Below are 114,969 nucleotides of genomic sequence, written 5' to 3' on the forward strand. Positions count from 1 at the left end.
GCGCTTCGAGAATCGCGAGGCCGACGACGCGCCCGAAGGCAAAGGCACTCGCCACAATGCTTGAACTCGACCTGCAACTGGCCAGCGATCACGCCGCCCCCAGCGAAGCCCAGTTCCGCCAATGGTGCGAACTGGCCCTGCGCCAGCGCAGCGCCGACTCGGAACTGACGATCCGCCTGGTGGACGAGCCCGAAGGCCGCGAGCTGAACCACACCTGGCGGCAGAAAGACTACGCCACCAACGTGCTGTCGTTCCCCGCCGACGTGCCCGACGAATTCCTCGACATCCCGCTGCTGGGCGACCTGGTGATCTGCGTCCCGGTGGTGGAGCGTGAAGCGGCTGAACAAGACAAGACCCCTGAGGCCCACTGGGCTCATCTGGTGATCCACGGCTGCTTGCATCTGCTCGGTTACGACCATATAGAAGATGACGAAGCCGAAGAAATGGAAGCACTGGAACGAACGTTGCTTGCAGAGCTGGGTCATCCCGACCCCTATGCCGGCGACGAACACTGATACATCAACCTGTAACGACAAAGGATTCAGAGTAATCGCTATGAGCGAAGATCGATCGAGCAACGGGCAGAAGTCATGGCTGGGCAAGCTCACCCAGGCTTTTGCCCACGAGCCGAAAAACCGCCAGGAGCTGCTGGAGCTGCTGCGCGATGCACACCAGAACAAGTTGCTGGACAGCGAAGCGCTGGCCATCGTCGAAGGCGCCATCCAGGTCGCTGACCTGCAAGTACGGGACATCATGGTCCCGCGCTCGCAGATGGTCAGCATCAAGGCGACCCAGACCCCCCGTGAGTTCCTGCCCGCCGTGGTCGACTCCGCTCACTCGCGTTACCCGGTGGTCGGCGAGAGCCATGACGATGTCATGGGCGTGTTGCTGGCCAAGGACCTGCTGCCGCTGATCCTTCAGGAAAACGGCGACAGCTTCAACATCAGGGATCTGCTGCGTCCGGCCACCTTCGTGCCCGAGTCCAAGCGCCTGAACGTGCTGCTGCGTGAATTTCGCGCCAACCACAACCACATGGCCATCGTCATCGACGAGTACGGCGGCGTGGCCGGGCTGGTCACCATCGAAGACGTACTCGAGCAGATCGTCGGCGACATCGAAGACGAGCACGATGTCGAGGAAGACAGCTACATCAAGCCACTGCCCAGCGGCGACTTCCTGATCAAGGCCCTGACGCCGATCGAGAACTTCAACGAGTTCTTCGACAGCCAATTCTCCGACGATGAGTTCGACACCGTTGGCGGCCTGGTGATGAGTGCTTTCGGGCACCTGCCCAAGCGCAACGAAACCACGGAAATCGGCTCCTGGCGCTTCCGCATCCTGAATGCCGACAGCCGCCGGATCCATCTGCTGCGCCTGTCTCCCATTGCCCGATAAACCCTGCGAGACCCGCTAAGGACAACAATGCGCTGGATAACCCGCCCCGGCTGGCCCGGTAACCTGCTGGCCGTGGTGGCCGGTGCGATCACCACCCTGGCCCTGGCGCCGTTCGACATCTGGCCGCTGGCGTTGCTGGCGGTCGGGCTGTTCTATGCCGGCTTGCGCGAGCTTTCGCCACGCCAGGCCCTGGGCCGTGGCTGGTGCTTCGGTTTTGGCCTGTTTGGCGCCGGCACTAGCTGGATCTACGTCAGCATCCATAACTTCGGCGGCGCCTCGGTACTGCTCGCCGGGCTGTTGATGCTGCTGTTCGTCGCCGCCATCGCCTGGTTCTTCGCTCTGCCCGCCTGGCTGTGGGCACGCTGGTTGCGGCGTAACGAGGCACCGCTGGCCGATGCCCTGGCCTTCGCCGCGCTGTGGCTGGGCCAGGAAGCCTTTCGCGGCTGGTTCCTCACTGGGTTCCCGTGGCTGTATTCCGGTTACAGCCAGCTCGACGGCCCGCTGGCCGGCCTCGCGCCGCTGGGCGGAATGTGGCTGATTTCCTTCACCCTGGCGCTGACCGCCGCGCTGCTTTACAACGCGCCCCGGTTGATCCGCACCGGGCGCAAGGGCTTTATCGCGGCTGGCGTAGTGTTGCTGATCGGCCCGTGGGTGGCCGGCATGGCGTTCAAGGGGCATGCCTGGACCAGCCCTTCGGGCGAACCGCTGAGCGTCGCGGCGATCCAGGGCAACATCGAACAGAGCATGAAATGGGACCCGGACCAGCTCAACGCACAGTTGGCGCTGTACCGCGACATGAGCTTCGCGTCCAAGCGTGTCGACCTGCTGATCTGGCCGGAAACCGCGGTACCGGTGCTCAAGGAGTCCGCCCAGGGCTACCTGGACATGATGGGCAGCTTCGCCGCCGAGCGGCATTCGGCGTTGATCACCGGCGTGCCGATTCGCCAACTGGTACGCCATGAGAAGCGTTACTTCAACGGCATCACCGTGACCGGCGAAGGCGACGGCACTTACCTGAAGCAGAAACTCGTGCCCTTCGGCGAGTACGTGCCACTGCAAGACATCCTGCGTGGCCTGATCGCCTTCTTCGACCTGCCCATGTCGGACTTCGCCCGAGGCCCGGCCGACCAGCCATTGCTGCAAGCCAAGGGTTACCAGATCGCGCCGTTCATCTGTTACGAAGTGGTCTACCCGGAATTCGCCGCCAGCCTCTCGGCCCGTAGCGATCTGCTGCTGACCATCAGCAACGACACCTGGTTCGGCACCTCGATCGGCCCGCTGCAACACCTGCAAATGGCCCAGATGCGCGCCCTGGAAGCCGGACGCTGGATGATCCGCGCGACCAACAATGGCGTCACCGGCCTGATCAACCCTTTCGGCCAGATCACCGTACAGATCCCGCAATTCGAGCGGGGCATCCTCTACGGCGAAGTAGTGCCAATGCACAACCTGACGCCGTACCTGCAATGGCGCTCGTGGCCGCTGCTCATTCTGTGCGTGGTGCTGCTGGGCTGGGCGTTGGTGGCGAGTCGGATGGCCAAGACGGTCTAAAGCCTTTGGGAAACCCCTGTGGCGAGGGAGCTTGCTCCCGCTGGACTGCGAAGCAGGCCCTGTTTTTAGGGGGACCGCTTCGCGGCCCAGCGGGAGCAAGCTCCCTCGCCACAACTATGTTCAACCCACACATTACGTATGCTCAGCGATAGAACACCGAATACCCCACCAACCCCACCGCCTCATTCATCAACTGCCCGGACTGCCAGATCGACTTGAATTCCGGCATCCAGCCGCCCAACGGTCGGCCGTGGTCCGGTCCCAGGAAACCCACCGGCGCCGGCACGACTTCAAATCCCGATCGTTCGAAGCTCATGACCGCCCGCGGCATGTGCCATGCCTGGGTCACCACCACGACACGCTTGATGCCGGCCGGCAGGAGGATCTCGGCGCTCATCCGGGCGTTTTCCCAGGTCGTGCGGCTGCGCTCTTCCTGCCAGCGTACGGTGACGCCGAAATCGTCCAGCATCGAATCGGCCATCAGCTTCGCTTCGCTGGGTGGGCTGCCGTAGTGCAAGCCGCCGGTCGTCAGCACGGGCAATCCCGACGCCTTGGCCAGCCGCGCCGCATAACGCTGGCGCTCCAACCCGATGCCGGTGGGCTGGTCGGTGCCCCAGGCCGGGTCACCGCGCTCGCGACCAGAGCCCAGCACCACAATGGCGTCGGCACGCTGGGCCAGGCTCGCCCACTCGCTGCGCGAAAGCGGCGGTTCGCGCTCCAGTGCCTTGGCGCTCCATTGCACCACCACGGGCAGGCTCATCAGCCAGAAGCCACCCAGTCCAAGGAAAAAACACAGGCGGGCCAGGCGCGGCCGGGAGTTGCGCCACCACCAGGCAAGCGCCAGCAGCAGCAAAAGAAGGCCAGGCGGCAATAACAGTTGTTTGATGAAATAGCGAAACGGCATCGGGCATCTCCATAGATGCCCGAAGCCTAGGTGGGTTGACGCAAAGCGACAACAGATTCGAAAAAACCTTGAATCAAAAAAAGCGACACGCGTGAATCCGGTTCTACTTGAACTGCCGCGACCGGATCTTTACAGCATCCTTGTCAGGTGTCCGGTCCTTGAGCCACACAACCTTGGCCGAACGGGGCACATCGAGACGCTTGAGTACCTGAGCCCCACTGATGGGGGCTTGGTGTCCGACCTGTTCGAGGTAAGCCTCGACCAGTTCGAACTCTGCGGGGCTCAAGCCGCGCAGCTCCAGCTCTGCCGGGCGTTCATCACGCAAATGACCGGCGGTTCTTGCAGCGTCAAGGGCAACCCCGAGACGATCGATCAGTTTTTCGTACAGCTCAGGCGTCGTTACTTTTCGTTGTGATTCAACCATCCCTCACCTCATTGAAGATAAGACTCACTCCCCATTGAGAAGCTTAGCTTCGTTGGGCAAACCGGCAGGACGCCGCGACCAACGGCCCTGAACACGGGCTACGGCCGATGGCCAGCAATGGCTCGGCGATGGCTCGCAGCAATCAGGGTTTCCCTCGGCAGAGCGCGGTCATGTATGCTACGGCGCTTCCTGTAACTCCACTTCCAGCTCGGCTGGGCATCGAAAACGCCGTATTCGGCGTCGTTCTGCGTCCAGCATGGCAACGAAGAGGATTGGGCCACCCCATTCAGTACAAAAGTAGCCATGCACGAACACTACCAGCCCCGTGAAATCGAAGCCGCCGCCCAGTCGTTCTGGGACGAGCAAAAGTCCTTTGAAGTCAGTGAACAGCCAGGCAAGGAGACTTACTACTGCCTGTCGATGTTCCCTTACCCCAGCGGCAAGCTACACATGGGGCACGTGCGCAACTACACCATCGGCGACGTGATCTCCCGTTACCAGCGCATGCAAGGCAAGAACGTCCTGCAGCCCATGGGTTGGGACGCCTTCGGCATGCCGGCGGAAAACGCCGCGATGAAGAACAACGTGGCCCCTGCCAAGTGGACCTACGAAAACATCGCCTACATGAAGAGCCAGCTGCGCAGCCTGGGCCTGGCGGTGGACTGGTCCCGCGAAGTCACCACCTGCAAGCCCGACTACTACCGCTGGGAACAATGGCTGTTCACTCGCCTGTTCGAAAAAGGCGTGATCTACCGCAAGAACGGTACCGTGAACTGGGACCCGGTGGACCAGACCGTACTGGCCAACGAGCAAGTGATCGACGGTCGCGGCTGGCGCTCCGGCGCGCTGATCGAAAAGCGCGAAATCCCGATGTACTACTTCAAGATCACCGCCTACGCGGATGAGCTGCTGGAGAGTCTCGACGAACTGACGGGCTGGCCTGAACAGGTCAAGACCATGCAGCGCAACTGGATCGGCAAGTCCCGGGGCATGGAAGTGCAGTTCCCCTACGACGTCGCCTCCATCGGCGAAGCCGGCGCACTGAAGGTCTTCACCACCCGCCCCGACACCCTGATGGGCGCCACTTACGTCGCCGTTGCCGCCGAGCATCCGCTGGCGACCCTGGCCGCCCGGAACAACCCCGAGCTGCAGGCATTCATTGCCGAATGCAAGGGCGGCAGCGTCGCCGAAGCCGACGTCGCCACGCAGGAGAAAAAAGGCCTGCCAACTTCGCTGTTCGTTGAGCATCCGCTCACCGGCGAGAAACTCCCGGTGTGGGTCGCCAACTACGTCCTGATGCATTACGGCGATGGCGCTGTAATGGCCGTGCCGGCGCACGATGAACGTGATTTCGAATTCGCCCACAAGTACAACCTGCCGGTCAAGACCGTCGTGCGCACCAGCGCCGGTGACCAGACCCCGGCCCCCTGGCAGGACGCCTACGGCGAGCATGGCGAGCTGATCAACTCCGGCGCGTTCGACGGCCTGGATTTCGTCGGTGCGTTCGATGCCATCGAAGTGGCCCTGATCAAGAAGAACCTCGGCGCCTCCCGCACCCAGTTCCGCCTGCGGGACTGGGGCATCAGCCGCCAGCGCTACTGGGGCTGCCCGATTCCGATCGTGCACTGCGACACCTGTGGCGACGTACCGGTCCCGGAAGATCAATTGCCCGTGGTCCTGCCGGAAGACGTCGTTCCCGACGGCGCCGGTTCGCCCCTGGCGCGCATGCCTGAGTTCTATGAGTGCAGCTGCCCGAAATGCGGCGCACCGGCCAAGCGTGAAACCGACACCATGGACACCTTCGTCGAGTCCTCCTGGTACTACGCCCGCTATGCCTCGCCGCGCTACGAAGGTGGCCTGGTGGAAAAATCCGCGGCCGACCACTGGTTGCCGGTGGATCAGTACATCGGCGGCATCGAACACGCCATCCTCCACCTGCTCTACGCGCGCTTCTTCCACAAGCTGATGCGTGACGAAGGCCTGGTGAGTTCCAACGAGCCGTTCAAGAACCTGCTGACCCAGGGCATGGTGGTCGCCGAGACTTACTATCGCCGCGAAGCCAACGGCGCCTACACCTGGTTCAACCCGGCTGACGTCGAGCTTGAACGCGACAGCAAAGCCAAGGTTATCAGCGCCAAGCTGATCGCCGACGGCCTGCCGGTGGAAATCGGTGGCACCGAGAAGATGGCCAAGTCGAAGAACAACGGCGTCGACCCACAGTCGATGATTGACCAGTTCGGCGCAGACACCTGCCGCCTGTTCATGATGTTCGCCTCGCCACCTGACATGAGCGCAGAATGGTCCGATTCGGGCGTCGAAGGCTCGCACCGTTTCCTCAAGCGCGTCTGGCGCCTGACTCAAGCCCACGTCACCCAGGGCCTGCCGGGCAAACTGGACATCAGCCGCCTGAACGACGAGCAGAAAGCCGTTCGCCGCTCGATCCACCTGGCCATCAAGCAGGCCAGCCATGACGTCGGCCAGAACCACAAATTCAACACCGCCATCGCCCAGGTGATGACGTTGATGAATGTCCTGGAAAAAGCCGCGCAAGCCACCGAACAGGATCGCGCACTGGTTCACGAAGGCCTGGAAGCCGTGACACTGCTGCTGGCTCCGATCACCCCGCACATCAGCCATGAGCTGTGGAGTCAACTGGGTCACGCCGACCCGGTGATTGACGCCAGCTGGCCGGTGGTGGATGAAACCGCGCTGGTGCAGGACAGCCTGACCCTGGTCATCCAGGTCAACGGAAAACTGCGCGGGCAGATCGAAATGCCGGCCGCGGCAACTCGCGAAGAAGTCGAAGCCGCCGCACGGGCCAATGAAAACGTGCTGCGCTTCGTCGACGGCCTGACGATCCGCAAAGTGATCGTCGTGCCAGGCAAACTGGTCAACATCGTCGCAAGCTAATTGGATCGGGCGCGAGGCTTGAGCCTGGCGCCGAATATAACCTGCGAGGCCGCACCGTCGGCCCATAGGGTTCAAGGGGAGCAACAAGATGATCAAACGTAATCTGCTGGTAATGGGCCTGGCGGTCCTGTTGAGCGCCTGCGGCTTCCAACTGCGCGGCACCGGCACCACCGAGCTGGCCATCACGGAGCTGGACCTCAGCGCACGGGACGCTTTTGGCGACACCGTTAAAATGCTCCGCGAAACCCTGGAGAACAGCGGGGTCAAGGTTTACAACGGCGCGCCCTACAAGCTGATATTGACCCGTGAGCAGCAAAGCCAGCGCAGCCTGAGCTATGCCGGCGCCGGTCGTTCGGCCGAGTACGAACTGACCAATGTGCTGAGCTATGAGATCCGTGGCAGCAATAACCTGTCGCTGCTGGACGACAAGCTGCAAGTGCAGAAGGTCTACCTGCACGATGGCAACAACATCACCGGGTCCGACCAGGAGTCGAGTGAAGTGCGCGACGAAATGCGTCGTAACCTCGTACAGCGCATGATGCTGCGCCTGCAACAACTGAGCCCGGCCCAGTTGGAACAGTTGCAACAGACCGCCGACGCCCGCGCCAAGGCCGAAGCCGACGCGCTGGAAGCGGCACGCAAGGCTGAGGCGGAAACGCCGCAACAGTCGCCGATGCAAATCCCGGCTGAATAAGCCTTGCGGGGCGCTCCGGCGCCCCGCTCGCCTTCTCTTATGAAGCTCGCCCCCGCCCAACTCGGCAAACACCTGCAAGGCGCCCTCGCGCCGGTCTACATCATCAGCGGCGATGACCCGCTGCTGTGCCAGGAAGCCGCCGACGCCATCCGCTCCGCCGCCCGCCAGCAAGGCTTTGACGAACGCCAGGTGTTCGCCGCCGACGCCAGTTTCGACTGGGGCACGCTGCTGCAGGCTGGGGCGAGCATGTCGCTGTTTGCCGAGAAACGCCTGCTGGAGCTGCGCCTGCCGTCTGGCAAGCCTGGCGACAAGGGCGCTGCGGCGCTGATCGAGTACTGCTCGCGGCCGGCCGAAGACACGGTGCTGCTCATCAGCTTGCCAAAACTTGACGGCAGTGCGCAGAAGACCAAATGGGGCAAAGCCCTGGTCGAAGGCCAGCAAACCCAGTTCGTGCAGATCTGGCCGGTGGACGTCAGCCAGTTACCCAGCTGGATCCGCCAACGCCTGTCCCAGGCCGGCCTCTCGGCCAGCCAGGACGCGGTGGAGCTGATCGCTGCCCGGGTCGAGGGCAACCTGCTGGCCGCGGCCCAGGAGATCGAAAAGCTCAAGCTGATGGCCGAGGGCGGGCAGATCACCGTGGAAACGGTACAGGCCGCCGTGGCCGACAGCGCGCGCTTCGATGTCTTCGGGCTGACCGATGCGATCCTCAACGGTGAAGCCGCCCACGCCCTGCGCATGCTCGAAGGCCTGCGCGGGGAAGGCGTCGAGCCGCCGGTGATCCTCTGGGCCCTGGCCCGGGAACTGCGCCTGCTGGCCAACCTGTCATTGCAATACAGCCAGGGCGTACCGCTGGACAAAGCCTTCAGCCAGGCCCGCCCGCCGGTGTGGGACAAACGCAAACCGCTGATGAGCAAGGCCCTGCAACGCTACTCGGCGTCGCGCTGGGCGCAATTGCTGCTCGAAGCCCAGCGCATCGATGCGCAGATCAAGGGCCAGGCCGCCGGCTCGCCGTGGATGAGCCTGAGCCGGTTGTCTCTGTTGATGGCCGGCCAGCGGCTGACTCTGCCAGCAGAATAAACTCTCTCTTCAGGCCAAAGGGCTTTATTTTGACCGGGGCATGGTTGGCTTCTGTGGCGAGGGAGCTTGCTCCCGCTGGGCTGCGAAGCAGACCCCTTGGATCTGCCAGACATACTGAGTTGCCAGAATGTTATTGGGGCTGCTGCGCAGCCCAGCGGGAGCAAGCTCCCTCGCCACAGAAGCTCTCTACCCCAACTCCGTCACCTGATACGAAATTTCCTACTGCATCCAGGGACTGGACAGCCCCCCAACTCTGCCCCATGATTTGCACCGCAAAACCCACCCATGCGAGAACTCATCATGAGCAAAAAGCCATCCAAGCATGGCCCCAACAAGGCCAAATCCATCATCGCCCAGCCCCTGTTCCGCAGTCGTCAGGAACGACCCAACAAGGGCAAAGGCAGCTACCGCCGCGAAGCCTTCCAGTCTGACAACTGGGAGGCTTCTTGCTTTGTGGCAGCTTGAAACACCCGGACAAGCCCTACACCCCTTTCGCATGATAAGGTCAGCACCTGATTTGTATTTCTGGATCCGTGCATGCCCTTTTGTCTTTCCCGTCGTTGGCCACTGCGCCAGCTGATCATTGCCGCAAGCGTCGCCCTGCTTGTCGCCTGCGCCGAAAAACCTACCGCCGCCGACGCCCAACCGCTCCAGACCGCCCCTGCCGTCACTGCTCCAGCCGTCGTGCCGCCCGTGGTACCGACCGGTGATGACCTGGTCATTGCGCCCACCCAGACCTTCGCCGAATGGCAGGCCGGGTTTCGCAAGGAAGCACTGGCCGCCGGGATCCGTGCCGACCTGTTCGACCGCGCCTTCATCGGCGTCAGCCCGGACATGAGCGTGATCAAGGCCGACCGCAGCCAGCCGGAATTCGCCCGCCCCGTGTGGGAATACCTCGATGGCGCGTTGTCGCCGCTGCGAGTACGCAAGGGCCAGGCCCTGCTCGACCAACATGCGCAGATCCTGCAAAGCATCGAACAGCGCTATGGCGTTGATCGCCAGGCCCTGGTGGCGGTGTGGGGCATGGAAAGCAACTTCGGTCAGTTCCAGGGCACCAAGTCGGTGATCAATTCCCTGGCGACCCTGGCCTATGAGGGACGGCGCCCAGGCTTTGCCCATGCGCAACTGATTGCCGCCCTGCAAATCCTGCAACAGGGCGATATCACACCGGAAAAAATGCTCGGCTCGTGGGCCGGCGCCATGGGCCAGACCCAGTTCATTCCCACCACCTACAACACCCATGCCGTGGATTTCGATGGCGACGGTCGCCGCGACATCTGGGGCAGCTCCACCGATGCCCTGGCCTCGACCGCGCACTACCTGCAAAGCTCGGGCTGGCAACGCGGCCAGCCGTGGGGGTTCGAAGTGCGGCTCAAAGAGGGGTTCAATTACCCCCTCGCCGATGGCGCGATCCGCAAGCCTGTCTCCGAATGGCTGCAATTGGGCGTCAGCCTGCCCAACGGCGGCCAGGTCCCGGCCGGTTCCGAACAGTTGTCGGCATCCCTGCTGCTGCCGGCCGGCTATCGTGGCCCGGCATTCCTGGTGCTCGACAACTTCCGCGCCATCCTCAAGTACAACAACTCTTCGTCCTATGCTTTGGCAGTCAGCCTGTTGTCCGAGCGCTTCGCCGGCGCGGGGCTGATCGACGGCCAATGGCCCAAGGACGACCTGCCCCTGAGCCGCAGCGAACGCATCGAACTGCAGACTCTGCTCAGCAAGCATAACTACGACGCCGGCAACCCCGACGGCATCATCGGCGCCAACACCCGCAAGGCGATCCGCAGCGCCCAACAGTCGTTCGGCTGGCCGGCGGACGGGTATCCGACGCACCAGTTGCTGGAAGGGTTGCGTAACCGCTGATTCGTCTTAGGGCGACTGCCGCTATCGCGAGCAAGCTCGCTCCCACAGGTGACCGCGTTCCTTCATGGAAACCCGATCAAATGTGGGAGCGAGCTTGCTCGCGAAGACTGCCTTGCAGACGCTAGATGACTAGCGGCTGACGACCACATCCTGCGCCAACACCAACAGCTTCTCCCCCGCATCGAGCTTCACCAGCGCCCCCATGGGCAAGGTCAGGTTCGGATCGCAGTGTCCGCTGCGCCAACCGGACAAGACCGGAATCCGCAACGGTTCGAAGGTCTGCTTGAGCAAGCGGTTCAACGCCTCGACATCCACCCCGGCCACATCCCCCACCAACACGCCGCGCAGCTGTGCCAACGTGCCGGCCAGGCGCAGTTGGGTCAGCAGTCGGTCGATGCGATACAGGGGCTCGTTGATGTCTTCGATGAACAGGATCACGCCTGCGGCGTCGATCTGATAAGGCGTGCCAATGGTCGCGGCAATGATCGACAGGTTGCCCCCCAGCAAGCGCCCGTGGGCGATGCCGGGCTCGACGGTGGTCAAGGGGTATTCGGCGGGATGGTTCAGTGTGCTGCCGGCCTTCAATTGTCCACGCAGCAGGCTGAAAAATGAGGTGACGGTGGGGGGTTGCTTGTCGCCCAGGAGATCGGCGTTGAGTAGCGGGCCGTGGAAGGTGACGAAGCCTGCGTAACGGCTGATGGCCAGGTGTAGGGCGGTGATGTCGCTGTAGCCTACGAAGGGTTTGGGGTTGCGTTTTAGGAGTTCGTAGTCGATGCGGTCTAGCAGGCGTGGTGTGCCGTAGCCGCCGCGTAGGCAGATGATTGCTTTTATTTCCGGGTCGGCGAAGGCGGTGTGCAGGTCGTTGAGGCGGACTTCGTCGCTGCCGGCGAGGTAGCCGTTCTTTTCGTAGACGCCTGGGAGTATTCGCAGTTCATGACCTTGGGCTTGCATCCATTGGATGGCTTTTTCCGTGTCCAGGGGGGCGGGGCCGGCGGGGGCGATCACCGCGATCAGGCCTTCGGATGGGAGGGCTGGGACGGGGTGATGTGGAGATAGGGTGTGGGTGGGGCGGACGGTCATCCATGCATCTCCCGGTTTGAGTCGTGCTTATGTGTGAATATCCGTTGCTGCGGTAACGGCAACTTATGGTTCCGCTCTTACAGCGGCTCACTTTTGAAAAGCGCAAAAGTAAGCAAAACGCTCTTGCCCCACCACTCGGTGCCTCGCCTAGGCTCGGCATGCCCGAACGAAGGCATTGCTCCGTGGGCCGCCGCGAAGGGCCATCCATGGCCCAGCGCGGCTATCCCGGCATCCATGCCGGGATGCCCACTGCACAATGCCTGCGTTCGGCCAGCGTGGTTTAATGGGGCGCCTAGATCAAGATCAAGATCAAGATCAAGATCAAGATCAAGATCAAGATCAAGATCAAGATCAAGATCAAGATCTAAAGCAAAGCAAAGCAAAGCAACAGCGCGGCATATCCAGCATCTATGTAACTGAACCACCGCCATCGCGAGCAAGCTCGCTCCCACATGGGTTTGCGGGTGTTCACGACATCTGCACACAACACAAAAAAACTGTGGGAGCGAGCTTGCTCGCGATGACGTCAGCACAGCCAACATCACCGCAAACTGATCCTCCGCTTTCGCGAGCAGGCTCGCTCCCACAGGAGGAACGCGTTCACTCTAAGCCAGGCCGGCTATAAGGCCGCCTCGCGTCGGTTCTTGATCTGGGGCGCCCCGTTAACCACGATGGCCGAACGCAGGCATTGCGTAGTGGGCATCCCGGCATGGATGCCGGGATAGCCGCGCTGGGCCATGGATGGCCCTTCGCGGCGGGCCCACGGAGCAATGCCGGAGTGAGGGCACACCGAGCCTAAGCGAGGTGCCGAGTGGTGGGCAAAGCGTTTTTGGTTACTTTTGCGCTCTTCAAAAGTGACCCGCTGTAAGAGCGGAACCCTAAGCGGCCGTTACCGCAGCAACGGATATACACACCACCCCAAAACGCTAAATCAAGAACCCAGCAGCTCAGCCTTGACCAACTTAGCCTGCTCATCCGCATGATACGAAGACCGCACCAACGGCCCCGAAGCCACATTCTTAAAGCCCATCTTGTACCCTTCCTCAGCAAACCACGCAAAGGTATCCGGGTGAACAAAACGCTGCACCGGCAAGTGACTACGCGAAGGCTGCAGATACTGCCCCAAGGTCAACATATCAATGTCATGCTCACGCATACGCTGCATGACCTCGATCACTTCCTCATCGGTCTCACCCAGGCCCAGCATCAAACCAGACTTGGTAGGAATATGCGGCATCATCTGCTTGAAGCGCTGCAACAGCGTCAGCGACCACTGATAATCCGACCCCGGACGCGCAGCCTTGTACAGGCGCGGCACGGTTTCCAGGTTGTGGTTGAACACATCCGGCGGCTCGGCAGCAGTGATTTCCAAGGCAACATCCATGCGCCCACGGTAATCGGGCACCAGGGTTTCCAGCTGCACGTTCGGCGACAGCTTGCGGATTTCCCGGATGCAATCGGCGAAGTGCTGGGCGCCGCCGTCACGCAGGTCGTCGCGGTCCACCGAGGTGATGACCACGTACTTGAGCTTCAGGTCGGCGATGGCGATGGCCAGGCTTTCTGGCTCGTTCACGTCCAATGGCTTCGGCCGGCCGTGGCCGACGTCACAGAACGGGCAACGGCGGGTGCAGATGTCGCCCATGATCATGAACGTAGCGGTGCCGCCGGAGAAGCATTCGCCCAGGTTCGGGCAGGAGGCTTCTTCGCAGACGCTGTGCAGCTTGTGTTTGCGCAGCAGGGCCTTGATCCGGTCGACTTCCGGAGACACCGGAATGCGTACGCGAATCCAGTCGGGTTTCTTCGGCAACTCGGTGGTCGGAATGATCTTCACCGGGATGCGTGCAACCTTTTCGGCGCCGCGCAGCTTGACGCCGGCCTCTACCTTGGCACGCGGGGCCGGACGCTCGGTAACATCCAGCGTCGGGATCATGGTTTGCACTGCATCAGTAGTCATATCAGTCGATTCCGCCCGTAAGGGTCGTCTGCTCAGCATAGTCGAGGTGTTTGACGAGCTGCGCGCGCAGCCGGGCACTTACCTCGGCAAATTCAATCGATCCTGTGTGATCGCGCAGCTGGGTCATTGCCAGCCCCGCGTAACCACAGGGATTAATCCGTCGAAACGGCGAAAGGTCCATGTCCACGTTCAACGCCAGGCCGTGAAACGAACAACCGTGGCGGATCCGCAGGCCCAGGGAGGCGATTTTCGCCCCGTCGACGTAGACACCCGGCGCATCCGGCTTGGCCGCCGCGGTCACGCCGTAACTGGCCAGCAGCTCGATCAGGCAGGTTTCCATGCGCGTGACCAGCTCACGTACGCCAAAGCCCAACTTGCGCACGTCCAGCAACAGGTAGACGACCAGCTGGCCAGGGCCATGGTAGGTCACCTGCCCGCCCCGGTCGACCTTCACCACCGGAATATCCCCCGGCAGCAACAGGTGCTCGGCCTTGCCGGCCTGGCCCTGGGTGAACACTGGTGGGTGTTCCACCAGCCAGACCTCATCGTCGGCGGTGTTGCCGCGCTCGTTAGTGAAGCGTTGCATGGCATGCCAGACCGGCTCGTAAGCCATCCGACCCAGCTCGCGAAAGCCCAGCGTGCCCGGCATCACAACACCATGTGCACGAAACCGGTCGCGCGCAGCTCGCTGTTGATGTCGTACAGCTGTTCCTGCCCGGTGGCAATAATGTGCAGCTGGATCGTCGTGTACTTGCCGTTGGTACTCTGGCGTTCGGCCAGGGTCTTGTGGTCAACGGTGGCATGTTTCTCCAGGATCTCGATGATCCGGTCCTTGAAACCCACACCGGTGTCGCCGATTACCTTGATCGGATAATCCGCGCAAGGGAATTCGATTTTTGGCGCCTGTACTTCGGAGTCTGTCATGGCGTAACGGCCTCGTAAGCCGTGGTAACGAACATGGCCCCGCGCCGGATCGGAACGGGGCCATGGAGGTCAACACTAAAATCAGTTGAACAAGCCGTAGAAGAATAGACGGATGCTATCCCACATGCGGCGGAAGATACCACCTTCCTCGACCGCGTCCAGAGCGATCAGGTCAGCGCTGTGCACCACTTTTTCGTCCAGTTTGACTTCGACTTTACCGATCACATCGCCCTTGGCGATGGGTGCGGTCAGTTGCGGGTTCATGGTCATGCTGGCAGCGAGCTTCTTGAGCTGGCCTTTGGGCAGGGTCATGGTCAGGTCCTGGGCCAGGCCGGCCTTCACCTGATTGGTGGAGCCTTTCCAGACTTGGGCCTGGGCCAGTTCGGTACCCTTCTGGTAGAAGGTCTGGGTTTCGAAGAAGCGGAAACCGTAGGTCAGCAGCTTCTGGGTCTCGGCGGCACGGGCCACTTCGCTGTTGGTGCCGAACACGACGGCGATCAGGCGCATGCCGTCACGGACAGCCGACGACACCATGCAATAGCCAGCCTCTTCGGTGTGACCGGTCTTCAGGCCATCGACGGTCTTGTCGCGCCACAGCAGCAGGTTGCGGTTAGGCTGCTTGATGTTGTTCCAGAAAAACTCTTTCTGGGAATAGATGGCGTAGTGGGCCGGGTCTTCGTGGATGATCGCCCGCGCCAGGACCGCCATGTCGTGAGCCGACGAGTAATGCTCGGGGTTCGGCAGGCCGGTAGGGTTCATGAAGTGGCTGTTGGTCATGCCCAGGTCAGCGACGGTCTTGTTCATCATGTCGGCGAACGCATCTTCGCTGCCGGCGATGTGCTCGGCCAGGGCGACGCTGGCATCGTTGCCGGACTGGATGATGATGCCATGCAGCAGGTCGCTGACGGTCACTTGCGAACCGACCTTGATGAACATCCGCGAACCGCCGGTGCGCCAGGCGTTTTCGCTGACGGTCACCGGATCGTTTTCACCGATCTGGCCACGACGGATTTCCAGGGTCGCGATGTAGGCGGTCATCAGCTTGGTCAGGCTGGCCGGTGGCAGGCGCTGGTCACCGTTGTTCTCCACCAGCACCTCGCCGCTGCTGGCATCCATGAGTACAAAGGATTTAGCGGCCAGTTGAGGGGGGGCCGGCATCATCTCGACCGCGAACGCGGCAGGTGAGAGAAGCAACGGGACTAGCAGGCAAAGGCGCTTGGCAAAGGTGGTGATGTTCATCCGTCTCTCGAAATCGCTTATGGGACTGCCCGGAGGCAAAACTAAACAGGCAACCCTCTAACGGGCCGCCACGTATTTAAGTTGCTCACTCACATCCCTTGCCGGGCTTTTGTTATGCGTGGAGCCAACAACCTGACCCGCTCGAACCACAAGCGGGCCCTCAATCACATCATTCTGCGGTGACCAGGCTCGGCGAACCGAGATTGGCCAGGCGAACACTGTTCTGTACCTGCTGGACTTCACCCGGAGAACCGATGGGCCCCAGGCGCACCCGATGCAGTGTCTGCTGATTGCGCACGATCGAACTGATGAACACCGGGGCGCTCACCATCGAGCTGAGCTTCGACCTCAGCAGCTCGGCAGCGTCCGGGTTGGCGAACGCGCCCACTTGCAGATACTGGCCAGACGCTGTTGCAGAAGCGTTTTTTTTTGCGTCGAGCTGCATAGGCACGACGGCCGCGGCATGCTGCTGCGGCGGTGGTGTCCACTGCTCGACCGTACCGGTGGAAGCCGTCACGGTCGGCGCGGCATTTTGCGCCACTTTCGGCTCGTTGAGCATCAAAGGCGCCGGACGGCCGCGTTGGGCCCACCATTCCTGCGGGTCGATGCCCTCGACCTTGACCCGCGCAGTGCCGGTTTCAGCGTAACCGAGTTTTTTCGCCGCCGCATACGACAAGTCGATGATGCGATCGGAGTAGAACGGCCCACGGTCGTTGACCCGCAGGATCACGCTCTTGTTGTTGTCCAGGTTGGTCACCCGAACGTAGCTTGGCAGTGGCAAGGTCTTGTGGGCCGCGCTCATGCCATACAGGTCATAGACCTCGCCGTTGGCGGTGTTCTGGCCGTGGAACTTGGTGCCATACCAGGACGCCGTGCCCGAAGCGACGTAGCGCTTGGACTCGGACAGCGGGAAGTAGGTCTTGCCCAACACCGTGTACGGGTTGGCCTTGTAGGGACCGGTGTGCAGGGTCGGCGTCGCATCGGGAATGCGCGAGACGTCCACGTCCCACCACGGTGCGCCGTCCTTGTGGGCCCGGTTGATGTCCAGGCCCGGCGTAGCGCGCACGGCGGTGGAGCTTTTCTGGGCCGGCGCGCGGCTGGTCGAACAACTGACGACCAACAGCGACAGCGCGGCCAACGCCACCAACTTGAGGGGCTTGGCTTTCAGGGGTTGATAGGTAGGCAATGCCCGCATTATTTGACGCCCCGTGCTTTGACCAGCTCTTCAGACAGTTGATGTACGGCCATGGCGTACATCACGCTGCGGTTATAACGCGTAATCGCGTAGAAATTCTTCAGGCCCATCCAGTATTCAGGGCCCTGCTCGCCTTCCAGGCGTATCGCGGTGACCGGCATGTCGTCACGCAGCGCATCATGACTCGACCAGCCCAACGCCCGCAACTCCCCGACGGTTTTCGTCGGCTCGATCCCCTCGGTCAGCCCCTCCTCCACGCGGTCGCCACGTACGTCGGCGCGGCTGACCACTGGCTGGCCAGCCTCCCAGCCGTGACGCTTGAAATAGCTGGCAACACTGCCAATGGCATCGGTCGGGTTGGTCCAGATATTAATGTGGCCGTCGCCGTCGAAGTCCACCGCGTAGGCGCGGAAACTGCTGGGCATGAATTGCGGCAGGCCCATGGCTCCGGCATAGGAACCCTTGAGCGTCAGCGGATCGACCTGTTCTTCGCGGGCCAGCAGCAGGAACTCACGCAGTTCCTTGCGGAAGAACTCGGCGCGTGGCGGGAAATCGAAGCCCAGGGTCGACAGCGCGTCGATCACCCGGAAATTCCCGGTATTGCGGCCAAAAAAGGTCTCGACGCCAATGATGGACACAATGACCTGGGCCGGCACGCCGTATTCCTGCTCGGCGCGGGCCAACACGGCCTCGTGCTGGCGCCAGAAGTCCACGCCCCGGGCAACACGGGCCTCGGTGATGAACATCGGCCGGTACTCGCTCCACTGCTTGACGCGCTCGGCGGGCCGGGAGATCGCGTCGAGGATCGACTGCTTGCGTTCGGCCTCGCGGAACACCCCCATCAGCTGTTCACCGGCAAAACCGTAGTCGCGGGTCATTTCACCGACGAATTCGGCCACTTGGGGCGAGCCCTCGTAGTCGCCGGCCAAGGCGTGCGGCGCACCGCCCAGGAAGCCGACCAGGCCGATCCACGGCGCATGCCGCGTCGACCAGCCACGCATTGCTTGCATTAAACTCTTCACCTTATTCAAACCTGCGCGATCCACTTGCGATGGGTATGGATCGACATCAAAACCCCAAACGCTGACAGTAGTGTCACCAGCGAAGTTCCTCCGTAGCTAATGAATGGCAACGGCACCCCCACAACCGGCAACAGGCCACTGACCATACCGATGTTGACGAAAACATAAACAAAAAACGTCATGGTCAAGCTGCCCGCGAGCAACTTGCCGAATAATGTCTGGGCCTGGGCGGTGATTACCAGCCCTCGGCCGATCAGCAGCAGATAGATCAACAACAGCACGCAGATGCCCACCAGGCCGAACTCCTCGCCCATCACGGCAATGATGAAGTCGGTGTGGCTTTCCGGCAGGAAGTCCAGGTGGGACTGGGTGCCCATCAGCCAACCCTTGCCGAATACCCCGCCAGAACCGATGGCTGCCTTGGACTGGATGATGTTCCAGCCGGTGCCCAGCGGATCGCTCTCCGGGTCGAGAAAGGTCAGGACCCGCTGCTTCTGGTAGTCGTGCATCACGAAATACCACATGGCCACCGACACCGGCACCGCGGCGGCGATCACACTGAGGATCCAGCGCCAGCGCAACCCGCCCATGAACAACACGAAGGCGCCGCCGGCCAGGATCAGCAGCGAAGTACCGAGGTCCGGCTGCCGCACGATCAGGATGAACGGGATACCGATCAGCAACAGGCTGATGCACACGTGCTTGAGTTGCGGCGGCAAGGAGCGCTTGGACAGGTACCAGGCGATGGTCGCCGGCATGATGATCTTCAGGAATTCCGAAGGCTGGAAGCGGATGACCCCGGGGATGTTGATCCAGCGCGTGGCGCCCATGGCGTTGTGGCCCATCACGTCCACCACCACCAGCAGGCTCACCCCAATGACATAGGCCAGCGGCACCCAGCGCGCCATGAAACGCGGCTCGAGCTGGGCGATAACGACCATCGACACCAGGCCGATGCCGAACGAAGTCGCTTGCTTGGCCAGCAAATCCCAGCTCTTGCCGCTGGCCGAATACAGCACGAACAGGCTGCCCGCGGCCAACGTCAGCAGCAGGATCAGCAATGGGCCGTCGATGTGCAAGCGCTGCAACAACGTGGCACGACGGCGCATCACGTCTTCGCTGGAGAGGATCCGGTCGAAATTATTCTTCACGGGCCGTAGCCTCCGCAGTGGTGGGGCTTGCATATTCAGGCTTGAGCTGGCCGTGCTCATCCAGCAGCCAGGCGTCCATGATCTGGCGCACCACAGGCGCGGCGACGCCGGAGCCCGACTCACCGTTCTCGACCATCACCGACACGACGATCTTCGGGTTGTCGGCCGGCGCGAAACCGACGAACAAGGCGTGGTCGCGATGGCGTTCCTGGACCTTGGAGCGGTCGTACTTCTCGCCCTGCTTGATCGCGACGACCTGGGCCGTACCGCTCTTGCCGGCAATGCGATACTGCGCGCCGATAGCGGCCTTGCGCGCGGTCCCCCGGGCGCCGTGCATCACCTGCTGCATACCGATATTGACCTTTTGCCAGTCCGACGGATTGCGCAGGATGATGTCCGGCATCGGGTTCGGGTCCACCGGCTTCTGGCCTTCGATGGTCTTGGCCAGGTGCGGGCGATACCACTTGCCCTTGCTCGCCACCAGCGCCGTGGCCTGGGCCAGTTGCAGGGGCGTGGCCTGCATGTAGCCCTGGCCGATCCCCAGGATCAGGGTCTCGCCGGGGAACCACGGCTGGCGGCGGGTCGCGCGCTTCCATTCCCGGGACGGCATCAGGCCGGGGGACTCTTCGAACATGTCCAGGGAGACCTTCTGACCGATGCCGAACTTGCCCATATAGGACGACAGCCGATCGATTCCCAGCTTATGGGCCAGGTCATAGAAGTAGGTGTCGTTGGACCGCATGATCGCCGTTTCCAGGTCCACATAACCGTCGCCGGTGCGGTTCCAGTTGCGGTATTTGTGATCGTAGTTCGGCAGCTGGTAATAACCGGGGTCGTAAACCCGGCTCGAGGCGCTCACCACGCCGGAGTCCAGCCCGGCAATCGCCACGGCGGGCTTGATGGTCGAGCCCGGCGGATAAAGACCCCGCAGCACGCGGTTGAACAGCGGCCGGTCGATGGAGTCGCGCAACTCGGAATAGGCCTTGAAACTGATCCCGGTGACGAACAGGTTCGGGTCGAAACTCGGCTGGCTGACCATCGCCAGGACCTCGCCGGTGTTCGGATCCAGCGCCACCACAGCGCCACGGCGCCCGCCCAGCGCCGCTTCGGCGGCTTCCTGCAGCTTGATGTCCAGGCTCAGGACGATGTCCTTGCCGGGAATCGGATCGGTGCGCTTGAGCACCCGCAACACACGACCGCGGGCGTTGGTCTCGACCTCTTCGTAACCCACCTGGCCATGCAGCTCAGGCTCGTAGAAGCGCTCGATGCCGGTCTTGCCGATGTGGTGGGTGCCACTGTAATTGACCGGATCGAGGGTCTTGAGCTCTTTCTCGTTGATCCGCCCCATGTAGCCGACCGAGTGGGCAAAGTGCGCCCCCTGGGGATAATGCCGCACCAACTGCGCCACCACCTCGACGCCGGGCAGGCGGAACTGGTTCACGGCGATCAGGGCGATCTGCTCTTCGGTCAGTTCGAACAGGATCGGCACCGGCTCGAACGGACGCCGCCCCTGGCGCATGCGTTTCTCGAAGATCGCCCGGTCCTCGGGCGTCAGCTGCAGCACTTCGACGATCACGTCGAGCACATGCTGCCAATCGCCGGAACGCTCGCGGGTCATGCTCAGGCTGAAGCTGGGCCGGTTATCCGCCACCACCACGCCATTGCGGTCGAAAATCAACCCGCGGGTCGGCGGAATCGGCTGCACATGCACACGGTTGTTTTCCGACAGGGTCGAGTGGTACTCGTACTGGATCACCTGGAGGAAATACAGCCGCGCGATCAGCACGCAGATCAACGTCACGACCGTAATGGCACCGAACACGACGCGGCCCCGCACCAGGCGGGCGTCTTTTTCGTGGTCCTTGATGCGGATCGGCTGAGGCATGAGGGCAGGGTTACTTGTGGTAAGGGTGCCCGGACAGGACTGTCCAGGCACGATACAACTGTTCGCCGATCAGAATCCGCACCAGTGGATGCGGTAACGTCAACGGCGACAACGACCAACGCTGATCGGCCCGGGCACAGACTTCCGGCGCCAACCCTTCCGGGCCGCCGACCATGAAATTGACCGTGCGCGAATCCAGCCGCCAGCGATCGAGCTCCACCGCCAGTTGCTCGGTACTCCAGGGCTTGCCGTGGACTTCGAGGGTGACGATCCGCTCGTTCGGCCCGACCTTGGCCAACATGGCTTCGCCTTCCTGACGAATAAAGCGCGCCACGTCGGCGTTCTTGCCGCGGGTATTGAGCGGAATTTCCACCAGTTCCAGGGCCAGCTCGGACGGAAGACGCTTGGCATATTCATGCCAGCCTTCTTCCACCCACTTGGGCATGCGAGAACCGACGGCGATCAGGCGCAGTCGCACAGCGGTCCCTTATTGCTGGTCTTTGTTGAGCTTGGTGAAGTGCTCATGGCTGTTTTCCGGGCTGTGGTGCGCGGCGCTCGCCGAACGGCTCTGCTCGGCACCGGCCCACAGGCGCTCCAGGTCATAGAACTGGCGCGCCGAGGCGGTCATCATGTGCACGATGACGTCGTCCATGTCCAACAGCACCCAGTCGCTGTCGCCCTTGCCTTCTTCACCCAGCGGCTTGACGCCCTGGGCCTTGACCGCTTCGCGGACCTTGTCCAGCATCGCGCCGATCTGGCGGTTGGAGGTACCGGTGGCGATGATCATGTAGTCCGTGATGCTCTGCTTTTCACGAACGTCGATCACCTGGATGTCCTGGGCCTTGACGTCTTCCAGGGCCGCCACGGCCACCTTGACCAGCTCTTCGCCAGCCAGAACCACGCCGGTATGCGCCTCTACGGGCAGCGGGGCGCTTTTGAACGTGCCTTTGCGCTTAACTTTGCTTACGTCTTTGTCAGTCATATAAAACTCGTTTTGCTCGTATGTTCGGGCGCTTCGCTACACGCATTCACGTGCCTTGAAGCGCGCCTTTTTCAGTTCGACGCACGGTAAAGCCCGTGCGCATCGATGTAGGCCAGGACCGCGTCGGGCACCAGGAAACGTACCGACTTACCGCTGGCCAGCAGTTGACGGATCTGGGTGGCGGATACCGCGAGCGGCGTCTGCCAGACGAATGCAATCTGTCCGCTCGGCCCTTTCAGGGCCAGCGGGTCGCTCACCGAGCGGGCCGCCAGCAGGTTGCGCAAGGCATCCGGCGGCTCGCTGTCGGCATCCGGGCGTTGCAGCACCAGGATGTGGCAATGCTGGAGCAACTCTTCCCAGCGATGCCAAGTGGGCAGGCCGCAAAATGCGTCCCAGCCCAGAAGCAGAAAAACCTGGGCATCAGCGGCCAGTTCGGCGCGCATCAGCTCCAGGGTATCCATGGTGTAGGACGGTTTGTCCCGCTGCAATTCGCGGGCATCCACCACCAACGGTGCCACACCGGCCACCGCGCACTCGACCATCGCCAGACGGTCCTGCGCCGATACCTGCGGCGTATCCCGGTGCGGCGGCCTGGCGCTGGGCGTCAGGCGTAGCTCATCGAGGGCCAGGGCATCGGCGACTTCCAGCGCACCGCGCAAATGGCCGATGTGCACCGGGTCGAACGTGCCGCCCAGGATACCGATGCGCCGGGGCGGGGCTGTCGTCACAGCGGCTGACGGGTCGAGGTCGCCCAAGTCAGACCGGCTCCTGTCCGCGTAACTGGCCGTCACCGACCACGATGTACTTCTCGCAGGTCAGGCCTTCGAGGCCAACCGGGCCGCGGGCGTGCAGCTTATCAGTAGAAATGCCGATCTCGGCACCCAATCCGTATTCGAAGCCGTCGGCGAAGCAGGTCGGGGTATTGATCATCACCGACGCCGAGTCCACTTCGGCGACGAACCGCCGGGTTTCCCCCAGGTTTTCACTGACGATGGAATCGGTGTGGTGCGAGCCGTGGCGATTGATATGGTCGATGGCCTGGTCCAGCCCGTCGATCACACGGATCGACAGGATCGGCGCCAGGTACTCGGTGTCCCAGTCTTCTTCGGTGGCCACCGTCGCCTCGATGATCGCCCGGGTGCGCTCGCAACCACGCAGCTCGACGCCTTTTTCGCGGAACTGGGCGGCCATCGACGGCAGGAAGGCCTCGGCAACGGCCTGATCCACCAGCAGGGTTTCCATCGCGCCACAGATGCCATAACGGTAGGTCTTGGCGTTGAAGGCGATGCGCTGGGCCTTTGGCAGCTCGGCGTGGGCGCTGACGTAGACGTGGCAGATGCCGTCCAAGTGTTTGATCACCGGCACGCGGGCGTCACGACTGACCCGCTCGATCAGGCCCTTGCCACCACGTGGGACGATGACGTCGACGAATTCGGGCATGGTGATCAGCGCACCCACTGCGGCGCGGTCGGTGGTTTCCACCACTTGCACCACGGCGGCCGGCAGATCGGCTTCGGCCAGGCCGCGCTGGATGCAGGCGGCAATGGCGCGGTTGGAATGGATCGCCTCGGAACCGCCGCGCAGGATGGTCGCGTTACCCGACTTCAGGCACAGGCTCGCGGCGTCGATGGTCACGTTTGGCCGCGACTCGTAGATGATCCCGACCACGCCCAGCGGCACGCGCATCTTGCCGACCTGGATGCCCGACGGCCGATAACTCATGTCGCGGATCGCCCCGACCGGGTCCGGCAGCGCCGCGACCTGACGCAGACCGACGATCATGCCGTCGATGCGTGCCGGGGTCAGCGCCAGGCGCTCGAGCATGGCCGGTTCAAGGCCATTGGCCCGACCAGCGGCCAGGTCCAGCTCATTGGCGGCGGACAGCTCGGCGCGCGCAGCGTCCAGCGCATTGGCGGCGGCCTGCAGGGCGCGGTTTTTCTGCGCGGTGCTGGCACGGCCGATGATGCGCGACGCTTCGCGAGCGGCGCGACCCAGGCGGGTCATGTAGTCAAGAACGGACTCAGTCATGGTCTGTGTGGTCTTGGCAAAGAGGAAAGCGGCAGATTATAGCTGTCGTAACCCTCGACTAACAGCGTGGACTCGCAGTGGTGACCGGCGGAAGCGCAAATCCTGCAGAAATTGTCGGTGTTCAGCGGTGATTAAGCTTTCCATTGCTATCATCGCGCTTCCTTTGGCCTCACTTCGTTTATCGCCATGACCGATTCGCCACGTCCGCCAAACGCCCTGCCCCACGCTTTTTTTGACCGTGATGCCCAAGTGCTGGCCCAGGACTTACTGGGCAAGGTCATTCGTCACAAGGTCGGTGACCTGTGGCTCAGCGCGCGGATCATCGAGACCGAAGCCTATTACTTCGCCGAAAAAGGCAGCCACGCTTCGTTGGGCTACACGGAAAAACGTAAGGCATTGTTTCTGGATGGCGGCCACATCTATATGTACTACGCCCGGGGCGGCGATTCGCTGAACTTCAGCGCCCAGGGCCCCGGCAATGCGGTGCTGATCAAATCGGCGTACCCCTGGGTCGACGCGGTTTCCGGCCCGGCGAGCCTGGCGCAGATGCTGCTGAACAACCCCGATGCCCAGGGCCGCCCGCGCGCCTCACAAAAACTCTGTGCCGGCCAGACCTTGCTGTGCAAGGCTTTGGGGCTGAAAGTGCCGGACTGGGACGCCAAACGCTTCGACCCCGAGCGATTGCTGGTGGAAGACGTGGGCGTGCCGACGGTCAATGTGATCCAGACCACACGCCTGGGCATTCCCCTGGGCCGGGACGAACACTTGCTCTATCGCTTCGTCGACGCGGCCTACGCACCGTGGTGCACCCGGAACCCGTTGCGTCGCGGACAGGTCGAAGGGCGCGATTATTTTTTGCTTACATGAACACACCGCTCCCACAGGGATCTTCAGTGGTCACAGGTTTTGTGCTCACAACAGAACCCCATGTGGGAGCGAGCTTGCTCGCGATAGCGTCGGGTCAGCAGAATGGGGGTTGACTGACACACCGTCATCGCGAGCAAGCTCGCTCCCACAGGGGGATCTCCCACAGGGATCTTCAGTGGTCACAGGTTTTGTGCTCCCACAGTAAAAATTGCATGCTGCTTAATTTTCAATGGAGTTGTTTTTATGGGCCCATGGCTCGATAGCATCACCGGCTGGCTGACTGCCAACCCGCAATGGCTGGCAGTGGCGGTGTTTATCGTCGCCTGTGTGGAATGCCTGGCCATCGCCGGGCTGATCGTGCCAGGCACCGTACTGTTATTTGCCATCGCGGTGCTGGCCGGCAGTGGGGCGTTGTCCCTCGGTGAAACGCTGTTGCTGGGTCTACTGGGTGGGTTGCTCGGTGACTTGGTGTCGTATTTCCTGGGCCGCCATTTTCACCAGAACATCCGCCGCCTGCCGGGGCTGCGGCATCATCCGGAATGGATGAGCGCGGCGGAAAGCTATTTCCAGCGCTACGGCATCGCCAGTCTGCTGGTGGGCCGTTTTATCGGCCCGCTCAGGCCAATGCTGCCGATGGTAGCGGGCATGTGCGACATGCCGTTCCCGCGCTTCGCCGCTGTGAGCCTGTTGGCCGCCGCGGGCTGGACCGTTGCCTACCTGTTGCCGGGCTGGGCCACCGGCGCGGCATTTCGCCTGCCGTTACCTGAAGGTTTCTGGCCACAAGCCGGCGTCGTCATCGGCAGTATCGCGGTGATGATCGGCCTGAGCGTCAACAGCAGCCTGCGCCGCCATCGCCACGCCTCGGCGCTGATCGCAGGCATAGGCCTGGTGATCCTGATCGGGTTGTTCATCGGCTTTCGTTACCTGACGGCGTTCGATCAGGGCCTGGTGGCCCTGGTCCAGGAACATCGCAGCGCGACAATGGACGAAATCGCCGTGACCTTCACGCTGATGGGCGAATTCCGCTACATGCTGATCTTCAGCAGCCTGTTGACGGCCTCGCTACTGCTGGCCCGCCAATGGCGGCAGGCAATCTTTGCCGGCGGCACGATGCTCCTCACCTCACTGGCCAATACCGGCAGCAAGCACTTCTTCGCCCGCGTGCGCCCGGAAATCCTCACCGACCCACTGACCAGCTACAGCATGCCCAGCGGCCATGCCTCCGGCGCATTCGCGCTGTTCCTGAGCCTCGCCATCCTGGCCGGTCGCGGACAACCGCCGCGCATGCGCCTGACCTGGCTGCTGCTGGCCTGCTTGCCAGCGTTGGCCATTGCCCTGTCGCGGGTGTACCTGGGGGTTCATTGGCCGAGCGACGTGATCGCCGGCGCCATGCTCGCCGCCTGCGTCTGCGCCGCCGTCCTGTGGTTGAGCCAGCGCCAGGCGCCGCTGCCGGCCATGCCAGCGAAAATCTGGTGGTTGATTTTGCCGGCGCTGGTGGCGGCGTTCAGCTTCTTTGCGTTGCGGCACCTGCCGCATGCGATGTTGCGGTATGCCTATTAGGCAATCGCGAGCAAGCTTGCTCCCACAGGGGATTTATGGCGCACGCTAATCCCGCAGCCAGCCCGAAACCACTGTGGGAGCGAGCTTGCTCGCGATGACGGCTGCACAGTCAATATTGATGCAAGCTGACCCACCGCCATCGCGAGCAAGCTCGCTCCCACAGGGGGTGGTGGCGTACAGGGGATTGTGTGTCAGGCAAACAATTCACCCTGCAACTCATCGAGCAAAGCCTGGATCGCATCCAGGCGCTGCTGGGGATCATCGAGCTGCAGCAGGTCGATCTTGTCCAGTTCATTGAACGGCAGCAGATAGGCCAGTTGATTGGCCAGGGACTGCTGGCCGGTCGCTTCGGTGCCCATGTTCAGCGCCTCGACCATCGGGTGCTCGGCCAGGGCCTTGAGCAGGGCCACCAGGTCGGCATCCTCGTCCTGTAGCGGCTGCTCCGGCTCTTCTTCCAGCCACTCGACTTCAGCCACCGTCAATTGATCCGGCTGGACGCTGCTGCCGTGCACGATAAAGCGCCGCCCGCCTTGCACGCGAATGCCCAGCAGGCCGTTGTCCTGCTGGGAGAAATCGGTGATGCGTGCTTCACAACCGACCCGCGCATAACCGTCAGGCGCGATGCCGACTTCCTCGCCATCGAGGATGCACACCACCCCGAACCCTTCGCCCTTTTTCATGCAGCGACCGATCATGTCGAGGTAACGCGCCTCGAAAATCTGCAAATCGAGGATGCAGCCGGGGAACAGCACGGTGTTCAACGGGAAAAGCGGCAAGTTCATAACCAGTTCCTTAGACCGTCATCGACACCACCAACGGCAGCAACACCGCCGTGGCCACGCCCATCAGACTCATCGCCAGCGCCGCAAAGGCACCGGACTCTTCGCTTTCCTGCAACGCCACCGACGTGCCCACCGCATGGGCCGTCAGCCCCAGGGCCATCCCCCGGGCCTCCGGGCTATGGACACCCAGCCGGTTCAAAATGCTCGGGCCGAGGATCGCTCCGAGCACGCCGGTAATCAATACAAACACCGCCGCCATCGCCGCGACACCGCCGATCTGCTCGGCCACCAGCATGGCGATCGGCGACGTCACCGACTTGGGCGCCATGGTCATCAGGATCATGTGCTCGGCGCCGAACGCCCAGCCCAACATCACCGCAGAGCCGGTGGCAAACACCCCGCCTATCACCAGCGTAGTAAAAATCGGCCAGAACAATTGCCGAATCCGCCGCAGGTTCAAATACAACGGCACCGCCAGGGCGACCGTGGCCGGGCCCAGCAGAATACTTAGGATCTCAGTGCTCTCGCGGTATTCGGCGTAGCTGATGCCACAACCGACCAGCACGCCGATCAACAGCACCATCGACATCAGCACCGGTTGCAGGAACACCCAGCGGGTCTTTTCGAACGCCGCCAGCACTAATTGATAGGCGCCCAGGGTAATGCCGATGCCGAACAACGGATGATGGATCACCGAGTTCCAGGCGCCCGGCCAGTCGAGCATCATTGGCCGTCCTCCGCAGCGGGAGCGTGACGCCGGGCCAGGCGCTGCATCAATACGCCGGTAAACGCCATGGACAGCACCAGTGACAACACCAGCGCACCGACGATGGCCCAGAAATCGGCAGCAATGGCCCGGGCATACACCATCACCCCCACTGCTGGCGGCACCAGCAACAACGGCAGGTAACGCAGCAGGCTGCCGGCGGCCAGGTTCAAGGGCTCGCCGACTTCGCCGCGCATGATCAGATAGCCCAGCAACAGCAGCAGGCCAATGATCGGCCCCGGCAGCACCGGCAAGAACAAATGATTGATCGCTGTGCCCAGCAATTGGAACAGCACCAGCCAGGTCAGGCCCCGTAGCAACATCCGCTCTCTCCCCCTGCAACAGCCCCAATGAACGCGCCAATTCGGTTCACTCAAGCGAGCGGCGTGATGGTGTGGCGAGGGAGCTTGCTCCCGCTGGGCTGCGCAGCGGCCCCATTTTATGAGCGCTTCGCACTCAAGCGGGAGCAAGCTCCCTCGCCACGGAATCAAACGCACACGTTAAGTGAACGGAACTGCAAAGAATGCGCCCGCATTATAAGCACGCCGGCGCTATGGGTCGGCATTCGTAAAAAGCATGGTCGATGACCTTCCCTGCGCGTCATGTTGATCTACAGTGGTTCTCCGGGGACGCCGATCCCCGTCAATAAAGACAAAACAGATGAACCCAAGGAGAGTCTCAATGCCCTACGTTCCCGTTGCAGCGCTCAAAGATTATGTCGGCAAGGAACTTGGACGTTCCGAATGGCTGACCATCGATCAGGAGCGCATCAACCTGTTCGCCGAAGCCACTGGCGACTTTCAGTTCATCCACGTCGACCCGGTCAAGGCCGCCCAGACCCCGTTCGGCAGCACCATTGCCCACGGGTTCCTGTCGCTGTCGCTGATGCCCAAGCTGATGGAAGACATCCTGATCTTGCCCGAAGGCGTGAAGATGGTCGTCAACTACGGGCTCGACAGCGTGCGCTTCATCCAGCCGGTCAAGGTAGATTCCAAGGTCCGGCTCAAGGTCGACCTGGTGGACGTCACCGAGAAAAAACCCGGCCAATGGCTGCTCAAGGCCACCGCCACGCTGGAAATCGAAGGCTCGGACAAACCGGCCTACATTGCCGAACCCCTGTCGCTCTGCTTCGTGTGAACCTGCGCCGATGCGAAGCCGTTCGGGCAGTTTCGCATCGCTTCTCTGTATCCAGGGGGGCTAGCTGCGGCATACTCGTCGCCTGACGACCTGGATCCCGTTATGCGCTTACTTGTCCCCCTGGCTCTGACCCTATTGCTTACCGCTTGCGGTGACGGCGAATCGCTGTTGCCCCCGGACGCACGCCTGCCCGACGGCGGACGCTATCGCGGCGACCTGGTAGACGGCCTGCTGCAAGGCCAGGGGCGCATCGACTACCCCAACGGCAGTTGGTACGCCGGGCAGTTCGACAAGGGCCAGTGGCACGGTACCGGTGAATGGCATGGCAGCAATGGCGAGGTCTATCGTGGCCAGTTCGAAACCGGCCTGTTTCAAGGCCAGGGTAGCCTGACCACGCCGAGCAGCAGCTACACCGGCGGCTTCAAGCAAGGTCGCCGGGACGGTGAAGGGACCTTGAAAGAAAACGGCATGAGCTACCGCGGCGAATTCAAGGCCGACCGGTATTCCGGCCTCGGGCGCCTGGAGCTCGACGACGGCAGCCAGTATCAAGGCCCATTCGTCAACGGCAAGCCCAACGGCGAAGGCCAGCGCTTCGACGCCAGCGGCAACCAGTTCACCGGGCACTTCGTCGATGGCCAGCTCGAGGGCAAGGGCACGTTCAACAGCGCCGATGGCGATGTCTATATCGGCGGCTTCAAGAACAACCAGCTCAACGGCCGCGGTCGCTACGAAAATGCCGACGGCGATGTCTGGATCGGCCAGTTCAAGGACGGCGCACTGACCGGCAAAGGCGAACTGATCGGTGCCGACGGCAGCCATTACCTCGGTCAATTCAGCGACTGGCGCTTTACCGGCCAGGGCCGCTTGAACCTGCCCGACGGCAGTTTCTACATCGGCCAGTTCGAAAGCGACAGCTATCACGGACGCGGCACCCTGGTGTTGACCGACGGCACCGTGCAAAGCGGCACCTGGGCCAAGGGCCAGCGGGTGCGCGACGCGGACGGCAGGCTGCTGCCGGATGTGCTCGAACTCGGCCTGTTGGCCCAAGGTCGCCTGCTGGAGGATGCCTTGGCCAACATCCCGGCTTCCACGCCGGCGGTGGAGCTGTACAGCCTGACCCTCGGCGGCGACGGCAAGCAAAGCGTGTTCCTGCGCGAATCCGACTACGTCGCCAACATGCTCGCCAGCCGTTTCGGCGCGTTCGGGCAGATCCGCCTGGTGAACCACCGCGACCACCTCGGCGACCGGCCCATGGCCAGCCGCGAAAGCCTGCGCCGCGCCGCCGCCACCCTGGCCGAGCGCAGCGGCCCGGAAGACCTGATCTTCATCTACCTGACCAGCCACGGCACCAGCGAGCATGAACTGGTGCTCGACCAACCGCGCATGGAGCTGGCGGACCTGCCTGCCGACGAGCTCGCCGTGGTGCTGGCGCCGCTGAAGAACCGCGACAAGATCGTGGTGATCTCGGCCTGCTACTCCGGCGGTTTCATCCCGGCACTCAAGGATGAACGCACGCTGATCATGACCGCGTCCCGGGCCGACCGGGTGTCCTTCGGTTGCTCCGAAGAGGCCAATTTCACCTATTTCGGCGATGCCCTGTTCGCCCAGGCGCTGAACCAGACCGACGATCTGGAGCAGGCCTTCAAACGCGCCAAGGCGACCGTGGCCGAACGGGAGCAAGCCGACAATTTCGAAGCCTCCGAACCGCAGATGTGGGCGCCCAGGACCGTCCTGTCCCACTGGAAGCTGCTGCGCAAACAACAAGCGCGAAAAGCATTGCAAAGTGCTGCATTGAACGACGAGGCCATAAAGAGCAACTAAGCTGAACCGTATCAAGGGGGAAACACCATGTACTTGACGCCTCAGCATGTTTTGCTCGCCGGAGCCACCGGGTTGACTGGTGAACACTTGCTGGATCGGCTGCTCAACGAGCCGACCATCACCCGGGTCCTGGCACCCTCCCGCCGGCCGCTGGCCGAACATCCACACTTGGAAAACCCGGTCGGAGAGCCGGCCGAGGTATTGCCCCGACTCAGTGGCCAGGTGGACATCGCCTTTTGCTGCCTGGGCACGACCATCAAGAAAGCCGGTTCTGAACCAGCCTTTCGCGCGGTGGACCTGGACCTGGTCGTGGCGTTTGCCAAGCGCGCCCGGGAATTGGGCGCCCGGCACCTGATCGTGATCAGTGCCCTGGGGGCCGATGCGAAGTCATCGATCTTCTACAACCGGGTCAAAGGCGAAATGGAAGCCGCACTCAAGGCCCAGGACTGGCCGCAACTGACGATCTGCCGCCCTTCGCTACTGCTGGGCGACCGTGTCGAACCGCGCCTGGCCGAGCAACTGGCCGGGCCGCTGTCGAGGCTGATCCCGGGCAAATACCACGGCATCGAAGCCTGCCAACTGGCCCGCGCCATGTGGCGATTGGCGCTGGAAGAGCAGGACGGGGTGCGGGTGGTGGAGTCGGATGAGTTGCGCAAGCTGGGCAAATGATTCTGCAGCGCCTGACTGGGCCTCATCGCGAGCAAGCTCGCTCCCACAGTTGACCGAGTTTCGTCAGGAAGAATGAGGTCGAATGTGGGAGCGAGCTTGCTCGCGATAGAGAGCACCACCAATCCAAAGCCAGGCCCCATTGTGGCGAGGGAGCTTGCTCCCGCTCGACTGCGCAGCAGTCGCCTTCGGATTTGAACCAGACCAAAAAGCTTGGGGCCGCTTCGCAGCCCAGCGGGAGCAAGCTCCCTCGCCACGGGGTTCCGTGGTGTTTGTTACAACCCGCCCGTCGCCTGAAACCCCACCCCTATCGCCGTGAACAACGACAACGGCAGCAACAGGGTATCGAGCAGCGCACTGCCCGGCAGGTCGATGCCCGGGTAGCTCGGGGCTTCGGCGCCGAAGCGGTCCTTGGCGCAGCAGCCGCCATTGAGGGCGTAGAGATCCAGGCGCGTCCCGGCATACACCACCGGCGCGCCGGGCTTGGCGGCGTCGAGGGTGCGGGCGGTGGCGCAGCCGGTCAGTTGCAGCGCCAGCAGCACGATCAGCAGCTTATTCATCGCTGCTCAAATGATGCTCGCCCCAGCGCGGCAACATGTCTTGAGGGATGTTCAGCAGGTTGAGAATCCGCGCGACCACAAAATCGATCAGGTCGTCGATGGTCTGTGGCTGGTGATAAAAGCCCGGCGAAGCCGGCAGGATGGTCACGCCCATGTTCGACAACTTGAGCATGTGCTCCAGATGAATGCTCGAATACGGCGCCTCCCGCGGCACCAGGATCAACTGGCGGCGCTCCTTGAGCGTGACGTCCGCAGCCCGCTCGATCAGGTTGTTGCAGGCCCCGGTGGCAATCGCCGACAGCGTCCCGGTGGAACACGGCACCACCACCATGGCCGCCGGCGCGCCGGAGCCCGAGGCCACCGGCGACATCCAGTCTTCCTTGCCATACACCCGAATCTGCCCCGCCGCCGCACCCGTGTACTCGGTGAGGAAGGCCTGCATCATCTGGGTCTTGGCCGGCAGGGTCACGTCGGTTTCGGTGGCCATCACCAACTGCGCCGCCTTGGAGATGAGGAAATGCACCTCGCGGTCTTCCCGCACCAGGCAATCGAGCAGGCGCAAGCCGTATTGGGCGCCGGAAGCACCGGTCATCGCCAGCGTGATGCGTTCCGGACTGTTGTTCATCGCAGCGCCTCGGCCAGTTTGCCGTGCAGGCCGCCGAAGCCGCCATTGCTCATGATCACCACGTGAGTGCCGGGCTGGGCCTGGCTCTTCACGCGTTCGATGATGCCTTCCAGGGAATCGCTGACAATCGACGGCACGGTGCACAGCGCGGCCGTGGCGCCCAGGTCCCAGCCGAGGTTGGCCGGTGCGTACCAGATCACCTGGTCGGCATCCACCACGCTTTCCGGCAAGCCGTCACGGTGGGCGCCGAGCTTCATGGAGTTGGAGCGCGGCTCGATGATCGCGATCAGCGGCGCATCGCCGATACGCTTGCGCAAACCGTCGAGGGTGGTGGCGATGGCGGTCGGGTGGTGGGCGAAGTCGTCATAGATGGTGATGCCGCGCACCTCGGCGACTTTCTCCATCCGCCGCTTCACGCTCTTGAACGCGCTCAACGCGGCAATGCCCATGGACGGCACCACGCCGACATGCCGGGCCGCTGCCAATGTGGCCAGGGCGTTGGCGACGTTATGCTGGCCGGTCATGTCCCACTCGACCACGCCCTGGGACACGCCTTCGAACATCACTTCGAACTGCGAACCGTCGTCCTTGAGCAACTTCACTTGCCACTGCCCCCCCGCGCCGGTGGTTTGCACCGGGGTCCAGCAGCCCATCTCGATCACCCGCTGCAACGCCGGCTCGGTGGTCGGGTGGATGACCAGGCCTTCGCTGGGGATGATGCGCACCAAATGGTGGAACTGCCGCTCGATGGCCGGCAGATCGGGGAAGATGTCGGCATGATCGAACTCAAGGTTGTTGAGGATCGCCGTGCGTGGTCGGTAATGGACGAATTTCGAGCGCTTGTCGAAAAACGCGCTGTCGTATTCGTCGGCCTCGATCACGAAGAACGGCGTACCGCCCAGTCGCGCCGACACCGAGAAATTCTGCGGCACGCCGCCGATCAAGAAGCCCGGGCTCATGCCCGCGTGCTCCAGCACCCAGGCGAGCATGCTGCTGGTGGTGGTCTTGCCGTGAGTACCGGCCACGGCCAGGACCCAACGGCCCTGCAGCACGTGATCGGCCAGCCACTGCGGCCCGGACACATACGGCAAGCCTTTGTTGAGCACGTACTCCACCGCCGGGTTGCCCCGGGACATGGCGTTGCCGATGACCACCAGGTCTGGCGCCGGATCCAGTTGCGCCGGGTCATAGCCTTGGGTCAGCTCAATGCCCTGGGCTTCCAACTGCGTGCTCATCGGCGGGTAGACGTTAGCGTCCGAACCGGTCACGTGATGGCCCAGCTCCTTGGCCAGGACAGCCATCGAACCCATGAAAGTGCCGCAAATACCGAGAATATGGATGTGCATAGTCGACCTCGTAAACATGGCCGCAGGTTAGCGTAGGGAGGGGGAAATCGCACCTTGTGTTTCGATTTCACGCCGCTGAAGCAGCGCAAACCCCCTGTGGGAGCGAGCTTGCTTTATGTGGCGAGGGAGCTTGCTCCCGCTCGACTGCGCAGCAGTCGCCTTCGGTTTCAGGGTGGAAAGAAGCTTGGGGCCGCTTCGCAGCCCAGCGGGAGCAAGCTCCCTCGCCACATAGAGCTGGTTTGACTTGGGGGATGGTGGTTGTCAGCAGTCGCCGCCCTTGTGGGATTGAGCTTGCTCGCGATAGCGGTGGGTCAGCTTGCGGCGATGCTGAATGCACAACCCGGCTGTTGTGGCGAGGGAGCTTGCTCCCGCTCGACTGCGCAGCAGTCGCCTTCGGATTTGAGCCAGCCCCAAAAGCTTGGGGCCGCTGCGCAGCCCAGCGGGAGCAAGCTCCCTCGCCACATAGAGCTGGTTTGACTTGGGGGATGGTGGTTGTCAGCAGTCGCCGCCCTTGTGGGATTGAGCTTGCTCGCGATAGCGGTGGGTCAGCTTGCGGCGATGTTGAATGTACAACCCGGCTGTTGTGGCGAGGGAGCTTGCTCCCGCTCGACTGCGCAGCAGTCGCCCTCGGATTTGAGCCAGCCCCAAAAGCTTGGGGCCGCTTCGCAGCCCAGCGGGAGCAAGCTCCCTCGCCACATAAAGCCGGTTTGACTGGGGGATGGTGGTTGTCATCGGTCAGCGGGCGATGGCGTGTTTGCGCAGCTTTCGGTAGAGGGTGTTGCGGCTGATGCCCAGTTGTTCGGCCGTGTGGGTGATGTGCCAGCGCTGGCGTTCCAAGGCGTCGATCAATGCCAACCGCTCGGCGTCGTCCAGCGGTCTCTCGGTCAGCGTTTCAACCACCACCGGGGTCGGGCGCTGGCGGATCATCGCCGGCAAGTCTTCCAGGCCGATCCGCCCGTCGTCGCACAACGCGGCGAGGGTCCGCAGCACATTGCGCAACTGCCGCACATTGCCCGGCCAGTCGAACCCCAGCAGCGCCTGGCGCGCCGGTTCGTCGAGGGTCACCCCTTCAGTGCTCGCCTCTTCGGCCAGCAGGAAGTCCAGCAACTGCGACTTGTCACTGCGTTCGCGCAATGCCGGCAGCGGGATTTCCAGGCCATTGAGCCGGTAGTACAAATCCTCGCGGAAACTGCCGTCCTGCACTCGATCGAGCAATTGCCGGTGGGTGGCGCTGATGATGCGCACGTTCACCGCCTCGGGTTCGCCGCCGATGGGCACCACTTGGCGATCTTCCAGCACCCGCAGCAAACGGGTCTGCAAGGCCAGGGGCATGTCGCCGATTTCATCGAGGAACAGCGTGCCGCCGTCGGCCTGTTGCAACTTGCCGCGCATGCCTTCCTTGCGGGCGCCGGTGAAGCTGCCGCCGCGATAACCGAACAGCTCGCTCTCGATCAGGCTTTCCGGAATGGCCGCGCAGTTGAGGGCCACGAAGTGCTTGCCGGCGCGCTGGCTGGCGTAGTGCACGGCCTTGGCGAAGGCTTCTTTGCCGGAACCGGTTTCGCCGTGGATCAGCAGCGGCACGTCGCGTTCGAACACCCGCAGGGCCTTACGAAAATGCTCCTGCAACGCCGCGTCCCCCAGGCAGATGCCCGGCAGTCGCGCGGGTTCGACGGCCTTGAGCGCCGGGGCGAGTGGAACCGGCACGCTGCGCGGCTGACCACGCAACACCGCGAATAAATGCCGACCGTCGCGCGTGCGCAACGGCCAACTGGCGGCGGCCTGGGCGCTGGCGCGGCCGAGCAACTCGTCCAGGGAACAGTCGAAAAAGTCTTCCACCCGCTGGCCCAGCAAGCTACCGCGAATATGCCCCAAGAGGTTGAGGGCGCTCTGGTTGACGGCGCTGATCCGGCCTTCGCCGTCGAACGCCAGCAACCCTTCGCTGAACAGGCCCACGGACTCGGCCTGCAAGTGAAAGCGCAGCAGCCATTGGTTGTCGAAGCAGCGCAGGAAATAGCAGCTCTCGATCATCTTCGCCGAGAGGTTGACCAGGGCCATGGTGTGGAACTGACTCTGGCGCGACACGTCCGGCCGGGCCGAGGACACGTCGAGCACCGCCAGCAGTTCGCCCTGGGGATCGAAGACCGGGCTGGCCGAGCAGGTCAGGCCGGTGTGGCGGCCTCGGAAATGTTCTTCCTGGTGGATGGTCAGGGCCTGGCGTTCCACCAGGCAGGTGCCGATGCCGTTGGTGCCTTCGCAGGCTTCGCTCCAGTCGGCGCCAAGCCAGAGCCCGGCGCGTTCGAAAATCTTCCGTTCGCTGGGGGCGGTGACGCAGTTGAGGATCACACCCCGGGCGTCGGTCAGCAGCACCGCGTGGCCGGCGCCGGAGAGTTGTTGATGCAGGCTGGTCATTTCGGTGCCGGCGATGTGCAGCACCTGTTGCAGACGCTCGCGGCTTTCCAGCACCCGGCCATGCTCGAGCACCGTCGGCGCCAGGTTCTGGGCCGGGTCGAGGTGATAGTCCTCAAGACAGCGCAGCCAGGAACGGGCAATCGACGGATCGCTGCCTGGGCCCTGCAGGTGGGCCTTGCCCTGGGTGACGGTCAGGACTTGCTGGGCGTGGCGACTGAGGTGGTTGCTGTGCATTTCTTATTATTCTCCCGAAGGACCTTTGGACCTGCCAACACATACCCCGTGGCGAGGGAGCTTGCTCCCGCTGGGCTGCGCAGCAGCCCCAAAACCTGAGTTTGCGGTGTATCAGGCTGACCGAGTTGGCTGCCTTGGGACCGCTTCGCGCTGGAGCGCCAGCCCGGTCCAGCGGGAGCAAGCTCCCTCGCCACGAAAAGCGCAATCGGTGTTGAAGCGACAAAAAAGCTTGGGTCTGCTGCGCAGCCCAGCGGGAGCAAGCTCCCTCGCCACAACTGTGCTTGGCAGGCCAACTTGGTGTAGCCCAGCATCCTCCAGCCCAACCGGCAATGCAATGCTGGCGCGACCTGCCAGTCACAGACTGTCTCGCATCTGGCACAAAGTGTCACACCCTGCGTATCGCTATCGTCACACACCCCCTCCGTTTGTCCGACGAATTACGCCTAAAGTCTTGATTTACGGGCCCTGCAAGGCAGTGGCCCAACCTTTGCTCTAGGCTTAGATACCAGCGCTCGATTTTGCGCGGCTCCCTTATAAGCACAAAAGCCAAGGAGATCTCATCATGCGTTACGCTCACCCCGGTACTGAAGGCGCTATCGTTTCGTTCAAGAGCAAATACGGTAACTACATCGGCGGCGAGTTCGTCGCGCCTGTCAAAGGTCAGTACTTCACCAATACTTCCCCGGTCAATGGCCAGCCCATTGCCGAATTCCCGCGTTCCACGGCTGAAGACATCGAAAAAGCCCTGGACGCCGCCCACGCCGCCGCCGATGCCTGGGGCGCCACTTCGGCCCAGGCCCGTTCGCTGGTCCTGTTGAAAATCGCCGACCGCATCGAGCAGAACCTCGAAGTGCTGGCGATCACCGAGTCCTGGGACAACGGCAAGGCCGTGCGCGAAACCCTCAACGCCGACATCCCCCTGGCCGCCGACCACTTCCGCTACTTCGCCGGTTGCCTGCGGGCCCAGGAAGGCAGCGCCGCCGAGATCGACGGCAACACCGTGGCCTATCACATCCACGAACCGCTGGGCGTGGTCGGGCAGATCATCCCGTGGAACTTCCCGCTGCTGATGGCCGCCTGGAAACTCGCGCCGGCCCTGGCCGCCGGTAACTGCGTGGTGCTCAAGCCGGCCGAGCAAACCCCGCTGGGCATCTGCGTGCTCATGGAACTGATCGGCGACCTGCTACCGCCCGGCGTGTTGAACGTGGTGCAAGGCTTCGGCAAAGAAGCCGGTGAAGCCCTGGCGACCAGCAAGCGCATCGCCAAAATTGCCTTTACCGGTTCCACCCCAGTCGGCTCGCACATCATGAAATGCGCCGCCGAGAACATCATCCCGTCCACCGTGGAACTGGGCGGCAAGTCGCCGAACATCTTCTTCGAAGACATCATGCAGGCCGAGCCGAGCTTCATCGAAAAAGCCGCCGAAGGCTTGGTGCTGGCGTTCTTCAACCAAGGCGAAGTGTGCACCTGCCCATCCCGCGCCCTGGTCCAGGAATCGATCTACGACGAGTTCATGAAAGTGGTGATGAACAAAGTCCTGCAGATCAAGCGCGGCGACCCGCTGGACACCGACACCATGGTCGGCGCCCAGGCGTCCGAGCAGCAATTCGACAAGATTCTTTCGTACCTGGAAATCGCCAAGGGCGAAGGCGCCGAGCTGCTGACCGGCGGCAAGGTGGAAAAACTCGAAGGCAACCTGGCCAGCGGTTACTACATCCAGCCGACCCTGCTCAAGGGCACCAACAAAATGCGCGTGTTCCAGGAAGAAATCTTCGGCCCAGTGGTGAGCATCACCACCTTCAAGGACGAAGCCGAAGCCCTGGCGATTGCCAACGACACCGAGTTCGGCCTCGGCGCCGGCCTGTGGACCCGCGACATCAACCGCGCCTACCGCATGGGCCGGGCGATCAAGGCCGGTCGCGTGTGGACCAACTGCTACCACCTCTACCCGGCCCATGCCGCGTTCGGTGGCTACAAGAAGTCCGGTGTGGGGCGTGAGACGCACAAGATGATGCTCGACCACTACCAGCAGACCAAGAACCTGCTGGTGAGCTACGACATCAATCCGTTGGGGTTCTTCTAAGCCATTGGGGCAAAGGCAGGTTCTCCTGCTTTGCACCTTAGATAGCTATCGCGAGCAAGCTCGCTCCCACAGGGGTCTGTGGATAACTCGTTTCCAGGGTTGGCAACAGATCCACTGTGGGAGCGAGCTTGCTCGCGATGGCGGCGGTCCAGCTTGCATCCATGCTGTATGCAACACACCGACTTAAAGAGCCGCCCCGCTCCAACAGGGCCAAAAAACAATAAAAACAGGTAAACCCTTATGCCAAGCGATCATGCAAACCCGCAACCGGCAACGTCCTCGGTCGACTTCGAAAAGGTCGGCACCGAATATTTCCAACAACGCGAACTGAAAAAAGGCGCGGCGGGCTGGGTCCTGCTGGTGGGCCTGGGGGTGGCGTATGTCATTTCCGGGGACTACGCCGGCTGGAACTTCGGCCTGGCCCAAGGCGGCTGGGGCGGCATGTTCCTCGCCACGCTGTTGATGGCCGCGATGTACCTGTGCATGTGTTTTTCCCTCGCCGAGTTGTCCTCGATGATCCCCACCGCTGGCGGCGGCTACGGCTTTGCCCGCAGCGCATTCGGCCCCTGGGGCGGGTTTCTCACGGGCACGGCGATCCTGATCGAGTACGCCATCGCCCCGGCGGCGATTGCGGTGTTCATCGGCGCGTATTGCCAATCGCTGTTCGGTATTGGCGGCTGGATGATCTACCTGGCGTTCTACATCATCTTTATTGCCATCCATATTTTTGGCGTGGGTGAAGCCCTCAAGCTGATGTTCATCATCACCGCCGTCGCCGCCCTCGCGCTGGGGGTATTCCTCGTGGCGATGGTGCCGCACTTCAACGTCGCCAACCTGCTGGACATCCCGGTCACTGCGGCCACGGGTGCCAGCCCATTCCTGCCCTTCGGTTACGTCGGCGTGTGGGCGGCGATTCCCTATGCAATCTGGTTTTTCCTGGCCGTGGAAGGTGTGCCGCTGGCGGCTGAAGAAACCAAGAACCCCAAGCGTGACCTGCCGCGCGGCCTGATCGGCGCCATGCTGGTGTTGGTGGCCTTCGCCCTGCTGATCCTGGTGATCGGTCCTGGTGGCGCGGGCTCCAATGCGCTGATGGCATCCGGCAATCCGCTGGTGGAAGCCCTGGCCAAGGCCTATGGCGGCTCCACCTGGATGGGCAGCTTCGTCAACCTCGTTGGTCTGGCGGGCCTGATCGCCAGCTTCTTCTCAATCATCTACGCCTACTCGCGGCAGATCTTTGCACTGTCTCGCGCCGGCTACCTGCCGCGCAAGCTTTCCGAAACCAATAAAAGCAAAGCGCCGGTTCTGGCCCTGATCATCCCCGGCATCATCGGTTTCGGCCTGTCCTTGACCGGCCAGGGTGACCTGCTGATTCTGGTGGCGGTGTTCGGCGCCACCATCTCCTACGTGCTGATGATGGCCGCGCACATCACCCTGCGCATCCGTCGCCCCAAAATGGACCGGCCATACCGCACACCGGGCGGCATCTTCACCTCAGGCGTGGCCCTGGTGCTGGCGTGCATCGCCGTGGTGGCGGGGTTCCTGGTGGATCCGCGGGTGGTCATCGGCGCGGCGATCATCTATGGAGTGTTAATTGCTTACTTCGCGTTCTACAGTCGGCATCACTTGGTCGCAGGTACGCCCGAAGAGGAATTCGCGGCGATCCAGAAAGCTGAAGAAGCCTTGCACTAAGCGCTAACGTGCCGATAACCACGGCGCCGCCCAGGCGGCGCCGTCACGGAGAACCTGTATGGCCAGTTTTGCACACACGGTCGGCGCCCAGACCTACCGCTTCGACAGCCTCAAAGACCTGATGGCCAAGGCCAGCCCGGCGCGCTCCGGGGATTTCCTCGCCGAAATCGCCGCGCTCAACGACGGCGAGCGGGTGGCCGCGCAAATGGCGCTGGCCGACCTGCCCCTCAGCCATTTCCTGCAAGAAATGCTGATTCCTTACGAGGTCGACGAAGTCACCCGGCTGATCGTCGACACTCACGACAAACACGCCTTCGCCGCCGTCAGCCACCTTACGGTCGGCGGTTTTCGCGACTGGCTGCTCAGCGACGCTGCTGATGAAGACAGCCTGCGGGCACTGGCCCCGGGCCTGACGCCAGAAATGGTCGCCGCCGTGTCCAAGATCATGCGTGTGCAAGACCTGGTGCTGGTGGCGCAGAAAATCCGCGTGGTGACCAAATTCCGCGGCACCCTCGGCCTGCGCGGACGGCTGTCCACCCGCCTGCAACCCAACCACCCCACCGACGAACCGGCCGGCATCGCCGCGAGCATTCTCGACGGCCTGCTCTTCGGCAACGGCGACGCCATGATCGGCATCAACCCGGCCACCGACAGCACCGCCTCGATCTGCGCCATGCTGGAAATGCTCGACGCCATCATCCAGCGCTACGACATCCCCACCCAAGGCTGCGTGCTGACTCACGTCACCACCTCCATCGAAGCGGCCAACCGCGGCGTGCCCCTGGACCTGGTGTTCCAGTCCATCGCCGGCACCGAAGCGGCCAACGCCAGTTTCGGTATCAACCTGAACCTGTTGCAAGAAGGCTACGACGCCGGCTTGAGCCTGAAGCGCGGCACCTTGGGCAACAACCTGATGTATTTCGAAACCGGCCAGGGCAGCGCGCTGTCGGCCAACGCCCACCACGGCGTCGATCAACAGACCTGCGAGACCCGGGCCTACGCCGTCGCACGACATTTCAAGCCGTTTTTGGTGAACACGGTTGTAGGATTCATCGGCCCGGAATACCTGTACAACGGCAAACAGATCATCCGCGCCGGCCTCGAAGACCACTTCTGCGGCAAGCTGCTGGGCGTGCCGATGGGCTGCGACATCTGCTACACCAACCACGCCGAAGCCGACCAGGACGACATGGACACCCTGCTGACCCTGCTGGGCGTGGCCGGAATCAACTTCATCATGGGCATCCCCGGCTCCGACGACATCATGCTCAACTACCAGACCACCTCGTTCCACGACGCCCTCTACGCCCGCCAGACCCTGGGCCTCAAACCCGCGCCGGAATTCGAAACCTGGCTGGCAAACATGGGCATCTTCACCCAGGCCGATGGCCGGGTGCGGTTCGGCGACAACCTGCCACCGGCGTTCCGTCACGCCCTCGCGCATTTGGGATGAGAGAACTGCCCATGGATAAAAAACCTGTTGATCCGCAGAACCCTTGGCTGAACCTGCGCAACCTCACCCCGGCACGCATCGCCCTGGGCCGCACCGGCACCAGCCTGCCGACCCAGGCGCAACTGGATTTCCAGTACGCCCACGCCCAGGCCCGCGATGCCGTGCACCTGGCGTTCGACCATGAGGGCATTCGCGCGCAACTGACCGAACGCGGCCGCGAAAGCCTGTTGCTCCACAGCGCCGCCGCTGACCGTAATAGCTATCTACAGCGCCCAGACCTGGGCCGACGGCTCGACGACGCTTCCGCGCAAATCCTGGATGATTACGCGACGGCCCATCCCGGCGGCGTGGATTTGGCGATTGTGGTGGCCGACGGCCTGTCGTCGCTGGCGGTGCATCGGCATACCCTGCCGTTCCTGGCGCGCCTGGAAGAACAGACCGCCGCTGACGGTTGGTCGGTGTCGCCGGTGATTTTGGTGGAACAAGGCCGCGTCGCGGTGGCCGATGAAGTGGCCGAGCGGCTTGGCGCGAAAATGTCGGTGATCCTGATCGGCGAACGCCCCGGCCTCAGCTCCCCCGACAGCCTGGGGCTGTATTTCACCTACAACCCCAAGGTCGGCCTGACCGATGCCTATCGCAACTGCATCTCCAACGTCCGCCTCGAAGGCCTGAGCTACGGCATGGCGGCGCATCGCCTGGTCTACCTGATGCGCGAGGCCTGTCGTCGACAGCTTTCGGGGGTCAATCTGAAGGACGAAGCCCAGGTTCAAACTCTGGATTCGGAAAACGCTGCCGATATGAAAGGTAATTTCCTACTCATGCCGCCCCGAAACTGACAGATCTAAGCGATTGCATTTTTGATCCGCTTTCAGGCAGCATCGGGGTACCGAAGAGCACCGTTGTTGTCAGAGTATCTGTCGACCTTTTGTAGACGAGACCTACCATGCGGATTATCCAAGCCACGCTGGAACACCTGGACCTGCTAACCCCATTGTTCGTCAAGTACCGGGAATTCTACGGCTCACTGCCCTACCCGGACTCGTCCCGAGCCTTCCTCGAAAAACGCCTGCGCCGCAAGGAATCGGTGATCTACCTGGCCCTGCCCGATGACGATAACAGCCGGTTGCTGGGGTTCTGCCAGCTCTACCCGAGCTACTCATCCCTGTCCCTCAAGCGCGTGTGGATCCTCAACGACATCTACGTCGCCGAAGACGCCCGCCGCCAACTGGTGGCCGACAACCTGATCCGCACCGCGAAAAAAATGGCCAAGGAAACCAACGCCGTGCGCATGCGCGTCTCCACCAGCAGCAACAACGAAGTGGCGCAGAAAACCTACGAATCGATTGGCTTCAAGGAAGACACCGAGTTCAAGAACTACGTGTTGCCGATCAGCGAAGGCATATAGCCCAACACCAAGATCTGTGGTGAGGGGGTTTATCCCCTCACCCTGACACAACACCACAAAACCAACCCACACCAATCCCCCTGACACACCACCACCCCCGTGGCGAGGGAGCTTGCTCCCGCTGGGCTGCGAAGCAGCCCCAAAACCTGAGCACGCGGTGTATCAGATTGACCGAGCCGCCTGCTTCAGGGCCGCTTCGCGCCCCAGCGGGAGCAAGCTCCCTCGCCACAAAAGCCAGCGCCCCCCTCCCCCTGACCCAACACCAAACCCATTGTGGCGAGGGGATTCATCCCCGCTGGGCTGCGCAGCAGCCCCCAAACCTGAACACGCGGTGTATCAGATTGACCGAGCCGCCTGCTTCAGGGCCGCTTCGCGCCCCAGCGGGAGCAAGCTCCCTCGCCACATAAACCAGCGCACACCCATACCCCCGGCACGACACCGACCCTCCACCACAAAGCCAGAGCACACCAATCCACCTGACACACCACCCACCCACAACACCACCGAAATCCCTAGCTACAAACTCACCCCGCTCCCCGCCTTCCACCCCGTATAATGCCGCTCTTCCCGGCTTGTAAGAAAAAGCTACACACCCTGTAGCCATACTCCAAGCCCGACCCAAAGCCTGCCGAGCCAGGCCACCACCACAGGTGTTTTGCATGGATTTCAACCCCCTCGACCTCATCCTGCACCTCGACGTGTACCTCGATCTGCTGGTGACCAACTACGGGACCTGGATCTACGCCATCCTGTTCCTGGTGATCTTCTGTGAAACCGGCCTGGTGGTGATGCCCTTCCTGCCCGGCGATTCCCTGCTGTTCATCGCCGGCGCCGTAGCAGCCGGTGGCGGCATGGACCCCGTGCTGTTGGGCGGCCTGCTGATGCTCGCGGCGATCCTCGGCGACAGCACCAACTATCTCATCGGCCGCACCGCCGGCGAAAAACTGTTCAGCAACCCGAACTCGAAAATCTTCCGCCGCGACTACCTGAAACAAACCCACGACTTCTACGACAAACACGGCGGCAAAACCGTGACCCTGGCGCGCTTCCTGCCGATCATCCGCACCTTCGCGCCCTTCGTCGCTGGCGTGGGAAAAATGCCTTACCCGCGCTTCTTCGGCTTCAGCGTCCTCGGCACCATCCTCTGGGTTGGCGGCCTGGTCACCCTCGGCTACTTCTTCGGCAACGTGCCCTTCATCAAGCAAAACCTGTCGCTGCTGGTAGTAGGCATCATCCTGCTGTCGCTGCTGCCGATGATCATCGGCCTGGTCCGCAGCAAGCTGAACCAGCGCGCCTCGAAAGCCTGATCGCCCATGTGGTCCCTGAGCAACTGGCGCCGCCAACGCACCCTCGCCAAACACCCCGTCCCCGACGAAACCTGGCAACGCGTGCGCCATCAACTGAGCTTCCTCGACGGCCTCAGCGCCGCCGAGGACCAGTGGCTGCGCGAGGCCTGCGTGCTGTTCCTGCATGACAAACACCTCACCGCCCTGCCCGGCGTCGAACTGCACCAGGAACAACGCCTGCTCCTCGCCGCCCAGGCCCAACTGCCGCTGATGCACCTGGGCGAACTGAACTGGTACCAGGGCTTCCACGAAATCGTCCTCTACCCCGACGACTTCCTCAGCCCCCAGCGCTACCGCGACGCCAGCGGCATCGAGCACGAGTGGGACGGCGAACACAGCGGCGAAGCCTGGCCCCAGGGCCCGATCATCCTGGCCTGGGACGGCGTGATGGCCAGCGGTGGCTGGGACGGCTACAACCTGGTGATCCACGAACTGGCGCACAAACTCGACATGCTCAACGGCGACGCCAACGGCCTGCCACCACTGCACCCCGGCATGCGCGTCAGCGACTGGGCCGAGGCCATGCAACAGGCCTTCGACGACCTCGACCGCCAACTGGACCAGAACCCCGACGCAGAAACCGTCATCGATCCCTACGCCGCGGAAAACCCCGCCGAGTTCTTCGCCGTCACCAGCGAATACTTCTTCAGCGCCCCGGACCTGCTGCACCAGGCCTATCCACGGGTCTATGAACAGCTCAAGGCCTTCTACCGCCAGGATCCTTTGGCCCGACTGCGGCAACTTCAGGCCGAAGATCCGGTCTATCAGGCGTCATACTAAGGTCTCTAAGACCCTGGTAACGTGGCATCAGCGGCCGAATATGCCTATAATCGCCGCCACTTTTTGGTCAATCCGACCAAGTCATTTGGTCAACTAACGGGGGCACCGCCCAATGAGCTACAGCAAGATTCCGGCTGGCAAAGACCTGCCGAACGACATCTACGTCGCGATCGAAATCCCGGCCAACCACGCCCCGATCAAATACGAAATCGACAAAGACAGCGATTGCCTGTTCGTTGACCGTTTCATGGCCACCCCCATGTTCTACCCGGCCAACTACGGTTACATCCCCAACACCCTGGCCGACGACGGCGACCCCCTCGACGTGCTGGTCGTGACCCCTTACCCGGTTGCCCCAGGCTCGGTCATCCGCGCCCGTCCGGTCGGCATCCTGAACATGACCGACGACGGCGGCGGCGATGCCAAAGTCATCGCAGTGCCACACGACAAACTGTCGCAACTGTACGTCGACGTGAAGGAATACACCGACCTGCCACCGCTGCTGATCCAGCAGATCGAGCACTTCTTCGCGAACTACAAAGATCTCGAAAAAGGCAAGTGGGTCAAGATCGAAGGCTGGGCCGGTGCTGACGCCGCCCGCGAAGCGATCCTCAAATCGGCCGCCGCCTACAAAGGCTGAGACTGCATTTGAAGAAAAACCCCGGTTTGCACCGGGGTTTTTTTATGCCTTAATAGCGCTTAATACAACTTCGTATTAATAATGTTTAGAGACGTTTAGCCCGCACCTTTCAAATCCCGCAAACGGAAAGATCGTCTTATATATTTGAACGACATGTTTATTGCCGAAAACACCGTCGCCCCTAAACTTTCCGTTTATGAAAATACTTTCCAGTGGCGACCGCTTCAGAGCCCTTCTAAAAGAAGCCAACATCCGATCCGCTGACTTCGCGAAGTTATACGGCGTGAAGTCGCAGCACGTGAACAACTGGTTCAACCGTGGCATCCCAGCCGGACGCATCCACTCCATTGCCAGCCTGCTGACAGTCAGCCCAGAGTGGCTCGCCCGCGGCGAAGGCCCGCAAACCCCACTGGGCCTCGGCCCCGGTACCACCTATGAGGCCGCCGAAAACGATGGCGTCTACAGCGTGGTGGAACCCACGGACATCGAACTGCCCTTCTACAAGGAAGTCCCCATCGCCCCAGGCGAAAGCCAAACCCACATCATCGAAATACCCGACCAAACCATCCGCCTGCCCCGCAGCCACCTCGAATCCCTCGAAATCAACCCCAACGACGCCATCTGCACCACCATGGTCGGCGACAGCATGGCCGAACGCATCGAAGACGGCTCCACCCTCGCCATCGACCGCGGCCTGACCCAAATCGTCGACGGGCAAATCTATGCGCTTGAGCATGACGGGATGCTGCGCATCAAATACCTGCACCGCATCCCCGGCAACCGACTGCGCCTGCGCAGCCACAACAGCACTGCTTACCCGGATGAAGTCTTCACCCTCGAACAGATCGAAGCGCAGAACATCAGGGTACTGGGCTGGGTGTTCTGGTGGTCCACCCTCAACAAACAGCGACCGCCCGTCTGCGAATGATTCACTTGCATCACCGCTCCCCCGTGGCGAGGGAGCTTGCTCCCGCTGGGCTGCAAAGCAGCCCCCGCTCTTCCCCCCTGGAACCACCGATAACCCAATGATTCCACACCACTTACCACTGGGATTCCAACCAAAACCCGAGTATCCTCCGCCCCACATTTGCGAGCCAACGCCTCGCACCGACAAGGCAGATCACTTTCTGACCAAGTCCCACAGCCGGCCGCAAGAGCCGGATGTACGTTTTGAAGGCTGGTGAGGTTTGTCAAAAACGAACTGAGTTAGTCAACGAGAAGCCGGCCATAAGCCGGCTTTTTAATGCACGCTTGAAATTTATTCTCACTTTCCAAACCTTTTACAGCCTTATTGTATGAAGGTTTTTGTAGAAGTGGCTGCTCTGGTCGCTGAGAACATAGTCCCTCTGGACAGACCCTTTGGATGCCAGCTTCCATGATTGAGCTAGGAAAAACATAACCGTGTCGATGATTGCCCCTACTCCTTAAGGGCGTGGTGCAGTTGAGAAAGGCATTCGGATCCTCGCTTGATCTCACACTCCCAAACGGTAATAACCCTCCAGCCGAGGGACCTTAAGGCGTAAACATTTTCGAGGTCTCTCTCAACATTTCTGGAGAATTTTGCTGCCCAGAATTCGCTCCGGGTCTTAGGTGTAGTAGCGTAGCGACACCCCGCATGGCGATGCCAAAAACATCCATGTACAAATATACAGGTCCGTAGCTTGGGAATTACAATGTCAGGCTTCCCAGGGAGGTCCTTGCGGTGCAGGCGGAAGCGGTAACCATTGGCATGAAGAAACCGGCGCAGCGCGAGCTCAGGCTGCGTATTTTTGCCAGTTATTGCTGCCATCATCCTCGACCTGGTCTCTTTATCTACAACATCCACTTTCGATTACCTTTGGCAGATGTAGCTCATGAATTGTGACAACCCTTTACAGGTCGTGGATCTCTTTGCCGGCCCCGGCGGCCTAGGTGAAGGGTTCTCTTCACTCAGTGAGGGCAGAAGCTTTGATATATTAGTCTCTGCCGAGATGGATCCGTTCGCTCGATCTACACTGAGACTTCGTGCATTTTATCGAGCGCTAAAAAAATACAACCCAGCAGCCCTTGACGATTATTATTATTACTGCGAAACGGCTGGTGTGGCACAACCTTGGAGCTCAGACAGTTATAAAGAATGGCAACATGCCGACGCCGAAGCTCGTCAAATTAAACTCGGAAGCGTAGAAGGAAATGCCGAACTAGACCGGATTTTGGAGAAACGACTGGATACCAGTAAGCCTTGGGTATTAATTGGTGGACCTCCTTGTCAAGCTTATTCAATTGTTGGGCGCGCGCGCAACAAAGGAAATGTCGACTATAAGGCGGAAGATGATCATCGTCACTTTTTGTATCGGGAATACCTGCGAATAATCCAGAGCAAGCGCCCTGCTGTATTTGTTATGGAGAATGTCAAAGGCATTCTTTCCTCAAAAGTTGGTGGCACGCAAATTTTCCCACAAATACTCCAAGATCTTGCTGACCCTGATGCGGCGCTGGGAATAAAAAACGGAACTGGTAAAAAATATAAAATCTGCTCTTTAGTTTCAGATGACATCTATGAATCTGGCATGACGCCAGACTCTATAGACTTTAATAATTTTATAATACGAGCGGAAGATTACGGCATTCCGCAAGGTCGCCACAGAGTTATACTAGTAGGCGTATCCGAGGATTATGTTGATGGCATAAGCGAACACAAACTTGCATCCGCTCCACCTGTCACCGTCAGGGACGTTCTTGGCAACCTCCCTCCGCTGCGCAGTACGCTTTCCAGAGGAAATGATACCCCAGACAAGTGGTGCAACGAGATTTTGGGACATCTCGAAACCCTATATAAGGATCTTATTTCGTCCGAAAAAAAGGATCTCACTTTAGAGATGAACCTTAGGATATTTCGAGATTCATTTTCGGGCGGACGTTTAAACAATGGAGGACTACGTGTTAAAAAAACCAGCTCTTGGAGTGGAGCAGTAAACACGGACGAATTAAATTCTTGGCTTACAGACTCTAAATTAGGCGTTTGGCTCAACCACGAAGCCCGAAGCCACATGAGCGCAGATCTTAAGCGCTATATTTATGCATCAGTCTTTGCGCAGGCTCATCATTATTCCCCAAAGGGTCACCAAGAATTCAATCTTCCTGGATTAGCGCCCGATCATAAAAACTGGGAAAGTGGAAAATTTAGTGATCGTTTTCGGGTTCAAATTGATCGCCAGCACTCTTCCACCATAACCAGCCACATCTCGAAAGATGGACACTATTTCATTCATTACGACCCTAATCAATGTCGCAGTTTGACTGTAAGGGAAGCGGCCAGATTACAAACCTTTCCCGATAATTATTTTTTCCTGGGAAATCGCACACAACAATACCATCAAGTCGGCAACGCCGTTCCTCCTCTACTTGCAAGTAAAATTGCGAGAGTAGTCGAGCGTATTATCAAGGGTAGAATTTCCTCTCAGCGTCCCAAAAGGACTGTGGCTTCCATGATCAGCTGAAAACGGGTTGCTATGGTAAATAACGCAATGCGACCAGCAAATCGGACTTGCGACATAGCTAAATTTGTGTAAAGAATGGTGGCCAATAGATGTCATGCCTTGTCGGCTAATCTATGATCAAAGCCATGCTGCGCGGCAGGATGGACTGCAAGGAATTAAAGCTAGCCCGCAGGGGGACAAGGATGCTTCTGTTCGAGACCATTTTGATTGACTTCCGTACCGGAAGGCGGCTGCGATGATAGAGGTTCAGCACCCTCCCCACGCAGCCTCCTTGCTCGAGTCAATGCGATCTATTGGATATACATTGGATTCGGCCGTGGCGGATTTGATAGATAACAGTATTTCCGCCCACGCAAAAGAGATTCATATCGAGTTCCGCCCTAACGATAACCCTTACATCGCGGTTATAGACGATGGGAAAGGTATGTCGCATGAGACGCTGCAGAACGCAATGCGACACGGCAGTAAAAACCCCCTTCTAGAAAGAAGCGGGGAGGATATGGGCCGCTACGGCTTAGGGTTAAAAACCGCTTCCATATCTCAATGTCGACGCATGACAGTCATTTCGAAACAAGAAGCGAATATAAGTGCCTATTGCTGGGACCTTGATGTCGTTATCGAAAAAGGCGCTTGGGTAATGCTTCAGCTGGAAGCATCAGAATACCAAGCTCTACCTCATTTTAATCAGCTTTCGTTGCAGAAAACCGGAACAATTGTATTGTGGCAAAACTTAGACAAGCTACTTATTGGAGAAACAGATCCAGAAAGTGCGCTAGGCATGAAAATGTTGGCCGCTCGCGAGCACTTATCACTTGTTTTCCATAGATTCCTAGTTAAAGAAGGAAGTAAACCTAAAATTTCAATAGCTTTGAACGGCTCTTTAATTGTGCCGTTTGACCCGTTCCTTAGCCATCACAAAGCCACACAGCCATTGGACGAGGAGATTTTTTCCGTAGAGGGCAAGAAGGTTGTGGTCAAACCTTTTATCTTGCCTCACATAAGCAAACTTAATAATAACGACACACAACTTGTTGGTGGAACCGAGGGAGTTCGAAGCCAGCAGGGTTTCTATATTTACAGAAATAGACGACTGATCATTTGGGGCACATGGTTTCGCTTGGCGCGAAAAGATGAGCTGAGCAAACTTGCACGCGTTCGGGTGGACATTCCAAATGCGCTTGATCATCTTTGGACCTTAGACATAAAAAAATCGGCTGCCCACCCGCCTGAGATAGTCCGATTAAATCTGAAGCGAACCGTAGATAGAATTAGAGCCGTAAGTGGGCGAACAATTACTTTTAAAGGCCGAAAAGTCTCTGACTCTGAGGTCGCTGCTGGATGGAATGAGGTTATCGATAGATCAGGGGTCCGATTCGACATCAATCGAAAGCACCCAATAATTTCAGAGTTTTCTAAATTTCTCAGTAAAGAAGGGCGGATGCAGTTCAACCTGATTCTAGGCGTTATTGAAAGCTCCTTTCCTGCAGACGCCTTGTATAATCGAATGGCGAGTGATATCAGATCTGACTTCGCCAACGATAGTTCAGTCGAAAGCATTAACGGCATGATCGCGGATCTTCTGAGCAATATGCCCGTGGACTCACCGGTTCGAAAACAACTGCTAATGTCCCTCCATTTGATTGAACCATTTAATTTATATCCGGCGCTGACAAAAAAAATTATTGAGGAATATGAGTCATGAGTGAGGCTTCCAGGAAGGTATTGTCAGCGAACGCTCGGCGTTTGGAACTAGGTGTTATCATGGCACTGACGGTCGATGGAATTCCAACCGAGGGAGGTATTTTAGACTTAGCCTCCACTCTTCGGTCAATCCCCCCCTATACAGTCACCGATGAAGAGTTTGAAACCGTAATTAAGCGACTTCATGAGGCCCTTACAGTTGACATGGGATTGGGCGATTGTGTTTACGACGAACAAAACCCATGGTTAAGAGCTCGAAAAGCCGAAATCGACCCATTTTATTGGAATCGCTATAAAACAGACCTTTTGAAACAGGGTTGGGGTCCCAAGGTCGTTAATTCGCTAGACAAGGTTACAGATGAGATCTTGGATTTAATGGGAGATCCATCGGGTCGCACCGGATGGCCTCGTCGGGGCTTGGTAATGGGCGACGTTCAGTCAGGGAAGACGTCAAATTATACTGGTCTTATCTGCAAGGCAGCGGATGCCGGTTATAAGCTAGTGATTCTGTTGACGGGCACGTTAGAAAGTTTGAGACGGCAAACCCAAGAACGCTTGGACGCGGGCTTCGTTGGGCTTGATAGTTCGGGCGTCGTTAATAACAGAAAACGCCATAGAAAAGAAATCGGGGTAGGACTAATTGACGCTGCGAGGTCAGCTGGGGTTTTCACATCTACAGTAGGTGATTTCAAGGCAACAACTGTAAATCAGTTAGGTTTTAGGTTAAGGGACTATAGGGAACCGGTACTCCTTGTAGTAAAAAAAAATAAGCGAATTCTCGAAAATCTTGCCGACTGGCTGGTTAACTATAATGCAAGTGCGGGTGGAAATATTGACATCCCCCTACTGTTGATTGATGACGAAGCAGATAACGCGTCCATTAATACAAACCCCAAAAAAGCAACTGCGATAAATTCGGCCATACGAGGATTGCTAAAAGTTTTTCCGAGATCCAGCTACGTCGGCTTCACCGCCACTCCCTTCGCGAATGTATTTATAAATCCCGACACCACGAATAATGTTGAGGGGGATGATTTATTCCCTCGTGATTTTATTTACACCTTGGAAGCCCCTACAAACTACGTTGGGGCGAGCCGGATTTTCAGCGAAACATCTGATTTGAAATGCTTAGAGGTAATTCACGATGCGGAAGAATATTTTCCTCGTGGGCAAACCTCTGATAGCAACATAGAGGGAGTCCCCCCCTCTCTAATAGACGCGGTTGTCTGCTTCTTCTTGGTCAATACACTGATGGATATCCGTGCTGGGATGCCAAAGCACAGATCCATGCTAGTAAACGTGAGTCACTTCACATTAATACAAGACCAAGTTAGGGATATCTTGGACCATGAGGTCCGTCTGATGCAGGGTGATATTCAGAATTATGCATCATTGTCTTTCGATGAGGCGATGCAAAACCAAACCATAAATACTCTTTTTAATAAGTTTCAACGGCTTTTTTCCAATTTGGAGGTATCTTGGAGCGAAGTCCAAGCCCAGCTTGTGGCCTCCACACTACCGATTCAAACTACAGCCGTAAACCAAAAAAGTGGACCTGCCAGCCTAGATTACGCCGCCTACAAAGAACACGGACTAAGAGTTATAGCGGTGGGCGGCAATAGCTTGGCACGCGGTTTAACGTTAGAAGGACTATGTGTCAGCTATTTCTACAGATCTACTCAGATGTACGACGCGTTGCTTCAAATGGGGCGGTGGTTCGGCTACCGCGTTGGCTATGAAGATCTGTGTAAAATTTGGATGACTGAGGAAACCGCTGATTGGTATGCTCATATTTCGGAGGCCACCGACGAATTACGTAATGAAGTGCGTCGAATGCAGAACTCCCGCCTGAAACCAATTGACTTTGGACTGCGCGTAAGGTCTCACCCTGAATCACTACTTATTACCGCCAGAAATAAAATGCGGGACTCGGACGAAATCATCCAAATTATTTCTATAACTGAAGAAAGTTTAGAGTCGCCTAGATTATTGAAAGACCCTTCTATAGTTACCGCGAACTATAAGGAAGCGCAAAGTTTCATACGTTCAGTGGTCTCTTGCCCAACTGCAAAATCTGAGAATGGCTCCTTTCCTGTATGGCGGTCCGTGCCGAAACAATTGGTTGTAAAATTTTTAAAGGCATTTGTCAACCATCCCCTTAGCGTCAAACTACAAACATCGAGTTTGGCAGACTTTATCGAGAAATCAGATGATGAAAAGCTCGATCACTGGGATGTGGCTTTACCAACAGGTAGCGGAGATTCAATCAAGTTTTTGGGTGACATAGAAGTCAAAAGGCGAATTCGGAAAATCTCCATTGATGAAAGTATCAAAGCCTTGCTTGTTAACGGGAATAAACTTCGAGTGGGCTCTGCAGGTGATGAGAAAGTTGGATTATCTGCAGCTGAAGTGCAGGCAGCAGACCTTCGCTTCCGAAGCGAGTCCAAGAAAAGCGTTCAAACAATACCAGGTAAAGCATATGCTGCTGTTAGGCAGGCGCCGCTGCTGTTGATCCATTTGATTCAGCCTAGAAGTGAGAGCAATGAGGAAAGTCCTTATACACTTCCTTCCGATTGTGATGCGCTTGTGGCAATAGGTCTAAGCTTCCCCTCTCTTAATGTGTCGAGTCACCGAGTCGCTTATCGGATTAATCTTGTTGAACTCAGAAATATTTTGTCTGGAGATAATCCCTCCATTGACGACAACGATGATGAGGACGATGAAGATGATGACGAATAAGGTTAAATCCATCTGGACGGCGATTAAGTCGGAAGGTGTCGGATCCGGTTTTCGCCGAATTGACGCGGAGCATTTGCTTGATTTTTACGCCGGAGTGGATTCAATAGGCAGGCTCACACTCTTGTTGATTACACAAAAAAACCCTAGTGTTGAGTTGGAACTCCAATCAGTAAAAATTCACAGCGTGCTCCGAGATGATAACCAATGGTCTCTACTTTTCATATTAGAAAAACCTGAGCTTTCCGAGTTGTTCTTGCTCTTCTGCGGAGACCTAATTGAATCTTCACGTCAATGTGGGGAGAGATCTAGAGGCCTTCCATTTGTTTTAGCTCGTCTTGTTAGCTGGCGCTTGCTATTTGAACGAGGGAATTTCGATTTATTGACCGAAGGGCAAGTTCGAGGATTGACTGGTGAGCTTCTTCACCTAAAGGCGCTAATTGGGACTATTAGCGCATCAGCGGCAGTTCAGAGCTGGAAAGGGCCCGATCGAGCTGATCAGGACTTCCAATTTGAAAAAAATGCGTGGGAGGTCAAGACAATTTGGCCAGCGACCAATGAGGTTATAATAGCCTCGGAAAGACAACTTGACTTCACCCACCGAGAGTTGGAGCTCGTCGTTGTCGAGCTCGGAAGTGGATCTGAGGATACGGAAGCTGGCTTCACACTTAATCAGTTGATTGATGAAATCCGAAGAGTAATTAAATCAGATTTTGACACATATTCAGCGTTTGAAAGTGCACTACTGAGATCTGGCTATGTTATACGCCCCGAATATGATGCGTGGGTAATGACTCTAGGCAAAGTAACCCGTTATAAAGTCAGCACTGGTTTCCCCTGTATTCGCCCACAAGATCTATCGACAGGAATTCGTAGTGTCAAATACAAACTAAACCTCCAAAGCTGCATACCTTTTCAGATATAGCGAAGGAGTAAGTTATATGGATCTCCTCACATTTCATAAAGACATCATAGAGACCGTCCGTTCAAAAGCCGAATCTTCGCGCGACTTCATTCGCACCGCATTTGTGGAGGAGTGCGGAGAGAGGCTGGTAGAAGCGGAGGAGCTTCTTTCCTTCGAAATGTGCAGATTTGAGGGCGTCAATGGAAAGCGCAAAAAGCTTCGAGTGGACGGCTATTCGTTTGATGATGCCGACAACTCGATGGCTCTTCTGATAGCTGAGTTTTTTAATGAGGATGAGGTGCCCTCGTTTATTACTTCCGATGCAAAGGCTGCACTCGGTGATTTGCGTGCCTTTCTTGAAGAGGCATTGGAGGGCAACTTAACTGACGGTAGTGTAGACGAAAGCCAACCAGGCTTTGGCTTCGCATGTGACTTAATGAATTGGCATTCGAAAATAACGAAATATCGTTTCTATTTCGTTAGCGATGGCATGCTAAAAACTCGTCAGAAAGGATGGCCTGAAGATGCTGTGAGCGGAACTCCTGTCGAGTTCCATATCTGGGATATCGGACGATTCCATTCAGCTTATATCTCAGCTACTGGGCGCGACGATCTTGTTGTTGACTTTTCGACAAATAAAACGAGTGGTCTGAAATGCCTTGCTGCTGCCGAATCCCAGGGAGACTATAGCGCTTATCTTTGCATGATTCCCGGTGACACTTTAGCGGATATATACGACATTTACGGCAGCAGATTGCTTGAAGGTAATGTTCGAACATTTTTGAGTACAAAAGGCAAGGTTAACGCAGCAATACAAAACACGATTCGTAATCAGCCAGAAATGTTTTTTGCATTCAATAATGGAATTGCGGCGACTGCTGAAAATGTTGTAATAGAAGAGGATGCGGGGGGGACGCGTATTCGAAGCGCGGTGAACCTTCAAATTGTGAACGGAGGGCAAACTACGGCGTCGTTAGCGTTTGCAAAAAGAGGTGGTACTGCACGCAAAGACTGCTTGGACCTCTCAAAAGTTATGGTGCAGATGAAGCTTTCTGTTCTGCCACCGGAAAAAGCTGGGGAGTTAACTCCAGAAATCGCACGTTACGCGAATAGCCAGAACAAAGTTAGCGATGCAGACTTTTTCTCCAACCACCCGTTTCATATTCGCCTTCAAGAATTTTCTCGCCGACTGTTCACCTCGCCCAAAACCGGGGCACAATTTGGAACACATTGGTTTTATGAGCGAGCTAGAGGTCAGTATTTTAATGAACAAGCCAAGCTCACAAGCGCACAAAAAAACCACTTTTTAGTACAAAATCCAAAAAACCAGCTATTTACAAAAACCGATGTTGCAAAATATGAAAATAGTTGGCGCGAGCAACCCCATAGAGTAAGCATGGGGGCGCAAAAAAACTTTATATTTTTTGCTGACATCATTTCAAAATCTTGGATATCGGACGGCAAGACTTATAATGAAGAGTACTTTCGCAGCCTAGTTGCTCTAGCTATAATTTTCAGAAAAACGGAGTCTCTGGTTAGCCAACAGACATGGTACCAAGGGGGATATCGTGCAAACATCGTAACTTACTCGATCGCCAAGCTTCATAATTTGATATCTGAGGATGCACTGGGCAAGCAATTCAACTTCAGAACTATTTGGGATCTACAGACTGTTCCGCAGGCATTATGCGACCAACTCTCTATAATTGCAGAAAAAGTTTTTCTCGTGCTTACCGATCCTGACAGACCCAAGGATAACGTCACTGAGTGGGCAAAAATGCAAGCCTGTTGGGAACAAGTAAAAAACACCAAAGTAAAGCTAGTTTCAAACTCAGATGAATTTCTTCAAGATGTGCGCCTCTCTGTTGAGGATGGAAAAAAATCGAAAACGATGCAAAAAACTGATGATGGCATACAACTTCAAATTATGGTCGTGGACTTGCCCGGCGCGGAATGGACACGGCTATTAAATTGGGGGATCAAGAAGGGGAAATTTTCGCCCAAGCAAGTTAGTCTATTGAGTATCGCAACTCAAATCCCCCATAAGCTTCCTACGGAACGTCAGTGTATCGAACTTTGGAAACTACGGGGACAGATGATTGAGGACGGCTATCTTGCTCTGTGAATACATGGAATTTTGTTGATCAGTCTTTTTTGTATCCATCCTAGTTTTCGTAAAGGTCTTGCTATGCAAGACCTTTTTGTTGCCGAAAGACAGCTTGCGCCCCGCCCTACCTCACCTCACCTCACCTCACCTCACCTCAACAATATCCAAAGCCCGATTCGCCAACAGCTCACTCACCTCAATCACCTGCAAAATCCCCATCGCAACACGCCGTCGCGATCCCTCAAGATCAAACGCCAAATCACTGATCATGGCATTGGCCGAAGCCAGGTTTTCGCTGAGACTGGCAAGCAGACATTCCGAATCAACATCAGGTGCGATACGGAAGATGGTGTTGGGTTTGTCAGACGTTTCCTTCTCAGGCGTAGGCTTCAGATAAAAATCCAAAGCCCGGGTAGCAGCATCATCAAGCTTCTTGTTGCGAGCCGACTGAACGCGGGACACGGTTTCGTCGGTAGCTGGCGGATTCGGTGTAATTTTGACCATGGTAAAACTCCTAGAGTCTGTTGGAGCTACCACCCTTCGCTGCGAAACGAAGTATGGGGTGGCAGCTGTACGCGGGTTCGCAGACCGGGACTCTAGGGACCGGCAGACCCGAGGGTCTCCCACGCACAGCCACCTCTGACGAAATCACAGACATGGGCGATCTGCTTTCGAAGGTGACGTTGTGCGCCTATAGAGTCCGGGCTGCGAAACCCGATCACTGATGAGCAGTGACGGATTCAAACTACCGAGGGGACTCAAGGTGCACAAGCCGGCGGATTCTGGCGTAGTTGTAGGCAATGGCGCAAGACAACGTCAGCCGCCCCCAGATTCAAATCGCACCAATAAACAACGCGCCTCCAACGCATCCAAACAAGCCACCACCCGTTGAGAAGATCCGCCGTAAGTCTTGAACTCATTATGATCGCGAGCCAGCAACTGCATGAGTTTTGGGTGGATAAAGAGCTGTTCGTTGCCGACCTGCGCTTCTTACAAAGCACACTGCGGCAGGCGCTACCGACGATAGTGATTTAATAAACCAGTCCGCGTAGTTACCGGTCTAGGGCGCTGCCGTGATCATGATCTACATTAGCGATTAAATGAAAATCACAGCCGAAACTGAGCGACGCCCCCTCGGCGCTCCCATATCTGATGCCTTGCCGCGAGCTCTTACGAAAAAAGGCCTTGCTGAGCAAGACCTTTTTTCCTCTCAAAGCGCGAATGCCTCGCCCTTCTACCTCACCTCAACAATATCCAAAGCCCGATTAGCCAACAGTTCACTCAACTCAATCACCTGCAAAATCCCCAACGCCACATGCCGCCGTGACCCATCCAGATCAAACGCCAAATCACTGATCATGGCATTCGCCGAAGCCAGGTTTTCACTGAGATTGGCAAGCAGACATTCCGAATCAACATCAGGTGCAATACGGAAGATGGTGTTGGGTTTGTCGGACGTTTCGTTCTTCGGCGTAGGCTTCAGATAGAAATCCAAAGCACGCGTGGCTGCTTCGTCGAGTTTTTTATTTCGAGCGGATTGGGAGCGGGATACGTGTTCGTCTGTATCTGGGGGATTTGGAGTCACTTTTGCCATTGTCTTGCTTCCTGTAGTTGGAGCCATCACCCGCTCGCGACTAAACGATGGGAGGCAGCTGTACGCAGGTTAGTCGACCGGGGAAACAAGAAACCGGCGCGTCCGAGGACGCCCTGCGCACAGCCACCATCAAGTGCAGGATGGGAATCCTGACTGGATGACGCCTTGCACAACCTGTTTCACCCTGGGCGACTAAACCCGATCACTGATGAGCAGTGACAGGTCCCAAACTACCGACGCGACCCAAGACGCACAAGCCGGCGGATTCTGGCGTAGTTGTAGGCAATGGCGCAAGGCGATGTCGGTCTTGGCTAGTCTCGTGGAGTCACGATAAACAGCTGGCCGGAATGTTGCTGATACACCGCTATCGCGAGCAGGCTCGCTCCCACAGAGGAGCTTGTGTACATACGTCGAAGGGGAATGCATTCGCAACTGACTGCATCCTTGCAGCCAGTCGCGAAGAGGGTTACGACTCGTTGTTCAACGGGGCTCGCGAGCAACATCGCAATAAATCAGGCGGAATATCTCGATCATATCCACAACGGTTTTGTCATCGACCTCAAACCCGCTGCCCTGCCCCCCTGTGTTGCTATTACTTAAGCGTAACGTCGAGCATCGGCGGGATGTACCCGTAGTCGTACTCGCCCACCACAAACGTCTGCTGCCCTTTTATTTTCAAGCCCACCGTGGGTGCCTCTGTGCCACCCACACGAATCTGCGTGCCGGTTTCGTCGGTCGGTACGCTGTCGATAAAGGAGGTCACCAGGCCGTTTGGCATCACATAGTGCGAGTAGGTCTGGAATGGCTGGGAGGACGGGTTGCCCAGCACCAGGCCGGAACCGTTGAGCGGCACGTAGGGGCCGAACAGCGAGTCCGCGACAAAACCGTACACGCCGTCCGGCCCGGTCACACCGTCGCCATAGGTGAAGGTGTGGCTGATCGTGAACAGGTAGTACTTGCCATCCTGGAACACGAAGTGCGGGCGCTCGGTCTGGTCGTTGACGCCCACGGCGGTCAGCAGTGGCGGCAACATTTCCCAGTCGTCGCCGTCTGCGTCGCGGGCCACGGCGATGCCAACGCAGGCCGTCTGGAAGCGCGAGTTGCCGACGTCTTCATAACCCGGTGGCACGTCGCCGATTTCCGCTTCTCCCACCTTGTGCGAGCCGCGCTCACCGGCCACGTTGCCCTCGAACAGCATGTACAGCTTGCCGTCGTTCGGATCGCGGAAAGGCCATGGGTCGCGGAAGCCCCAGAAAGCGTTTTGGGCTTCGGTCTGGTACATGTTGCCGTCGGCCTCGAACAGCGGCTTGACCTTCTCGAAGCCGACCATGCTGACACCATGTTCGGTGGTCACGACCCGACCGCGCACTTTGACGATGGTCGCGCCCGGGGTGACGGCGGTGTAATACAGGTCCACTTCACCTCGGTCGTTCAACAGGATCGGCGTACCGGCCCATTCGCGAGCGGTCGGCGAAACGCCTTCGGCCATTACGCGGCCGCCGAATTCCCAGTGCTTGCCGGTACGGGAAAACCAGTAGTACATCTTTGCCCGACCGTGACGATCGTTCCAATCGCGGAGGATGTCGTAGTTGCCGTTCTCATCGAGGTACGCCGGGTCGTTTGGATGACGATCGGCCGTCAGGGTGAAGATCACCGACCAGCCGTCGACGGACGTCACGTTACCGTCCAAGTCGCGTAGGGGCATGGTGTCCCAGATGAACACGTCGTTGTTCAGTACTGGGAAATCCGCGCTGACCAGAGGTTGAGTGGTGGTGGGATCGTCCGCCCGGACTTTCAACGCATCAGCGCGGGTCCAGAGGCTGGGTTGATGGGGGGTTACGCCGAATTTTTCAGTGGTGGTTTTCATAAGGTAAGACCTCGTCCATGAATGGATTCAAATAAATGATGCTTTAGAAATACTGGATGCGCATACAGTGAAGCCACCTTATAGAGGCTCATGCATGCGGGTCAAGCAAAAAAATGCATTTGTGCATATTTTGATTTTTCTTGAAGCTGATACGTTTCAGCCTTGAGCGTTTGCAGAAGTTTGTTCTCGGGGAGATCGACGACGTTGCCAGCACGCTCGGTGCTCTGAGCCGCTGCTCAGTGGAAAGCGCGCGTAACTGGCAACAGGCGGAAGTAGTGCATAGAGGGATTGCTCAACTGAGCTTGCGCGTCGTGCGTAAAGCCCAACATAAGGCGGGGAGTCAGTGATTCTGATGTTGACTGGTGTATCGCTATCGCGAGCAAGCTCGCTCCCACAGGGTATGCGGTGGCTGTGTGGTTTGTGCAGAAAAGCATCAGGCAGGTGACCAAATCTGCCCGATGCCAGCGACCTGACTAATCACCCCAACGTATTCAAACAAACCACCTTCGGCTGGGTCATTTCCTCATACGCAAACCGCACCCCTTCCCTGCCCAAACTGCCGTACTTGGAGCCGCCAAACGGCATCGCATCGAACCGAAAATCCGACGAGTCGTTGATCATCACGCCGCCCGCCTCGATCCGCCGAGCAGCGCTCATCGCCGTTGCCAAGTTGTTGGTGAAAATCCCGGCATGAAGGGCGTATTCAGGTTCGTTAGCCAGCGCGATAGCCTCATCAAACGCGTCGAACGGCTGCAACACCACCACCGGTGCGAAGACCTCGTTGCGCCAGAGTCGGCTGGCATGGTCGACGTTTTCCAATACCGTAGCGGCATAGCAGGCGCCTTGGCGGCGGTGGCCGCAGAGTAAGGTGGCGCCTTGTTGCAGGGCTTCGTTCACCACGTGTTCGGCGTTTTGCGCGGCTTGGTGGGTGATCATCGGGCCGATGTCGGTGTGGGCGAGCAGTGGGTTGCCGACCACGAGGGCTTGGGCCTTTTGGACGAAGCGTTCGCGGAAGGCTGCGTAGATCGGTGCCTGGATGAGCAGGCGTTGGGTGCCGATGCAGTTTTGGCCGGCGGCCCAGAAGGCGCCGGAGATGCAGCTGTCGACGGCGGCGTCGAGGTCGCAGTCGGCCATGACGATGACGGGGGCGTTGCCGCCCAGGTCCATGGCGAGTTTTTTCAGGCCGGCGGTGCGGGCGATTTGTTCGCCGGTGACGAAGCCGCCGGTGAAGGAGATCATGCGTACGTCGCGGGCGGCGACCAGGGCTTTGCCGAGTTCGGCGCCGCCAGTGGCGACGGTGACCACGGATTCGGGCAGGCCGGCCTCGACCAGGCAGGCGACCAGTTTGAGCGCCGACAATGGGGTCAGCTCGGACGGTTTGAGGATCACCGCGTTGCCGCCGGCAATGGCCGGGCCGAGTTTGTGGGCCACCAGGTTCAGCGGGTCGTTGTAGGGGGTGATGGCGACGATCAGGCCCAGGGGTTCGCGGGTGAACCAGCCCTGGCGCGACTCAGCGCCTTCGTAGGCGTCGAACGGCACCACTTCGCCAGCGTTGCGCCGGGCTTCTTCGGCGGAGAGCTTGAGGGTGTTGATGCAGCGTTTGACTTCTTTTTCCGCCTGCTTGAGGGTCTTGCCGGCTTCGTCGACGATCAGCCGGGCGAAGGTTTTGGCGTCGCGTTGGATGTTCGCGGCGGCCTGTTCGAGGATGCTGGCGCGGCGATGACGGGGCAGCGCGGCGCAGGCTCGGGCGCCGTTGCGCCCGGTTTCCAGCAATTGCGGTACTTGGCTGGCGCAGACGTCGGCTACGGTGCCGACGACGGAGCCGTCGTACGGGTTGAGGACTTCGATTTGCGGCTCGGTCACAGCCAGGGCCAGACGGGAGACGTTCATGGTTTTACTCCTGGTTGCGGGCGGCGGATTGGTGGATGTTGATGATGTCTGACAGCAGCGCGAAGGCGGTTTCGGTGCGGCCTGCGCCGGGGCCGGACACGGTGACGGCGCCGAGCAGTTCACTGGTGAAGGACACGGCGTTGGTGGCGCCGCTGATGCTGGCCAGTGGGTGGTCGTTGTTCAGCAGGCGCGGTTCGACGCTGGCGCTGATGGCGCCGTCGGTGTTGCGTGTGGCGGCGCCGATGAGTTTCCAGCGGGCGCCGTCCTGGCGGGCTTTTTCGATGTCGTCCAGGCCCAGGGCGGAGATGCCGTTGCAGGCGACGTCGTTGACGGTGAGCTTGGCGTCCAGCAGTTCGTTGGCGAGGATGACGACTTTGAGGCGCACGTCATGGCCTTCGACGTCCGCGGTTGGGTCGGCTTCGGCGTAGCCCAGTTCCTGGGCTTTTTTGACTGCTTCGACAAACCCGAGGCCGCCTTCCATGCAGGTGAGGACGAAGTTGGAGGTGCCGTTGAGGATGCCTTCGAAACCGGTGATTTCACTGCCGGCCAGGGATTGTTTGGCGAGGCGAATGACAGGGGTGCCGCTCATCACCGAGCCTTCGTATTCGAAGGCGACGTTGTTGTGCTGGGCCAGGGCTTTGAGTTCGGCGCCGTGCAGGGCGATGGGGCCTTTGTTGGTGGTGACCACGTGTTTGCCGCGTTCCAGCGCCCAGCGGCAGAACGAGGTGGCAGGCTCGCCGTCCACCGGGTTGGTGAAGGTGGCTTCGGCGATGATGTCGGCGCCGCTGTCTTTGATCACGGCTTCATTGAGGGCTTCGGCGGTGCCGGTTGGCCATTGGGCGAACGCGCCTTGGGTGGCTGGGAGTTTGGCGAGCAGTGCGGCGTCGAGGCCTTCGCGGTTGATGATTGAGCCGAGGAACAGGTCGGTTACTCCGACGATTTTCAGGGTGAAGCCGAGTTCGGTTTTCCAGCGGTGGTTGCGCTCGGCAATCAGTTGAGCCAATGCCCGGTTTACACCGCCGAAGCCGACCAGCGCGAGTTTGTATTCAGTCATTTTTGTTGTGCCCTTGATCCGGGGGGGGTTGTTGGGATCTAGGTTAGGGGGGTGGGGTGGGCAGTGAAATATGGCAATTTGCTCTATTTTATGGGCGTTTTGACCAGGGGGTGGGCAAGCTGGCAGGCATGGGAAAAAGCCAATGGGGGTTGGCTTTGTAGGTCAGGTTGATGGGGTTTATGTGGCGAGGGAGCTTGCTCCCGCTCGGTTGCGCAGCGACCGCCGAAAGCGGGGGCTGCTGCGCAGCCCAGCGGGGATAAATCCCCTCGCCACAGGTTAATTCTTTGCCATGAAGTGGCCGCCAAAAAGCGGGGGCTGCTGCGCAGTCCAGCGGGAGCAAGCTCCCTCGCCACGGGGTTTTGTGGGGGGCAGATGACTTCACTTGGACCCCATCATCTGAGGCGGCGGGCATGGAAAAAGCCAATGGGGGTTGGTTTTGTAGGTCAGGTTGCTGGGGTTTATGTGGCGAGGGAGCTTGCTCCCGCTCGGTTGCGCAGCGACCGCCGAAAGCGGGGGCTGCTGCGCAGCCCAGCGGGAGCAAGCTCCCTCGCCACGGGGTTTTGTGGGGGGCAGATGACTTCACTTGGCCCCCATCATCTGAGGCGGCGGGCATGGAAAAAGCCAATGGGGGTTGGTTTTGTGGGTCAGGTTGCTGGGGTTTATGTGGCGAGGGAGCTTGCTCCCGCTCGGTTGCGCAGCGACCGCCGAAAGCGGGGGCTGCTGCGCAGCCCAGCGGGAGCAAGCTCCCTCGCCACCGGGGTTTTGTGGGGGCAGATGACTTCACTTGGACCCCATCATCTGAGGCGGTGGGCATGGAAAAAAGCCAATGGGGGTTGGTTTTGTAGGTCGGGTTGATGGGGTTTATGTGGCGAGGGAGCTTGCTCCCGCTCGGTTGCGTAGCGACCGCCGAAAGCGGGGGCTGCTGCGCAGCCCAGCGGGAGCAAGCTCCCTCGCCACGGGGTTTTGTGGGGGGCAGATGACTTCACTTGAACCCCATCATCTGAGGCGGCGGGCATGGGAAAAAGCCAATGGGGTTGGTTTTGTAGGTCGGGTTGATGGGGTTTATGTGGCGAGGGAGCTTGCTCCCGTTCGGTTGCGTAGCGACCGCCTGAAAAGCGAGGGCTGCTGCGCAGCCCAGCGGGAGCAAGCTCCCTCGCCACGGGGGTGATGGCCGGCTTTAGACCACCGATGACAGTACGAACGAAGTCACGGTGTTTTCCACGCCAGGCAGGGCGGAGATTTCCTTCCAGACTTTGTGCACCCGTTCCGGGTTCGCCGCGCCCACCCGCAGCATCAGGTCGAACTCGCCGCTCATCACGTCGCACTGGAGCACTTCCGGCATGGCGCGCAAGGCTTGGAGCACTTCGGCGCCGCGCATGCGGTCGTAGCGGTAGACGAAGATCACTGCGTTGATGTTCGACGACGCGTGTGCGCCCTCCCCGGTGCGCACGGTGTAGCCCTGGATCGCGCCGTCGCGTTCGAGGCGTTCGATGCGTTGGCGTACGGCGTTGCGCGAGAGGTTGACCTTGGCCGCCAGTTCGGCGTGGGCGGCGCGGGCGTTGAGGCGCAGTTCGGCGAGGATGCGTTCGTCGAGGGGGTCGAGAATTCGCTTCATGGGGTTTCCTTACAACGCGCCGAGCAGTTGATGGAGAGCACTGAGGTCGTCCGGCTGGATGCGATGGATCTGCGCCGGGCCGTGTTCCGCGAGCGCTGTTTGCTGCGGCGCAATGTTGATCCCCAGCTCGCCGAGCAGCGCCGCCGATTTGGCCGGGGAGATTTCCCCCAGGGTCACCATCGGCGCCACCAGGCTGCGCCGGTACAGGCGGGCCGCGAGCACGCCAGTGGCGGTGTGCGGGTCGATGATGTAACCGGTGTCGCGGTACAGCGAGGTGATTTCCTCCAAGGTCTGTTCATCGCTGACCGCGTAAGAGTCGATGATCATCCGCGCCTGCAACCAGAACTCGTTGGCGATGCTCATCTCGCCGCTGCTTTCGAAGGTGGCCATCAGCGCGCTCACCGCCTGGTCGTCGTGCCCGTAGAGTTCCCAGAGAAACCGCTCCAGGTTGGAAAAGATCGACAGGTCCATGGCCGGCGACAGGGTCTTGTTGGCGCGCAACCGCGAGTAGTGATTCTTCAGGAACAACTGATGCAGGGCGTCATTCTGGTTGGTCGCCACGATCATCTGGGTGATCGGTAAGCCCATTTTCTGCGCAATGTAGCCGGCATACACTTCGGCAAAACTCGCCGCCGGCACGCTGAAACCGATCGGGCGCTGACCGCCGCCCAGTTGCAGCACGGCGTGGAAGTAAAACACCAGTTGCGCCAACACGCCGACCCAGTTGCTGGAGTTGAAGCTGATCGCCTCGTGCCCGACGCAAGGCCAGTGCCGGAACAGGCGGCTGACGAGGGTCTGGCATTCGTCGAAGCTGCCGTTGACGGCAAACAGATGAACTCTGGGATGGGCCGCCGCTTGCAGGTGCTGGAGTTGTTCGTGGGGTACGCCGGCCTCGGGATAAATCACCACCACGGCGGTTTCTTCGCAGTGTTTGAAGGCCTCGATGGCCGCCAGCCCGGTGTCGCCGTTGGTGGCGCCGATCACCACGGCGCGCCGCTGGTTTTTCTGCAGGAAATATTGCACCAGCCGCGCCTGCAACTGGGCGGCGAAATCCTTCGAAGAACGGGTCGGCCCATGGAACAGTTCCAGGACCCATTCGTTGCGATCCACCTGATGCAGCGGCGCCAGGGAGCGATGGTTGAAGTGGCGACCCGCGTCCTTGAGCAGACGCTTGAGGTCGGCCTCAGGAATCGCCTCGCCCACGAACGGACGCATCACTCGATAGGCCAGTTCGTCATAGGACAGGGTCGACCAGTTGGCGATTTCCTGGGGTTCAAACAGCGGCAGTTCGAGGGGCACGAACAGTCCACCGTCCTCGGCCACACCCGATAACACGACTTTTTCGAAATCGACCTGCACGGCCGAATTACGGGTACTCACATAGCGCATGGTTGGCTCCGGCCATTCATTTGAAACGATGTGCCTGCTCGACCAGCCAGGTGGCAAACATGACCGCGTCGGGGTGTTGGTCGGTGCCGGAACCGCGAACGAGGTAGAACGATTCGCTGGCTTCGATGCGTTGGGCGAACGGTTCGATCAGGCGCCCATCCGCCAGCAGGTCAGCCACCATCGACGAGCGAGCCAGGGCGATCCCCTGCCCCAGTTCGGCCATGCGCAAGGTGCACACCAGCGTGTCGAACTGCATACCCGTCGAGGAATCAACGCTGTCCGCACCGACCATGTTCAACCAATAACCCCAGCCCTCTTCGTAACCCAGGACGTGGAGCAGCGGATGCTTCGCCACGTCTGCCGGCACCTTCAGTGGCGAACTCGCCATCAGGGCTGGCGAGCACACCGGAAACAAGGTGTCCCAGGTCAATCGCTGTGAAACCAGGCCAGGCCATTGACCGTGGCCCCAGCGAATTTCCATGTCATCTTCGCCGTCCAGTTCCTTGACCCAGATGTTGCTGATGTAGCGGATGTCGACCTGGGGATGGGCCTGGCGAAAGTCCACCAGCTTGGGGGCCAGCCAGTGCACGAAAAACGCCAGGCTGCCGCGGACCTTGATCGGCCGGCGTTTGTGCTGGCCAAAGATCTCGTTGGTGCCCACCGCCAGTCGCGTGATCGCGTCCTGCACCACCGGCAGGTAGGCCTGGCCCTCTTCGGTCAGGCCCAGGCCACGGGGCAAGCGCTTGAACAGCGCCACCCCCAGGTGACTTTCCAATTGGCGGATCTGCTGACTGACCGCGCCTTGGGTCAAGCACAACTCTTCGGCGGCGTGGGTGAAGTTCAGGCAGCGGGCGGACACCTCGAAGGCCCGCAGCCAGTTCAGAGGGGGTAACGGTTTTTGCTTCATGGTGTTGACCTCGTTGACACCCCTTCCACCGAGCGCACTCGCCAGTCTCAGCGCTGGCTAGAACGCATCGGACGGCTGTGCCATGGAGGCCACCGACAAGCGTTGCTCGCGGCTTTTGCGGGTAATGAAGTACACGAAATAGCACCAGGCAATGAATGGCAAGCCAAAGTACAGCGCCACCCGCTGTTCCGGGTCGAACGCGATGCCGATGCAGGCCAGGCTGCAGCAAATCAACGCCCCCAGCGGCACCCACGGATAACCACGGACGCGGAACTTGAGGTCGCGCACATCGCCGCCATGGGCGACATAGTGCCGGCGAAAGGCAATCTGGCTCGCGGCAATGCTCATCCACACCACCACCACGGCCAGGCCGGAGATCGACACCAGCGCCAGGTAGATGGTGTCGGCGGCGAACACGCTGCTGAGCAACGAAGCGGCGCCACCGGCCATGCTCACGATAATCGCGTTGAGCGGCGTGCCCATGCGAGTCAGGGCCGAGAACCGCTTGGGCAGGTGGCCTTGGTCACTGAGGGTCCAGAGCATCCGCGAGGCGGCGTACAAACCGGAATTGGCGGCCGAGAGCAAGGCAGTAATGATCACGAAATTCATGATGTCGGCGGAGTACGGAATGCCGATGTAGGTGAACACGGTGACGAAGGGGCTCTCGACGATCCCGGCCTGTTCGCGGGGCAGCAAGGTTGCCAGGACAAAAATGGTCCCGACGAAGAACACCGCCAGGCGCAGCACCGTGGTGCGAATGGCCCGCGGTACATTGCGCTGGGGGTCCTTGGTTTCACCCGCCGCGATGCCGATCAGTTCCGTGCCGGAGAAGGCGAACGAGACCGCCAGCAGCGTCATGACGATCGGCATGAAACCGGTAGGGAACAGCCCCTCGCGAGTGAAGTTACTCAGCCCGATGCTGTGGGCCTGGTCGATGTTCAACAGGCCAAGGATGGCGCCACCACCAATCAGCAGGAACACCACCACGGTGACCACTTTGACCAGCGACAACCAGAACTCGGTCTCGGCGAACAAACGCACCGAGACCACATTGGTGAGGAACACCACACCGGCGAACAGCGCACTCCAGATCCATACCGGCGTGTCTGGAAACCATCGCGTCATCAAGATACCGGCGGCGGTGAATTCAGAGCCGATCGCCACGGTCCAGGTCAGCCAATACAACCACGCCACGGTGTAGCCGGTGCCCGGCCCGAGGAAACGCGTGGCGTAGGTGCTGAACGAACCGGTTTCGGGCATCTGCACGGCCAACTCGCCCAGGCACATCATCACCATGTACACCATGAGTGCGCCGATGATGTAGGCGATCACCGCCCCCAACGGGCCGGCCTGGTTAACGGTGTAGCCGGACGTGAGGAACAGCCCGGTGCCAATCACGCCGCCCAATGCCAGCATGACGATGTGGCGCGTCTGCATTTCCTGTTTGAAGCCGGTGTGTTGTTGTTCTTTTATGGACATGGTTGTTCTCATGAAAGTGTTAGGGCGCGGTTTACGTCTGCGATAAGTCACAAGGCAGAGTCAAAACACGTCGCCGCTAAGTTTTATTATTATTCCTATTCATGAACGCCCCAGTGACCGCCTTGTCGTGGGGTATTGACGTTAAAACTTCAACTGGCTGTTTCGGTGCACGCTTGATTGGTTGAGGTTGTCTGCGTCAGTTCATCCCGCAGTTTTTTGACAAAGGCGAACGCCTGCTTCAGGTCGTCGACGAGATCGTCGGTGTCTTCGATGCCCACGGACACCCGCACCAGCCCTTCGGAGATGCCCAGGGCCAGACGTTCTTCCAAGGTGTTTTCGACATGGCTGGTGGTGCGCGCCGGGCCGTAGATGGTTTCCACCGCACCGAGATTGCCCGCGCAATGGGCGAAGCGCAGGCGCGGCAGAAGCAGCTTGACCGTGTCCATGCCGCCGGCGAGGACAAAACTGACGATGGCGCCGAAGCCCGACATCTGCGCGCACGCCACGGCGTGGTTCGGGTGGCTGGGCAAACCGGGGTAATTGACCGACTCCACCAGCGGTTCGGTGCAGAGGAACTCCGCCAGGGCACGGGCGCTGGATTGCTGCTGACGCATGCGCAGCACCAGGGTTTTCATGCCACGGATGATCATGTAGGCCGAGAACGGGTCGAGCGTCGCGCCGTTGATTTCCCGGTAGTGTCGAACCTTGGCCATCAAGGCTTCACTGCCGCACACCAGGCCGCCGAGTACATCGCCATGGCCACTGAGGAATTTGGTCGCGCTGTGGATCACCACGTCCACGCCCAGTGCCAGCGGGTTCTGGTTAAGCGGCGTGGCGAAGGTGTTGTCCGCTACTACCACGGCGCCGACGCGCTTGGCCGCCGCGACCAGGCGTGGGATATCGAGTATTTTCAGGGTCGGGTTGGTGGGCGTTTCCAGGTACAGCAACTGGCAACCCTTGGCGATTTCCCGCTCGATTTCCTCGTGGTCGAAGGTTTCGCACAAGGTCACGTCCACGCCCATGCGCGGCAGGAATTCTTCGAAAATCTTGTTGGTGCCGCCGTAGCTGTCCTTGGTCGAGACCACCCGGTCGCCATGAGACAGAAAGGTGTAGAGCACGCTGCTGATCGCCGCCATGCCACTGCTGAACGCCACGGCGGACTCGGCCATTTCCAGTTCGCGGATCTTGGCTTCGAGGGTCTCGACGGTGGGGTTGCTCATGCGGCTGTAGATAAAGCCCGGGGCTTTGCCCAGGGCGACGTCGTACCAGACGTCGATGTCGTCGTAACCGTAGGCGGCGCTGACGACGATGGGGGTTTGCGTGGCGTTGTAGGGATGCCTGACTTGCTCCCCACCCCAGACCGCCCGGGTACCCGCTCCTGCGTTATCAAGCCCTGCGCTGTGAGGTTTGTTATTCATTGGCACTACTCGCACTGAGGGGGCGGATGTGGAGCCATCCGCCGGATCTGAGGGCCAATATAGGGAAAAGCTGCGGGGGCGAGAAACGATGTTATTGGTGCCAAAGGGGTGGTTTTTTTAATGGCTGGGGGTGAGTAGTGATTTACAAATCACCGATGAATCTATGTGGGAGCGAGCTTGCTCGCGATGGCGGTGGATCAGCTGCCATTGATGTGACTGACACTCCGCTATCGCGAGCAAGCTCGCTCCCACATTGGGGGCGGCGTTGTTTTTTGATGTGCGGACGGACGCGAGGAGTCATGGCGCAGAAAATCGATAAAGAGTGCTTCGCATCTCAGCGGGAGCAAATCACGAACCAGCGCTCAAAGACTGCAACCAGCGCTGATGATAATCAGCCTGCTTAGTAATATCATTGGTTAGATCTTTATCTTCATAATCAAAAATATTAACTATATCAGTTTTATCTGCCGTTTCTCCCCAACGGACTTCGTAGGCCACTATGCCACCAGCCATTTGCGAAGACATTCGCGAGGGGTACACATTAATTTTGGCTCCCTTGCATAAAAATTTCACGTCCGGAAAATCTTTCCTAACCATCCCCAAGCACAAATATAAATCCGCCGCCGTGTAACTTCTCACCAACCCATCTGGCATCGTTACGGTCAGAGCCGTAACTTTTCGATCACATCGAAAAATCGCGCTCTTAACGACGCCATCAATTTCAATTGCTACTTCTCTAGAAGTCATATTTTCACCTATCAAAATTAGGTATTGAGTGCCCTACGTAAGTTCCATCTTCATTCACAGGTGTTGCCCCGACTATATCTTTTCTATCAATCCCTCCAGGCACAGCTATCTCCACTTCCTTTCGATGTGGCGACATCAAACCTAGTTTTTTATTCACATCAATACCCGGTACATTTTTTAACACATATACGTATCCAGACTCATACCCAAAACCAGTCGCAAATTCTATTGCCTCTGCCATTGAGGGGGTTGTACTTACATAAATACTAGGCGGATTTCGATTATTTTTAGCATGCAAAAATAGATCAGTACTCCATCCTAACGGCTCGAATCCTGCCTCAAATATTTCCCAAGGCTCCCTTGAGTCACCTCGATAGGTATAGATATCTTTTGGTTTGGTTTGAGGGAGCTTCGTCTCCCCCTCATCCACCCCAACCTTCGCCGCCGGATCCTGCCCCCCAACCGCCGGCCTACACCCACCCTTCCCCGGACAATCCACCAACCCCAACGGATCCACCCACCCCGTCGGATTCACGGTGTAGCGATACCCATTAAGCCCACCCGCCAGCTTGCTCGGGTCAGGCGTCAAATAGCGGCCGGTCCCGGGATTGTAGTAGCGGTGGCGGTTGTAGTGCAGGCCGCTTTCCGGGTCGAAGTATTGGCCTTGGAAGCGCAGCGGTTGTTCCAGCTGCTCGCCGCCGCCGTGGGCCAGTTCGGTGGTTTTGCCGTAGCCGTTGTAGCGTGCCGACCAGACGATCTGGCCGCCGTAGTTGGTCAGTTCCTGGGGCGTGCCCAGGTGGTCGAGGTGGTAGTAGAACGGGCAGGCGTTGAGGCCTTTGCCGTCGAGCATCGCCAGGGGGCGGAAGGTGCCCGGTTCGTAGAGGTAGCTGCGGTGGTGACGCGGGCTGCTTTCGGCGACGAGCTGGTCGCCTTGCCAGAAAAAATTCGTGGTCAGGCCATCCACGGTCTTGCTGATGCGTCGGTCGAAGGCGTCGTAGCGGTAGGACGCTTCGCGGCCGTCCGGCTGGGTGACGCCGATCAGGCGGTGCAGGCTGTCGTAGCGGTATTCGCTGACGAGGCTGCGGCCCTTGCCACGGCGTTCGCGGATCAGGTTGCCGAAGGCGTCGTAGTCGTAGTGGCGGTCGCCCTCCATCAGCAGGCGGTTGCCCTTGAAGGTGGTCGGGCCGGGGCGGTCGAGCATCAACAGGTTGCCGGCCGGGTCGTGGGCGAAATGTTCCGGCGGCTCGGTGTGGGAATAGTCGATACGGACCAGGCGATCCAGCGGGTCGTACTGGTAGTTGCGGCGGTTTCGGTTGTCGGAAAGGGCCTCAAGGTTGCCCTTGGCGCTGTAGGAATAATCGCGCCAGAACAGTTGCTGCTGGTGCTGCCACACCGTCTGGGCCTTGAGCCGGCCCTGTTCGTCGTAGTCGTATTGGCTGCGCAGCAGGCCTTGTTGGCGCTGTCGTTCGCGACCGCCGCGCATGTGGTGCTCGGTCAGCCGCGAGCCGTTCAGGTTTATCGCGGTGAGCGCGCCGCCCCGGGCGTGGTGGTAGTCGAGCTTGCTGTCGTCCGGCAGGCGCAGGTGATTGAGCCGGCCACAGGCGTCGTAGCCATAGCGCAGGGTGCCCCAGCCCTGGTGTTCGGTGATGAGCCGGTCCTGGGCGTCGTACTCGAAGGCCAGCGGATGGTCGCTGCCGTCATTGACGTGGACCAGCCGCCCCAGGCGGTCGTAGCGGTACTCGATCGCCTGGCCGTCGGGTAGGGTCTTGACCAGCAACCGCCCGGCCGCGTCGCGCTGGTAAGCGGTGACAAGCTGGCTGCCGTCGTCGCCGTATTCGGTTTTCTCCAACAGGTGGCCGTTGCGGTCGTAGGCGTAGGCGGTGCGTTGGCCGTCGAAGCCGATCTGCTGTCGGATCAAACCGTTGGGCGTGTAGTCCAGCTGATATTTTTCGCCGGATTCGTTTTCGATCTCGGTCAGCAACAGTCGCGCCGAGTCGTAGCGGTACTTCAGCTCGGAGCCATCGGGGTTGAGGCGGCGGCTGATCAGGTGCAGGTCGTCGGCGTATTCGTAGCGGGTGACGCGACCCTGCTCGTCACGCTCGCTGGTGACCTTGCCGTAGGCGTTGTAGGTCCAGGCGCGGGTGGCGCCGCTCGGCAAGGTGGTCTGGAGCAGGCGGCCGACGGCGTCCCATTGGTAGTGCGTGAGGGCGCCGTGTTCGTCCTGGCGGCTTAGCAGACGCCCCAAGACGTCGTAGGAAAAATGCCGCTGACTGCCGTCGGGCAGGGTTTCTTCCGTCAACTGGCCCAGGCGATTCCAAGTAAACCGATGTGCGCTGCCGTCTGGGTAATCAACCGCCAGCAGTTGCCCCTGGGGGTCGTAGGCATATTCCGTACGCTGGCCATCCGGATCGATGCGCTCGATCACGTCACCCTGGGCGTTGCGCCGATAGGTCCACACGGCTTTGCCGCGCCAGCGTGCGTGTAGGAAACCGTTGCGGTATTCGTAGGAGGTGGGCTCATCCAGGGGTGGAATCAGCGCCACCAGCCGGCCGGCTTCGTCGTAGCGGTATTCAGTGACGGCGCCCAGTGGGTCCTGCTCGGCGATCAGTCGGCCTTGTGCGTCATAGGCCTTGAGGTGCTCACCGCCATCGGGCTCGACCTTGCGCACCAGCCGCGCCCGGTCGTCATGGACATACACCTCCTGGCTGCCATCGAGGTGCTGGACCGTGACGCTGCCGTCCTCGTCCCAGCGGTAATGGCTGTCCATCTGTGCAAACGAGGCCCAATGCCTGACGCAGCGAGCCGCCCGCCCGGCCCCTTGCCATTCCCAGAAAAAACTCGCGCCACCGGCCAATTGCCGCTGGAGGATGACGTGCTGGTCGTCGTAGTCGTAGCGCTCGCTTTCCCCGGCGGCGTTGGTCGCTTCGATCAGTCGGAAACGTCCGTCATAGCGGTAGGAAACCAGCGTCTGTTCGGTGCGCCAGGCGTCGTCCAGGGTCAGGGCCGGGTGGAAGCTCTGGTAGTCGATGGCCACGAGGTGGCGCTGCTCGTAACGCAAGCGCAGGGCACGCCCGGCGCCGTTGTCCAGGCGGCAGATGTCGCCGTGGATGTTGCGCTGCAGGGTCAGGCGGTTGTCGTAGAGGTCGCTGAGGGCGGTCAGATGACCGTCGCGAAAGTGTAGGAACGCTGCGTTTTCGCCGGGCTGGGCGATGATCAGTTCGTCCGGCTCGGGCCCCAGGTAAATGGCCGCGCGGGCCAGGCTGTTGTGGATCGCCGGGCGCTGCTCGTTGGGCAGGGGAAAGGTCGTACGGCGGTTTTCCTGGTCGATCCAGATGACCTGCTCGCCGTCGAGCTGCAAGCGGTGCGCGAGGGCATGGCTCCAGCCGCGCCCGAGGCCCATGTCCAGCTCCACCGCGCTGGTGCGGTACAAGCGGGTGAAGACAAATGGCAGACACCCATCGAGGGTGCCGTCTTCCAGGGTCAGCAGTTCTTCGCCGGTGACCATCGACACCGGACAACCGCTGGTTTGGGTCTGGGCGGCGGTGTCGGCGCTGTCGCCGTTGGGGTTTTTCGATTGGGCTGGGGCGTCGTCGTGGGGGTCGTGCCTGCTCAGCCTTGTGGAGCCCTGGGATTTTTCCCGCGCCACAGCGGCCGGATTGCTGACCGCCACCGGGGCAGAATGCTCGGGGGTGATGTGCAGAGGTCCGACAGGTGTCGGTTTCAATGGCGCACGCTGGACGCTGATCACTACCGGCTTCAGCACGTCGGCATGCCGGTCGAGCCGATCGGTGGAGCGTTGGGCCAGCCTCAGGCTTGATGCCTGCAACCACTCGCGAGCCCGCTCCGAGCGGAGCTGGCCAAGTACCTTGCCGCTCATCCGCACGCCCACGCCCAGGGCGCTGGTCAACCGCATCAACAGGAAATTGATCAGTACCGAGGCGCGCATTTCGCCCACGACTTCGGCCATGTACTGAGGCGGCAACATCCGCAGCCAACTGACGAATGCCGCCATGTGAACGAAGAGCAACGGCTCGTCACTCAACACCATCAACCCTTTGGCGATGGCCTCGGATGAAGCTTTCAGTAACTGCTCAAGTTCGATCTGGGTCAGGTATTCCAGCAGCTTTTCGCTGTTGGCTTGCAGGTCGGCCAGCAGCTCGAACACCTGCTTAACGTCATCCCATAGCTGATGCAGGGCGTTTTCAAAACCGCGCCAATCGGCCTGCTGCAACAGGTCATAACGTTCGCGAAACCCGGCGTCGGAAAACGCCGCCCACAGGGGTTGAAACTCGTCCCACTCGGCCTTCAGCCAGCCCTCAAGTTCATCCATCACCCCTTGGTAAGACGCATACAGCGCCTTGACGTGAGCGGCCGTCACATGGGGGAAAAAAGTGATGCGGTAACGCCCGCCACGCCAGCATTCGGGGATTTCCAGGATGCCGCTGGGGCCAATGACGTGGTGGACTGGCTCGCCGAACGTTTCCTTCCCGGGCGCGCCGCCGGTGACGGGCTCCAGCATCACTGGGGTATCGCCAATCGGCACAAAGCGCGCCGCCTGGAACATGTGCACCAGCGTCAGCGGACCACCGGCCGGACACGCGGCCACCGTGGCACTGATGGGTTGATCCAGGTTCTTCGACGCCGACAGCGCCACCTCGTTGCCGACCTTGAATACCTGCTCAAGGTCCAGCGCCCAGCCAGCCCAGAAGCTTTCAGCCCAGGCGTCGTAGTCGTTCAGGCAGGTGCGGAAGTCCGCCAGTACCGCTTCGACATCCGGCTGCTCGGGGTCCATGGCCGCCACCACCAGGGAGCCGATGGTGTTGTTCAAAGCCAGGAGCTTGTCGGGGGCAAACATGCGGGAGTCTCGCGGGACAGGGACGAACGCGAGACTTTGCCGACGATGGCTGAGGAATTAAGTCAGTGAAAGAAGCGGTGGACGTAGGGCGATTCGCTAAATTTAAATGCTAGGCGTGCAAACCCCTGCGACGGTTATAAACGCCGGGATGGGGTTAGCAAACTGTTGGCCAATTCTGGCGTACCGTTATCGCGAGCAAGCTCGCTCCCACCGCTCTTGTGGCGAGGGAGCTTGCTCCCGCTGGGGTGCGTAGCAGCCCTCGATCCCACGACTCGGTGGGCCAAGCAAATTGAGTTGAGTTCTTTGGGGCTGCTGCGCAGCCCAGCGGGAGCAAGCTCCCTCGCCACGGGGTCGGCATAGGCCGATCTTTATGGGTTGAGCCCGTTCAAACAGGTGGTTTTCCTACAAACAGTTCTGTTTTAGATGCCTACCCGCGCTCATTCTCAAGAAATACCCGCCAGTAACCCCTCAACCTATCGTAATCTCGCACCTGCATACGCCCAGCCCCGAAACCGGCCGAGATCTCACCCCAATGCCTTCCATCTACCAGCTCAAACCCGCCTTCCAGAACCTGCTACGCCCCATGGTCCAACGGCTCTATGACAAGGGTGTCACCGCCAACCAGGTCACGCTGTTGGCAGGCGTCATTTCAGTGTTGGTAGGTGCGGTGATCGCTTGGTTCGCCAGTCACCCTTGGGTGTTCGTTCTGGTGCCGATCTGGATGTTCCTGCGCATGGCGCTGAACGCTGTGGATGGCATGCTCGCCAGGGAGTTCGGGCAGCAATCGCATCTGGGTGCCTATCTGAATGAGCTATGCGATATCATCGCCGACGCGGCCTTGATCCTCCCTTTCGCCCTGATTCCCGATGCCAGTCTGTTGCTCGTGTTGTTGGTCACGCTGTTGGCGTTGTTCAGCGAATACGCCGGCGTGCTAGGGGCGATGGTCGGGGCTTCGCGGCGCTATGACGGGCCGATGGGGAAAAGTGATCGGGCCTTTGTGTTTGGCGTGTTGGCGACCGGTATTGCCCTGGGTTGGCTCGGGGCGCTGTGGGTCGATGGTGTGATGGCGGTGGTTGCCGCCCTGCTGGTTTATACCTTGGTCAATCGGGTCCGTCATGGCCTGGACCAAGTGAAGGAAAACGCCCCCTCAGCATAAAGGATCTTGCAATGCGCGAAGCTCAACACCGGACATTCACCACCCACGATGGCGTGGAACTGTTCTACCAACACTGGCCGGCTGTCGATGCCCCGGCGGGTGAACCCCGCCAGGCCGTGTTGTTGTTTCACCGTGGGCATGAACACTCCGGGCGCATTGCGCACCTGGTGGATGAGCTGGACCTGCCCGGCTTCGACTTCTTTGCCTGGGATGCACGCGGCCACGGCCAGTCCCCCGGCGCCCGTGGCGACAGTCCGAGTTTTGCCACCAGTGCGCGGGATGTGCAGACCTTCTGCGATCACATCGGCGCCACGCACCAGATCGACGAGGCGAACATCGCGGTAGTGGCGCAAAGCGTCGGCGCGGTGATCGCGTCGACTTGGGTCCACGACTACGCGCCACGCATTCGTTCGCTGGTGCTGGCCTCGCCGGCGTTCAAGGTCAAGCTCTACGTGCCTTTCGCCCGTCCGGGCCTGGCGTTGATGCGCAAGTTTCGCGGCAATTTTTTCGTCAACAGTTACGTCAAGGCGAAATTCCTCAGCCATGACCCGGAGCGGGTGGCGTCCTACGACAGCGATCCGCTGATCACCAAGGCGATTTCGGTGAACGTGCTGCTGGGCCTGTACGAAGCCGCCGACCGCGTGGTCGCCGATGCCCAGGCGATCCAGGTGCCAACGCAGCTGCTGATCTCCGGTTCCGATTTTGTGGTGCACCGCAAACCCCAGGAGCAGTTCTTCGAGCGGCTGGGCAGTTTGCACAAGGAGAAACACATTCTGCCGGGGTTCTTCCACGACACCCTGGGCGAGAAGAACCGTGCGCCGGCCATTGCCAGTGCCCGCCGTTTCATCCTGCAGAACTTCGAGCGGCCACTGGACCGCCCTTCCCTGCTGGACGCCGATCGCCTGGGCGCGACCTGCGCCGAAGCCGAAACCCTGGCCACGCCGCTGCCGCACAACTCGTTGCGTGACCTGTACTGGCGCATGACCCGCGCCAGCATGCGCTTTGGTAGCAAGTTGTCAGCCGGGGTGAAGCTGGGCTTCGACACCGGGTTCGACTCCGGCAGCACCCTGGATTACGTCTACCGCAATCGCCCCACCGGCACCTCGGCGCTGGGCAAGATGATTGACCAGAATTACCTGAACTCCATCGGCTGGCGCGGCATTCGCCAGCGCAAGTTGAACGTCGAGGAGCTGCTGCGCCTGGCCATGGGCAAGTTGCGTGAAGAGAATCGCGAGGTGCGCATCGTCGACATCGCCGCCGGCCATGGCCGCTACATTCTCGAAGCGCTGCAAGGCGTCAGCCCGTTGCCGGAGTCGATCCTGCTGCGGGACTACAGCGACATCAACGTGCGCGATGGCAGCGCACTGATCCTGGAAAAAGGCTTGGGTGAGATTGCCCAGTTCGTCAAAGGAGATGCCTTCGACCGCCAGGACCTGGCGGCCCTGGAACCCAAACCGACCCTTGCGGTGGTGTCCGGCTTGTATGAACTGTTTGCCGATAACCAGATGGTTGGCGGTTCCCTCGCGGGCCTGGCCGAAGCGGTGGAGCCCGGCGGTTTCCTGGTCTACACCGGCCAGCCGTGGCACCCGCAGCTGGAACTGATCGCCCGCGCCCTCACCAGCCACCGCGCCGGGCAGGCTTGGGTCATGCGTCGGCGCACTCAGGCGGAAATGGACCAATTGGTCGAGGCGGCGGGCTTCCGCAAGATCACCCTGCGCGTCGATGAGTGGGGCATCTTCAGCGTTTCGCTGGCTCAGCGAGTGCAGTAATGAGCGCCGTCATTGCCCCGATCCGCGAGCCCAATCTGCTGAAACCGGCGGTGCTGTGGCTGCTGTTGTTGGCACCGCTGTTTTTCAGCACCTATGGCTTCGCCACCTGGGTGACGGCGCAGCGTGACGACGTCGGCACGCTGGTGTTCGATTGGGAACGCCACATGCCGTTCATGGCCTGGACCATCGTGCCGTACTGGTCGATTGATCTGCTTTACGGCCTGTCCCTGTTGCTGCCCACCAGCCGCTTGGAACTCAAGCGCCACGCCTTGCGCCTGCTCACGGCCCAGGTGATTGCGGTCAGTTGCTTTCTGCTCTGGCCGTTGCGCTTTACCTTCTCACGGCCGGAAATGGATGGGGTATTCGGGTGGTTGTTCGACGTATTGGCCGGGTTCGACAAACCGTTCAATCAGGCGCCGTCGCTGCACATCGCGTTGCTGGTGGTGCTGTGGGTTTGTTATCAGCGGCATTTGCAGGGTGTCTGGCGCTGGGTGATGCACGGTTGGTTCGCGCTGATTGGTGTGTCGGTGCTGACCACTTATCAACATCACTTCATTGACCTGCCCACGGGCGCATTGGCCGGGTGGCTGTGTGTCTGGTTGTGGCCGCTGGATCGGCCAAGTCCGCTGCACAGTGCGCGGCTGACTTCAGACCGAACGCGCCTGCAATTGGCTCTGCGGTATGCCTTGGGCGCCGCGGCGTTTTTCATTGTGGCGTTTGCCTTTGGCGGCGCGTGGCTGTGGTTGATCTGGCCGGCGGTGGCGGTGTTGTTGGTGGCGCTCAATTACCTGGCGTTCGATGCCGGCGGCTTTCAGAAACGCGCCGATGGCCGGCTGAGCCCGGCGGCGCGCTGGCTGTTGGCGCCGTATCTGGCGGCGGCGTGGATCAATTCTCGCGGGTGGACGCGCAAGCATCCGCAGCCGGAACAGGTGGCGGATAACGTCTGGCTGGGGCGAGTCCCCACGCCGATGGAGTTGAAGGACAGTCCGTTCACTGGCGTGGTCGACCTCTGTGCCGAGTTGTCCGTGGACAGCACCGGCATCGCCTATCGCTCGTTGCCGGTGCTTGACCTGACGGCGCCGAATGCCGAGCAATGCCTGGCGGCGGCACAGGCCATTGAAGGCCTGCGCCAGCAAGGACCGGTGTTGGTCTGCTGCGCCCTGGGCTATTCGCGCAGCGCCACCGCCGTGGCTGCGTGGTTGCTGCACAGCGGGCGGGCCGCCAGCGTCGATGCAGCTATCATACAAATCCAGCGAGCCCAGCCGCGCATTGTCTTGCATGGGGCGCACCGTCGGGCGCTGGATCAGTTATCCACAGCACAGGGGAATCTCCATGATCAGTGATATGGAACTGCACACCGTGGCGAGCCTGCTGCGTCGAGGTCACTCGCTGGATCAGCTTTCCACCGGGCTGACGCTGCTGGCGGCGCTGCTGGGGTTGGGGCAGTGGCTGGTGGGCGTCATTGATCCGTGGTTGCTGCTGTTGAGTGCTGTACTGATCGTCTTCGGCGTGCTGGAAAAATACTGGGCGTTGCGCGTGGCGTTCGATGCCGATCTGTTCCAGCGCATGGCGGACAGCACCCAATCGCTGGCCGAGCGCACCTACACCTTGGATCAAGCCCTCACCTCCCTGGGCCTGCAACCGGCCGCACGCGCCGGCCGTCTCTGGACCGAACGCCGGCATGGCGCGTTGTTGCTGCTGCGTCGGCAGTCGCGGCTGCTGGCCGTACAAATTGTCTTGACGCTGGGCTTCATCCTGGCCAGTCCCTGGTTAGCCTTTTCAGACGTCAGATAGTTTTAAAGTTAACGAATACCGGATGGCAAACGACTACTGTGGCGAGGGAGCTTGCTCCCGCTGGGCTGCGAAGCAGCCCTGAGCCAGGCGCTGGGGTGTGTCAGTTATAAGTGCATGAGCTTTGAATGGGGCTGCTGCGCAGCCCAGCGGGAGCAAGCTCCCTCGCCACAGTGAATTTGTCAGCCGTCAAAGATTGCGTCACTACCCGAGCTTCTCAGGACAAGGAATTTTCATGTTCGAACCCGTGGTCGCCAACCTCATCACCTCTGCCGCCCGCATGGTCACGGGCGCTCGCAGCCTGTGGCTCGGTTGTGCGCCGCAACCGGTGCAGCGGATCTACTTCGCCAACCACAGCAGCCACGGAGACTTCGTGTTGCTCTGGGCCTCACTGCCACCGGTGTTGCGCAAGCTCACCCGCCCAGTCGCGGGCGCCGATTACTGGCAGACCAGCCCGGTGCGCCGCTACATCATCAACCGGGTGTTCAACGGCGTGCTGGTGGACCGTGAGCGCAAGGATCCGTCGTACAGCCCATTGCAACCGATGCTCGACGCGCTGGAGAACGGTGACTCGCTGATCATCTTCCCCGAGGGCACGCGCAATCCGGAGGAAGGCCTGTTGCCCTTCAAGAGCGGGATCTATCACTTGATGAAGGCTCATCCCGAGGTCGAGGTGATCCCGGTGTGGATCGCCAACCTCAACCGCGTCATGCCCAAGGGTCGTGTGCTGCCTTTGCCGCTGTTATGCACCACCAGTTTCGGCGCGCCGCTGTGCATCGAAGACGGTGAAAGCAAAGAGCAATTTCTTGAACGCAGCCGCGCCGCGCTGCTGGCACTGGCCCCGGAGCACGTCTGACATGGATCGATATACCCTGATGTTGTTTGGCGGGATCGGCGCGATTCTGCTGCTGGCTTCGCTGGTTGGTTTCATTCTCAAGCTGCGCACCAAAGGCGCGCCGAACTCGGTCATTGAGAACCTCAATGCGCGGATCAACGCCTGGTGGATCATGGTGCTGGTGATCGGCATTGCGTTCTGGCTCGGCAACGCGGCGGTCATCCTGTTGTTCTACGCGGTGTCGTTCTATGCCCTGCGGGAATTCCTGACCCTGACACCGACCCGGCGCAGCGACTACCCCGCGTTGGTGGCCGCGTTCTACCTGGCGCTGCCGCTGCAGTACCTGCTGATCTACTACGACTGGTACGGGCTGTTTTCGATCTTTATCCCGGTGTATGTGTTCCTGCTGCTGCCGATCCTGGCGTCCCTGGGCGGCGACAGCACGCACTTCCTGGAGCGGGCTTCCAAGGTCCAGTGGGGGCTGATGATCGCGGTGTTCTGCATCTCCTTCGTCCCGGCGCTGCTGACGTTGGACATCGCCGGTTTCGAAGGCCGCAACCTGTTGCTGATCGCGTACCTGGTGATCGTGGTGCAGCTGTCGGATGTGCTGCAGTACGTGTGCGGCAAGTTGTTCGGCAAACACAAGATCGCCCCGAACCTGTCACCCTCAAAAACCGTGGAGGGTTTTGTCGGCGGCATTTTCCTGGCCTCGCTGATCGGTGGCGCGCTGTGGTGGATCACGCCGTTCAACCCCTGGCAGTCGTTCCTCATCGCCTTGCTGATCAACCTGCTGGGGTTTGCCGGCGGCATCGTCATGTCGGCGATCAAGCGTGACCGTGGCGTCAAGGACTGGGGCCACATGATCGAAGGCCACGGCGGCATGCTCGATCGGTTGGACTCGGTGTGCTTCGCCGCGCCGATTTTCTTCCATCTGGTTCGGTATTGGTGGACCTGAAAAAGCCTGCGATGAACACCTAAACCTGTGGGAGCGAGCTTGCTCGCGATAGCGTCAGGTCAGTCAACATCAATGTCGGCTGATCCACCGCCATCGCGAGCAAGCTCGCTCCCACAGAAGTTCGTCGCTTGAGCTTGGCACTTCAGCTGGACACATAACCCGTGGCGAGGGAGCTTGCTCCCGCTGGGGCGCGCAGCGGCCCCTAAACCCGCCGCTGCGGTGTGTCAGTTAGAAGGGCATTCAGCTTGGAGGGGGCTGCTGCGCAGCCCAGCGGGAGCAAGCTCCCTCGCCACAGGTGGGCAGTCAGTCGAGAATCAGATGCGGCAGGAACCGGCTCGAATCCTTGGTGATCAGGCTGTTGTCTTCCCGAACGCCGATACCGGCCGCCTGGTCGCCAATGACCCAGGAGCCAATCAGCGTGTAGCTGTCGTCAAACCGAGGCAGCGGCGCGAACTCCTGAAGAATGAACGGAGCGTCGGTGTAGGGCCCGTCTTCCTTGACGATCAGGCCATCGGCGGTTTGCAACTCGATGTTGGCACCTTCCCGGGAAAAGAACGGTTTGCGCACCCACCCCTTGGGCACGGCTTTGCCCGGATCAGTGTCCAGGTGCGACGCGAGCAGGTTCGGGTGACCTTTGTGGGCCTCCCACAGCAACGGCAGGATGCCTTTGTTCGAGATGATCGATTTCCAGGCCGGCTCGAAAAACTGCGTATCACACTGAGCAATCGCGGCGCCAAACGGTTCGTGGAAGATGAATTCCCAGGCGTGCAGCTTGAACAGGTGCGGAATCCAACGCTCTTGCAGGTCGACAAAACGGCCTTCGCTGTTAAGCCCGATGTCCTCGATATCGATGTGCCGCGATTCGATGCCGACTTTTTCCGCGACCAGCCGCAGGTAGTCCGTGGTGCCTTTGTCCTCGACCGAGTCTTTCATCGAGGCGAAATAAAACGGCCTGGTGAGCTGCAACTGAGCGAAGGCCTGGTGCAGCTTGGTGTCGATGCTGTTGAACTGGTCGGCATGGGCCGGCAGCAAACCGCGTTCGATGCATTGCTCCAGCCAGCCCCACTGAAACGCCGCCGCCTCGTACAGGCTGGTCGGCGTGTCGTAGTTGAGCTCCAGCAGCTTGGCGGGCCCGGTACCGTTGTAGGAGAAATCCATGCGCCCATACAGGTGCGGGTGACCTTCAAGCCATGACGTGCGAATCATGTCGAAGAACGGTGCGGGAATGCTCAGGCGCTCCAGCAATTCTTCGCTCTGGACCACACGAGCCACGAGGTCCATGCACATCTCATGGATCTCGTTGGTCGGGTCTTCCAGGTCGTTCTCGATCTGCTTGAGCGTGAACTGGTAGTACGCGCGCTCGTCCCAATAGGGTTCGTCGTCGATGGTGTGGAACAGAAAGCCGAGATGCTCGGCAGTCTGTTTCCAGTCATGACGTTCGGCGCAATGGACCTTCTTCATGGCGCTCGTTCCTCAGCCGCCGGAGCTGCTCGAACCACCCCAACCGCTGCGGGCGCTGGCTTTGCTGCCGAAGCCGCCACGGGAGGTCGAGGAGGCAACGGACATCGGCTTGCTGCTGGACTTGATGGAGTCGGTGTAGCTGCCGTATCGCGCCTGGTTGGACTTGGTGAACGTCGAGCCTGTCGACACCCGCTGGCTGAGCGTTGAGGAGCCAAAGCCGCCACGATCATCGCGGTAGCGGTAGACCGGCTCGGAGAAATAGCTGTTGCGGTTGCCGCTCAGCATGTTGCCGATCAGCAGTCCGGTCAGCAGATTGCTGAAACCTCCACCGGTATTCGCCGCTTCCGAGGCCGGCAATTGGGCCCTGGCCGCGTCCACTTCGGACTGCGTAACCTCGCCCTCGGCACTCAGTTCGAAACCACCCAACTTGGGGATGAACTTGCCGACGGAGTCCTGCTGGCACCAATCGGGGACGAAGTCGGCATCGCAATCGGCCTGGTTGTCGTACACCGGCGCAATGCGGCGATGCTCGGTCATGGCGGTCATGTAGGCGTCGGCGCAAATGTCTACTGGCAGTTTCTCATCGACACATTGCTGCACGGACTGGAAGTTGTACTTCTTCTTCAACTCATAGGTTTTTTCCGTCGGCCCGCAGCCTGATATCGCCATGGCGACCGACGCGGCCAGCGAGAGCTGAACGTACTTGCTTCGTTTCATCGGGATCTCCGGGGCGCAATCAGTTCTGGGAAGGCGTCATGCACGCGGCGTTCAGCATGCCGACGCTGATGGCCACGGCGGCGATATAGATGCCCGCGGCGAGCTCGCCTTTCTTGATGCGCTCGGAAGCGCCCTTGAGCACCAGGCTGGTCAGCAAAAACGCCAGCAGTTGCACGAAAGCGGCGATCACGGCCCAAACGACAAAGTCCAGGATGCTGATGGAGTAGGCAATCACATTACTCGCTGGAATGGCGAAACCAATGATCGCACCACCCAGGGCAATAGCGGCGGCAACGTTGCCCGAGCGGATCAGTTCGAACTCTTTGTGCGGTGTGATGCGGGTATAGATGAACTGGAACAGCGAAAACAGAATGGCGGCACCGAGGATGTACGAGACAAAGCCGAACACGGCGGCTTTGTTCAGGGAAATGGAGAGCGCTTCAAACATGGACTTCTTCCTTTTTAAATAACGTTCAGGTCGGTGGTGTACAGCGAAATACCCAGCGAAGTGCTCAAGCTGACAGTGCCTTCGGCGTCCTCTTCGACGGAGAACAGCAGGAACTCGCGGCGATCTGTCAGGCCGGTGTCGCGGGCGTACAGCATCGAACGGTGCTCGACGCTGTAGGTCTCATCCGGATTGCTCAGCCGCTCGCTCAACGCCACCAGCTCGGTCTGGCCCGGCTCGGTGCCCCACTCGCGGGTGTATTCGAGTCCGTTGTGGGTGTAGGTCGGCAGGCCAATCAAGCTGTCGGGGCCAGCCAGGCGACGCAGCTCCGCTTCGCTGTTGAGGGTGACGTAACTGAGGTAGTTGAACAGGATCACCGACTCGACCTGCCCGGCGATGTCGCCGCTGGTATGCACTTGCAGCCAGTAGTCTTCATCGTTCATATAGCAGCGCGACAGCCAGTTCGACTGCCCGAGGTCAACAATGCCCATGCTCCAGATCTCTTGCGAGCCTGGGATGAACACCTCGGTATTGCCGTCGAGCAATAACTTCAGCGTGGAATCGAACATGAGGCCTTTACCGGATGCCAGGCCCAACGGCCCGATCGGTGACAGGTTTGCACCGGCGGTCCCGTTCGAAGGCTTGTTCGCGTTCGGGGCCTCAAGCCCCATCAACTGTCTAAACCATCCCATTGGAGATTTCCTTGAGACGCGTGGAAGCGATGTAGAAAAGTTCGCCACCGGCAACACGCGTGGCGCCGGGCGGGTTGATCGAAGGCTGGCGGGCGCCTTGGGCACGGTAGCCGATCAGGGTCGCGTTGTGCTGCTCTTTCATGCGGGTGTACAGGTCGCCGAAGGTGGCTTCAAACGTCTCGGGCAGTTTCATCAGGTACTGGGTGGCGCCTTGGCCGACGCACAGCAGTTCATTGATGACCACTGACGAGCCCGGATCCTGGGAGGCACGCACCAACATTTCGATGGCCATGCTTGAAGTGCATTCCAGGCTGGGCGCGTAGGCGCTGGCGAGGGCAGCGACTTCACTGTCATTGAAGTGGGCGACCACATGCCCGACCGGGTGCAGTTGATTGACCGCCAGCACGGTGGCCAGGGTCAGGTCGTCGGAATGGGTGCGGACCAGGACGCGTTCGGCACCCGGTACGCCGGCACGCTGCAAGAGTGCGACGGAGGACAGGCTGTCGCCTTTGATAAACGCCGTCTTGCCGGGCATGGGATTTTCTTCAAGATCGCAATCGCAGATGACGATCAGGTTGTCATTCGACGTTTCGTCCTGCAGCAACAATTCAATGACCCGCTCGCTGGAGGCACCCTCCCAGCCGATGAGAACGGTGTGGCCGGTCTTGCCGGTGAAATCGCCCTTGCCCTTCATGCCTTTTCTCCAAACATCGATGACGCTGCTGGTGGTTTTGCCGATGGCCGCTGTCAGCAGCGCAATGCCCCCGAGCATGACCCAGGTCGCGACGAAAATGCGGCCCGCCGAGGTCTGCGGCGCGAGATCGCCATAGCCGACGGTGAGCGTGGTGGTGAGATAGAAATAGGTAAACGTGGCGGCGGCGATGAGGTGTTGTTCGCCCAGGAGCACCAGGCCGATCCAGGCTGTGGACAGGTGTATGCCCAACGCAATCGCCAGGCCTGCCCAGCCGAACCGATGGAAGAAGGACGACGCGTAGGCGCGCAACAAAAGGAAAATAGACATTTCGTCCCTGACTCCGTGGGGCTTTGTTCCTGGGGGGGATAATCGCGCTGGCGCCTGAGTGCTCGAGCGTAGTGGCCGGACAGCATTAAACCTGTTGCTGGGCTTGGATAAAAGTACCTGCGTCACAATTAAATCCAAGGAGCGCCGGACACTATTGTGGCGAGGGAGCTTGCTCCCGCTGGGGCGCGAAGCGGCCCCAAGGAATGGGACTGCTGCGCAGTCCAGCGGGAGCAAGCTCCCTCGCCACAGGTTTGGTGCTCGGCCGGCCTGAATTGATCAGCCCGAACAGATCACTCAGCCGATTTTTTCTTCAAGCGTTCCAGGATCGCATTGGCGCTGCCTTCGTTCGGCGTGATGCCGGCGTCGCGCAGCTTGCGCTCCAGGTCGTTGCCGGTCGAGGCCTCGGCCAATTCGTCCTGGGCTTGCAGTTCAGCCGCGCGTTGCTGTTGCTTGGCCTGCAGGCGGTTGAGCGTGCCGACGGCGGTTTCCAGCTTGCCATTGGCGCCGCCACTGGCGATCGAAGCACTGACCTGGGCTTTCTGTACGCTTTCACGGGCCTTGGCCATGTCCACCTGCTGACGCAGGCTTTTGATGCGGCTTTCGGCCTTGGTGATGTCTTTGCGCATGTTGTCCGCGTAACCGCCGAATTCGGTCGCGTGCTTTTGCTCGGCGTCCAGTTCATTGGTCAGGGTCGAAATGGCTTCGGCCACTTCCAGCGCCAGGTCTTCACGGTTGGCCTGGATCGCGGCCAGGGCCTTGGCTTCCAGGTCCTTGATCTTGGCGTTGTATTCGCCCACGCGGTCCATCGCCAGCTTGTGCTTGGCCATGATGGTGACCAGCTCACGCTTGGCGTTGGCCAGCGCGGTGTCGGCATCGCGAATTTCCTGGTCGAGGATGCGCAAGGCCTGTTGATCGACGATCGATTCGCCGACTTCGTTGGCACCGCCACGCAGCGCGGTGAACAATTTGCTCCAGATAGACTGAGTCATTGGACAGTTCCTGTTCGGCGAAAATTAAATGAAGAAGCGTTCGAAGGCTTCGCTGGCGCGCTGGACGTTGTCGACGAGGGTTTTGACCTCGGTCACGACGTTGGTCAGGCTGGAATCGGAGCTCAAGGCGCCGAACATGTTGTAGACGACCTGCCCGTTGGGCATGGACTCGATACCGATCGAGGACAGCGGGAACATTTCCCGGCTACGCAGCACGGCATCATTGAAGGCCGCGACGTCATTGATCGACTCGACATCCACCAGGACGGTATCGACGATGACTTGATCGCCCACCACCGCGATGTAAATCGGCAACCCACCAAAATCGTTCATTTCCAGCTTGATGCTGGACTCGGAACCTTGAACGAGAGAGAGGGTGATTTCGTTCGCAACCACTTCGTCCAGGGCCTGAAGGGCGCTGTAGAGGCGGTCGATGTTCCAGTTGTTACCTGCGCTCATGTAATTCTCCGACATGAATGAGCCAGCCAGAATCGGTTGGCGTAGCTGTTTCTCCATCTGCTTGAGCAGGCTTCGATTTTCGGGAAGCACCCAAGTCTCGTGTTTCACATACCCGGCGGCACTCAAGCCGGCGCGCATCTGCTTCATGTAGAAGCTCGATGGTTTTTTCGCGGAGGGTTTGGAGCGCTCTCCCTTGCGGCTCGCTGAATCGGTCACAGACCCGTCGGGCGGATCTGCTGGAGAGCTACTTGGCATGGTGCGGACCTCACTGTGAAAAAACTCACGCGTGAGAAACACTACAGGTAGTTTCGCAAGCTCACAATAGCTCACGCGTGAGATTTTATTGATCACAAGCACCGACCGCTCTTGTGGCGAGGGAGCTTGCTCCCGCTGGGGCGCGAAGCGGCCCCCAAGTCAGGCGCCGCGGTGTGTCAGGTAAAAGTGCAGTCAGCTTCAGATGGGGCTGCTGCGCAGCCCAGCGGGAGCAAGCTCCCTCGCCACAGGGGACCGGGATGGCCTTATGGGTAGCTAAAGCTCTTGATCAGCGTCAGTTCGCCCGCCGCCCGCATCGGCACCACGAAGGTTTCCATCTTCTCGTTTGGCGTGCCTTCTTCCGTAATGAGGGTCACCTGCGCCGTGGTCAGGGCCTGTTGCGCTTGTTCCTCGCCATCTTCATCGCTGCGATAACCGCCGCCGTAGTAGTTCACATACACCAGGTACTGGCCTTTGATCGGCGCGGGCATGGCGATGATTTCCGGGCCGTAGCCGGTGGTGACGTCGACGTCGAGGGCCGCACCGTTGGGGACGACACGGTCGCCGTACCAGATGTGGGCGCCGTCCGGGGTGACGAGGTGCAGGTCCAGGTCGGTGCCGTCGCTGTCCCAGGTCAGCAGCACCCGCAGCTTGGCCGGGGTGGCGCCGCCGCTGGTGTTGAGAAACTGCGTGCGGTGGCGCTGCTGGCCGTCGGGGCTGCGCACTTCGACGCTGTTGCTGCCGTTGGGGAACGAAAACGGCCGGTCGAAGCGGCCCTCCGGGTCAAGCTTCAACGGCAGGGTCACGCCGTTGATGATGAGTTTGCCCGGCTCGCTGCCTTCCTTGGGCGTGCCTTTGATCTGGCCGCTGATCCGGGCGGTGTTGGCCTGGCCCTGGGGAGTGTTGACCGACGAGGCCGGGTAGTTGACGGTCTGGCTGAAATTTTCGCCTTCGCCGCCCGGCGCACCGCTGCGCCAGCCGCCGACCGGGGTGTCGAGCTTGATGGTGTCAGCGCCGATGGCCGGTGGCAACGCGGTCAAGGCGCAAAGCAACAACAAGACCTGTGGATAACGGAGTGTCATGGTCTATTCCAGCAAGAGGTGACGGGCGAGCCCTTCGATATAGGTTTCGTCCTGGCCATTGGGGTGAGCTTCAAAGGCCAGGTGCAGGTATTCATGGGTCAGGTCGAGGCGGTCTTGCAGCGACAGCACGCCGCGCACATAGATGCGCTGGCGCTCGCGGTCGACGTAAGGCCGGCCGAAGGCGACGCGGCAGACGGCGAAAGAACTGATTTCGTTGTAGCCCACTTCGCTTTCCAACCGCGAACGCCAGCCGCGTCGCTGTTTCAGCAGCCAGTCCTGGGCTGCAGGCAACGCTTCGCAGGACGCTATCGGATTGTCCCAGCGGCTGATGCTGGCGCGCGGGTAGGCATGCAGCAGGATGGCGTCGTAGCGCTGGCCGCCATTGGCCTGTTCGACGGCTTGCAGCCAGGACAGTTTGTCCGGGCCGGCCTGGTCGGAGTGATAGGTAACATCGGTGCCGGCCAGGACCAGATCACTGGTCCAGGCGGCAATCGCACGGGTTTCAGCCGTCGCCGGGCGTGGCGCGACGCGCTGGCGATGGCTGCTGTCGTCGATGCTCAGGCAATCGCCGTTGCGCTGGGCGTTTTGCAGCAGGTAGGTGCGGATCGCCACGGCCAAGGCCTTGGCGGCTTCGACGGGCTCGGCCTTGGCTTCGCGTTGCAGGACCCGGGCGACGTACTCCTCCCGGTCCAAGCGCGCCACCAGCTTGCCGGGCATCAGGAACAGCTCGCCGTCGCTGTGGATAGCCAACTGATTGCCGTTGGCGAATTCGACGCGGTAGTCGCCCCGCAGTTGTCCCGGTGTGGCCGGGCGGTCGCCCGACATCACGCGCTGCAAGGGATAACGGGCAAACAGTCCCACTTCCACGCAACGCCCGGTTTCCACCGGCCAACGCGACGGGAGCGCCGCCGCCAAGCCCTCGCCGTAGACCTTCAGGACCTGCTGGCTGGTGCCGCGTCCACCGGCCCACACGGGAGTGCCGTCCGCCAGCCAACCGGCGAAACCACCCTGGCGGGACGACGGCCCTTGGTCACCCAGCCAGCTCCAGGTCTTGACCCGCAGACGGCTGCCCAATTCGCCGACCAGTCGCCCGTCCGCCGCGTTGAGCACCACGTCCAGCAGCACCCGCCGCGCCTGATCCTGGGCCGGCAGCGTGGCCAGGGTCTTGAGCAGTTCAGCGACAGGCACCTGCGTCTGGGGTTGCAGGGCCGGCAAGTCCAACAGCCATGCTGGCGCCTGGCGGGCCTGCCAATAGTCGCGCCAGTTCGGGGCCGAAAGCCCGAGCCGCTGTGGTTCGAAATACAACCCGCAGGATTTCACCAGGGCCTGATCCCGACCGACGCTCTGCCCGGCATTGCAGCAATAGACCTCTTCCTTCGACTCTCCCCGGCACTCATACACCGGTTCACGGGCGTCGGTGTCCACCAGCCAGGCGTAGACAAAGAGCTTCCACAGACTCCCCAGCGGCGCCTGCAAGGTATCGGGCAGCGGCTGGCGATCGAGCACCTGGGTCTGGCTGACCCGCAGCAGTTGCCCGTCGAACGCCAAGCGCAGCGGCTCGTCCTGCGCTGTCGCCAGCGCAGGAATCAAGCATAACCACCACCCAACCCGCGACCAGCGCATGTCAGTTGACCGTGACCTGACCAAGCGCCGGTTTCTGTTCCCGCGCCTGATGCTGCGGCGCGTAGACCTGGGTGAAACGCACCGGCGGCAAGGTGAACTGGCCCTTCTGGGAGAAGCGCACCAAGTGCCGCAGGCGCAGCTCGCCACTGAGGGCATCCACTGGCACTGCATACGCCATCTGGCCCGGTTCGAATCGCGCCCTTTCCAGGGAAGTCGGTTCGCTGTCGGCCTTGCCCAGCAACTGGATGCCCCAGGTGGTGCGCTCCACATCGGCGCCCGGCGGCAACGGCACTTCGAGCATGCCGTATCGCAGCGGCGTCGGCGCCTTGCTGTTGATGATCACTTCATCCAGGTAGAGGCTGTCGCTGGACAACGGTTTGTTGCCCACGGCTTCGAGCTTGAAGGTGAAGGCCTCGTCGCCCGGCACCAGGCGCGACAAGCGTCGGGTGATGGACACTGCCATCGGCGCCAGCGGCGCTTGCTGGCTCTGGAAGCTCAGTGCCGCTTGCAGTGGACGCTCCTGGGCACCGGTGAGGGTCAGTTGGGTCGGCAACTGTGCGCCCTGCCATTGCCAGTAGGTTTCACCGGTGGCGCCTTGCTTGGCTTTCCAGCCTTCGCCCGGAACCAGTGCCACAGCTGGCGCGGCCTGCTCGATGCTGCCTTGCAGCCAGGTCAAGGCCAGGGCCCGTTCCAGGGTCGACTGTTGCGGCAGCACACGTTCCAGCAGGGCGCTGGCGCGAGCTTGGTCGAAGGTTTGCAACGACAGGACGAGGGCCTCGACGAATGGCTGCGAGCTGAGCTCCAGTTGCTGTTGCGCGGCGTCCACCTGACGACTGAAGGCGGCCGGCAACGGCACCTTCGCCTGCTTGGCGAGGGACGCGGTCAATACGCGGGCGCTCGCCAAGCCAAGGGCTGAATCCGGTGCGTTCATGACCAGGCTGTCTTCACCGCTGTCCAGCACGCTTTCAGTACTGTCTTCACTGGCCTTGGCCAGATCGTCCATCAGGCCGCTGAGCAAGGTGTTCACCGGCAACTGCATCTGCTTGGCGAACGACAGGATCAACGCCCGTTGCAGCAGCGGCGTATCACCGGCCTGCTTGGCGTAGACCTCCAGCACCCGCTGCCAGTGTTCCGGCGGCAGGCTCAGGTCCAGGGCCTTGCTGGCGTGCCAGTCGGCGTAATAGGCGTAGGCCGTGAGGAACGCATCCGGCTCGCCGTCCTGGCCCCACCAGGTAAAGCTCGCCGATGGACCGGCCATTTGCACCAGGCGCAAGCGACTGTTCTGCATGATCAGGCGCAAGCGATCACGGATCTGCGGGTTCGACGCCAGGGTCGGGTAGGCGATGCTCAATGGCAGCAGACGGCTGGCGGTCTGCTCGACGCCACCATAGGGGTAGCTCAACAAGTCATCCAGGGCGGAACGGAACAACGCTTGCGGGCTGTCATCCAGGCGCAGGCGGATGTCGCTGGCGTCGGCGGGCAGCGTCAACGGCGTATCGCCGCTGGCCACGTCGAGGCGCTGGCTCTGGGTCACCTGCCAACCGTTGCCGCTGGCGTTCAGGTGTACAGCCAGGGCGTCCTGGGTTTCGCCGTTCAACTGCAACTGCACGCTCAAGTCACCGTTGCTCAGTTCCAGGGCCGGCAGCGGTACGTAGTTGATGCCATTTTTCAGCTCCACCACCACGCGCTGTTCAGCACCGGCGTAACGGATCAACAGCTCAGCTTTCAGCGGCTTTTCCGCCTGACTGAAGGCAAACAGGCCCATCTGCGGTTTGTCGCCGGTGCGGAACCGGGTCGGGCCGCTCCACTTCAGGTACAGCGGTTTTTCCGAAGCGATGAATTGTTTCTTCTGCCCCACCTGGCCGTCGTCAGAGATGGCCCGGGCGGTGATGCGCCAGCGGGTCAGGGAGTCCGGCATCTTGAAGGTGAAGCGGGCCTTGCCGCTGGAGTCGGTGACCAGTTCCGGTTGCCACGCAGCCGTGTCGACGTCTTCACGCCGCGGCCGCTCCAGCACCTTGACGCCACGCTCGCTGCGGTTGGCCTTGCCCGGCGCGCCAGGGCTGCCCGGCAGTGCCACGTCGTAGCTGATGAACGACAGGCTGGCACTGGTGCGTACGTTGTTGCGACGCGGGTGATAGAAGAACTGGTCGATGGTCGGCGCCACTTCCGGTTGCAGGGCGTAAACCATTTCGTCGACGACGCTGACGGTCAGGTGCGCCGGGATCGCCTTGCCGGCGAACTGGGTGCTCAGGTCCACGGTCACCGTGTCGCCAGGTCGGTAAGTGGCTTTGTCGGTGACGACCGCCACATCGATCTGCGGCGCAACTACCTTGATGCCGGCGTTCTGGAAGCTGTACTGGCCTCCCTTGGTGTAGAGCACCGAGAACGTCAGGTTCGGCGCGAAGGCGTCTTTCACCGGAATGCGCGCTCGATATTGAGTGTCGCTGAGCTTTTCCATCGTCAGCCAGTCACCGCCCTTGGACAGCAGCGCCGTGGCCTCGACCTTGTCCCGCTCAAGGGACAGCAGCGCATCACTGACCGGTTCCGGGAAGGTGATCAGGGCCAGCGCTTCGTCGCCGGCCTTGTATTCGGCTTTATCGAGGACGATCTCGACAGTGCCCGGCACGGCCTTGATGCCTTCACCGGTCACTGCGTGGGCGGCGGCGCCAATGACCCGGCCATGGTCGTCCTTGAGCGTCAGGTTGTAGGTGCCCGGACGGTCGAAGGTCAGGCTGAAGCCCTTGTCCTTGGCCGCCAGCTTGCCTTCGCCAGTGCTCTGGTCTTCCAGCCGTACCCAGGCGTAGCTGCCCGGTGTCACGGCTTTGGCTTGTTCGTTGCCGCCTTCGTTGACGTAGTTGAACGCCACCTTCTGGCCGACGGCGCTGAAGCGCTGGGGCGCGCTCAGGCGGAAATTCGCCGCGCCACGGTCGATGAGGATTTCCTTGGTGGTCTTGACCCGATACGCCGCGCCATCGCTGGCGAACACGGTGAGGGTGTAGCGGCTCGGCTTGTCGGCGGCCGGCAGATCGAGGGTCGCGTTGCCCTTGGCGTCGGTGGTCACTTCGCTGCTGGTCAGCTCGACCGGGAATTGCCCCAGGTATTGCAGCTCGTTATCCACCATCGACAGTTGCTGGGCCCGCAGGCTCAGGCTCACCTTGGCATTGGCCACCGGCTTGCCGTCCGGGTACAGCAGCACGAGATTGCCCTTGACCGGCTCGCCGGTGCGGTAATCCTGCTTGGCCAGGTTGAGCGCGATTTCGAAGTGCGGCTTGATGTATTCGGCCACGCGGAAGGCGCTGCTGTAGAGCTGGTCCTTGTAGCTGAAGCGCAGCTCATAGCCGCCGGCCACGGCGTTTTCCGGCAGTTGGAAACGGCCCTGGGTACCGGCCTTGAAATCCAGCTTCAGGGCCAGGGTTTGCAGGGCGGTGCCGGTGGCATCCAACACGCTGACATTGACGTCGGCGGCGCTCGGTTGCACTGAATCACGGGCGTTCTTGAACTCACGGCCGACGATTTTCAGCGAGACCCAATCCCCCGGGCGATACAGCGGGCGGTCGGTGAAGGCATAGAGCTTGGTGTCGTAGATTTCGCTGTCGTAGTAGAAGTTCTCGGAGACGAATACGCCGCCCTCCTCGTCTTCGCCAATGACGAACGAACGCTCCGGGCTGACGTGCTTGAGGCGCAGCAAACCGTCCTCATCGGTGGCACCGCTGCTCATCACACCCAGGCCGTCGGTCCACAGCACGTTGACCTTGGGCACCGAACGTCCCTCATGTTTGCGTGCGGCCCAGACCAGCAGCTCGTCACCGGCAATCTTGCTGACCGCCACGGTGTTGGAAACGAAGACCATGGTGGTCGCGCGGTACTTACCAATCAGCGCTTCCACCAAGTACAGGCCCGGTTTCAACTGGCCCAGCGGCACGTAGACGTTGCCCGGCGCGACGCTGACGAATTGACTGGACGAACCGGCCAGGTTGACGCCCGCTGGCGGCTGGATCGGCTTGGCTTGCCACAGCGGATAACGGAACTGGCTGACCACCGGCAGACCCGGGATCAAGGCGAATTGTGCCGGTGCGTCGTACGGGGTCGGCGCCACCAGGGCGTCGCCGATCTTCAGCTCCGGCACTTCTTCGGTCACTTGCTGGCGAGACTCATAGGAGAACGCCCGCTGCATCACGCGGCGAGACTTGCGATACCAGTTGTCCCACAGGTACGCGAGGGTGTTCGACAGGCCTTCGCCCTTGAACTGGCCGTCGCTGACCACCCGGTGCAGATTCTTCTGGCGCTTGAGGAAGTCCAGCGGCTTGTCGATGCGATAGACGCGGATATCGGCGCCGCCGTAGGGCTCCATGCGGAACCGGCGATAGTCGCGACCCGGCGCTTCGAGGCGAACCATGGCCTGCTCATCGCTGGCAAAGCTGCTGTCGGCCAGCAGGAAGAAGCTTTCACCGGCCACCGGCGTGTAGCCGCTGGGCTCCACGGTGTCTTCGGCGTTCACGACAGGTGCCAGCAACAAGGCAAACAGCAGGGGCAATTTTGAACACAAGCGCAGCATGCGGGCACCGGTCATTGGGAGAGAAAGTTGAGTCGATAGACGCCGATGAAGTTGGGGTTGGCTGCGTCGGGTATCCATCGGGTGTCCTTCCAGTTCATGAGTTGTTGCAGGCTTGCGGAGCGCATGCCGTTGTCGGTAGGGGTTGTGGTGCCGGTGTGATAGGCGATGTAGCGGCCCATCCAGATCATCAGGTGCTGGTCGTCGCCCTGATCGAAGAACATCAGGTCGCCGGGACGGGCCTGGGCGACATCACGGCCCACCAGGCGACTGTTGAACTGGATCAGCTTGATGGCGTTGACGTAGGGGCCGACCTTGCCGCCGCCCTGCTGCCATTGCTGGGCGAGGCGCCGTTGCGCATCGCTGAGGGGCAGTTCCGGTGGCAGGTAGCGATTGGACAGGCCGTTGCTGCGCAGCCATTTGTCATCGTGGACCTTCAGCGCTTCGTTGGCGGCAAAGCGCACCAGCCCGGCGCAGTCCTGCTGATACCAGCGCGGGCTCGGGCCTTTGGTCAGCTGTTCCTGGGCAATGCGCACGAACCAGGCGCGAAACACCTGGGACTGCTGCACATCCAGCGACGGCGTCTCGACGGCCAACGCCGGGCCGCCCAGCAGCAGCGCCAGCAGCAACATCCAGTGAGGGTTGCGGATCAGCGCTGTCACAGGGCTTTCCATTCCAGCGGCAACCACTGCCAGTGGCCGTCCGGCTCGCTGCCTTCGGGCAGTGTCAGGGCATATTTGCCGTAGCCGCCAAGGGTCCGCAGTTTCGGGATCAGGTAGGTTTGCGCGGCGTTGTAGAACACCGGCTCCATGTCCTGGGGCAGGCTGTCGAGGGTCTCGCGCTGCATCAGTTGCGCCATGGCGTCCGGGCCGAAGTAGAACGGCATCAGCAGGTCCTTGGGCACCACGTCAGCCATGGGCGGGAAGCGTTTGTCGAGGGTGCCGAGGGCTTTGTCCACCAGCTTGTCGTCGAGGGAAAACAGCAGGGTCGAACCGTGGCGCGCCAGGCTGACCCGCATGAACGCCTTGCCGGTGATCGCATCGGGCTGCTCTGCGTCCTTGGCCAGGTAAGGGCCGAAGTTCGAGCTGACCTGACGCTGCCATTGGTGCGTCGAGCCTTCTTGCTTCTCGACCACGGGGAACGCATGTTCGACGACGTTGTTTTCGTAGGCACCCACCATCGAACCGAACAGGTTGCCCAGGTCGGCATCGAGCTTGCCGTCGTCTTCGTTCAGGCTCGCCACCAGCAGCGGCGTGTACAACCGCGAATCGGCGTACCAGCACAGGCCCGCCGCGCCGGCCATGTGGTCGACCATGGCTTGGGCGGCCTTGTCGTCGGCGCCGAGTTTTACCAACAGCGGCTTCTGTTGCTCAGCGGCCAGGGGCAAGGTCACGCAGGCACTGGCGCCCATGGGCATGGCTTGCCAGATTGGCTTGAAGTCGAAGTCCGGTTGGTTTTCCAGCTCGTCCATGGCCAGGAAGCTGTGCCAGCCCTGGTCGTCCATGTCGAAACGCAACCCGGCGAAGTTCGGGATGAAACGCTGGTAGCCCATGGCGAGCACGCTGGCGTTGACCGAGATGCGTTGCTTGACCTCCGGCGCCTTGGGCGGCAGGCCGAAGGCTTCGGGGAAGAGTTTTTCACCGGCCAGCAGCGCTTCGAGGGCCTGGGTCGAGACCATGCCGGGCTCATCGATAGGGCCGTTACCGTTGTCGTAAAGCTTGGTCGGATTCGACAGCACGACCATCTTGTCGCCATGGGAAGCGAAGGCCAGGGATTTGCTGGCGTTATAGCTCAGTTGGTAAAGCGCGACCTCATCGCCACCCACCTTCAGGTCGCCGAGCTTGCTCAACTGGGTGTCGTCCAAGGCGACTTTCGCCAACGGCTCCAGCACCTTCGCCAAGCCACTGCGGTCCATCACCAACAGGAAGTCCTTGAGCCGCCCGTCGGCACCGCGCCACAGCGCCACATCGGCCGGCTGGTCGAACAGCTGCTCGATCAGGCTGTCCTGCAGCTTGAGGTCATGCTCGTAGATGATCCGGCGCAGGCTGCCAATCAGCCCGAGGCGGTCGGCGTGGGCCTCGTAATAGAAGACGAAATCCTCGGTGAGCGTGGCCTTGAGGAACGGCACCGCCAGCAGGTCCTTGGGCAACTGGCTCAGGGAATGGGCCTCGAGCAAGCCGTCGGGACGGCTCAGGCCGAGCTTGTCCAACGCCAACTCCATGGGTGGGGCCTTGGGCTTGGTCATGAACCAGCCCAACCCGGCGGCGACACCGGCCACCAGGCACAGCCCGATCAGCAGCGCCGGCCAGCGGCGCACAGGTTTGGCGACAGGGGTCGGCGTGGTCGGGGAAGCAGTGTTGTCGCTCATATTCACAAGGGCCTATTCATCCGTGGAGCGGAATACTTAGTAGTTGAAAGTCTTGACCAGCAACAGATCGCCAATGGCGCGCAGGGGCACGACAAAGGTTTCGCGTTTTTCATTGACGGTGTTTTCGTTGAGCACCAGGTTGATCTGCGAGGTGATCACCTCGTTCTGGTTACTGGTTTCATCGAAGTTGTAGCCGCCGCTGCCGTAGTTACCCCAATAGTTCACGTAGACCAGGTAGGTGCCGTGCATTGGCGCGGTCATGGTGAACATTTCCGGGCCGGGGCCATCGACGCCATCGGGATCGAGGCCGCCGCCGTTGCTCAGCGCCGGCTGGCCGAAAAACGCATGTTGGCCGTCGGGTGTGACGATATGCAGATCGAGTTCGGCCTTCGGATCGTCCCAGCCCAGCACCACGCGGATCTGCGCCGGGGTTCGCAGGTGATTGGCTTCATAGAACTGCACCCGCTTGAGGGACTGGCCTTCGGAGCTGCGCACTTCAACGCTATTGGAGCCGGCACCGAACGCATACGGCCGGGCGAAACGCCCCTCGTCGTCGGTATAGAGATTCAGTGGATTGCCGTTGACTGCCAGGCTATGGGGCGGACGGGCGGTGCCCATGGCCTTGAGTCGACCTTCGATCATCGTGCGGTTGCGCTGCACGCCCCGGTCGATGGGCGGTGTGGGGTAGGCAACCTGCGGGTTTTCAGTACGATCGAGCAAGCCGCTGTAGCGCCAGCCACCCACCGGTTCCGACAGCTCAGCCGAAGGCTGCGCCCACGCCATCGGCGCGCCCATCAGCACGATCAATAATGAAAGAAAACGCACGTATGCCTCCTGCCATGCATGACGCAACCCGGCGCTCTTCCTCAGCGCTGCTTGTCATTATTCGGGTTTCGTCTGAAGGCCCCGTCGCAAGGGGGCCGTAGATGCCGCGAAGGTTAGCGATTCGGCTGATTATTCACAATCGGTGAACGCGCGATTCTGTGTGGGAAATCACGTACTGAGGGTGCCATGAGCCGAATAGAGAATTTATTCGGCTCACCGGATGAGCCGAATAGCGTTATTATTCGGCTCATCCACTTTTGGACAAGGCGCATGACCCCTTACTGGATCTGGCAACAGCCCGATTGGCCCGACTTTCGCTGGCAAGCCGAGGCATTGGCGCCACTGCTGCGCGAATGCGTGCAAGCCCAAGGCCAACTGCTGGGCATGACCAGCGCCGTCACGGCGTCGCTCAGCGCTCAGAATGAACTGGACGCGCTGCTGCAAAACATCGTGACGTCTTCGGCCATCGAAGGAGAGCAACTGAACGTGGGGGCAGTCCGCTCATCCCTGGCCCGACGCCTGGGCCTGGAGCAGGTGGATGACAACCCGGTCAGCCAGCGCAGTGAAGGGTTGGCGAATCTGTTGCTGGACGCGACCCGCCACCTCGATCAACCACTGACACTCCAACGCCTGCAGGAATGGCACGAGTGGCTGTTTCCTGATCAGGCGCACGAGCTTGCCCATCGGCAGATCCGCGTGGGCACGTTGCGCGGCGACGAACCGATGCAAGTGGTCTCGGGCAGACTGGACCGCCCTACCGTGCACTTCGAAGCGCCGCCTCGCAAAGGGCTCGAGCAACAGTTGCAATCATTCGTCGACTGGTTCGAGGCCAGCCGTCATCAGGCCGGACTCGATCCTTTATTGCGTGCCGGTATCGCTCACTTCTGGTTTGTCACCCTGCATCCGTTCGACGATGGCAATGGTCGCCTGACCCGCACCCTCACCGATCTGGCGCTGGCCCAAGGAGAAGCCCAAGCCATTCGCTTCTATGCCATGTCTGCCAGCATTCTGGATGACCGCGCCGGCTACTATCGGATCCTGGAGACCAGCCAGAAAGACACATTGGATGTAACCCCCTGGCTCAGCTGGTTTCTGCAGACACTGTTGCGCAGCCTCCAGCAGGCGATGAAGCGGATCGACAGTGTGTTCAGCAAGGCGAGGTTCTGGCAGGTGCATCGCGACAACACGCTTACGCCAGAGCAAGTCAAGGTCCTCAACCGAATGCTTGACGGCGGGGAGAGAGGTTTCGAGGGCGGTATCAGTGCAGCCCAGTACCAAGCGGTGGCAAAGGTGTCCAAGGCCACCGCGACCCGCCACCTGGCGGAACTGCTGGAGAAAGGCTGCCTGGAGCGAATGCCTGGCGGTGGACGCAGTACCCGGTATCGGGTCAGTTATCCAGTTGGCTGAAATCCCGTGGCGAGGGAGCTTGCTCCCGCTCGACGGCGCAGCAGTCGCAATCCGACTTGATCCCAGCAGGTTGGGGGCTGCTTCGCAGCCCAGCGGGAGCAAGCTCCCTCGCCACAAAAGCAGGTCGGTGCAAGCCCACCGTCGCGCTTCGATTTACCCTGCCCTGATTTGCCCCAAAACCCCATGTCTGCTAGTGTCGCGCCCGTTTAACAGTCAACCGGAATCGCCGCCATGGCCCGTAAAAAAGCTGCACTGGACTTCGAACAATCTTTGGCCGACCTGCAAACGCTGGTCGAACGGCTGGAGAACGGCGAATTGTCGCTGGAAGACTCGCTGACCGCCTTCGAGCAAGGCATCGGCTTGACTCGCGACTGCCAGGCGGCGCTGGCCCAGGCCGAACAGAAGGTGCAATTGCTGCTCGAGCGTGATGGCGAGCTGACCGAAGAGCCTTTCGACGCGGAACAGCCTGAATGATCGGTGCCTATCAGGCCGGCAGTCAGGCCCGGGTCAATGCGGCACTGGACACCTTGTTCAGCGCCCCGAGCCCTGAGCTTTCTCGGCTGTACGAAGCCATGCGCTACAGCGTGATGAACGGCGGCAAGCGTGTGCGTCCACTGTTGGCCTACGCTGCGTGCGAAGCCTTGGGCGGCCAGGCCGAACAGGCCGATGGCGCAGCTTGCGCGGTGGAGCTGATCCACGCTTATTCGCTGGTCCACGACGATTTGCCGGCCATGGACGACGACGACCTGCGTCGCGGCCAGCCCACCACCCACAAGCAATTCGACGAAGCCTGCGCGATCCTCGCGGGCGACGGCTTGCAGAGCCTGGCCTTCAGCGCCCTGCTGGACCCGGCCCTGAGCGATTGCCCGGCGCAGATCCGCCTGGACATGGTCAGCACCTTGGCGCTGGCGGCAGGCCCCGCCGGGATGGTCGGCGGCCAGGCCATCGACCTCGGTTCGGTGGGTTTGAAGCTGGACCAGAGCGCGCTGGAATACATGCACCGGCACAAGACCGGCGCCTTGATCGAAGCAAGCGTGCGCCTCGGCGCCCTCGCCAGCGGGCGGGCCACACCCGGGCAACTGCAAGCCTTGCAGACCTATGCCCGAGCCATCGGCCTGGCGTTCCAGGTGCAGGACGACATCCTCGACGTCGAAAGCGATACCCAGACCCTGGGCAAACGCCAGGGCGCCGACATCGCCCGGGACAAACCGACCTACCCGGCCCTGCTCGGCCTCGACGCGGCCAAGGCCTACGCCCTGGAGTTGCGCGACCAGGCCCTGACGGCGCTGCGACCCTTTGACGCGGCGGCCGAGCCGTTGCGCGACCTGGCACGCTATATCGTCGAACGACGCAGTTGAAACGGGGTCAACCCCTTTAGACTGCGTATCGGCCAAGTTCCGGCCAACGCGTGGGCAGCTTGCGATGCATAAGGTAAACTGCCGCCTCTTTCTATACCTATAACGATTCGCCTGATGCCCACGACGTTTCAAGAGATTCCCCGCAAGCGCCCGACCACGCCCCTGCTGGACCGCGCCAACACGCCGGACGGCCTGCGTCGCCTGGGTGAAGCCGAGCTGGACACCCTGGCCGATGAGTTGCGCCTGGAACTGCTCTACACGGTCGGCCAGACCGGTGGGCATTTCGGTGCTGGCCTGGGCGTCATCGAGCTGACGATCGCGCTGCATTACGTGTTCGACACCCCGGACGACCGACTGGTATGGGACGTCGGCCATCAAGCCTATCCGCATAAAATCCTCACCGGTCGTCGCGAGCGCATGAGCACCCTGCGCCAGAAGGACGGTATCGCGGCGTTCCCACGCCGGTCCGAGAGCGAGTACGACACCTTTGGCGTCGGTCACTCCAGCACCTCCATCAGCGCTGCCCTGGGCATGGCGATTGCCGCCCGCCTGCAAAACAGCGAGCGCAAGGCCATTGCCGTGATCGGCGACGGCGCACTGACGGCGGGCATGGCCTTCGAGGCGCTGAACCACGCGCCGGAAGTCGACGCCAACATGCTGGTGATCCTCAACGACAACGACATGTCGATCTCCCGCAACGTCGGCGGGCTCTCCAACTACCTGGCGAAAATCCTTTCCAGCCGTACCTACGCCAGCATGCGCGAAGGCAGCAAGAAGGTCCTGTCGCGCCTGCCCGGCGCCTGGGAAATCGCTCGTCGGACCGAGGAGTACGCCAAGGGCATGCTGGTGCCCGGCACGCTGTTCGAAGAGCTGGGCTGGAACTACATCGGCCCCATCGACGGCCATGACTTGCCCACCCTGATCGCCACCTTGCGCAACATGCGCGACCTCAAGGGCCCGCAGTTCCTGCACGTGGTCACCAAGAAAGGCAAAGGTTTCGCCCCGGCGGAAGTCGACCCGATCGGCTACCACGCCATCACCAAGCTCGACCCCCTGGACGCCCCGGCCGCCGCACCGAAAAAGGCCGGCGGCCCGAAGTATTCCGGCGTGTTCGGCCAATGGCTGTGCGACATGGCTGCCGCTGACCCGCGCTTGGTGGGCATCACCCCGGCGATGAAGGAAGGCTCGGACCTGGTGGCCTTCAGCGAACGTTACCCCCAGCGCTATTTCGACGTGGCGATTGCCGAGCAACACGCCGTGACCCTCGCCGCCGGCATGGCCTGCGAAGGCGCAAAACCGGTGGTGGCGATCTATTCGACCTTCCTGCAACGTGGCTACGACCAACTGGTGCATGACGTCGCGGTGCAGAATCTCGACGTGCTGTTCGCCATCGACCGCGCAGGCCTGGTGGGCGAAGACGGCCCGACCCACGCCGGCAGTTTCGACCTGTCGTTCCTGCGCTGCATCCCCGGCATGCTGGTGATGACCCCGAGCGATGAAAACGAACTGCGCAAGATGCTCACCACCGGCCATCTGTTCAACGGCCCGGCGGCGGTGCGCTATCCCCGCGGCAACGGCCCGAACGCGACCATTGAGGCCGACCTCGAACCGATCGAAATCGGCAAGGGTGTGATCCGCCGCCAGGGCAAGCAGGCCGCCCTGCTGGTGTTCGGCGTGCAACTGGCCGAAGCCTTGAAAGTCGCCGAAACCCTGGACGCCACCGTGGTGGACATGCGTTTCGTCAAACCGCTGGACGAACCCCTGGTGCGCGAAATGGCCGGCAGCCATGAACTGCTGGTCACCATTGAAGAAAACGCCATCATGGGCGGCGCCGGTGCGGCAGTCAGCGAATTCCTGGCTCGGGAGAACATCCTCAAGTCGGTGCTGCACCTGGGCCTGCCGGACCACTACGTCGAACACGCCAAGCCTGCACAGATGCTGGCCGAATGCGGGTTGGATGAGGCTGGGATCGAAGCGGCGGTGCGTCAGCGGTTGCAGCTGTTGGGCCGGTAATTCCAGACCACACAAGCCCTTGTGGGACACAAGCCCCTGTGGGAGCGAGCTTGCTCGCGATGGCGGAAGATCAGTTAAGTAATCCATTGGCTGACACACCGCTATCGCGAGCAAGCTCGCTCCCACAGGGGTTCTGTGCGAACCAGAAATTTGCGGAACGCCCATGAAACTGCGCCTCACCCTCGCCCTTTCCCTACTCCCCGCCCCCGAACTGCTCGCCGACACCTTCGAACGCGACCAGGCCATGAAACTCCCGGATGTGGTCATCAGCGCCAACCGCCAGGTCGAAGCGCGCAACGACAGCAGCGCCGCCAATACGGTGTTCACCCGCGACGACATCGAGCGCCTGCAACCGGCCAGCGTCACTGACTTGCTCAGCCGCGTGCCGGGGGTGCAGGTGGCGCCGCTGGGCGGGCGCGGCAGCCTGCCGGGAATTTACATACGCGGCACCAAATCGGCCCAGAGCCTGGTGTTGGTGGACGGCCAGCGCATCGGCAATTCCACCTCCGGCGACAGCAACCTGCAACGCCTGAACATCAACCAGATCGAACGGGTGGAAGTGCTGCGCGGTTCGCGCTCGGTGATCTACGGCGCCGATGCGGTGGGCGGCGTGATTCAGATTTTCACCCGGCGCGGCAATGAACAAGGCCTGCAACCACGCCTGCACCTGGGGTTCGGCAGCCACCAGACCTGGGAGCGCAGCCTGGGCTTGTCCGGCGGCGACGAGCAGACACGTTTCAACCTCGGCGCCAGCCTCGACGAGAGTGCTGGAAGCAATCGGACCCACGAGTCCTATGCCAGCGACCGCGACGACGATGCCAATCGCAATCAGTCTTTCAGCCTGAGCCTGAGCCATGCGGCCAGCGATGACCTGGAAGTCGGCCTGAACCTGCTGGATAACCGCGGCAAAAGCGAATACGACAACCCGTTCGGCCGCTTCGACCCGGCCACCTTCGCATCCCTGCCTCAGCAACCCTATAGTGAGTTTGCGGTGAGCAGCTTCAGCACCTATGTGGACGGGCGAATCAACGAGGCCTGGAAGTCACGCCTGGAACTGGGCCACAGCGAGAACCGTGAAAAAACCTTCGACAAGCTCAGCGATGTCCGCGAAGTGTTCAACACCTACCGCGACTCCCTGACCTGGCAGAACGACCTGACGCTGGACGATCGCAACAGCCTGATCGTCGGCGGCGACTGGTATCAGGACCAGGTCAACAGCAGCACGCCGTTCGACGAAGACAGCCGCTGGAACCGTGCCGCGTTCATCCAGCACCGCTTCCAGGCCGAAACGTTCTCCACCGAACTGGGCCTGCGTCGCGACCAGAACCAGCAATTTGGCGGCCAGAACAGCTGGAGCGGCACGCTCACCCTGCCAGTGAACGCCGACAACGATCTGTTGCTGACCTACAGCGAAAGCTTTCGCGCACCGACCTTCAATGACCTGTACTACCCGGATTTCAGCAATCCGGACCTCAAACCCGAGACCGCCAAAAGCTACGAGCTACAATGGCGCAGCCAACTGACCGACAACGCCCGCCTGGAGACTTCGCTGTACCGTACGGACCTGGAGGACGCGATCATTTTTGGCAGCAACTCACGCCCGCAGAACGTCGCCTCGGCACGGATCAATGGGTTTGAAATGAGCCTAATGCAGGATTTTTTCGGCTGGCAGAGCAACCTGGGCCTGGCCCTCATCGACCCGCGAGACCGCGACAGCGGTCACACCCTCGCCCGCCGCGCTCGTCGGACCTTGAGCCTGGACCTGGACCGGCAATTCGACCGCCTGGGCCTGGGCGCCACCTGGCAAGCGGTGAGCAGCAGCTACGACGATGAAAACAATCGCAATGCCCTCGGCGGCTATACCCTGCTCGGGTTGCGCGGCAGCTGGACACTGACCCGGGAAGTGAAGCTGGAAATGAAGGTGGACAACCTGCTGGACAAGGGCTACAGCCGGGCGCTGTACAGCCATGACGGGGCGCAACATGGGTATCGGGAAGAAGGGCGGACCTGGTTGTTTGGGGTGACTTGGACACCCGCACTCTGATCTGGGATGCGTGGTGTTTGGGCGGGCCTCATCGCGAGCAAGCTCGCTCCCACATTTGACCGCGTGCTAGCAGGCAACATCAATCAACTGTGGGAGCGAGCTTGCTCGCGATTGGCCGCGCCGCGGTCTACTGGTCCGGCGCAATCAACCCACACAACCCAGCCGTCGCCTCGACCATCTGCCCACTGGGCCGCTCCAGGCCTTTATCACTGACTTTCAACAACCGCCCCTGCGCCACCGCCGCCAACTGCGGCCAGGCCTTCCAGGCGTCGAGCTGGGCCTGGTCCGTGGCCAGGATGATCTGCGGATTGCGCTGCAACACCGACTCCACACTCACCTGCGGTGCCGGCAAGCTCAGGTCGGCAAAGACGTTACGCGCTCCGCACACCGCCAGCGCATCACTGATGATCTGCTCGCCGCCCACGGTGTACAACGGCCGATCCCAGACCTGATAGAACACCGACAACGGCGTGTCACGCCGGTAACGCTGACGCAACGCCTCAAGGCGTACGCGCAGTTGTGCCGCTCGCGCCACGCCCCGCTCCGGACGACCGAGTTGCACAGCGATGTCTTCAATTTGCGTGATGAGTCCGTCGAGACCGTGGGGCTCGGCGACGTAGACGGGGATGTTCAAGCCTTTGAGCTGCTCGCGCTGAGCCGGCCCCACACTGCCGGGCCAGAGCAGCAATAGATCAGGCTTTAGGCTGAGCAAGCGCTCCATGTCCAACTGCCCGTAACGGCCTACCGAGGGCAGACTTTTCAAGGTTTCGGGGCGATCACCGGCATCCAGCACGCCCACCAGCAGGTCGGCAGAGTCCAGTTCAACGACGATTTCAGTGAGCGACGGCGCCAGGCTGACGACACGCGGGGCCGCCACCGTCGAGGCGCTGACGGCCAGCAGTAGAACCGCCAGCCAGCGGCTCATCAGCCGAGTTGACGCGGGATACGATACAGGTAGAACAACACCACGGTGGACAACGCCAGCAGCATCAACGGCACCGCTTCCAGGCCGACGAATACGGCCAGTGCGCCAATCCAGGCCGGCAAACCGGCGACCAGGAAGGCCGCGCGGCGGCGGGCGGCCAGGGCAATCCAGGCCTGGGGCTCTTCCGGTGTGTCGAGGGCTTTCTGGGTGGCAACCAAGGCGTGTTTATAGGGCCCGAAGAATCGCAGGCTGACAAACATCGACGCCACGCCCGCAATGAACAGCGGCATCGCCAGCACCGGGAGAATCGCTTCGCCCTGGCCAAACACCGCGTTGATCACGAACAGTGGCACCACGGCCAGCGCCAGGTATTGCCACCAACTGACGGCCAGTCGCCGTCGGACCTGGCCGCGCGTCACGCCCGGTCAACCTCGCCCTGGTGCTCGTTACCCATCATGTGGTCGAGCTTGCTGGCCTTGGTCGCCAGATACAGTTTGTTGTGCGGGTTGTGACCGGTGTGCAGCGGCACGCGCTCGGCGACCACAATGCCCATGTCGATCAACGCCTTGACCTTGCGTGGATTATTGGTCATCAACCGTAACGACTGGATGCCCAAGTGTTCGAGCATGGGCAGGCAGATGCTGTAGTCACGCATGTCAGCGGCAAACCCGAGGCGCTCGTTGGCCTCTACGGTATCGGCACCACCGTCTTGCAATTCATAGGCGCGAATCTTGTTCAACAAGCCAATGCCACGGCCTTCCTGACGCAAGTACAGCAACACGCCACGGCCTTCGCGGGCGATGGCCCGCAGCGCGGCTTCGAGTTGCGAACCGCAATCGCAGCGCTGGCTGAACAGGGCATCGCCCGTCAGGCATTCGGAGTGCAGGCGGCCAAGTACCGGGGCACCGTCGGCGAAATCACCCAGGCTCAGCACAACGTGCTCGCGGCCGGTGGCTTCATCGAGAAAACCATGCATGGTGAATTGCGCAAAGGGTGTTGGCAGCTTGGAAGCGGCAACAAAAACGACAGGCACCGGTGTGCTCCTGATCTAGTACTGGAGTTTCGCAGAGGCGGGCATTGTAACAGCACGTCCCGGCAGACGCTTAGGCTGAATTGTCGGCCATAACCATCGAAAAGTTTGATTACGGCTTCGGTGGCTTGCCATTCTCGTCGAAGGGATAGGGTTGCTTCCAACGTTCGAAAATAGGTTTCAGCTGGCCAGTTTTCACCAGCACATCCATGCGCCGGTCAAACAGCGCCCTCAACACCTGTCCGTTTTCGGTGTTGGCAAAGCCCAGGTACAACGGCAGATTGATCAGCGGCGAGAGCTTGAACTGCTGGGGATTGTCGGCATTGGAAAGCACCTCTTCGATTTCCGTAGACGCATCGATGTAAAAATCCGCCCGCTCATGAATCAGCATCGGCAAGATGCCCACGGTACGGTGGATTTCATTGAAACGGCGGATGTTGGGCAGGTAGTTGTTGTATTCGTATCCGCGCATCCACACCAGGCGATAATTGCCGATTGTCGCCAGCGTGGGCGTCGGTTTGGAAGCCAGCCCCAGGGCAAAGAGATGATCAACGTCGTAGTGCCACTTCGGGTAAAGCACACCTTCGGACTCATCACGATAGGCGCCGACCTGCACCTCGACTTCACCGCGCTGCACCAACCCGATCGAGCGGGTATAGGGCACGCTGCGGATCTCCAGCTTGACACCTGCGGGTTCGAACACTTGGCGCAAAATGTCCCAGGCCATGCCCTGGCCATCGGCCTGGGTGTAACCGGTCCACTCCTCGCTGGCGGCCCGGATCTTGCCCGGCAGCGGCGCGGAGTAGGCCACCCGGGCGACGAGGAAGACGCCTAGACACAGCAATAGCAACAGCAACAGCGCACGGCTTACGCCCATTCCTGGTTCCCTCAGGTAAAACACCACACCAACCCTTGCATTGCCAGCCAGGCGAAGACCCCAGCGAGTACATCGTCAAGCATGATGCCGACGCCTCCGTGCACCTGCCGGTCTATCCAGCGGATCGGCCATGGCTTGAGGATATCGAAGAAGCGGAACACCAGGAAACCCGTCAACAGCCAGTACCAACCTTCCGGTACCAGCCACAGGGTGATCCACATACCGACCATTTCATCCCAGACGATGCCTTCATGATCGTGCACCCTCAGGTCGTCCGCCACCTTGCCACACAGCCAGAAGCCGAACAGCATGGTGATGCCCAGCATCAGCCAGTAGCCCCAGTCCGGCAACATCTGCCACAACGGTATAAAGGGTAGCGCAACCAGCGAACCCCAAGTGCCTGGTGCTTTAGGCAATGTACCCGAACCAAAGCCGAATGCCAGGAAATGCCAGGGGTTACGCCAGACCGAGGGCGGAACAAATTCCGCCGGGACCTGATTGGGATGATCTGTCACGGTGTCTCCCGAAAATGTTGATAGCCCCGTATTTGCGGGGTGATATTGCGCCCTTCGTGATCAAGCAGCCTGACACCTTGCCCGGCCGTGACGCTGCCGATCACCTGGATCGGCCAGCCTGCGGCGTGTAACGCCGACAATTGGACCGGTGGCAAGGTGAATAGCAAGACATAATCGTCACCACCGCTCAGTGCAGCCTGGGCAGCACCGGGCTGGCCAAGAAAGGTTATCAAGGCGTTGGACAGCGGCAGTCGGTCCCGTTCAACGTTTAATGCCACGCCGGACGCCAGGGCGATATGCCCGCAATCGGCCAGCAGGCCATCGGAAATGTCCATCGCCGCGCTGGCTTTGCCCCGCAACGCCAGGCCCAGGTCGATCTGCGGTCGCGGCGACCAATAATGCGCCAGCAACGGCTCGGCGATGGCAGGCTCGGCGTTACGCTGACCGAGCACCAGCGGCAATGCGCCGGCGGCATTGCCCAATTCGCCGCCAACACACAGCAAATCGCCAGGCTGCGCGCCGCTTCGGGTCAGGGCCTGGCCGGACGGCACACGACCGAATACGGTCATGGTCAGGCTCAACGGTCCACGGGTGGTGTCACCGCCCACCAACGCCACGCCGCAGGCCTGGGCCATGAGGTCAAGGCCACGGGCGTAGGCTTGCAGCCAATCGGCGGTCACCGTCGGCAAGGTCAGGGCAAGGGTAAACGCAAAAGGAGTGGCGCCCATGGCGGCCAGGTCGCTGACCGCCACGGCCAGCGAGCGCTGGCCGAGCAGGAATGGGTCGCAAGGGTCTGGAAAATGCACACCGGCCACGAGGGTGTCGGTGGACACCGCCAACTGCTCCCCGGGAGGAACGGCCAGCACGGCGCAGTCGTCGCCAATCCCCAGCGCAACGCCCTCGCCGCCCTGCGCGCAAGACGCGGCGGCGAAGTAGTTACGGATCAGCTCAAACTCACCCATTGGGATAACAAGCGCCAATCAGCGCTTGAACGCCTTCACTTCAGCTTCACGCAGACGCGGGGCGAGTTTGTCGAGCACACCGTTGACGAACTTGTGGCCATCGGTGGAACCGAAGACTTTCGCCAGTTCGATCCCTTCGTTGATCACCACGCGGTACGGCACGTCAACGCGCTGCATCAGTTCCCAGGTGGACAGACGCAACACCGCCAGTTCAACCGGGTCCAGTTCGTCGATGGTCAGGTCCAGGCAAGGTGCCAGGGCGATGTCGATCTCGGTCTTGTGGGCCGGGACGCCGTGCAGGATCTCGCGGAAGTACGCGCTATCGACATCGCTGAAATCGTTGTCGACCCGAAACTGCGCTTCGATCTCGTTCAGCGACTGCTTGGCCATGTGCCATTGATACAGCGCCTGGGTCGCGAGCTGACGGGCTTCGCGACGCTTGACGCTCTTGGACGGCTTTCCGGCATCGGCTGGCTTGGGATCGCGCGGGTTGAAACGATCGCTTTCGTCGCTAATCACTTGGCCTCCAACTGCGCCAGCAGGCTGACCATTTCCAGGGCGGACAGGGCAGCTTCGGCACCTTTGTTACCGGCCTTGGTGCCGGAACGTTCGATGGCTTGCTCGATGGAGTCAACGGTCAGCACGCCAAAGGCGACTGGCACGCCGAACTCCATGGACACCTGGGCCAGGCCCTTGGTGCATTCCCCGGCCACGTATTCGAAGTGCGGCGTACCGCCACGAATGACCGCGCCCAGGGCGATGATCGCCGCATATTCGCCCTTTTGAGCGACTTTCTGCGCAACCAGCGGAATTTCGAAGGCGCCAGGCGCACGGATGATGGTGATGTCGCTTTCGCTCACGCCATGGCGAACCAGGGCATCGACCGCACCGCCGACCAGGCTCTCAACCACGAAGCTGTTGAAACGGCCCACTACCAGAGCATAGCGGCCTTGGGGGGCGATGAAGGTACCTTCGATGGTCTTCAGGGTCATTCGTCAGATCTCTTAAAGAGCCAGAACGCGTTCTATACGCGCTCCTTTGGTGATATTAGCCACGAATACAGGCCGGATAATCCCGGGCCATTATTCGGAGGGCACGTATTCTACAACTTCCAGATCGAAACCGGATATCGCATTAAATTTCATCGGTGCGCTCATCAGGCGCATTTTACGCACGCCCAGGTCCCGAAGGATCTGCGAACCGGCACCGACAATGCTGTAGGTGGTCGGTTTTTTCACGGCGGCTTGATCAGCGGTTTCACGGATGTGCGCCAGCAGCACATCACCATCGAGCGGGTGCCCGAGCAGCAGCACTACGCCGCTGCCGGCCTCGGCCACCGCGGCCATGGCGGCTCGCAGGCTCCAACGGCCGGGCTGCTTGACCATCAGCAGGTCGCGCAGCGGGTCCATGTTGTGCACGCGCACCAGGGTCGGTTCTTCGGCGCTCACGGTGCCCAGGGTCAGCGCCATGTGCACGTCGCCTTCCACCGAATCACGGTAGGTCACCAGGTTGAACTGGCCCAGTTCGCTGTCCAGGGGCTGTTCGGCAATCCGCTGAACGGTACGTTCGTGGATCATCCGGTAGTGGATCAGGTCGGCGATGGTGCCGATCTTGATGTTGTGTTCGGCGGCGAAGGTTTCCAGTTCCGCGCGGCGGGACATGGTGCCGTCGTCGTTCATTACTTCACAGATGACGCCGCTGGGCTCGAAACCGGCCATGCGCGCCAGGTCGCACGCCGCTTCGGTGTGGCCGGCGCGGGCCAGGGTTCCGCCGGCCTGGGCCATCAGCGGGAAGATGTGGCCGGGACTGACGATGTCTTCGGCCTTGGCCTCTTTCGCGGCAGCGGCCTGGACGGTGCGCGCACGGTCAGCAGCGGAGATACCGGTGGTCACGCCCTCGGCAGCCTCGATGGACACGGTGAACTTGGTGCCAAAGCCGGAGCCGTTACGCGGCGCCATCAGCGGCAGCTTCAACAGCTCGCAGCGCTCGCGGGTCATCGGCATGCAGATCAACCCACGGGCATGCTTGGCCATGAAGTTGATGTGTTCGGCCTTGCAGCACTCGGCGGCCATGATCAGGTCGCCTTCGTTCTCGCGGTCTTCGTCATCCATGAGGATGACCATCTTGCCTTGGCGGATGTCTTCTACCAGTTCTTCGATGCTATTGAGCGCCACGCGGCACCCCCTTGGGTCAGGATTTGAGGTAGCCGTTGGCGGCCAGAAAGCTTTCAGTGATGTTACCGGCTGCAGGTTCGGCGGCCTTGTCGCCCAACAACAGGCGCTCCAGGTAACGGGCCAGCAAGTCGACTTCCAGGTTGACCCGGCGACCGGGCCGATACGAAGCCATGATGGTTTCGCTCAAGGTATGGGGAATGATGGTCAGCAGGAATTCGGCGCCATCCACCGCATTGACCGTCAGGCTGGTACCGTCGACGGTGATCGAGCCTTTATGGGCGATGTACTTGGCCAGCTCTTTCGGGGCACGGATGCGAAACTCCACGGCCCGGGCGTTATCGCTGCGCGAAACCACTTCGCCAACGCCATCGACATGGCCGCTGACCAGGTGACCGCCCAAGCGGGTGGTAGGCGTCAGGGCTTTTTCCAGGTTGACCGGGCTGCCGCTCTTGAGGTCGTTCATGGCGGTGCAGTCGAGGGTTTCGCGGCTGACGTCGGCCAGGAAACCGTTGCCCGGCAGCTCCACGGCGGTCAGGCACACGCCGTTGACCGCGATGCTGTCGCCCAGCTTGACGTCGCTCAGGTCGAGCTTGCCGGTTTCGACGTAGACCCGCACATCGCCGCCCTTGGGGGTGAGTGCGCGGATGCTGCCGATGGATTCGATGATGCCGGTAAACATGGAGTCCTCCTCGAGAACGGGCCGCCGCTTGAGCGAAAGCCGGGAATTATACGCTCGCCTGCGCAGCGGGAACGGCGATGACTCGCCAGTCATCGCCCACGGCACGAATTTCGATGATTTTCAGTTCTGGTGCGTCTTTCATCTGCGCCAGGGGCCAGTCCAGCAACGGTCGCGCCGAAGAGCCGAGGAACTTACCAGCGATGAAAATCTGGAATTCGTCCACCAGCCCTTGCCGGGCGAAAGCGCCTGCCAGGCGCGGGCCGGCCTCCACCAGCACTTCATTGACATCCCGGGCAGCCAACGCTTGCAGCAGCCGACGCAGATCAACCTGACCGTCATCGCCCGCCACGATCATGCATTCGGGACCGTTGGCGTACTGTTCTTCCACCGCCATGCAGGTAGCGACCAACGCCGGACCGGCCTTGAAAAACGGCGCATTCAGCGGCACGCGCAAGCGACCATCCACCAGCACCCGCAATGGGGGACGGCTCATGATCAGCGCGGTCTGCTCGGCATCCAGCCCGAGTTCATCGGCGCGTACGGTCAGCCGGGCGTTGTCGGCCAGCACCGTGTCGGCACCGGTCAGCACCACGCTGGCCTGGGCCCGCAGGCGTTGCACCGCCGAGCGTGCGGCGGGGCCGGTGATCCACTGGCTTTCGCCGCTTTCCATGGCGGTGCGGCCATCCAGGCTCATGGCGAGCTTGACCCGCACGAACGGCAGGCCGTGTTCCATGCGCTTGAGGAAACCCTGGTTGAGCAGGCGTGCCTCGCCCTCCAACACGCCACTTTCGGTGGCGATACCGGCCTGGGCCAGCCGTTGCAGGCCGCGCCCGGCAACTTCCGGGTTCGGGTCCTGCATCGCTGTCACCACTCGCGCCACGCCGGCGTTGACCAACGCATCGGCACAAGGCGGCGTGCGCCCGTGATGGCTGCAGGGTTCGAGGGTCACATAGGCCGTGGCGCCCCGGGCCTGTGCACCGGCGGCGCGCAGGGCATGGACTTCGGCATGGGGCTCGCCGGCGCGGATATGCCAGCCTTCGCCAACAATCTGCCCGTCACGCACGATCACGCAACCGACCCGGGGATTGGGGTCGGTGGTGTAGTGACCGCGCCGCGCCAACTCCAAGGCACGGGCCATGTAGTGGGCGTCGAGGACGGCCTGCTGCGGCGAGACGGTCATGGTTTCACCGGTTCGCGGGCCAGGCGGTCGATTTCTTCGCGGAATTCGTTCAGGTCCTGGAAGCGCCGGTACACCGAAGCAAAACGGATGTAGGCGACCTCATCGAGCTTCTGCAGCTCGGCCATCACCAGCTCACCGACCACGAGGGATTTGACCTCGCGCTCGCCGGTGGCCCGCAGCTTGTGCTTGATGTGCACCAGCGCCGCTTCCAGGCGTTCGACGCTCACCGGGCGTTTTTCCAGGGCGCGCTGCATGCCGGCGCGCAGTTTTTCTTCGTCGAACGGCTGGCGGCTGCCGTCGGTTTTGATCAGGCGCGGCAACACCAGTTCAGCGGTCTCGAACGTGGTAAAGCGTTCGCCGCAGGCCAGGCATTCGCGCCGGCGGCGGACCTGTTCGCCCTCGGCGACCAGTCGCGAATCGATGACCTTGGTGTCGTTGGCACCGCAGAAGGGACAGTGCATGGTGGCAGGCAACAAAAAAAGGGAGGGCCATGGTAGCGCATCCCACTGGCAAGACAAGCCATAGGGTTTACGGTATACAGACGGGCTTACCGTCATATTCATGGAATTCACCTTGCTGGAGCCACACATGCCGCTACGATCGCTCGTTTTGCTCAGTTTTTTCAGC

General features: G+C 60.7%; 101 protein-coding genes and 1 pseudogene (2 of these 102 cut by a window edge). 40 read left to right on the top strand and 62 right to left on the bottom strand.

Annotation, left to right across the window (positions count from 1 at the left end; genetic code table 11):
• The 4 genes in view from QNH97_RS24820 to lnt are tightly spaced (at most 40 nt apart) and all read left to right on the top strand, a layout consistent with a single transcriptional unit that may run on beyond the window.
• Positions 1 to 64, top strand: the final stretch of a protein-coding gene (locus QNH97_RS24820) for a PhoH family protein (RefSeq protein WP_283554335.1). The gene continues 947 nt to the left of window position 1, outside the view; the window shows 64 of its 1,011 coding nt (coding positions 948-1,011); the start codon falls outside the window, past its left edge; it ends in the stop codon at positions 62 to 64.
• Entirely contained in the window at positions 57 to 515 is a 459-nt protein-coding gene (gene ybeY / locus QNH97_RS24825; protein WP_283554336.1) for an rRNA maturation RNase YbeY, read from the top strand. The genes QNH97_RS24820 and ybeY overlap by 8 nt, the downstream gene beginning before the upstream one ends.
• A 40-nt stretch (positions 516 to 555) precedes the next feature.
• Positions 556 to 1,395: a CorC family transporter gene (locus QNH97_RS24830; RefSeq protein WP_283554337.1), complete on the top strand. Its 840-nt coding sequence runs from the start codon at positions 556 to 558 to the stop codon at positions 1,393 to 1,395.
• Positions 1,396 to 1,422: 27 nt separating this feature from the next.
• A complete protein-coding gene (gene lnt / locus QNH97_RS24835; RefSeq protein ID WP_283554338.1) occupies positions 1,423 to 2,946 on the top strand; it encodes an apolipoprotein N-acyltransferase in 1,524 nt (507 codons plus the stop codon).
• A 142-nt stretch (positions 2,947 to 3,088) separates the two neighbouring features.
• Here the strand turns inward: lnt and QNH97_RS24840 are convergent, their stop codons facing one another.
• Positions 3,089 to 3,850, bottom strand: a complete 762-nt coding sequence (locus QNH97_RS24840) for a YdcF family protein (protein WP_283554339.1) — start codon at positions 3,848 to 3,850, stop codon at positions 3,089 to 3,091.
• A 103-nt stretch (positions 3,851 to 3,953) separates the two neighbouring features.
• Positions 3,954 to 4,274, bottom strand: coding sequence for a hypothetical protein (locus QNH97_RS24845; RefSeq protein WP_283554340.1), 321 nt, complete (start codon positions 4,272 to 4,274; stop codon positions 3,954 to 3,956).
• A 303-nt stretch (positions 4,275 to 4,577) separates the two neighbouring features.
• On the opposite strand from QNH97_RS24845, the gene leuS reads away from it, so the two are divergent.
• The 5 genes from leuS (at position 4,578) to QNH97_RS24870 (ending at position 10,815) form a co-directional block, all read left to right on the top strand.
• Entirely contained in the window at positions 4,578 to 7,184 is a 2,607-nt protein-coding gene (gene leuS, locus QNH97_RS24850; protein WP_283554341.1) for a leucine--tRNA ligase, read from the top strand.
• An 88-nt stretch (positions 7,185 to 7,272) separates the two neighbouring features.
• Entirely contained in the window at positions 7,273 to 7,878 is a 606-nt protein-coding gene (locus QNH97_RS24855) for an LPS-assembly lipoprotein LptE (RefSeq protein WP_283554342.1), read from the top strand.
• 39 nt (positions 7,879 to 7,917) lie between these two features.
• Positions 7,918 to 8,955 (top strand): DNA polymerase III subunit delta, encoded by a 1,038-nt coding sequence (gene holA / locus QNH97_RS24860; RefSeq protein ID WP_046065214.1) that lies wholly within the window; start codon positions 7,918 to 7,920, stop codon positions 8,953 to 8,955.
• Positions 8,956 to 9,255: 300 nt separating this feature from the next.
• Entirely contained in the window at positions 9,256 to 9,420 is a 165-nt protein-coding gene (gene arfA / locus QNH97_RS24865; RefSeq protein ID WP_003185764.1) for an alternative ribosome rescue factor ArfA, read from the top strand.
• A 72-nt stretch (positions 9,421 to 9,492) separates the two neighbouring features.
• Positions 9,493 to 10,815 carry a lytic murein transglycosylase gene (locus QNH97_RS24870; protein ID WP_283554343.1) on the top strand — a complete coding sequence of 441 codons (1,323 nt, stop codon included), beginning with the start codon at positions 9,493 to 9,495 and terminating at the stop codon, positions 10,813 to 10,815.
• Positions 10,816 to 10,944: 129 nt separating this feature from the next.
• Here the strand turns inward: QNH97_RS24870 and QNH97_RS24875 are convergent, their stop codons facing one another.
• The 14 genes from QNH97_RS24875 to QNH97_RS24940 all read right to left on the bottom strand — a co-directional run bounded on the left by QNH97_RS24875 (position 10,945) and on the right by QNH97_RS24940 (position 24,275).
• Positions 10,945 to 11,895 carry a S66 peptidase family protein gene (locus tag QNH97_RS24875; protein ID WP_283554344.1) on the bottom strand — a complete coding sequence of 317 codons (951 nt, stop codon included), beginning with the start codon at positions 11,893 to 11,895 and terminating at the stop codon, positions 10,945 to 10,947.
• Between the two features lie 77 nt (positions 11,896 to 11,972).
• On the bottom strand, positions 11,973 to 12,335 hold the full coding sequence (locus QNH97_RS24880; protein ID WP_283557592.1) for a hypothetical protein: 363 nt from the start codon (positions 12,333 to 12,335) through the stop codon (positions 11,973 to 11,975).
• 491 nt (positions 12,336 to 12,826) lie between these two features.
• Positions 12,827 to 13,849: a lipoyl synthase gene (lipA, locus tag QNH97_RS24885; RefSeq protein ID WP_502944457.1), complete on the bottom strand. Its 1,023-nt coding sequence runs from the start codon at positions 13,847 to 13,849 to the stop codon at positions 12,827 to 12,829.
• 1 nt (position 13,850) lies between these two features.
• On the bottom strand, positions 13,851 to 14,498 hold the full coding sequence (gene lipB, locus QNH97_RS24890; RefSeq protein ID WP_283554345.1) for a lipoyl(octanoyl) transferase LipB: 648 nt from the start codon (positions 14,496 to 14,498) through the stop codon (positions 13,851 to 13,853).
• Complete coding sequence (locus QNH97_RS24895; protein ID WP_283554346.1) at positions 14,498 to 14,773, bottom strand: DUF493 domain-containing protein; 276 nt, start codon at positions 14,771 to 14,773, stop codon at positions 14,498 to 14,500. The genes lipB and QNH97_RS24895 overlap by 1 nt, the downstream gene beginning before the upstream one ends.
• 81 nt (positions 14,774 to 14,854) lie before the next feature.
• The gene (locus QNH97_RS24900) at positions 14,855 to 16,012 is read right to left on the bottom strand and encodes a D-alanyl-D-alanine carboxypeptidase family protein (RefSeq protein ID WP_283554347.1); all 1,158 of its coding nucleotides are present in this window, start codon (positions 16,010 to 16,012) and stop codon (positions 14,855 to 14,857) included.
• A gap of 169 nt (positions 16,013 to 16,181) precedes the next feature.
• Complete coding sequence (locus QNH97_RS24905) at positions 16,182 to 17,207, bottom strand: septal ring lytic transglycosylase RlpA family protein (protein ID WP_283554348.1); 1,026 nt, start codon at positions 17,205 to 17,207, stop codon at positions 16,182 to 16,184.
• Entirely contained in the window at positions 17,207 to 18,217 is a 1,011-nt protein-coding gene (gene mltB, locus QNH97_RS24910; protein WP_283554349.1) for a lytic murein transglycosylase B, read from the bottom strand. Before mltB ends, QNH97_RS24905 begins: the two co-directional genes overlap by 1 nt.
• A 17-nt stretch (positions 18,218 to 18,234) precedes the next feature.
• On the bottom strand, positions 18,235 to 19,338 hold the full coding sequence (gene rodA / locus QNH97_RS24915; RefSeq protein WP_283557549.1) for a rod shape-determining protein RodA: 1,104 nt from the start codon (positions 19,336 to 19,338) through the stop codon (positions 18,235 to 18,237).
• 31 nt (positions 19,339 to 19,369) lie between these two features.
• Positions 19,370 to 21,265 (bottom strand): penicillin-binding protein 2, encoded by a 1,896-nt coding sequence (gene mrdA / locus QNH97_RS24920; RefSeq protein WP_283554350.1) that lies wholly within the window; start codon positions 21,263 to 21,265, stop codon positions 19,370 to 19,372.
• A 10-nt stretch (positions 21,266 to 21,275) separates the two neighbouring features.
• Positions 21,276 to 21,743 carry a 23S rRNA (pseudouridine(1915)-N(3))-methyltransferase RlmH gene (rlmH, locus tag QNH97_RS24925; protein WP_003185785.1) on the bottom strand — a complete coding sequence of 156 codons (468 nt, stop codon included), beginning with the start codon at positions 21,741 to 21,743 and terminating at the stop codon, positions 21,276 to 21,278.
• A gap of 9 nt (positions 21,744 to 21,752) precedes the next feature.
• The gene (rsfS, locus tag QNH97_RS24930) at positions 21,753 to 22,247 is read right to left on the bottom strand and encodes a ribosome silencing factor (RefSeq protein WP_025215650.1); all 495 of its coding nucleotides are present in this window, start codon (positions 22,245 to 22,247) and stop codon (positions 21,753 to 21,755) included.
• Between the two features lie 71 nt (positions 22,248 to 22,318).
• Positions 22,319 to 23,002: a nicotinate-nucleotide adenylyltransferase gene (nadD, locus tag QNH97_RS24935; RefSeq protein WP_283554351.1), complete on the bottom strand. Its 684-nt coding sequence runs from the start codon at positions 23,000 to 23,002 to the stop codon at positions 22,319 to 22,321.
• Position 23,003: 1 nt separating this feature from the next.
• The gene (locus tag QNH97_RS24940) at positions 23,004 to 24,275 is read right to left on the bottom strand and encodes a glutamate-5-semialdehyde dehydrogenase (protein WP_283554352.1); all 1,272 of its coding nucleotides are present in this window, start codon (positions 24,273 to 24,275) and stop codon (positions 23,004 to 23,006) included.
• A gap of 186 nt (positions 24,276 to 24,461) precedes the next feature.
• Between QNH97_RS24940 and QNH97_RS24945 the strand changes: the two genes are divergently transcribed.
• Both QNH97_RS24945 and QNH97_RS24950 read left to right on the top strand, forming a co-directional pair.
• Complete coding sequence (locus tag QNH97_RS24945; RefSeq protein ID WP_283554353.1) at positions 24,462 to 25,142, top strand: DNA-3-methyladenine glycosylase; 681 nt, start codon at positions 24,462 to 24,464, stop codon at positions 25,140 to 25,142.
• A 243-nt stretch (positions 25,143 to 25,385) separates the two neighbouring features.
• Entirely contained in the window at positions 25,386 to 26,702 is a 1,317-nt protein-coding gene (locus QNH97_RS24950; protein ID WP_283554354.1) for a bifunctional DedA family/phosphatase PAP2 family protein, read from the top strand.
• 191 nt (positions 26,703 to 26,893) lie between these two features.
• On the opposite strand, the gene QNH97_RS24955 is transcribed toward QNH97_RS24950, so the two are convergent.
• From QNH97_RS24955 to QNH97_RS24965, 3 genes are read right to left on the bottom strand one after another with little or no spacing between them, the layout of a single operon-like run.
• Positions 26,894 to 27,484 (bottom strand): LON peptidase substrate-binding domain-containing protein, encoded by a 591-nt coding sequence (locus tag QNH97_RS24955; RefSeq protein ID WP_283554355.1) that lies wholly within the window; start codon positions 27,482 to 27,484, stop codon positions 26,894 to 26,896.
• A 10-nt stretch (positions 27,485 to 27,494) separates the two neighbouring features.
• Positions 27,495 to 28,211 (bottom strand): LrgB family protein, encoded by a 717-nt coding sequence (locus tag QNH97_RS24960; RefSeq protein WP_283554356.1) that lies wholly within the window; start codon positions 28,209 to 28,211, stop codon positions 27,495 to 27,497.
• Complete coding sequence (locus QNH97_RS24965) at positions 28,208 to 28,573, bottom strand: CidA/LrgA family protein (protein WP_283554357.1); 366 nt, start codon at positions 28,571 to 28,573, stop codon at positions 28,208 to 28,210. The genes QNH97_RS24960 and QNH97_RS24965 overlap by 4 nt, the downstream gene beginning before the upstream one ends.
• A 358-nt stretch (positions 28,574 to 28,931) precedes the next feature.
• On the opposite strand from QNH97_RS24965, the gene QNH97_RS24970 reads away from it, so the two are divergent.
• From QNH97_RS24970 to QNH97_RS24980, 3 genes are all read left to right on the top strand, one after another.
• On the top strand, positions 28,932 to 29,387 hold the full coding sequence (locus tag QNH97_RS24970; protein ID WP_092394624.1) for a MaoC family dehydratase: 456 nt from the start codon (positions 28,932 to 28,934) through the stop codon (positions 29,385 to 29,387).
• A 102-nt stretch (positions 29,388 to 29,489) separates the two neighbouring features.
• Complete coding sequence (locus tag QNH97_RS24975; protein ID WP_283554358.1) at positions 29,490 to 31,208, top strand: C13 family peptidase; 1,719 nt, start codon at positions 29,490 to 29,492, stop codon at positions 31,206 to 31,208.
• A gap of 27 nt (positions 31,209 to 31,235) precedes the next feature.
• Positions 31,236 to 31,877 carry an oxidoreductase gene (locus tag QNH97_RS24980; protein WP_283554359.1) on the top strand — a complete coding sequence of 214 codons (642 nt, stop codon included), beginning with the start codon at positions 31,236 to 31,238 and terminating at the stop codon, positions 31,875 to 31,877.
• A gap of 272 nt (positions 31,878 to 32,149) precedes the next feature.
• Here the strand turns inward: QNH97_RS24980 and QNH97_RS24985 are convergent, their stop codons facing one another.
• The 4 genes from QNH97_RS24985 to QNH97_RS25000 all read right to left on the bottom strand — a co-directional run bounded on the left by QNH97_RS24985 (position 32,150) and on the right by QNH97_RS25000 (position 37,048).
• Positions 32,150 to 32,434, bottom strand: a complete 285-nt coding sequence (locus QNH97_RS24985) for a YceK/YidQ family lipoprotein (RefSeq protein ID WP_283554360.1) — start codon at positions 32,432 to 32,434, stop codon at positions 32,150 to 32,152.
• Positions 32,427 to 33,059, bottom strand: coding sequence for a flavin prenyltransferase UbiX (gene ubiX / locus QNH97_RS24990; protein ID WP_283554361.1), 633 nt, complete (start codon positions 33,057 to 33,059; stop codon positions 32,427 to 32,429). The genes QNH97_RS24985 and ubiX overlap by 8 nt, the downstream gene beginning before the upstream one ends.
• A complete protein-coding gene (gene mpl, locus QNH97_RS24995; RefSeq protein ID WP_283554362.1) occupies positions 33,056 to 34,405 on the bottom strand; it encodes a UDP-N-acetylmuramate:L-alanyl-gamma-D-glutamyl-meso-diaminopimelate ligase in 1,350 nt (449 codons plus the stop codon). Before mpl ends, ubiX begins: the two co-directional genes overlap by 4 nt.
• 735 nt (positions 34,406 to 35,140) lie before the next feature.
• Complete coding sequence (locus tag QNH97_RS25000; protein WP_283554363.1) at positions 35,141 to 37,048, bottom strand: sigma-54-dependent Fis family transcriptional regulator; 1,908 nt, start codon at positions 37,046 to 37,048, stop codon at positions 35,141 to 35,143.
• Positions 37,049 to 37,610: 562 nt separating this feature from the next.
• On the opposite strand from QNH97_RS25000, the gene exaC reads away from it, so the two are divergent.
• From exaC to QNH97_RS25045, 9 genes are all read left to right on the top strand, one after another.
• Positions 37,611 to 39,131 carry an acetaldehyde dehydrogenase ExaC gene (gene exaC / locus QNH97_RS25005; RefSeq protein ID WP_283554364.1) on the top strand — a complete coding sequence of 507 codons (1,521 nt, stop codon included), beginning with the start codon at positions 37,611 to 37,613 and terminating at the stop codon, positions 39,129 to 39,131.
• Positions 39,132 to 39,371: 240 nt separating this feature from the next.
• Entirely contained in the window at positions 39,372 to 40,820 is a 1,449-nt protein-coding gene (gene eat / locus QNH97_RS25010; RefSeq protein ID WP_283554365.1) for an ethanolamine permease, read from the top strand.
• A gap of 58 nt (positions 40,821 to 40,878) precedes the next feature.
• Positions 40,879 to 42,273, top strand: a complete 1,395-nt coding sequence (locus QNH97_RS25015) for an ethanolamine ammonia-lyase subunit EutB (RefSeq protein ID WP_283554366.1) — start codon at positions 40,879 to 40,881, stop codon at positions 42,271 to 42,273.
• 11 nt (positions 42,274 to 42,284) lie between these two features.
• On the top strand, positions 42,285 to 43,109 hold the full coding sequence (gene eutC, locus QNH97_RS25020; protein WP_283554367.1) for an ethanolamine ammonia-lyase subunit EutC: 825 nt from the start codon (positions 42,285 to 42,287) through the stop codon (positions 43,107 to 43,109).
• Between the two features lie 107 nt (positions 43,110 to 43,216).
• Entirely contained in the window at positions 43,217 to 43,678 is a 462-nt protein-coding gene (locus QNH97_RS25025; protein WP_106274662.1) for a GNAT family N-acetyltransferase, read from the top strand.
• A gap of 659 nt (positions 43,679 to 44,337) precedes the next feature.
• Positions 44,338 to 44,985, top strand: a complete 648-nt coding sequence (locus QNH97_RS25030; RefSeq protein WP_283554368.1) for a DedA family protein — start codon at positions 44,338 to 44,340, stop codon at positions 44,983 to 44,985.
• A gap of 6 nt (positions 44,986 to 44,991) precedes the next feature.
• Positions 44,992 to 45,804 carry a M90 family metallopeptidase gene (locus QNH97_RS25035; protein WP_283554369.1) on the top strand — a complete coding sequence of 271 codons (813 nt, stop codon included), beginning with the start codon at positions 44,992 to 44,994 and terminating at the stop codon, positions 45,802 to 45,804.
• 112 nt (positions 45,805 to 45,916) lie between these two features.
• A complete protein-coding gene (gene ppa / locus QNH97_RS25040; RefSeq protein ID WP_003185828.1) occupies positions 45,917 to 46,444 on the top strand; it encodes an inorganic diphosphatase in 528 nt (175 codons plus the stop codon).
• Positions 46,445 to 46,640: 196 nt separating this feature from the next.
• Positions 46,641 to 47,372, top strand: coding sequence for a LexA family transcriptional regulator (locus QNH97_RS25045; protein WP_283554370.1), 732 nt, complete (start codon positions 46,641 to 46,643; stop codon positions 47,370 to 47,372).
• A gap of 489 nt (positions 47,373 to 47,861) precedes the next feature.
• Here the strand turns inward: QNH97_RS25045 and QNH97_RS25050 are convergent, their stop codons facing one another.
• On the bottom strand, positions 47,862 to 48,269 hold the full coding sequence (locus tag QNH97_RS25050; RefSeq protein WP_092225026.1) for a very short patch repair endonuclease: 408 nt from the start codon (positions 48,267 to 48,269) through the stop codon (positions 47,862 to 47,864).
• A 28-nt stretch (positions 48,270 to 48,297) separates the two neighbouring features.
• Here QNH97_RS25050 and QNH97_RS25055 point away from each other — a divergent pair, with 28 nt between their 5' ends.
• The 5 genes from QNH97_RS25055 (at position 48,298) to QNH97_RS25075 (ending at position 57,389) form a co-directional block, all read left to right on the top strand.
• A complete protein-coding gene (locus QNH97_RS25055) occupies positions 48,298 to 49,923 on the top strand; it encodes a DNA cytosine methyltransferase (protein ID WP_283554371.1) in 1,626 nt (541 codons plus the stop codon).
• A gap of 316 nt (positions 49,924 to 50,239) precedes the next feature.
• Positions 50,240 to 51,625 carry an ATP-binding protein gene (locus tag QNH97_RS25060; RefSeq protein ID WP_283554372.1) on the top strand — a complete coding sequence of 462 codons (1,386 nt, stop codon included), beginning with the start codon at positions 50,240 to 50,242 and terminating at the stop codon, positions 51,623 to 51,625.
• Between the two features lie 59 nt (positions 51,626 to 51,684).
• Positions 51,685 to 54,363: a Z1 domain-containing protein gene (locus QNH97_RS25065; RefSeq protein WP_283554373.1), complete on the top strand. Its 2,679-nt coding sequence runs from the start codon at positions 51,685 to 51,687 to the stop codon at positions 54,361 to 54,363.
• Positions 54,344 to 55,285 (top strand): PD-(D/E)XK motif protein, encoded by a 942-nt coding sequence (locus QNH97_RS25070; protein WP_283554374.1) that lies wholly within the window; start codon positions 54,344 to 54,346, stop codon positions 55,283 to 55,285. The genes QNH97_RS25065 and QNH97_RS25070 overlap by 20 nt, the downstream gene beginning before the upstream one ends.
• 16 nt (positions 55,286 to 55,301) lie before the next feature.
• Positions 55,302 to 57,389, top strand: a complete 2,088-nt coding sequence (locus QNH97_RS25075) for an AIPR family protein (protein WP_283554375.1) — start codon at positions 55,302 to 55,304, stop codon at positions 57,387 to 57,389.
• 126 nt (positions 57,390 to 57,515) lie between these two features.
• On the opposite strand, the gene QNH97_RS25080 is transcribed toward QNH97_RS25075, so the two are convergent.
• From QNH97_RS25080 to QNH97_RS25135, 13 genes and pseudogenes are all read right to left on the bottom strand, one after another.
• The gene (locus QNH97_RS25080; protein ID WP_283554376.1) at positions 57,516 to 57,875 is read right to left on the bottom strand and encodes a DUF6124 family protein; all 360 of its coding nucleotides are present in this window, start codon (positions 57,873 to 57,875) and stop codon (positions 57,516 to 57,518) included.
• Between the two features lie 399 nt (positions 57,876 to 58,274).
• Positions 58,275 to 58,361, bottom strand: a pseudogene (locus tag QNH97_RS29385) (cell filamentation protein Fic); the annotation flags it as partial.
• 244 nt (positions 58,362 to 58,605) lie between these two features.
• A complete protein-coding gene (locus tag QNH97_RS25085) occupies positions 58,606 to 58,965 on the bottom strand; it encodes a DUF6124 family protein (protein ID WP_283554377.1) in 360 nt (119 codons plus the stop codon).
• A 592-nt stretch (positions 58,966 to 59,557) separates the two neighbouring features.
• Positions 59,558 to 60,832, bottom strand: a complete 1,275-nt coding sequence (locus tag QNH97_RS25090) for a glycoside hydrolase family 68 protein (RefSeq protein ID WP_283554378.1) — start codon at positions 60,830 to 60,832, stop codon at positions 59,558 to 59,560.
• A 477-nt stretch (positions 60,833 to 61,309) separates the two neighbouring features.
• A complete protein-coding gene (locus QNH97_RS25095) occupies positions 61,310 to 62,722 on the bottom strand; it encodes an aldehyde dehydrogenase family protein (protein ID WP_283554379.1) in 1,413 nt (470 codons plus the stop codon).
• Between the two features lie 4 nt (positions 62,723 to 62,726).
• Positions 62,727 to 63,776 carry a homoserine dehydrogenase gene (locus QNH97_RS25100; protein WP_283554380.1) on the bottom strand — a complete coding sequence of 350 codons (1,050 nt, stop codon included), beginning with the start codon at positions 63,774 to 63,776 and terminating at the stop codon, positions 62,727 to 62,729.
• 1,177 nt (positions 63,777 to 64,953) lie between these two features.
• Positions 64,954 to 65,391, bottom strand: coding sequence for an Lrp/AsnC family transcriptional regulator (locus tag QNH97_RS25105; protein WP_283554381.1), 438 nt, complete (start codon positions 65,389 to 65,391; stop codon positions 64,954 to 64,956).
• 9 nt (positions 65,392 to 65,400) lie between these two features.
• Positions 65,401 to 66,780 carry a threonine synthase gene (gene thrC / locus QNH97_RS25110; protein WP_283554382.1) on the bottom strand — a complete coding sequence of 460 codons (1,380 nt, stop codon included), beginning with the start codon at positions 66,778 to 66,780 and terminating at the stop codon, positions 65,401 to 65,403.
• A gap of 16 nt (positions 66,781 to 66,796) precedes the next feature.
• Complete coding sequence (locus tag QNH97_RS25115; protein WP_283554383.1) at positions 66,797 to 67,687, bottom strand: LysR substrate-binding domain-containing protein; 891 nt, start codon at positions 67,685 to 67,687, stop codon at positions 66,797 to 66,799.
• A gap of 57 nt (positions 67,688 to 67,744) precedes the next feature.
• Positions 67,745 to 69,166 (bottom strand): amino acid permease, encoded by a 1,422-nt coding sequence (locus tag QNH97_RS25120; protein ID WP_283554384.1) that lies wholly within the window; start codon positions 69,164 to 69,166, stop codon positions 67,745 to 67,747.
• A gap of 149 nt (positions 69,167 to 69,315) precedes the next feature.
• Positions 69,316 to 70,584, bottom strand: coding sequence for a cystathionine gamma-synthase family protein (locus tag QNH97_RS25125; RefSeq protein ID WP_283554385.1), 1,269 nt, complete (start codon positions 70,582 to 70,584; stop codon positions 69,316 to 69,318).
• Between the two features lie 348 nt (positions 70,585 to 70,932).
• Complete coding sequence (locus QNH97_RS25130; protein ID WP_283554386.1) at positions 70,933 to 71,331, bottom strand: hypothetical protein; 399 nt, start codon at positions 71,329 to 71,331, stop codon at positions 70,933 to 70,935.
• Between the two features lie 4 nt (positions 71,332 to 71,335).
• A complete protein-coding gene (locus QNH97_RS25135; RefSeq protein ID WP_283554387.1) occupies positions 71,336 to 76,186 on the bottom strand; it encodes an RHS repeat-associated core domain-containing protein in 4,851 nt (1,616 codons plus the stop codon).
• A 532-nt stretch (positions 76,187 to 76,718) separates the two neighbouring features.
• Here QNH97_RS25135 and QNH97_RS25140 point away from each other — a divergent pair.
• From QNH97_RS25140 to QNH97_RS25165, 6 genes are all read left to right on the top strand, one after another.
• A complete protein-coding gene (locus QNH97_RS25140; protein WP_283554388.1) occupies positions 76,719 to 77,342 on the top strand; it encodes a CDP-alcohol phosphatidyltransferase family protein in 624 nt (207 codons plus the stop codon).
• A gap of 11 nt (positions 77,343 to 77,353) precedes the next feature.
• Positions 77,354 to 79,111, top strand: coding sequence for a bifunctional alpha/beta hydrolase/class I SAM-dependent methyltransferase (locus QNH97_RS25145; RefSeq protein WP_283554389.1), 1,758 nt, complete (start codon positions 77,354 to 77,356; stop codon positions 79,109 to 79,111).
• The gene (locus QNH97_RS25150) at positions 79,111 to 80,454 is read left to right on the top strand and encodes a phosphatase PAP2/dual specificity phosphatase family protein (RefSeq protein WP_283554390.1); all 1,344 of its coding nucleotides are present in this window, start codon (positions 79,111 to 79,113) and stop codon (positions 80,452 to 80,454) included. The genes QNH97_RS25145 and QNH97_RS25150 overlap by 1 nt, the downstream gene beginning before the upstream one ends.
• On the top strand, positions 80,444 to 80,905 hold the full coding sequence (locus QNH97_RS25155) for a hypothetical protein (RefSeq protein ID WP_283554391.1): 462 nt from the start codon (positions 80,444 to 80,446) through the stop codon (positions 80,903 to 80,905). Before QNH97_RS25150 ends, QNH97_RS25155 begins: the two co-directional genes overlap by 11 nt.
• Before the next feature lie 232 nt (positions 80,906 to 81,137).
• Positions 81,138 to 81,758, top strand: coding sequence for a lysophospholipid acyltransferase family protein (locus tag QNH97_RS25160; RefSeq protein WP_283554392.1), 621 nt, complete (start codon positions 81,138 to 81,140; stop codon positions 81,756 to 81,758).
• A gap of 1 nt (position 81,759) precedes the next feature.
• On the top strand, positions 81,760 to 82,692 hold the full coding sequence (locus tag QNH97_RS25165) for a phosphatidate cytidylyltransferase (protein ID WP_135847378.1): 933 nt from the start codon (positions 81,760 to 81,762) through the stop codon (positions 82,690 to 82,692).
• 303 nt (positions 82,693 to 82,995) lie between these two features.
• On the opposite strand, the gene QNH97_RS25170 is transcribed toward QNH97_RS25165, so the two are convergent.
• The 13 genes from QNH97_RS25170 to QNH97_RS25230 form a co-directional block, all read right to left on the bottom strand.
• Positions 82,996 to 84,153, bottom strand: a complete 1,158-nt coding sequence (locus QNH97_RS25170; protein WP_283554393.1) for a glutathionylspermidine synthase family protein — start codon at positions 84,151 to 84,153, stop codon at positions 82,996 to 82,998.
• A 12-nt stretch (positions 84,154 to 84,165) separates the two neighbouring features.
• A complete protein-coding gene (locus QNH97_RS25175) occupies positions 84,166 to 84,870 on the bottom strand; it encodes a DUF1190 domain-containing protein (protein WP_283554394.1) in 705 nt (234 codons plus the stop codon).
• 19 nt (positions 84,871 to 84,889) lie between these two features.
• Positions 84,890 to 85,318, bottom strand: a complete 429-nt coding sequence (locus QNH97_RS25180) for a DUF350 domain-containing protein (RefSeq protein ID WP_283554395.1) — start codon at positions 85,316 to 85,318, stop codon at positions 84,890 to 84,892.
• Positions 85,319 to 85,332: 14 nt separating this feature from the next.
• A complete protein-coding gene (locus QNH97_RS25185; protein ID WP_283554396.1) occupies positions 85,333 to 86,007 on the bottom strand; it encodes a DUF2491 family protein in 675 nt (224 codons plus the stop codon).
• Entirely contained in the window at positions 85,994 to 87,028 is a 1,035-nt protein-coding gene (locus QNH97_RS25190) for an ion channel (protein WP_283554397.1), read from the bottom strand. The genes QNH97_RS25185 and QNH97_RS25190 overlap by 14 nt, the downstream gene beginning before the upstream one ends.
• 290 nt (positions 87,029 to 87,318) lie before the next feature.
• Positions 87,319 to 88,017: a PspA/IM30 family protein gene (locus QNH97_RS25195; RefSeq protein ID WP_283554398.1), complete on the bottom strand. Its 699-nt coding sequence runs from the start codon at positions 88,015 to 88,017 to the stop codon at positions 87,319 to 87,321.
• Between the two features lie 24 nt (positions 88,018 to 88,041).
• A complete protein-coding gene (locus QNH97_RS25200) occupies positions 88,042 to 88,623 on the bottom strand; it encodes a YjfI family protein (protein ID WP_025215706.1) in 582 nt (193 codons plus the stop codon).
• A 371-nt stretch (positions 88,624 to 88,994) separates the two neighbouring features.
• Positions 88,995 to 89,810, bottom strand: coding sequence for a YfaP family protein (locus QNH97_RS25205; RefSeq protein WP_283554399.1), 816 nt, complete (start codon positions 89,808 to 89,810; stop codon positions 88,995 to 88,997).
• A gap of 3 nt (positions 89,811 to 89,813) precedes the next feature.
• Entirely contained in the window at positions 89,814 to 91,433 is a 1,620-nt protein-coding gene (locus tag QNH97_RS25210) for a DUF2300 domain-containing protein (RefSeq protein WP_283554400.1), read from the bottom strand.
• Position 91,434: 1 nt separating this feature from the next.
• The gene (locus tag QNH97_RS25215) at positions 91,435 to 96,003 is read right to left on the bottom strand and encodes an alpha-2-macroglobulin family protein (RefSeq protein ID WP_283557550.1); all 4,569 of its coding nucleotides are present in this window, start codon (positions 96,001 to 96,003) and stop codon (positions 91,435 to 91,437) included.
• On the bottom strand, positions 96,000 to 96,659 hold the full coding sequence (locus QNH97_RS25220; RefSeq protein ID WP_502944465.1) for a DUF1175 domain-containing protein: 660 nt from the start codon (positions 96,657 to 96,659) through the stop codon (positions 96,000 to 96,002). Before QNH97_RS25220 ends, QNH97_RS25215 begins: the two co-directional genes overlap by 4 nt.
• Positions 96,644 to 98,353 (bottom strand): DUF2138 domain-containing protein, encoded by a 1,710-nt coding sequence (locus QNH97_RS25225; protein ID WP_283554401.1) that lies wholly within the window; start codon positions 98,351 to 98,353, stop codon positions 96,644 to 96,646. Before QNH97_RS25225 ends, QNH97_RS25220 begins: the two co-directional genes overlap by 16 nt.
• Before the next feature lie 36 nt (positions 98,354 to 98,389).
• Positions 98,390 to 99,148 carry a YfaP family protein gene (locus QNH97_RS25230; protein WP_283557552.1) on the bottom strand — a complete coding sequence of 253 codons (759 nt, stop codon included), beginning with the start codon at positions 99,146 to 99,148 and terminating at the stop codon, positions 98,390 to 98,392.
• A 300-nt stretch (positions 99,149 to 99,448) separates the two neighbouring features.
• Between QNH97_RS25230 and QNH97_RS25235 the strand changes: the two genes are divergently transcribed.
• From QNH97_RS25235 to QNH97_RS25255, 5 genes are all read left to right on the top strand, one after another.
• Positions 99,449 to 100,585 (top strand): Fic family protein, encoded by a 1,137-nt coding sequence (locus QNH97_RS25235; RefSeq protein ID WP_283554402.1) that lies wholly within the window; start codon positions 99,449 to 99,451, stop codon positions 100,583 to 100,585.
• Positions 100,586 to 100,816: 231 nt separating this feature from the next.
• Positions 100,817 to 101,059, top strand: a complete 243-nt coding sequence (locus tag QNH97_RS25240; RefSeq protein ID WP_003185917.1) for an exodeoxyribonuclease VII small subunit — start codon at positions 100,817 to 100,819, stop codon at positions 101,057 to 101,059.
• Positions 101,056 to 101,943, top strand: coding sequence for a (2E,6E)-farnesyl diphosphate synthase (gene ispA, locus QNH97_RS25245; RefSeq protein WP_283554403.1), 888 nt, complete (start codon positions 101,056 to 101,058; stop codon positions 101,941 to 101,943). Before QNH97_RS25240 ends, ispA begins: the two co-directional genes overlap by 4 nt.
• A gap of 114 nt (positions 101,944 to 102,057) precedes the next feature.
• The gene (gene dxs / locus QNH97_RS25250) at positions 102,058 to 103,956 is read left to right on the top strand and encodes a 1-deoxy-D-xylulose-5-phosphate synthase (RefSeq protein WP_283554404.1); all 1,899 of its coding nucleotides are present in this window, start codon (positions 102,058 to 102,060) and stop codon (positions 103,954 to 103,956) included.
• Positions 103,957 to 104,119: 163 nt separating this feature from the next.
• Complete coding sequence (locus tag QNH97_RS25255) at positions 104,120 to 106,000, top strand: TonB-dependent receptor domain-containing protein (protein WP_283554405.1); 1,881 nt, start codon at positions 104,120 to 104,122, stop codon at positions 105,998 to 106,000.
• Between the two features lie 127 nt (positions 106,001 to 106,127).
• Here QNH97_RS25255 and QNH97_RS25260 read toward each other — a convergent pair whose 3' ends face one another.
• The 12 genes from QNH97_RS25260 to nrdR all read right to left on the bottom strand — a co-directional run bounded on the left by QNH97_RS25260 (position 106,128) and on the right by nrdR (position 114,803).
• The gene (locus tag QNH97_RS25260; RefSeq protein ID WP_502944466.1) at positions 106,128 to 106,925 is read right to left on the bottom strand and encodes a cobalamin-binding protein; all 798 of its coding nucleotides are present in this window, start codon (positions 106,923 to 106,925) and stop codon (positions 106,128 to 106,130) included.
• A complete protein-coding gene (locus tag QNH97_RS25265; RefSeq protein WP_283554406.1) occupies positions 106,925 to 107,344 on the bottom strand; it encodes an MFS transporter in 420 nt (139 codons plus the stop codon). Before QNH97_RS25265 ends, QNH97_RS25260 begins: the two co-directional genes overlap by 1 nt.
• Complete coding sequence (gene ribA, locus QNH97_RS25270; RefSeq protein WP_283554407.1) at positions 107,341 to 107,958, bottom strand: GTP cyclohydrolase II; 618 nt, start codon at positions 107,956 to 107,958, stop codon at positions 107,341 to 107,343. Before ribA ends, QNH97_RS25265 begins: the two co-directional genes overlap by 4 nt.
• Positions 107,959 to 108,067: 109 nt before the next feature.
• Positions 108,068 to 108,832: a substrate-binding periplasmic protein gene (locus QNH97_RS25275; protein WP_283554408.1), complete on the bottom strand. Its 765-nt coding sequence runs from the start codon at positions 108,830 to 108,832 to the stop codon at positions 108,068 to 108,070.
• 11 nt (positions 108,833 to 108,843) lie between these two features.
• On the bottom strand, positions 108,844 to 109,347 hold the full coding sequence (locus tag QNH97_RS25280) for a phosphatidylglycerophosphatase A family protein (RefSeq protein ID WP_186614572.1): 504 nt from the start codon (positions 109,345 to 109,347) through the stop codon (positions 108,844 to 108,846).
• The gene (thiL, locus tag QNH97_RS25285) at positions 109,344 to 110,309 is read right to left on the bottom strand and encodes a thiamine-phosphate kinase (RefSeq protein WP_283554409.1); all 966 of its coding nucleotides are present in this window, start codon (positions 110,307 to 110,309) and stop codon (positions 109,344 to 109,346) included. Before thiL ends, QNH97_RS25280 begins: the two co-directional genes overlap by 4 nt.
• Before the next feature lie 18 nt (positions 110,310 to 110,327).
• Entirely contained in the window at positions 110,328 to 110,828 is a 501-nt protein-coding gene (nusB, locus tag QNH97_RS25290; protein WP_283554410.1) for a transcription antitermination factor NusB, read from the bottom strand.
• The gene (gene ribH / locus QNH97_RS25295; RefSeq protein WP_047229743.1) at positions 110,825 to 111,301 is read right to left on the bottom strand and encodes a 6,7-dimethyl-8-ribityllumazine synthase; all 477 of its coding nucleotides are present in this window, start codon (positions 111,299 to 111,301) and stop codon (positions 110,825 to 110,827) included. The genes nusB and ribH overlap by 4 nt, the downstream gene beginning before the upstream one ends.
• 90 nt (positions 111,302 to 111,391) lie before the next feature.
• Positions 111,392 to 112,483 carry a bifunctional 3,4-dihydroxy-2-butanone-4-phosphate synthase/GTP cyclohydrolase II gene (ribBA, locus tag QNH97_RS25300; protein ID WP_283554411.1) on the bottom strand — a complete coding sequence of 364 codons (1,092 nt, stop codon included), beginning with the start codon at positions 112,481 to 112,483 and terminating at the stop codon, positions 111,392 to 111,394.
• 16 nt (positions 112,484 to 112,499) lie between these two features.
• The gene (locus QNH97_RS25305; protein ID WP_025215724.1) at positions 112,500 to 113,162 is read right to left on the bottom strand and encodes a riboflavin synthase; all 663 of its coding nucleotides are present in this window, start codon (positions 113,160 to 113,162) and stop codon (positions 112,500 to 112,502) included.
• 46 nt (positions 113,163 to 113,208) lie between these two features.
• On the bottom strand, positions 113,209 to 114,342 hold the full coding sequence (ribD, locus tag QNH97_RS25310) for a bifunctional diaminohydroxyphosphoribosylaminopyrimidine deaminase/5-amino-6-(5-phosphoribosylamino)uracil reductase RibD (RefSeq protein ID WP_283554412.1): 1,134 nt from the start codon (positions 114,340 to 114,342) through the stop codon (positions 113,209 to 113,211).
• Positions 114,339 to 114,803 (bottom strand): transcriptional regulator NrdR, encoded by a 465-nt coding sequence (nrdR, locus tag QNH97_RS25315; protein WP_025215726.1) that lies wholly within the window; start codon positions 114,801 to 114,803, stop codon positions 114,339 to 114,341. Before nrdR ends, ribD begins: the two co-directional genes overlap by 4 nt.
• Before the next feature lie 127 nt (positions 114,804 to 114,930).
• On the opposite strand from nrdR, the gene QNH97_RS25320 reads away from it, so the two are divergent.
• Positions 114,931 to 114,969 carry the 5' end (the start) of a hypothetical protein gene (locus QNH97_RS25320; RefSeq protein ID WP_283554413.1) on the top strand. Its footprint extends 426 nt past the window's final position, so 39 of the gene's 465 nt are visible here — the first part of the coding sequence; the start codon lies at positions 114,931 to 114,933; the stop codon falls past the right edge of the window.

It is taken from the genome of Pseudomonas sp. G2-4, from assembly GCF_030064125.1.
Lineage (GTDB): Bacteria > Pseudomonadota > Gammaproteobacteria > Pseudomonadales > Pseudomonadaceae > Aquipseudomonas.

What these genes read in the sequence shown, in the direction of transcription:
- ybeY (WP_283554336.1), top strand. Translation starts at nt 57, where the DNA reads ATGCTTGAACTCGACCTGCAACTGGCCAGCGATCACGCCGCCCCCAGC.
- QNH97_RS24830 (WP_283554337.1), top strand. Translation starts at nt 556, where the DNA reads ATGAGCGAAGATCGATCGAGCAACGGGCAGAAGTCATGGCTGGGCAAG.
- lnt (WP_283554338.1), top strand. Translation starts at nt 1,423, where the DNA reads ATGCGCTGGATAACCCGCCCCGGCTGGCCCGGTAACCTGCTGGCCGTG.
- QNH97_RS24840 (WP_283554339.1), bottom strand. Translation starts at nt 3,850, where the DNA reads ATGCCGTTTCGCTATTTCATCAAACAACTGTTATTGCCGCCTGGCCTT.
- QNH97_RS24845 (WP_283554340.1), bottom strand. Translation starts at nt 4,274, where the DNA reads ATGGTTGAATCACAACGAAAAGTAACGACGCCTGAGCTGTACGAAAAA.
- leuS (WP_283554341.1), top strand. Translation starts at nt 4,578, where the DNA reads ATGCACGAACACTACCAGCCCCGTGAAATCGAAGCCGCCGCCCAGTCG.
- QNH97_RS24855 (WP_283554342.1), top strand. Translation starts at nt 7,273, where the DNA reads ATGATCAAACGTAATCTGCTGGTAATGGGCCTGGCGGTCCTGTTGAGC.
- holA (WP_046065214.1), top strand. Translation starts at nt 7,918, where the DNA reads ATGAAGCTCGCCCCCGCCCAACTCGGCAAACACCTGCAAGGCGCCCTC.
- arfA (WP_003185764.1), top strand. Translation starts at nt 9,256, where the DNA reads ATGAGCAAAAAGCCATCCAAGCATGGCCCCAACAAGGCCAAATCCATC.
- QNH97_RS24870 (WP_283554343.1), top strand. Translation starts at nt 9,493, where the DNA reads ATGCCCTTTTGTCTTTCCCGTCGTTGGCCACTGCGCCAGCTGATCATT.
- QNH97_RS24875 (WP_283554344.1), bottom strand. Translation starts at nt 11,895, where the DNA reads ATGACCGTCCGCCCCACCCACACCCTATCTCCACATCACCCCGTCCCA.
- lipA (WP_502944457.1), bottom strand. Translation starts at nt 13,849, where the DNA reads ATGACTACTGATGCAGTGCAAACCATGATCCCGACGCTGGATGTTACC.
- lipB (WP_283554345.1), bottom strand. Translation starts at nt 14,498, where the DNA reads ATGCCGGGCACGCTGGGCTTTCGCGAGCTGGGTCGGATGGCTTACGAG.
- QNH97_RS24895 (WP_283554346.1), bottom strand. Translation starts at nt 14,773, where the DNA reads ATGACAGACTCCGAAGTACAGGCGCCAAAAATCGAATTCCCTTGCGCG.
- QNH97_RS24900 (WP_283554347.1), bottom strand. Translation starts at nt 16,012, where the DNA reads ATGAACATCACCACCTTTGCCAAGCGCCTTTGCCTGCTAGTCCCGTTG.
- QNH97_RS24905 (WP_283554348.1), bottom strand. Translation starts at nt 17,207, where the DNA reads ATGCGGGCATTGCCTACCTATCAACCCCTGAAAGCCAAGCCCCTCAAG.
- mltB (WP_283554349.1), bottom strand. Translation starts at nt 18,217, where the DNA reads ATGCAAGCAATGCGTGGCTGGTCGACGCGGCATGCGCCGTGGATCGGC.
- rodA (WP_283557549.1), bottom strand. Translation starts at nt 19,338, where the DNA reads ATGCGCCGTCGTGCCACGTTGTTGCAGCGCTTGCACATCGACGGCCCA.
- mrdA (WP_283554350.1), bottom strand. Translation starts at nt 21,265, where the DNA reads ATGCCTCAGCCGATCCGCATCAAGGACCACGAAAAAGACGCCCGCCTG.
- rsfS (WP_025215650.1), bottom strand. Translation starts at nt 22,247, where the DNA reads ATGACTGACAAAGACGTAAGCAAAGTTAAGCGCAAAGGCACGTTCAAA.
- QNH97_RS24940 (WP_283554352.1), bottom strand. Translation starts at nt 24,275, where the DNA reads ATGACTGAGTCCGTTCTTGACTACATGACCCGCCTGGGTCGCGCCGCT.
- QNH97_RS24945 (WP_283554353.1), top strand. Translation starts at nt 24,462, where the DNA reads ATGACCGATTCGCCACGTCCGCCAAACGCCCTGCCCCACGCTTTTTTT.
- QNH97_RS24950 (WP_283554354.1), top strand. Translation starts at nt 25,386, where the DNA reads ATGGGCCCATGGCTCGATAGCATCACCGGCTGGCTGACTGCCAACCCG.
- QNH97_RS24955 (WP_283554355.1), bottom strand. Translation starts at nt 27,484, where the DNA reads ATGAACTTGCCGCTTTTCCCGTTGAACACCGTGCTGTTCCCCGGCTGC.
- QNH97_RS24960 (WP_283554356.1), bottom strand. Translation starts at nt 28,211, where the DNA reads ATGATGCTCGACTGGCCGGGCGCCTGGAACTCGGTGATCCATCATCCG.
- QNH97_RS24965 (WP_283554357.1), bottom strand. Translation starts at nt 28,573, where the DNA reads ATGTTGCTACGGGGCCTGACCTGGCTGGTGCTGTTCCAATTGCTGGGC.
- QNH97_RS24970 (WP_092394624.1), top strand. Translation starts at nt 28,932, where the DNA reads ATGCCCTACGTTCCCGTTGCAGCGCTCAAAGATTATGTCGGCAAGGAA.
- QNH97_RS24975 (WP_283554358.1), top strand. Translation starts at nt 29,490, where the DNA reads ATGCGCTTACTTGTCCCCCTGGCTCTGACCCTATTGCTTACCGCTTGC.
- QNH97_RS24980 (WP_283554359.1), top strand. Translation starts at nt 31,236, where the DNA reads ATGTACTTGACGCCTCAGCATGTTTTGCTCGCCGGAGCCACCGGGTTG.
- QNH97_RS24985 (WP_283554360.1), bottom strand. Translation starts at nt 32,434, where the DNA reads ATGAATAAGCTGCTGATCGTGCTGCTGGCGCTGCAACTGACCGGCTGC.
- ubiX (WP_283554361.1), bottom strand. Translation starts at nt 33,059, where the DNA reads ATGAACAACAGTCCGGAACGCATCACGCTGGCGATGACCGGTGCTTCC.
- mpl (WP_283554362.1), bottom strand. Translation starts at nt 34,405, where the DNA reads ATGCACATCCATATTCTCGGTATTTGCGGCACTTTCATGGGTTCGATG.
- QNH97_RS25000 (WP_283554363.1), bottom strand. Translation starts at nt 37,048, where the DNA reads ATGCACAGCAACCACCTCAGTCGCCACGCCCAGCAAGTCCTGACCGTC.
- exaC (WP_283554364.1), top strand. Translation starts at nt 37,611, where the DNA reads ATGCGTTACGCTCACCCCGGTACTGAAGGCGCTATCGTTTCGTTCAAG.
- eat (WP_283554365.1), top strand. Translation starts at nt 39,372, where the DNA reads ATGCCAAGCGATCATGCAAACCCGCAACCGGCAACGTCCTCGGTCGAC.
- QNH97_RS25015 (WP_283554366.1), top strand. Translation starts at nt 40,879, where the DNA reads ATGGCCAGTTTTGCACACACGGTCGGCGCCCAGACCTACCGCTTCGAC.
- eutC (WP_283554367.1), top strand. Translation starts at nt 42,285, where the DNA reads ATGGATAAAAAACCTGTTGATCCGCAGAACCCTTGGCTGAACCTGCGC.
- QNH97_RS25025 (WP_106274662.1), top strand. Translation starts at nt 43,217, where the DNA reads ATGCGGATTATCCAAGCCACGCTGGAACACCTGGACCTGCTAACCCCA.
- QNH97_RS25030 (WP_283554368.1), top strand. Translation starts at nt 44,338, where the DNA reads ATGGATTTCAACCCCCTCGACCTCATCCTGCACCTCGACGTGTACCTC.
- QNH97_RS25035 (WP_283554369.1), top strand. Translation starts at nt 44,992, where the DNA reads ATGTGGTCCCTGAGCAACTGGCGCCGCCAACGCACCCTCGCCAAACAC.
- ppa (WP_003185828.1), top strand. Translation starts at nt 45,917, where the DNA reads ATGAGCTACAGCAAGATTCCGGCTGGCAAAGACCTGCCGAACGACATC.
- QNH97_RS25045 (WP_283554370.1), top strand. Translation starts at nt 46,641, where the DNA reads ATGAAAATACTTTCCAGTGGCGACCGCTTCAGAGCCCTTCTAAAAGAA.
- QNH97_RS25055 (WP_283554371.1), top strand. Translation starts at nt 48,298, where the DNA reads ATGAATTGTGACAACCCTTTACAGGTCGTGGATCTCTTTGCCGGCCCC.
- QNH97_RS25065 (WP_283554373.1), top strand. Translation starts at nt 51,685, where the DNA reads ATGGCACTGACGGTCGATGGAATTCCAACCGAGGGAGGTATTTTAGAC.
- QNH97_RS25070 (WP_283554374.1), top strand. Translation starts at nt 54,344, where the DNA reads ATGAAGATGATGACGAATAAGGTTAAATCCATCTGGACGGCGATTAAG.
- QNH97_RS25075 (WP_283554375.1), top strand. Translation starts at nt 55,302, where the DNA reads ATGGATCTCCTCACATTTCATAAAGACATCATAGAGACCGTCCGTTCA.
- QNH97_RS25080 (WP_283554376.1), bottom strand. Translation starts at nt 57,875, where the DNA reads ATGGTCAAAATTACACCGAATCCGCCAGCTACCGACGAAACCGTGTCC.
- QNH97_RS25085 (WP_283554377.1), bottom strand. Translation starts at nt 58,965, where the DNA reads ATGGCAAAAGTGACTCCAAATCCCCCAGATACAGACGAACACGTATCC.
- QNH97_RS25090 (WP_283554378.1), bottom strand. Translation starts at nt 60,832, where the DNA reads ATGAAAACCACCACTGAAAAATTCGGCGTAACCCCCCATCAACCCAGC.
- QNH97_RS25095 (WP_283554379.1), bottom strand. Translation starts at nt 62,722, where the DNA reads ATGAACGTCTCCCGTCTGGCCCTGGCTGTGACCGAGCCGCAAATCGAA.
- QNH97_RS25100 (WP_283554380.1), bottom strand. Translation starts at nt 63,776, where the DNA reads ATGACTGAATACAAACTCGCGCTGGTCGGCTTCGGCGGTGTAAACCGG.
- QNH97_RS25105 (WP_283554381.1), bottom strand. Translation starts at nt 65,391, where the DNA reads ATGAAGCGAATTCTCGACCCCCTCGACGAACGCATCCTCGCCGAACTG.
- thrC (WP_283554382.1), bottom strand. Translation starts at nt 66,780, where the DNA reads ATGCGCTATGTGAGTACCCGTAATTCGGCCGTGCAGGTCGATTTCGAA.
- QNH97_RS25115 (WP_283554383.1), bottom strand. Translation starts at nt 67,687, where the DNA reads ATGAAGCAAAAACCGTTACCCCCTCTGAACTGGCTGCGGGCCTTCGAG.
- QNH97_RS25120 (WP_283554384.1), bottom strand. Translation starts at nt 69,166, where the DNA reads ATGTCCATAAAAGAACAACAACACACCGGCTTCAAACAGGAAATGCAG.
- QNH97_RS25125 (WP_283554385.1), bottom strand. Translation starts at nt 70,584, where the DNA reads ATGAATAACAAACCTCACAGCGCAGGGCTTGATAACGCAGGAGCGGGT.
- QNH97_RS25130 (WP_283554386.1), bottom strand. Translation starts at nt 71,331, where the DNA reads ATGACTTCTAGAGAAGTAGCAATTGAAATTGATGGCGTCGTTAAGAGC.
- QNH97_RS25135 (WP_283554387.1), bottom strand. Translation starts at nt 76,186, where the DNA reads ATGTTTGCCCCCGACAAGCTCCTGGCTTTGAACAACACCATCGGCTCC.
- QNH97_RS25140 (WP_283554388.1), top strand. Translation starts at nt 76,719, where the DNA reads ATGCCTTCCATCTACCAGCTCAAACCCGCCTTCCAGAACCTGCTACGC.
- QNH97_RS25145 (WP_283554389.1), top strand. Translation starts at nt 77,354, where the DNA reads ATGCGCGAAGCTCAACACCGGACATTCACCACCCACGATGGCGTGGAA.
- QNH97_RS25150 (WP_283554390.1), top strand. Translation starts at nt 79,111, where the DNA reads ATGAGCGCCGTCATTGCCCCGATCCGCGAGCCCAATCTGCTGAAACCG.
- QNH97_RS25155 (WP_283554391.1), top strand. Translation starts at nt 80,444, where the DNA reads ATGATCAGTGATATGGAACTGCACACCGTGGCGAGCCTGCTGCGTCGA.
- QNH97_RS25160 (WP_283554392.1), top strand. Translation starts at nt 81,138, where the DNA reads ATGTTCGAACCCGTGGTCGCCAACCTCATCACCTCTGCCGCCCGCATG.
- QNH97_RS25165 (WP_135847378.1), top strand. Translation starts at nt 81,760, where the DNA reads ATGGATCGATATACCCTGATGTTGTTTGGCGGGATCGGCGCGATTCTG.
- QNH97_RS25170 (WP_283554393.1), bottom strand. Translation starts at nt 84,153, where the DNA reads ATGAAGAAGGTCCATTGCGCCGAACGTCATGACTGGAAACAGACTGCC.
- QNH97_RS25175 (WP_283554394.1), bottom strand. Translation starts at nt 84,870, where the DNA reads ATGAAACGAAGCAAGTACGTTCAGCTCTCGCTGGCCGCGTCGGTCGCC.
- QNH97_RS25180 (WP_283554395.1), bottom strand. Translation starts at nt 85,318, where the DNA reads ATGTTTGAAGCGCTCTCCATTTCCCTGAACAAAGCCGCCGTGTTCGGC.
- QNH97_RS25185 (WP_283554396.1), bottom strand. Translation starts at nt 86,007, where the DNA reads ATGGGATGGTTTAGACAGTTGATGGGGCTTGAGGCCCCGAACGCGAAC.
- QNH97_RS25190 (WP_283554397.1), bottom strand. Translation starts at nt 87,028, where the DNA reads ATGTCTATTTTCCTTTTGTTGCGCGCCTACGCGTCGTCCTTCTTCCAT.
- QNH97_RS25195 (WP_283554398.1), bottom strand. Translation starts at nt 88,017, where the DNA reads ATGACTCAGTCTATCTGGAGCAAATTGTTCACCGCGCTGCGTGGCGGT.
- QNH97_RS25200 (WP_025215706.1), bottom strand. Translation starts at nt 88,623, where the DNA reads ATGAAGCAGATGCGCGCCGGCTTGAGTGCCGCCGGGTATGTGAAACAC.
- QNH97_RS25205 (WP_283554399.1), bottom strand. Translation starts at nt 89,810, where the DNA reads ATGACACTCCGTTATCCACAGGTCTTGTTGTTGCTTTGCGCCTTGACC.
- QNH97_RS25210 (WP_283554400.1), bottom strand. Translation starts at nt 91,433, where the DNA reads ATGCGCTGGTCGCGGGTTGGGTGGTGGTTATGCTTGATTCCTGCGCTG.
- QNH97_RS25215 (WP_283557550.1), bottom strand. Translation starts at nt 96,003, where the DNA reads ATGACCGGTGCCCGCATGCTGCGCTTGTGTTCAAAATTGCCCCTGCTG.
- QNH97_RS25220 (WP_502944465.1), bottom strand. Translation starts at nt 96,659, where the DNA reads ATGGAAAGCCCTGTGACAGCGCTGATCCGCAACCCTCACTGGATGTTG.
- QNH97_RS25225 (WP_283554401.1), bottom strand. Translation starts at nt 98,353, where the DNA reads ATGAGCGACAACACTGCTTCCCCGACCACGCCGACCCCTGTCGCCAAA.
- QNH97_RS25230 (WP_283557552.1), bottom strand. Translation starts at nt 99,148, where the DNA reads ATGGGCGCGCCGATGGCGTGGGCGCAGCCTTCGGCTGAGCTGTCGGAA.
- QNH97_RS25235 (WP_283554402.1), top strand. Translation starts at nt 99,449, where the DNA reads ATGACCCCTTACTGGATCTGGCAACAGCCCGATTGGCCCGACTTTCGC.
- QNH97_RS25240 (WP_003185917.1), top strand. Translation starts at nt 100,817, where the DNA reads ATGGCCCGTAAAAAAGCTGCACTGGACTTCGAACAATCTTTGGCCGAC.
- ispA (WP_283554403.1), top strand. Translation starts at nt 101,056, where the DNA reads ATGATCGGTGCCTATCAGGCCGGCAGTCAGGCCCGGGTCAATGCGGCA.
- dxs (WP_283554404.1), top strand. Translation starts at nt 102,058, where the DNA reads ATGCCCACGACGTTTCAAGAGATTCCCCGCAAGCGCCCGACCACGCCC.
- QNH97_RS25255 (WP_283554405.1), top strand. Translation starts at nt 104,120, where the DNA reads ATGAAACTGCGCCTCACCCTCGCCCTTTCCCTACTCCCCGCCCCCGAA.
- QNH97_RS25260 (WP_502944466.1), bottom strand. Translation starts at nt 106,925, where the DNA reads ATGAGCCGCTGGCTGGCGGTTCTACTGCTGGCCGTCAGCGCCTCGACG.
- QNH97_RS25275 (WP_283554408.1), bottom strand. Translation starts at nt 108,832, where the DNA reads ATGGGCGTAAGCCGTGCGCTGTTGCTGTTGCTATTGCTGTGTCTAGGC.
- thiL (WP_283554409.1), bottom strand. Translation starts at nt 110,309, where the DNA reads ATGGGTGAGTTTGAGCTGATCCGTAACTACTTCGCCGCCGCGTCTTGC.
- ribH (WP_047229743.1), bottom strand. Translation starts at nt 111,301, where the DNA reads ATGACCCTGAAGACCATCGAAGGTACCTTCATCGCCCCCCAAGGCCGC.
- QNH97_RS25305 (WP_025215724.1), bottom strand. Translation starts at nt 113,162, where the DNA reads ATGTTTACCGGCATCATCGAATCCATCGGCAGCATCCGCGCACTCACC.
- ribD (WP_283554412.1), bottom strand. Translation starts at nt 114,342, where the DNA reads ATGACCGTCTCGCCGCAGCAGGCCGTCCTCGACGCCCACTACATGGCC.
- nrdR (WP_025215726.1), bottom strand. Translation starts at nt 114,803, where the DNA reads ATGCACTGTCCCTTCTGCGGTGCCAACGACACCAAGGTCATCGATTCG.